At 70.7% G+C, this 115,343-nt stretch carries 101 protein-coding genes (2 of these 101 only partly in view); 61 read left to right on the plus strand and 40 right to left on the minus strand.

Annotation, left to right across the window (positions count from 1 at the left end; translation table 11 throughout):
* The 4 genes in view from rimO to ABD333_RS02395 are tightly spaced (at most 46 nt apart) and all read left to right on the plus strand, a layout consistent with a single transcriptional unit that may run on beyond the window.
* A protein-coding gene (gene rimO, locus ABD333_RS02380; RefSeq protein WP_344537212.1) for a 30S ribosomal protein S12 methylthiotransferase RimO crosses the window boundary here: on the plus strand, positions 1-436 show its end. Its footprint begins 974 nt before the window's first position; the window shows 436 of its 1,410 coding nt (coding positions 975-1,410); the start codon falls outside the window, past its left edge; it ends in the stop codon at positions 434-436.
* Entirely contained in the window at positions 433-1,026 is a 594-nt protein-coding gene (pgsA, locus tag ABD333_RS02385) for a CDP-diacylglycerol--glycerol-3-phosphate 3-phosphatidyltransferase (RefSeq protein WP_344537213.1), read from the plus strand. Before rimO ends, pgsA begins: the two co-directional genes overlap by 4 nt.
* 46 nt (positions 1,027-1,072) lie before the next feature.
* The gene (locus tag ABD333_RS02390; RefSeq protein WP_344537215.1) at positions 1,073-1,900 is read left to right on the plus strand and encodes a YndJ family protein; all 828 of its coding nucleotides are present in this window, start codon (positions 1,073-1,075) and stop codon (positions 1,898-1,900) included.
* Positions 1,897-2,409 carry a DUF1990 domain-containing protein gene (locus ABD333_RS02395; RefSeq protein WP_344537216.1) on the plus strand — a complete coding sequence of 171 codons (513 nt, stop codon included), beginning with the start codon at positions 1,897-1,899 and terminating at the stop codon, positions 2,407-2,409. Before ABD333_RS02390 ends, ABD333_RS02395 begins: the two co-directional genes overlap by 4 nt.
* Here ABD333_RS02395 and ABD333_RS02400 read toward each other — a convergent pair.
* Complete coding sequence (locus ABD333_RS02400; protein ID WP_344537218.1) at positions 2,406-3,047, minus strand: hypothetical protein; 642 nt, start codon at positions 3,045-3,047, stop codon at positions 2,406-2,408. The genes ABD333_RS02395 and ABD333_RS02400 overlap by 4 nt on opposite strands.
* Positions 3,048-3,396: 349 nt before the next feature.
* Between ABD333_RS02400 and ABD333_RS02405 the strand changes: the two genes are divergently transcribed.
* From ABD333_RS02405 to ABD333_RS02420, 4 genes are all read left to right on the plus strand, one after another.
* Positions 3,397-4,716: a CinA family nicotinamide mononucleotide deamidase-related protein gene (locus tag ABD333_RS02405; RefSeq protein WP_344537220.1), complete on the plus strand. Its 1,320-nt coding sequence runs from the start codon at positions 3,397-3,399 to the stop codon at positions 4,714-4,716.
* Between the two features lie 111 nt (positions 4,717-4,827).
* Entirely contained in the window at positions 4,828-5,169 is a 342-nt protein-coding gene (locus ABD333_RS02410; RefSeq protein ID WP_151564666.1) for a helix-turn-helix domain-containing protein, read from the plus strand.
* A 156-nt stretch (positions 5,170-5,325) separates the two neighbouring features.
* Positions 5,326-5,793, plus strand: a complete 468-nt coding sequence (locus ABD333_RS02415) for a Dps family protein (RefSeq protein WP_344537222.1) — start codon at positions 5,326-5,328, stop codon at positions 5,791-5,793.
* Between the two features lie 87 nt (positions 5,794-5,880).
* Positions 5,881-6,387, plus strand: coding sequence for a hypothetical protein (locus ABD333_RS02420; RefSeq protein ID WP_344537223.1), 507 nt, complete (start codon positions 5,881-5,883; stop codon positions 6,385-6,387).
* Positions 6,388-6,456: 69 nt separating this feature from the next.
* Here ABD333_RS02420 and ABD333_RS02425 read toward each other — a convergent pair whose 3' ends face one another.
* Positions 6,457-7,617 (minus strand): methyltransferase domain-containing protein, encoded by a 1,161-nt coding sequence (locus ABD333_RS02425; RefSeq protein ID WP_344537224.1) that lies wholly within the window; start codon positions 7,615-7,617, stop codon positions 6,457-6,459.
* Positions 7,618-7,735: 118 nt separating this feature from the next.
* Here ABD333_RS02425 and ABD333_RS02430 point away from each other — a divergent pair, with 118 nt between their 5' ends.
* The gene (locus ABD333_RS02430) at positions 7,736-8,167 is read left to right on the plus strand and encodes a RidA family protein (protein ID WP_344537226.1); all 432 of its coding nucleotides are present in this window, start codon (positions 7,736-7,738) and stop codon (positions 8,165-8,167) included.
* 13 nt (positions 8,168-8,180) lie between these two features.
* Here the strand turns inward: ABD333_RS02430 and ABD333_RS02435 are convergent, their stop codons facing one another.
* The 3 genes from ABD333_RS02435 to ABD333_RS02445 all read right to left on the minus strand — a co-directional run bounded on the left by ABD333_RS02435 (position 8,181) and on the right by ABD333_RS02445 (position 10,567).
* The gene (locus ABD333_RS02435) at positions 8,181-9,074 is read right to left on the minus strand and encodes a LysR family transcriptional regulator (protein ID WP_344537228.1); all 894 of its coding nucleotides are present in this window, start codon (positions 9,072-9,074) and stop codon (positions 8,181-8,183) included.
* A gap of 214 nt (positions 9,075-9,288) precedes the next feature.
* The gene (locus ABD333_RS02440) at positions 9,289-10,083 is read right to left on the minus strand and encodes a DNA-formamidopyrimidine glycosylase family protein (RefSeq protein ID WP_344537230.1); all 795 of its coding nucleotides are present in this window, start codon (positions 10,081-10,083) and stop codon (positions 9,289-9,291) included.
* 19 nt (positions 10,084-10,102) lie between these two features.
* Positions 10,103-10,567: an RrF2 family transcriptional regulator gene (locus ABD333_RS02445; RefSeq protein ID WP_344537231.1), complete on the minus strand. Its 465-nt coding sequence runs from the start codon at positions 10,565-10,567 to the stop codon at positions 10,103-10,105.
* Positions 10,568-10,816: 249 nt separating this feature from the next.
* Between ABD333_RS02445 and ABD333_RS02450 the strand changes: the two genes are divergently transcribed.
* Positions 10,817-10,975 (plus strand): hypothetical protein, encoded by a 159-nt coding sequence (locus ABD333_RS02450; RefSeq protein WP_344537232.1) that lies wholly within the window; start codon positions 10,817-10,819, stop codon positions 10,973-10,975.
* Positions 10,976-11,070: 95 nt separating this feature from the next.
* Here the strand turns inward: ABD333_RS02450 and ABD333_RS02455 are convergent, their stop codons facing one another.
* Entirely contained in the window at positions 11,071-12,297 is a 1,227-nt protein-coding gene (locus ABD333_RS02455; protein WP_344537233.1) for an ROK family transcriptional regulator, read from the minus strand.
* Between the two features lie 262 nt (positions 12,298-12,559).
* Here ABD333_RS02455 and ABD333_RS02460 point away from each other — a divergent pair, with 262 nt between their 5' ends.
* The 6 genes from ABD333_RS02460 (at position 12,560) to secA2 (ending at position 21,068) form a co-directional block, all read left to right on the plus strand.
* The gene (locus tag ABD333_RS02460; RefSeq protein ID WP_344537235.1) at positions 12,560-13,831 is read left to right on the plus strand and encodes an extracellular solute-binding protein; all 1,272 of its coding nucleotides are present in this window, start codon (positions 12,560-12,562) and stop codon (positions 13,829-13,831) included.
* 474 nt (positions 13,832-14,305) lie between these two features.
* Positions 14,306-15,277 carry a carbohydrate ABC transporter permease gene (locus ABD333_RS02465; RefSeq protein WP_344537237.1) on the plus strand — a complete coding sequence of 324 codons (972 nt, stop codon included), beginning with the start codon at positions 14,306-14,308 and terminating at the stop codon, positions 15,275-15,277.
* Positions 15,274-16,176 carry a carbohydrate ABC transporter permease gene (locus ABD333_RS02470; protein WP_344537239.1) on the plus strand — a complete coding sequence of 301 codons (903 nt, stop codon included), beginning with the start codon at positions 15,274-15,276 and terminating at the stop codon, positions 16,174-16,176. Before ABD333_RS02465 ends, ABD333_RS02470 begins: the two co-directional genes overlap by 4 nt.
* Entirely contained in the window at positions 16,173-17,627 is a 1,455-nt protein-coding gene (locus tag ABD333_RS02475) for a glycoside hydrolase family 3 protein (RefSeq protein WP_344537240.1), read from the plus strand. The genes ABD333_RS02470 and ABD333_RS02475 overlap by 4 nt, the downstream gene beginning before the upstream one ends.
* 283 nt (positions 17,628-17,910) lie before the next feature.
* On the plus strand, positions 17,911-18,579 hold the full coding sequence (locus ABD333_RS02480) for a hypothetical protein (RefSeq protein WP_344537242.1): 669 nt from the start codon (positions 17,911-17,913) through the stop codon (positions 18,577-18,579).
* A 113-nt stretch (positions 18,580-18,692) separates the two neighbouring features.
* A complete protein-coding gene (gene secA2 / locus ABD333_RS02485) occupies positions 18,693-21,068 on the plus strand; it encodes an accessory Sec system translocase SecA2 (RefSeq protein WP_344537243.1) in 2,376 nt (791 codons plus the stop codon).
* Between the two features lie 446 nt (positions 21,069-21,514).
* Here the strand turns inward: secA2 and ABD333_RS02490 are convergent, their stop codons facing one another.
* Positions 21,515-26,470, minus strand: coding sequence for an Lhr family helicase (locus ABD333_RS02490; RefSeq protein ID WP_344537244.1), 4,956 nt, complete (start codon positions 26,468-26,470; stop codon positions 21,515-21,517).
* 194 nt (positions 26,471-26,664) lie between these two features.
* On the opposite strand from ABD333_RS02490, the gene ABD333_RS02495 reads away from it, so the two are divergent.
* Complete coding sequence (locus ABD333_RS02495; RefSeq protein WP_344537245.1) at positions 26,665-27,924, plus strand: alpha/beta hydrolase fold domain-containing protein; 1,260 nt, start codon at positions 26,665-26,667, stop codon at positions 27,922-27,924.
* A gap of 9 nt (positions 27,925-27,933) precedes the next feature.
* Positions 27,934-28,128 (plus strand): DUF3046 domain-containing protein, encoded by a 195-nt coding sequence (locus tag ABD333_RS02500; protein ID WP_344537247.1) that lies wholly within the window; start codon positions 27,934-27,936, stop codon positions 28,126-28,128.
* Between the two features lie 29 nt (positions 28,129-28,157).
* Here the strand turns inward: ABD333_RS02500 and ABD333_RS02505 are convergent, their stop codons facing one another.
* The 4 genes from ABD333_RS02505 to ABD333_RS02520 all read right to left on the minus strand — a co-directional run bounded on the left by ABD333_RS02505 (position 28,158) and on the right by ABD333_RS02520 (position 31,285).
* Positions 28,158-28,616, minus strand: a complete 459-nt coding sequence (locus tag ABD333_RS02505; protein ID WP_344537249.1) for a DUF350 domain-containing protein — start codon at positions 28,614-28,616, stop codon at positions 28,158-28,160.
* A 21-nt stretch (positions 28,617-28,637) separates the two neighbouring features.
* Positions 28,638-29,795 (minus strand): glutathionylspermidine synthase family protein, encoded by a 1,158-nt coding sequence (locus ABD333_RS02510; RefSeq protein ID WP_344537250.1) that lies wholly within the window; start codon positions 29,793-29,795, stop codon positions 28,638-28,640.
* Between the two features lie 6 nt (positions 29,796-29,801).
* On the minus strand, positions 29,802-30,155 hold the full coding sequence (locus tag ABD333_RS02515) for a hypothetical protein (RefSeq protein ID WP_344537251.1): 354 nt from the start codon (positions 30,153-30,155) through the stop codon (positions 29,802-29,804).
* A 272-nt stretch (positions 30,156-30,427) separates the two neighbouring features.
* Entirely contained in the window at positions 30,428-31,285 is an 858-nt protein-coding gene (locus tag ABD333_RS02520; RefSeq protein WP_344537253.1) for an ATP-grasp domain-containing protein, read from the minus strand.
* Positions 31,286-31,552: 267 nt separating this feature from the next.
* Between ABD333_RS02520 and recA the strand changes: the two genes are divergently transcribed.
* From recA to ABD333_RS02550, 6 genes are all read left to right on the plus strand, one after another.
* A complete protein-coding gene (recA, locus tag ABD333_RS02525; protein WP_344537255.1) occupies positions 31,553-32,677 on the plus strand; it encodes a recombinase RecA in 1,125 nt (374 codons plus the stop codon).
* A gap of 160 nt (positions 32,678-32,837) precedes the next feature.
* A complete protein-coding gene (recX, locus tag ABD333_RS02530) occupies positions 32,838-33,416 on the plus strand; it encodes a recombination regulator RecX (protein ID WP_344538811.1) in 579 nt (192 codons plus the stop codon).
* Positions 33,417-34,012: 596 nt separating this feature from the next.
* Positions 34,013-34,867, plus strand: a complete 855-nt coding sequence (locus tag ABD333_RS02535) for an NAD(P)H-binding protein (RefSeq protein WP_344537257.1) — start codon at positions 34,013-34,015, stop codon at positions 34,865-34,867.
* Positions 34,868-35,297: 430 nt separating this feature from the next.
* Positions 35,298-36,866, plus strand: a complete 1,569-nt coding sequence (rny, locus tag ABD333_RS02540) for a ribonuclease Y (RefSeq protein ID WP_344537259.1) — start codon at positions 35,298-35,300, stop codon at positions 36,864-36,866.
* Between the two features lie 59 nt (positions 36,867-36,925).
* Entirely contained in the window at positions 36,926-37,849 is a 924-nt protein-coding gene (locus ABD333_RS02545; protein ID WP_344537261.1) for a trypsin-like serine peptidase, read from the plus strand.
* A 308-nt stretch (positions 37,850-38,157) separates the two neighbouring features.
* Complete coding sequence (locus ABD333_RS02550; RefSeq protein WP_344537263.1) at positions 38,158-39,534, plus strand: alpha/beta hydrolase domain-containing protein; 1,377 nt, start codon at positions 38,158-38,160, stop codon at positions 39,532-39,534.
* A gap of 15 nt (positions 39,535-39,549) precedes the next feature.
* Here ABD333_RS02550 and ABD333_RS02555 read toward each other — a convergent pair whose 3' ends face one another.
* Complete coding sequence (locus ABD333_RS02555; RefSeq protein ID WP_344537265.1) at positions 39,550-41,511, minus strand: S9 family peptidase; 1,962 nt, start codon at positions 41,509-41,511, stop codon at positions 39,550-39,552.
* A gap of 87 nt (positions 41,512-41,598) precedes the next feature.
* The gene (locus ABD333_RS02560) at positions 41,599-42,669 is read right to left on the minus strand and encodes an NAD(P)-binding domain-containing protein (protein WP_344537267.1); all 1,071 of its coding nucleotides are present in this window, start codon (positions 42,667-42,669) and stop codon (positions 41,599-41,601) included.
* Between the two features lie 193 nt (positions 42,670-42,862).
* Between ABD333_RS02560 and ABD333_RS02565 the strand changes: the two genes are divergently transcribed.
* The gene (locus ABD333_RS02565) at positions 42,863-43,372 is read left to right on the plus strand and encodes a hypothetical protein (protein ID WP_344537269.1); all 510 of its coding nucleotides are present in this window, start codon (positions 42,863-42,865) and stop codon (positions 43,370-43,372) included.
* A 67-nt stretch (positions 43,373-43,439) separates the two neighbouring features.
* Here the strand turns inward: ABD333_RS02565 and ABD333_RS02570 are convergent, their stop codons facing one another.
* Positions 43,440-44,045: an NAD(P)-binding domain-containing protein gene (locus ABD333_RS02570; protein WP_344537271.1), complete on the minus strand. Its 606-nt coding sequence runs from the start codon at positions 44,043-44,045 to the stop codon at positions 43,440-43,442.
* A gap of 193 nt (positions 44,046-44,238) precedes the next feature.
* On the opposite strand from ABD333_RS02570, the gene ABD333_RS02575 reads away from it, so the two are divergent.
* A complete protein-coding gene (locus ABD333_RS02575) occupies positions 44,239-44,751 on the plus strand; it encodes a hypothetical protein (RefSeq protein ID WP_344537272.1) in 513 nt (170 codons plus the stop codon).
* Positions 44,752-44,943: 192 nt separating this feature from the next.
* Here the strand turns inward: ABD333_RS02575 and ABD333_RS02580 are convergent, their stop codons facing one another.
* The 4 genes from ABD333_RS02580 to ABD333_RS02595 form a co-directional block, all read right to left on the minus strand.
* Complete coding sequence (locus tag ABD333_RS02580) at positions 44,944-45,918, minus strand: amino acid ABC transporter permease (protein WP_344537274.1); 975 nt, start codon at positions 45,916-45,918, stop codon at positions 44,944-44,946.
* Positions 45,915-46,646, minus strand: a complete 732-nt coding sequence (locus tag ABD333_RS02585; protein WP_344537275.1) for an amino acid ABC transporter permease — start codon at positions 46,644-46,646, stop codon at positions 45,915-45,917. The genes ABD333_RS02580 and ABD333_RS02585 overlap by 4 nt, the downstream gene beginning before the upstream one ends.
* Positions 46,647-46,734: 88 nt before the next feature.
* Positions 46,735-47,568: a glutamate ABC transporter substrate-binding protein gene (locus ABD333_RS02590; protein ID WP_344537277.1), complete on the minus strand. Its 834-nt coding sequence runs from the start codon at positions 47,566-47,568 to the stop codon at positions 46,735-46,737.
* Positions 47,569-47,608: 40 nt separating this feature from the next.
* Positions 47,609-48,331: an amino acid ABC transporter ATP-binding protein gene (locus ABD333_RS02595; protein ID WP_344538813.1), complete on the minus strand. Its 723-nt coding sequence runs from the start codon at positions 48,329-48,331 to the stop codon at positions 47,609-47,611.
* A 401-nt stretch (positions 48,332-48,732) separates the two neighbouring features.
* Between ABD333_RS02595 and miaB the strand changes: the two genes are divergently transcribed.
* Positions 48,733-50,265, plus strand: a complete 1,533-nt coding sequence (gene miaB, locus ABD333_RS02600; protein ID WP_425546888.1) for a tRNA (N6-isopentenyl adenosine(37)-C2)-methylthiotransferase MiaB — start codon at positions 48,733-48,735, stop codon at positions 50,263-50,265.
* 90 nt (positions 50,266-50,355) lie between these two features.
* On the opposite strand, the gene ABD333_RS02605 is transcribed toward miaB, so the two are convergent.
* Positions 50,356-50,556, minus strand: a complete 201-nt coding sequence (locus ABD333_RS02605) for an antitoxin (protein ID WP_344537279.1) — start codon at positions 50,554-50,556, stop codon at positions 50,356-50,358.
* Positions 50,557-50,654: 98 nt separating this feature from the next.
* Here ABD333_RS02605 and miaA point away from each other — a divergent pair, with 98 nt between their 5' ends.
* Together miaA and dapF are read left to right on the plus strand one after the other, a co-directional pair.
* Positions 50,655-51,557 carry a tRNA (adenosine(37)-N6)-dimethylallyltransferase MiaA gene (miaA, locus tag ABD333_RS02610; protein ID WP_344537281.1) on the plus strand — a complete coding sequence of 301 codons (903 nt, stop codon included), beginning with the start codon at positions 50,655-50,657 and terminating at the stop codon, positions 51,555-51,557.
* 37 nt (positions 51,558-51,594) lie between these two features.
* Positions 51,595-52,461 (plus strand): diaminopimelate epimerase, encoded by an 867-nt coding sequence (dapF, locus tag ABD333_RS02615; protein ID WP_344537283.1) that lies wholly within the window; start codon positions 51,595-51,597, stop codon positions 52,459-52,461.
* Here the strand turns inward: dapF and ABD333_RS02620 are convergent.
* From ABD333_RS02620 to aceB, 8 genes are all read right to left on the minus strand, one after another.
* Positions 52,436-53,608 carry a hypothetical protein gene (locus tag ABD333_RS02620; RefSeq protein ID WP_344537284.1) on the minus strand — a complete coding sequence of 391 codons (1,173 nt, stop codon included), beginning with the start codon at positions 53,606-53,608 and terminating at the stop codon, positions 52,436-52,438. The two genes, dapF and ABD333_RS02620, sit on opposite strands and share 26 nt — an antisense overlap.
* A 523-nt stretch (positions 53,609-54,131) precedes the next feature.
* On the minus strand, positions 54,132-56,087 hold the full coding sequence (locus ABD333_RS02625; protein WP_344537285.1) for a sensor histidine kinase: 1,956 nt from the start codon (positions 56,085-56,087) through the stop codon (positions 54,132-54,134).
* A gap of 482 nt (positions 56,088-56,569) precedes the next feature.
* The gene (locus ABD333_RS02630; RefSeq protein WP_344537287.1) at positions 56,570-57,184 is read right to left on the minus strand and encodes a TetR/AcrR family transcriptional regulator; all 615 of its coding nucleotides are present in this window, start codon (positions 57,182-57,184) and stop codon (positions 56,570-56,572) included.
* 133 nt (positions 57,185-57,317) lie between these two features.
* The gene (locus ABD333_RS02635) at positions 57,318-58,028 is read right to left on the minus strand and encodes a hypothetical protein (protein ID WP_344537289.1); all 711 of its coding nucleotides are present in this window, start codon (positions 58,026-58,028) and stop codon (positions 57,318-57,320) included.
* Positions 58,029-58,324: 296 nt separating this feature from the next.
* Positions 58,325-59,674 (minus strand): heterodisulfide reductase-related iron-sulfur binding cluster, encoded by a 1,350-nt coding sequence (locus tag ABD333_RS02640; protein ID WP_344537291.1) that lies wholly within the window; start codon positions 59,672-59,674, stop codon positions 58,325-58,327.
* Positions 59,674-60,924, minus strand: a complete 1,251-nt coding sequence (locus ABD333_RS02645) for an FAD-binding oxidoreductase (protein ID WP_344537293.1) — start codon at positions 60,922-60,924, stop codon at positions 59,674-59,676. The genes ABD333_RS02640 and ABD333_RS02645 overlap by 1 nt, the downstream gene beginning before the upstream one ends.
* Entirely contained in the window at positions 60,924-62,372 is a 1,449-nt protein-coding gene (locus tag ABD333_RS02650; RefSeq protein ID WP_344537294.1) for an FAD-linked oxidase C-terminal domain-containing protein, read from the minus strand. Before ABD333_RS02650 ends, ABD333_RS02645 begins: the two co-directional genes overlap by 1 nt.
* 132 nt (positions 62,373-62,504) lie before the next feature.
* On the minus strand, positions 62,505-64,151 hold the full coding sequence (gene aceB, locus ABD333_RS02655; protein WP_344537296.1) for a malate synthase A: 1,647 nt from the start codon (positions 64,149-64,151) through the stop codon (positions 62,505-62,507).
* Positions 64,152-64,591: 440 nt separating this feature from the next.
* Here aceB and hflX point away from each other — a divergent pair, with 440 nt between their 5' ends.
* The 5 genes from hflX to ABD333_RS02680 all read left to right on the plus strand — a co-directional run bounded on the left by hflX (position 64,592) and on the right by ABD333_RS02680 (position 73,167).
* On the plus strand, positions 64,592-65,971 hold the full coding sequence (gene hflX, locus ABD333_RS02660) for a GTPase HflX (RefSeq protein WP_344538817.1): 1,380 nt from the start codon (positions 64,592-64,594) through the stop codon (positions 65,969-65,971).
* 968 nt (positions 65,972-66,939) lie between these two features.
* A complete protein-coding gene (gene hutI / locus ABD333_RS02665; RefSeq protein ID WP_344537297.1) occupies positions 66,940-68,154 on the plus strand; it encodes an imidazolonepropionase in 1,215 nt (404 codons plus the stop codon).
* Between the two features lie 660 nt (positions 68,155-68,814).
* Positions 68,815-69,666: a DegV family protein gene (locus tag ABD333_RS02670; protein WP_344537298.1), complete on the plus strand. Its 852-nt coding sequence runs from the start codon at positions 68,815-68,817 to the stop codon at positions 69,664-69,666.
* Positions 69,667-69,745: 79 nt separating this feature from the next.
* The gene (locus ABD333_RS02675) at positions 69,746-70,492 is read left to right on the plus strand and encodes a ComEA family DNA-binding protein (RefSeq protein ID WP_344537300.1); all 747 of its coding nucleotides are present in this window, start codon (positions 69,746-69,748) and stop codon (positions 70,490-70,492) included.
* Positions 70,493-71,157: 665 nt separating this feature from the next.
* Entirely contained in the window at positions 71,158-73,167 is a 2,010-nt protein-coding gene (locus ABD333_RS02680) for a ComEC/Rec2 family competence protein (RefSeq protein WP_344537301.1), read from the plus strand.
* A gap of 43 nt (positions 73,168-73,210) precedes the next feature.
* Here the strand turns inward: ABD333_RS02680 and ABD333_RS02685 are convergent, their stop codons facing one another.
* On the minus strand, positions 73,211-74,587 hold the full coding sequence (locus ABD333_RS02685; RefSeq protein WP_344537303.1) for an MFS transporter: 1,377 nt from the start codon (positions 74,585-74,587) through the stop codon (positions 73,211-73,213).
* A gap of 121 nt (positions 74,588-74,708) precedes the next feature.
* Between ABD333_RS02685 and ABD333_RS02690 the strand changes: the two genes are divergently transcribed.
* Positions 74,709-75,632 (plus strand): LysR family transcriptional regulator, encoded by a 924-nt coding sequence (locus ABD333_RS02690; protein ID WP_344537304.1) that lies wholly within the window; start codon positions 74,709-74,711, stop codon positions 75,630-75,632.
* A 73-nt stretch (positions 75,633-75,705) separates the two neighbouring features.
* Positions 75,706-76,665 (plus strand): DNA polymerase III subunit delta, encoded by a 960-nt coding sequence (holA, locus tag ABD333_RS02695; protein WP_344537306.1) that lies wholly within the window; start codon positions 75,706-75,708, stop codon positions 76,663-76,665.
* Between the two features lie 720 nt (positions 76,666-77,385).
* Here holA and ABD333_RS02700 read toward each other — a convergent pair.
* The 3 genes from ABD333_RS02700 to rpsT form a co-directional block, all read right to left on the minus strand.
* Positions 77,386-77,817 carry an SRPBCC family protein gene (locus tag ABD333_RS02700; RefSeq protein ID WP_344537308.1) on the minus strand — a complete coding sequence of 144 codons (432 nt, stop codon included), beginning with the start codon at positions 77,815-77,817 and terminating at the stop codon, positions 77,386-77,388.
* Between the two features lie 13 nt (positions 77,818-77,830).
* Positions 77,831-78,379: an RNA 2'-phosphotransferase gene (locus ABD333_RS02705; RefSeq protein WP_344538819.1), complete on the minus strand. Its 549-nt coding sequence runs from the start codon at positions 78,377-78,379 to the stop codon at positions 77,831-77,833.
* Positions 78,380-78,448: 69 nt separating this feature from the next.
* Positions 78,449-78,718, minus strand: a complete 270-nt coding sequence (gene rpsT / locus ABD333_RS02710; protein WP_344537309.1) for a 30S ribosomal protein S20 — start codon at positions 78,716-78,718, stop codon at positions 78,449-78,451.
* Between the two features lie 295 nt (positions 78,719-79,013).
* Here rpsT and lepA point away from each other — a divergent pair, with 295 nt between their 5' ends.
* Together lepA and ABD333_RS02720 are read left to right on the plus strand one after the other, a co-directional pair.
* Complete coding sequence (gene lepA / locus ABD333_RS02715) at positions 79,014-80,858, plus strand: translation elongation factor 4 (protein WP_344537310.1); 1,845 nt, start codon at positions 79,014-79,016, stop codon at positions 80,856-80,858.
* A 110-nt stretch (positions 80,859-80,968) separates the two neighbouring features.
* Positions 80,969-81,718 (plus strand): Uma2 family endonuclease, encoded by a 750-nt coding sequence (locus tag ABD333_RS02720; RefSeq protein WP_344537312.1) that lies wholly within the window; start codon positions 80,969-80,971, stop codon positions 81,716-81,718.
* Positions 81,719-82,303: 585 nt separating this feature from the next.
* On the opposite strand, the gene ABD333_RS02725 is transcribed toward ABD333_RS02720, so the two are convergent.
* From ABD333_RS02725 to ABD333_RS02735, 3 genes are all read right to left on the minus strand, one after another.
* A complete protein-coding gene (locus ABD333_RS02725; RefSeq protein WP_344537313.1) occupies positions 82,304-82,774 on the minus strand; it encodes a DUF4870 domain-containing protein in 471 nt (156 codons plus the stop codon).
* A gap of 104 nt (positions 82,775-82,878) precedes the next feature.
* Positions 82,879-84,303 (minus strand): hypothetical protein, encoded by a 1,425-nt coding sequence (locus ABD333_RS02730; protein WP_344537315.1) that lies wholly within the window; start codon positions 84,301-84,303, stop codon positions 82,879-82,881.
* A gap of 70 nt (positions 84,304-84,373) precedes the next feature.
* On the minus strand, positions 84,374-85,237 hold the full coding sequence (locus ABD333_RS02735; RefSeq protein ID WP_344537316.1) for a hypothetical protein: 864 nt from the start codon (positions 85,235-85,237) through the stop codon (positions 84,374-84,376).
* 272 nt (positions 85,238-85,509) lie between these two features.
* Here ABD333_RS02735 and ABD333_RS02740 point away from each other — a divergent pair, with 272 nt between their 5' ends.
* Together ABD333_RS02740 and hemW are read left to right on the plus strand one after the other, a co-directional pair.
* Positions 85,510-85,902 carry a hypothetical protein gene (locus ABD333_RS02740; protein ID WP_344537318.1) on the plus strand — a complete coding sequence of 131 codons (393 nt, stop codon included), beginning with the start codon at positions 85,510-85,512 and terminating at the stop codon, positions 85,900-85,902.
* Between the two features lie 171 nt (positions 85,903-86,073).
* On the plus strand, positions 86,074-87,282 hold the full coding sequence (gene hemW / locus ABD333_RS02745) for a radical SAM family heme chaperone HemW (protein ID WP_344537320.1): 1,209 nt from the start codon (positions 86,074-86,076) through the stop codon (positions 87,280-87,282).
* Positions 87,283-87,301: 19 nt separating this feature from the next.
* On the opposite strand, the gene ABD333_RS02750 is transcribed toward hemW, so the two are convergent.
* Positions 87,302-87,859, minus strand: coding sequence for a DUF4870 domain-containing protein (locus tag ABD333_RS02750; RefSeq protein WP_344537322.1), 558 nt, complete (start codon positions 87,857-87,859; stop codon positions 87,302-87,304).
* 49 nt (positions 87,860-87,908) lie between these two features.
* Positions 87,909-88,790, minus strand: a complete 882-nt coding sequence (locus ABD333_RS02755) for a DUF3097 domain-containing protein (protein WP_344537324.1) — start codon at positions 88,788-88,790, stop codon at positions 87,909-87,911.
* A 147-nt stretch (positions 88,791-88,937) separates the two neighbouring features.
* On the opposite strand from ABD333_RS02755, the gene hrcA reads away from it, so the two are divergent.
* The 3 genes from hrcA to ABD333_RS02770 all read left to right on the plus strand — a co-directional run bounded on the left by hrcA (position 88,938) and on the right by ABD333_RS02770 (position 91,933).
* Complete coding sequence (hrcA, locus tag ABD333_RS02760; RefSeq protein ID WP_344537326.1) at positions 88,938-89,951, plus strand: heat-inducible transcriptional repressor HrcA; 1,014 nt, start codon at positions 88,938-88,940, stop codon at positions 89,949-89,951.
* A complete protein-coding gene (dnaJ, locus tag ABD333_RS02765) occupies positions 89,952-91,085 on the plus strand; it encodes a molecular chaperone DnaJ (protein WP_344537328.1) in 1,134 nt (377 codons plus the stop codon).
* A gap of 98 nt (positions 91,086-91,183) precedes the next feature.
* On the plus strand, positions 91,184-91,933 hold the full coding sequence (locus ABD333_RS02770) for a 16S rRNA (uracil(1498)-N(3))-methyltransferase (RefSeq protein ID WP_344537330.1): 750 nt from the start codon (positions 91,184-91,186) through the stop codon (positions 91,931-91,933).
* 74 nt (positions 91,934-92,007) lie between these two features.
* Here the strand turns inward: ABD333_RS02770 and ABD333_RS02775 are convergent, their stop codons facing one another.
* Positions 92,008-92,691 (minus strand): hypothetical protein, encoded by a 684-nt coding sequence (locus ABD333_RS02775; RefSeq protein WP_344537332.1) that lies wholly within the window; start codon positions 92,689-92,691, stop codon positions 92,008-92,010.
* On the minus strand, positions 92,688-93,230 hold the full coding sequence (locus ABD333_RS02780) for a SigE family RNA polymerase sigma factor (protein WP_344537334.1): 543 nt from the start codon (positions 93,228-93,230) through the stop codon (positions 92,688-92,690). The genes ABD333_RS02775 and ABD333_RS02780 overlap by 4 nt, the downstream gene beginning before the upstream one ends.
* 348 nt (positions 93,231-93,578) lie before the next feature.
* Between ABD333_RS02780 and ABD333_RS02785 the strand changes: the two genes are divergently transcribed.
* The 5 genes from ABD333_RS02785 to ABD333_RS02805 all read left to right on the plus strand — a co-directional run bounded on the left by ABD333_RS02785 (position 93,579) and on the right by ABD333_RS02805 (position 98,110).
* Positions 93,579-93,923: a histidine triad nucleotide-binding protein gene (locus ABD333_RS02785; protein ID WP_344537336.1), complete on the plus strand. Its 345-nt coding sequence runs from the start codon at positions 93,579-93,581 to the stop codon at positions 93,921-93,923.
* Positions 93,924-94,094: 171 nt separating this feature from the next.
* Positions 94,095-95,156, plus strand: coding sequence for a PhoH family protein (locus tag ABD333_RS02790; RefSeq protein ID WP_344537338.1), 1,062 nt, complete (start codon positions 94,095-94,097; stop codon positions 95,154-95,156).
* A 259-nt stretch (positions 95,157-95,415) separates the two neighbouring features.
* Positions 95,416-95,892: an rRNA maturation RNase YbeY gene (gene ybeY / locus ABD333_RS02795; protein WP_344537340.1), complete on the plus strand. Its 477-nt coding sequence runs from the start codon at positions 95,416-95,418 to the stop codon at positions 95,890-95,892.
* A gap of 149 nt (positions 95,893-96,041) precedes the next feature.
* On the plus strand, positions 96,042-97,343 hold the full coding sequence (locus ABD333_RS02800) for a hemolysin family protein (RefSeq protein WP_344537342.1): 1,302 nt from the start codon (positions 96,042-96,044) through the stop codon (positions 97,341-97,343).
* Between the two features lie 95 nt (positions 97,344-97,438).
* The gene (locus ABD333_RS02805) at positions 97,439-98,110 is read left to right on the plus strand and encodes a hypothetical protein (protein WP_344537344.1); all 672 of its coding nucleotides are present in this window, start codon (positions 97,439-97,441) and stop codon (positions 98,108-98,110) included.
* 5 nt (positions 98,111-98,115) lie between these two features.
* Here ABD333_RS02805 and ABD333_RS02810 read toward each other — a convergent pair whose 3' ends face one another.
* Entirely contained in the window at positions 98,116-98,442 is a 327-nt protein-coding gene (locus tag ABD333_RS02810) for a cytidine deaminase (protein WP_344537346.1), read from the minus strand.
* Positions 98,443-98,564: 122 nt separating this feature from the next.
* Between ABD333_RS02810 and ABD333_RS02815 the strand changes: the two genes are divergently transcribed.
* The 3 genes from ABD333_RS02815 to era all read left to right on the plus strand — a co-directional run bounded on the left by ABD333_RS02815 (position 98,565) and on the right by era (position 105,165).
* Positions 98,565-100,694 (plus strand): MMPL family transporter, encoded by a 2,130-nt coding sequence (locus ABD333_RS02815; protein WP_344537348.1) that lies wholly within the window; start codon positions 98,565-98,567, stop codon positions 100,692-100,694.
* Positions 100,695-100,772: 78 nt separating this feature from the next.
* The gene (locus ABD333_RS02820; protein ID WP_344537350.1) at positions 100,773-104,165 is read left to right on the plus strand and encodes an ATP-binding protein; all 3,393 of its coding nucleotides are present in this window, start codon (positions 100,773-100,775) and stop codon (positions 104,163-104,165) included.
* Between the two features lie 91 nt (positions 104,166-104,256).
* Entirely contained in the window at positions 104,257-105,165 is a 909-nt protein-coding gene (gene era / locus ABD333_RS02825; protein WP_344537352.1) for a GTPase Era, read from the plus strand.
* 28 nt (positions 105,166-105,193) lie between these two features.
* Here the strand turns inward: era and ABD333_RS02830 are convergent, their stop codons facing one another.
* A complete protein-coding gene (locus ABD333_RS02830; RefSeq protein ID WP_344537356.1) occupies positions 105,194-105,838 on the minus strand; it encodes a hypothetical protein in 645 nt (214 codons plus the stop codon).
* Between the two features lie 122 nt (positions 105,839-105,960).
* Here ABD333_RS02830 and ABD333_RS02835 point away from each other — a divergent pair, with 122 nt between their 5' ends.
* The 10 genes from ABD333_RS02835 to ABD333_RS02880 all read left to right on the plus strand — a co-directional run.
* Positions 105,961-106,572, plus strand: coding sequence for a zinc-ribbon domain-containing protein (locus tag ABD333_RS02835; protein ID WP_344537357.1), 612 nt, complete (start codon positions 105,961-105,963; stop codon positions 106,570-106,572).
* The gene (gene ddaH / locus ABD333_RS02840; RefSeq protein ID WP_344537359.1) at positions 106,569-107,351 is read left to right on the plus strand and encodes a dimethylargininase; all 783 of its coding nucleotides are present in this window, start codon (positions 106,569-106,571) and stop codon (positions 107,349-107,351) included. The genes ABD333_RS02835 and ddaH overlap by 4 nt, the downstream gene beginning before the upstream one ends.
* A gap of 173 nt (positions 107,352-107,524) precedes the next feature.
* Positions 107,525-108,727 (plus strand): urea ABC transporter substrate-binding protein, encoded by a 1,203-nt coding sequence (gene urtA / locus ABD333_RS02845; RefSeq protein ID WP_344537361.1) that lies wholly within the window; start codon positions 107,525-107,527, stop codon positions 108,725-108,727.
* Positions 108,728-108,741: 14 nt separating this feature from the next.
* Entirely contained in the window at positions 108,742-109,620 is an 879-nt protein-coding gene (gene urtB, locus ABD333_RS02850) for an urea ABC transporter permease subunit UrtB (RefSeq protein WP_344537363.1), read from the plus strand.
* Positions 109,617-110,702, plus strand: a complete 1,086-nt coding sequence (gene urtC / locus ABD333_RS02855) for an urea ABC transporter permease subunit UrtC (RefSeq protein ID WP_344537365.1) — start codon at positions 109,617-109,619, stop codon at positions 110,700-110,702. The genes urtB and urtC overlap by 4 nt, the downstream gene beginning before the upstream one ends.
* A 185-nt stretch (positions 110,703-110,887) precedes the next feature.
* Positions 110,888-111,637 (plus strand): urea ABC transporter ATP-binding protein UrtD, encoded by a 750-nt coding sequence (urtD, locus tag ABD333_RS02860; RefSeq protein WP_344537367.1) that lies wholly within the window; start codon positions 110,888-110,890, stop codon positions 111,635-111,637.
* Positions 111,637-112,332 carry an urea ABC transporter ATP-binding subunit UrtE gene (gene urtE / locus ABD333_RS02865; protein ID WP_344537369.1) on the plus strand — a complete coding sequence of 232 codons (696 nt, stop codon included), beginning with the start codon at positions 111,637-111,639 and terminating at the stop codon, positions 112,330-112,332. Before urtD ends, urtE begins: the two co-directional genes overlap by 1 nt.
* A 193-nt stretch (positions 112,333-112,525) precedes the next feature.
* The gene (locus ABD333_RS02870; protein WP_344537371.1) at positions 112,526-113,374 is read left to right on the plus strand and encodes a glycoside hydrolase family 16 protein; all 849 of its coding nucleotides are present in this window, start codon (positions 112,526-112,528) and stop codon (positions 113,372-113,374) included.
* Positions 113,375-113,629: 255 nt separating this feature from the next.
* Positions 113,630-114,841: a mannosyltransferase family protein gene (locus tag ABD333_RS02875; protein WP_344537373.1), complete on the plus strand. Its 1,212-nt coding sequence runs from the start codon at positions 113,630-113,632 to the stop codon at positions 114,839-114,841.
* A gap of 11 nt (positions 114,842-114,852) precedes the next feature.
* On the plus strand, positions 114,853-115,343 hold the 5' end (the start) of the coding sequence (locus ABD333_RS02880; protein ID WP_344537375.1) for a glycosyltransferase. 1,123 nt of this gene lie beyond the right edge of the window; 491 of the gene's 1,614 nt are visible here — the first part of the coding sequence; it begins with the start codon at positions 114,853-114,855; the stop codon falls past the right edge of the window.

Here is a 115,343-nt window from a genome sequence, read left to right on the forward strand (position 1 = left end):
GGCGGGCGTGCGGTCCAACTTCATCGTCGGCTTCCCCGGGGAGTCCGAGGACGACCTGAACGAGCTGACCGAGTTCCTGAGCGCGGCGCGGCTCGACGCGATCGGCGTCTTCGGCTACTCCGACGAGGACGGCACCGAGGCCGCCACCCTCGACGGCAAGCTCGACCACGACGAGGTGGCCCGGCGCGTGGAGGAGGTCTCCGCGCTCGCCGAGGAGCTCACCGCCCAGCGCGCCGAAGACCGCGTCGGCACGCGCGTCCGCGTGCTCCTGGAGGACAAGACCGAGGACGGCGCGTTCGAGGGGCGCGCCGAGCACCAGGCGCCGGAGGTCGACGGCACCGTCGTCGTCCGCGGCGCCGGGCTGTCGCTCGGCACCATCGTCACCGCCACCGTCGTGGACAGCGACGGCGTGGACCTCGTGGCGGACGTGCCATGATCGCCGGCCCGCCGGATCGCGACGATCCGGTCGCGACACCGCCGCAGGCGAGCGTCTACAACATCGCCAACTACCTGACGCTGCTGCGCATCCTCCTCGTGCCGGTCTTCGTCTGGCTGCTGTTCCAGGACGGCACCGGCTGGCGGCTGGCCGCGTTCGCCGTCTTCGCGGTCGCCTCGATCACCGACAAGATCGATGGTGACCTCGCCCGCGCGCGCGGCCTGGTCACCGACTTCGGCAAGATCGCTGACCCGATCGCCGACAAGGCCCTGACCGGTGCCGCGCTGGTCAGCCTGTCGGTGCTCGGCGAGCTCTGGTGGTGGGTGACCATCGCGATCCTGGTCCGCGAGATCGGTATCACGCTGATGCGCTTCCTGCTGATCCGGACGAGCGTGATCCCCGCCAGCAAGGGCGGCAAGCTCAAGACGATGTTGCAGGTCATCGCGATCGGGCTGTACATCCTGCCGGGTCCGCTCGATCCCCTGCGCTGGGGCTTCATGGCCGCCGCGCTGGTCGTCACCGTGGTGACCGGCCTCGACTACGTCGTGCGGGCCTGGCGGCTGAGGCACACCTCACCCTCCGGTTCCTGAGCCGGGCCTTTTGAACGTGTTCAGGACGGTGTAGCGTCGGCCATGCTTGAACACGTTCAAATACTCGGAGGCCGCCGTGGTCGTGCTGGTGAACATCATCGTGATGACCGGCATGCTTCTTGTGGTGCCGCTCGGCCTCGGCCTGATCGACCTCTCCGCCGCGTACCGCCGCCTATGGCTCGTCGGCGCGGTCCCGGGCGCCCTCTCCCTCTGGCTGCCGCGCGGCGCGCTGGCCGTGGCTCTCGCCATCGTCTACGCGCTGGCCACCTTGCCACTGGCCATACGAGGCCTCCAGCGGCTGCTGCGCCTCACGTCCGTCGACATCGCGGTGGGGACGGGCCTGGGGATGCCGTCGGTGGCGGCGACGGCTCTGGTGGCGGAACGGGGCGGGGTCGAGCTCTTCGGCTTCTCACTGAAGATCCTTTCGTTGACGGTGGCGCACTTTCACTTCGCCGGGTTCGCGGCGGCGCTGGTGGCCGGCCTGGTGTGCCGGGCCGTCAGAGAGCCTCTGGGAAGCTTGGCGGCGCTGAGCGTTCCGGCGGGGACGTCGCTCGTGCTGGTGGGTTACTTCACGGGTGAATGGGTCGAGTTCGCCGGGGCAGTGGTGTTGACGGGCGGGATGTGGCTGGTCGGATGGCTGGTCTGGCGTGAGATGCGGGTCGGTGACCGGGCCGTCCGGGCGCTGCTGCTGATCTCGGCGGGGGTGCTGGTCGCCACGATGATCCTCGCGTTGAGCTGGGCGCTGGGACAGGCCTCGGGGCTGCCGCATCCCTCGCTGACCTGGATGGCTGCCACGCACGGGGTGGGCAACGCGTTCGGCTTCGGGCTCTGCGGGATGCTCGCCTGGCGGTCGTTGAGGGAGGAGGCGCTGTGACACAGGAGTTCACGTACGCGGAGGTGGGGGCTACCAAGACCCTCGACCTGCCGGACGGCTACAGCCACCTGCGCGTGCGCACGCTGGTCGGCGAGGGGCCGGTCGCGATGCGGAACGCGGCGGACGCGCTCATGGAGTTCTGGATGCACCGGGCCGTTCCGGTGCGGATCGAGGCTTCCGCGCGGAGGGCGGCACCCGGCGTCAGCGTGCTCGTCGGGCTGGGCGTCGGGCCGTTCCGGATCAAGGCGCCGTGCCGCGTGATCTGGACCGAGGACGAGGAACGGCGCGTGGGATGGGCGTACGGAACGCTGCCCGGCCACCCGGAGGTGGGGGAGGAGGCGTTCGTGGTGCACATGGACGACACGGGAGACGTCTGGCTGACCGTCACCGCGTTCAGCCGCCCCGGTGGACGCCTGGCGCGGCTCGCGGGGCCGCTGGTGCCGTTCATGCAGCGCGCGTACGCACGCAGGTGCGGCGCGGTGCTGCGCAGGCTCGCCCGGCCGCGTTAGACGGCCGCGCCCGAGCGGGGGCCGGGCGCGGCATCGTCGGGCTCCGCGGCCTGAGTCTCCGGGGCCTGAGTCTCTACGGCCGGAGTCTCCGCGGGCAGGGCGATCGTGGCGGCGGCCACCAGCAGGCCGAGAAGCGCGCTGGGGATCAGCGGGTTCGGGCCGTGCCAGCTCACCTGGACGCTGGAGGCGCTCAGCTGCGCCAGGCCGAAGGCGACGGCCCCCAGCGTGTAGGCGAACAGCGGGAGGCCCTGGCGCCGCCGCCACGCCCGCTGCTCACGGAAGGCGCGGAGCCCGGCGGCGCCCGCCCACACCAGCAGCAACCCGGCGATCAGGGCGCCCGCGACGGCGAGCGGCCCGTACAGCGTGGACGGTTCCACCACTCGGGCGCCGTCGGCCAGGGTGGCGTCGACAGGCCGCGGCCTGTCGCCCGACATCACCATCCGGGCGGGTGGGGCCGCCAGCCGCAGGAGGCCCTGGACGGCGACCGTCAGGTAGGGGATCGCCGAACCGGCGACCAGGATGCTCGTCGCGGCGCGGACGGCCATGTGGAACGGGCTGGACCGGTGCCAGAGAATCTCGTTCTCCGCCGGTTCGCGCCACCCCGGCCCGCTGTGGTCCGCGCCGTACGGCAATGTCATATGCCGCCCTTCCAGAGCCTGCGATCGCACCGACGACTAAAGTGATCGTCCGCTTGATAGATCGGCTTATCCAGGAAGCGCGCCGCCAAACTCGTTTCCCGAAGAATGGCCCACCAAAAATCGTTTTCAACCAACTTCTGACCGTCTGAGCTGCGGAGATGGCGTTCCGGTGAACGGCCCTGCCGAGACCGATAAAACGTGACGTCCACGCAAGCCTTTACCATTAGAGAGTCGGGCGATGCCCTTCTTGAGGGCACCGTATTGATTGGCTTTGGTGTCCAAGGGCCTGAAGTGCACCCGCGCAAGGCCGGTGGAGAACGGCCGCGGCGGTAGATTCGGTGGTGACGTCATGATCACCATCGGGAGGGTCGCCATGCGGGTCGAACTGCTCACCATCGGGGACGAGCTGTTGCTGGGCGACACGGTCAACGGCAACGCGGCCTGGATGGGGCGGCGGCTGGCCGACCACGGCATCGAGGTCACCCGCAGCGTGGTCGTGGGCGACGAGCTGGACGTGATCATCTCGGCGGTGGACGAGGCGCTCGGCCGGGCCGATGCCGTCATCACGACCGGCGGCCTGGGACCCACCTACGACGACCTGACCAGGGACGCGCTGGCCAAGGCGGCGGGCGTGGCGCTCATCCGCGACCCGGTGCTGGAGAAGCGGCTGCGCGCCCGCGTCGCGGCGGCCAACCGGCCGCTGGCCCCCATGGCGCTGCGTATGGCGGAGGTGCCGGAGGGCGCGGGACTGCTCGGCAACTCGGCCGGGAGCGCGCCGGGGCTGCGGGTCGAACTGCCCGGGGGAGTGGCGTACGCGCTGCCGGGCGTCCCGTTCGAGATGCGCACGATCATGAACGAGATCGTGATTCCGGAGCTGGTCGAGCGGGCCGGGCGGCCCCAGGTCGCGCGGCGTACGCTCCGTACGGCCGGGGCATGGGAGTCGGTGATCGCCACCAGGCTCGCCGAGGTCGAGGCTCTGGACGGCGTCAGGCTGGCCTACCTGCCCTCGCCGGGCGAAGTCAAGATCCGCATAACGGCGTCCGGGCCGGACGCCGCGCGACGGCTGGACGGCGCGGAGGCGCTGGCCCGGGATCTGCTCGGCACGATGGTGTACGGCACGGAGGACGAGTCGCTGGCCACCGTGGTGCACCGGCTCCTGATCGAACGTTCCCGGACCGTGGCGGCGGCCGAGTCGCTGACCGGCGGCCTGATCGGAACGGACCTCACCGCCGCGCCCGGCGCCTCGGAGACCTACGTCGGCGGCGTGATCGCGTACGCCACCGAGATGAAGAACCGGCTCCTCGGCGTTCCCGAAGAGCTCTTGCGCGCGCACGGCGCCGTGCACCCGGATGTGGCGGCGGCGATGGCGGCGGGCGTCCGGGACCGCCTCGGGGCGTCGTACGGAATCGGGGTGACCGGCGTGGCGGGTCCTGAGCCGCAGGACGGCCATCCGGTCGGAACGGTCTACATTTCCGTGGCCGGACCCGGCAGCGAACCGAGGGTGATCAGCCCGCTGCTCATCGTGCCGGGCGCCGGTGCCGAGGTGCGCGAGGTGGTCCGGAGGCTCACCGTCGTCCATGCGCTTGAGCTGCTACGACGTGACATTTTGGGGCTTGACGCGGAGCACGGAGCCCGTGAGGCTGAAGAAGATCGGGAAGAGCGGGGCTGATTACAGCGTTACGTTCGGAGCGAACACGAAATCCACGGTCTGCCACGGCCGCCTTCAAGGCGGGTACGGTGGAACTGTCAGATGGTCCGAACTGAGGGAGGGAGCGAGACGATGGTCCTGCTTCGCCAGCTGCTCGGTGACGTACTCCGGCAGCTGCGGCTGCGCCAGGGACGCACCCTCCGCGAGGTGTCCGCGGCGGCACGCGTTTCCCTCGGGTACCTCTCCGAGGTCGAACGGGGTCAGAAAGAGGCCTCGTCGGAGTTGCTCGCGTCGATCTGCAAGGCACTGGGGGTTCCGCTCTCGCACGTGTTGCGAGAGGTGGCGGACCAGCTGGCGCTCGCCGAGCTGCAGCACGAGCCCGTCATGGCGGGCGCGCCGCCCGAGCACGAGCGCATCCCGGAGACGCCGGAAGAGATCACCGGCGAGTTCCGCGCCGACATGGTGGCGGCCTGACCCCGGCTCCCCGCTCCCACGTGAACCCGGCTCCCGCCTGAGCCCGGCCCCACCGGGCCTCGGGTGTGGGCGGGCTCACGGAGTGGACCCGGCATATGGGGGAATCCTTTTCCGTTGTAACGGACATACCGTGAGCGACGTGGAAGGAGCCCTAAAATGGCGACGGTCAAGAGCCCGCTGAGCGAGACCGCCCAGAAGACCACTGGTGAGGCACTGCAGGGCGCCCTCGTCGACCTGCTGGACCTTTCACTGGTGGGCAAGCAGGCCCACTGGAACATCACCGGCCGCCACTTCAAGCAGGTGCACGAGCACCTCGACGAGGTCGTCGACCTCGCCCGCCAGTACGCCGACACCGTGGCCGAACGCGCCGTGGCGATCGGCGTGAACCCCGACGGCCGTGTCCGCACCCTCGCCGACCGCACCGCCGTCCCGCAGCTGGAGGCCGGCTGGATCGCCGACGACAAGGTCGTCGCCGCGATCACCGACGCGCTCGCGCAGATCATCACCCGGTTCCGGGAGCGCATCGAGGCCACCGACGAGGCCGACCCGGTGACGCAGGACATCTTCATCACCCTGACCGCCGAGCTTGAGAAGCAGCACTGGATGTTCTCCGTCCAGAACTGACGCCGGACGCGGAGGGCCCTGATCTTCGGATCGGGGCTTTTTCGTGTCCGGACGGAACCGCGGAACGCCCGGCCGCGTCGAGAGGTCATGGCCACCTTTGCGAAGCTTGTGGCGTTCTCGTCCCTCGCCGCCGCCACCGCCTGCGGGACCGGCCTCGCCGCCGGTGACAAGACCTGCACCGCGATGGGCTCGCGGGAGGGCGTGGGCGTGGACATCAAGGCACCGTACGCGGCCAAGGTCGCCGCCGCCTCGATGAAGATCTGCTGGAACGGCACCTGCCGGACCTCCAAGGTGGAGCTCATGCCCTCCAGCACGACCGTCCCGCAGGGCTGTACCGGCGACTCGCCCGACGACAGCTGCGGCGCCGCCGCCTCACCCACCGGTGACAAGCACGGGTTCGCCGACGTCCAGGGCCTCCCGAAGTCCGCCGTCCAGGTGACGGTCGACCTCCGCGACGCGTCCGGTAAACGCCTGCTCAACAAAGAGCGGAACGTGACCCCTCGCGCCAGCTACCCCAACGGCCCGGACTGCGAAGAGGGCCGCCCCCAGGCCTCCCTGATCGTCACCGAGGGCCACGTGACCGAACGCCTCTGACTCCACCCACCCCAGCGCCCTCAGTCCGCCCCAGAAGCCCTCTCAGCGAGCCCAAGCCCGGAGGCGCGGTCAAGGAGTGATGGGCCGGGTGGGGCCGTCTAGCCAGATCTGCTGGGTGGTCTCGCCGACGGTGAGGCCGAAGCGTTCGCGTGGGGGAGAGCCCCAGGTCACCCACTGCAGATAGGCGTCCTCGACTTCGTCCCAGAGGCGGCGAGCCCCGTACTGGCGTACGGCGTGGTCCGTGCGGCCGGGTTCCAGGTCGGCGCACGCCCACGAGTCGCCTTGGTTGTCGATCGCCCAGATGCGGTAGGAGCCGTCCGGCGCGGCCTCCAGATGCGACCGGACGCCGGGCACGAGCGCCGCGATCGCCACCTCGGCGCCGGGGGACTGGGCGATCACCGACCGCGGGTCGAGGCGGGCGGTCGACAGGTCGGCCTTGGCGCGCTGCTCGACGGCGTGGCCCGGGCCGCCGAACGGGCGTCGCTGCGAACGCAGCATCATGAAGCCCGCCGGACCCTTCAGCGCGCCGACGGCCGTGCCGTCACCGGTCACCGCCAGGTGGGCGAGATGACCGATGCCCCAGCCCGGCGACCAGGGCAGCACCATGCCACCGCCCGGCCTGCACTGCTCGACCCACGCGTAAGGCACCCGCGCGACTCCGCAGGTCGCGTGCACGCGGTCGTACGGCGCGCCGTCGGCGTGGCCGGCCGCGCCGTCGCCGACGAGCAGCCGCGGTGACAGGCCCGCCGTGGCCAGGTTGCCGGCCGCCCGCGCCGACAGCGTCCGGTCTATCTCGACCGAGGTCACGCCATCGGGGCCGAGCCGCCAGGTCAGCAGCCCCGCCGTCCATCCGGTGCCGGTGCCGATCTCAAGGACGCGGTGGTGGTCGAACGGGCTGAGCTCCTGCAGGAAGGTGACCACGATGCCCGGCGCCGAGCAGGAACTGGTCCACGTGCCGCTGCCGCTCACGGGATCGCCCGCGCCGTCGTCGAGCTGGATCGCGATCGCGCTGTCGGAGTAGACCGCGTTCCACCACGTCACGGGGTCGGCTCTCCGGTCGATCGCGAACCCCTCGTACCGCGGCCGGTCCGGCACCGCCCAGGCGGTCTCGGGTGTGAACAGATGCCGCGGCACGGCACGCAGGCCCTCACGCCAGATCGGGTCGGTGAGCCGTCCGGTCGCCACGAGGAGCTCGGCCAGGGCTTCGACTCGTTCTTCGGTGGTGGTCATTCATCCACCCTGCAAGCCCCGGGGCCACGGTTCAACTCCGCTGGGCGGTCGAAGCGCCGCGCCTCGTGCCGGAAGTCATCGCCGAAACCTGTTTGCCCTGCTCTGCGAGACTGGGGCCATGATCGATCAGGGTCCTTCCGTCACGTTGATCCGCAACCCGGAGCTCGCGCAGACCGTCGACTACGCCTACGCCGCGGTGGCCGAGGCGCCCGTGCGGGCGATCTGGACCGCGGGCGCCTGCCCGCTCGACGCGGACGGCGCCACCGTCGCCGTGGGCGACTTCGCCGGTCAGGCACGGCAGGTCATGGCCAACCTCGCCGCCGCCCTGGAAAGCGCCGGCGCCTCCCTGGCCGACATCGTGAAGACCACGGTGTACGTGGCGTCCTCCCGCCGGCAGGATCTCGTCGAGGCCTGGAACGTCGTGCGCGAGCACATGGGCGACCACGACGCGCCCAGCACCCTGCTGGGAGTGGCGGCCCTCGGCTACGACGACCAGCTCGTGGAGGTGGAGGCGACGGCCGTGATCATCGAGGAGCACGAAGCCGGCTGACCTCCGGCCCGTCTCACCGTTCGCCGGTCAGTTCGGCGACAACGGTGTCGGCGAACTCCAGCGCCAGCGGGCTCAGGGCGTCCCATTGGCGCGCCGCCCAGCCCGCGCCGAGCGGCGGGAGCGCGGGGATCGGGACCAGCCGGACGATCCCGCCCGGCCCCGGGCCCCAGCCAGGCAGGGCGGGCAGGATGGCGTGGCCCAGCCCCAGCTCGGCCAGCAGCAGCGCGGTGTCCCAGTCGGCCACGCTCGTGGTCGAGGTGAGCCGCACCCCGTGGCGTTCGAGATGGGTTTCCAGGTGGACGCGGGACGTGGAGTGCTCGGGCAGCTCGATATGGCGGATGCCGGCGAGCTCGGCCGGCGTGATCGTCTGCCGGTGGCTCAGCGGGTCGGCGACATGGACCGCCAGCACCCAGGGCAGGTCGCACGAGGAACGCTGCTCCACCCCGTCCAGCGGCGGGCCGATCGTCACCCACGCCAGGTCCGCCTCGTGCGTGCGGACGGCCTCCAGGCAGCGGCGGCTGGAGCTGGCGGTGACGAACTGCAGGTTGACCTCGGGATGCCGGGCCCGGAACGTGGTGACCCCGGCGGCCATGAAGTGCCGGACCGTGGTGGCGCCGGTCGCGATCCGGATCGTGCCCCCGACGCCCCGGCGAAGGTCGTCCAGCCGCCGCAGCGCGTCGTCCAGGCCCGCGATGCCCTCGGCCGCCGCGCGCCGCAGGATCTCGCCCGCCCGGGTGGGCGCGACGCCGCGTGGACGGCGTTCGAGCAGCGTCAGCCCGGTCTCCCGTTCCAGCCGCCGGACGTGCTGGCTGACCGCCGACTGGCTGCACGACATGCTCCTCGCGACGGCGCTGAGATTGCGGGCCTCGCAGACCGCGACGAACACGCGCAGGTCGTCCAGAGTCATGCCGCCAAGCTAGAGCTTGGGGATCATTAAGTAAACCCGAGAATTGACTTGGGTCAGCCCGCCGTCGGAGGATCGACCCAGCGGGCATCGGATCCGGTGACCCCAGCGGCGGCGACCCGTCCGGGAATGACGACCCGGGACGTACAGACCATCCGGACGGGCGCCGACCCTTCCCCTCCCCAAGCCTTCCCTCAAGCCGGAACGTCGTCGTTCGTCAGGCTTCGGGGTCTTGCGGGGCGGGCTGGCAGCGCGGGCACCAGTACGTCACCCGGTTGCCGACGTCGGAGGCCTGGTCGGCACGCTGGATGCGGGTGCGGCAGCGGCGGCAGGGGCGTCCCGCGCGGCCGTAGACCCAGTGCTCGTGGCCGCGGCGCCGGTCGCCCGTGGTGATGTGGCCGTACCGCTCCCTGTTGGCATCCAGGAGCCGGTGGGCGAGGTCGGCCATCGCGGGCAGGTCGGCGACATCGCCGACCGGGGTCCACGGGTGAACGCCGCGCAGGAAAAGGATCTCCGCCTTGTAGACGTTGCCGATGCCCGCCAGCCTTGTCTGGTCGAGCAGGGCCTCGCCGATGGCGCGGCCGGGCTCCTCGCGCAGCCGGCGCACGGCCTCGGAGGGGTTCCAGTCAGGGCCGAGCAGATCGGGGCCGAGATGCCCCACGACGCGTTCCTCGTCGGCCGTGCGGAGCACTTCGAGGATGCCGAGGGAGTATCCGAGCGCCTGCCACTCGGCGTTCGCCAGGATCGCCCGGATGCGATGGTCGGAGGGCGGGGCGCCGGGCGGGCGGATCCGCCACGAGCCCTCCATGAGCAGATGGCTGTGCACGGTGAGACCGCCGCCGACCCGGATGAGCAGGTGCTTGCCGCGGGCGAGGACGTTCAGGACCGGCCGCCCGCGCAGGTCGGTGGTGGCCAGCTTCGGGACACGGAAGTCACTGCGCGTCAGTGGCCGCCCGGCGAGCGCCTCGTCCAAGCGCCGGGCGGTCAGCCAGACGACATCGCCTTCCGGCATGTCAGCTGTCCCATAGGTGTCAGATGAAGGAAGGGCTTTCCCAGGCCGAGGGGTCCTCGGTGAGCTTCTTCACGGGTCCGGGGAGCTCGCCCGCCGCGATGTGGGCGAGCGACACCTGTTCGAGGATGGCGCGTTCGTTGGCGCGCAACGCGATCCACACCTCCTGCAGCGATCGCGCGGGACCCTCGTATCCCACGTGCTCGGGGCGTTCGCCACGGACGCCCAGCAGGGGGCCGTCGATGGCGCGGATGATGTCGGCCATGGAGATCTGCTCGGCCGGCCTGGCCAGCCAGTAGCCGCCCTCAGGGCCGCGCTGGCTCCGGACGAGCCCGGACCGGCGAAGCTGGCCGAGGATGTTCTCCAGGAACTTGGGCGGGATGTGCTGGGCCTCGGCGAGCTGGACGGCGGTCACCGGATGACTCCCGGCCACCGCCAGCTCCGCGGCGGCACGCAGCGCGTAGTCGACCCGGGCGGACAATCGCATGAACGTATTATCCCTTGCCGATCGGACTGGTCTGGCTTACCGGGGCTGATCCCGGGGCCTCGTATGCATACCGAACCGTTTTCGGTCGGAATGCGCAAGCACCCGGACGCCTGGGACGGATGTGTCTCCCCATGAGGTCTGACGAGAAATCATCCCTGTGGCGGATGCAGATACGGCCGTTTCTTCAGGACCATGGAGTCATCAGGGGGCACGGGGATGCGGTGACCGCACCGCGGAACGGGGAAAGAGATGACACCCACGGCACGATGGGCGGCCGCGCAGCGGCGCAGGCGTCAGATCATCAACGAGACCGTCCGGGATCGCGCCCTGCGGGACCCGAGGCGCCAGGAGCGTCACGTCCCCGGTCACGTACCCGCCAAGACCGGTGACCGCCCGGTGGCCGCCTGACCGACCCCGGCGATCCGGCAGGCGGCACTGCCGGTGCCCGAACGTTTGAAATGACGCCTCCGTGCTGTTCGCGCGGAGGCGTTCTCGCTTTCTGGTCAGCCTTCGGAGGAGGACGAGAAGACCTCGTCGCGCGCCTGTTCGAGGGCCGCGTGGAGGGCTCCCCGCAGGACGGCGTTGCCCTCCACGCCGGTCACCGCGACGGTGGGGCTGGTCGGGCTGATGCGGCTGACGGCGTGGGCTATGCGGGTGGCCAGGGGCTGGCCCCCGGCGCGGCCCAGCTGGCCCGCCAGGACGACCAGGCCAGGATCGAGGACGATGTTGACCGAGGTGACGCCGTACGAGATGCGGTTGGCGAGCTCGTCCAGGAAACCTCCACCGCGCCGTTCGTTGAGGGCCGCGGCCCGGACGCAGTCGACGGCGGTGGGCTCGGTGAAGCCGTGCGCGTGGGCCAGGGCGCGCACGGCGTCGGCGCCGACCAGCGAGCCATAACCGCCCGCCAGCGCCGGGATGCCCCAGCTGGTCGACTCGGTCACGCCCTCGTCGGCGGCCGGGTCGCGGCGGACGGCGCCGGACGGCAGGGGCGCGCCGGGCACGGGCAGATAGCCGATCTCGCCCGCGCCGCCGGAGCGGCCGCGGTGCAGGCGGCCGCCGAGCATGACCGACAGGCCCATGCCGCGGTCGAGCCACATGAGGGCGAAGTCCTCGGCGCCACGGGCCACGCCGTACGCGCGTTCGGCGATCGCCGCGAGGTTCACGTCGTTCTCGATGATCACAGGACGGCGAAGATCGGTTTTCAGCCCGGCGAGAACACCCTCGTGCCAGGACGGCAGGTCGAACGAGAACTGCACGTCGCCCGTGCGCGGGTCGACGACGCCGGGAGTGCCGATGACGAAGGCGTTCAGGCGGGACAGGGCCACCTTGGCGGACCGGCACGCCTTCGCGACGGCGTTGTGCACGGTCTTGACGGGATCGTCCGCCCCGTTGGGGTCGACTGTAACCTGGGACACGATACTGCCCGTAATATCCGCGACGCCCGCGGTGACCCCGTCGGGGCCCACCTCCAGGCCCGCCACGTAGGCGCTCGAGGGCACCACCGCGTAGAGCGCGGCGTTCGGCCCCCGGCCTCCGGCCTGTTCCCCGACGACCTCGACCAGACCGCGCTCCTCAAGCCGGGAGAGCAGTTGGGAGGCCGTGACCTTGGACAGCCCGGTGTGCTCGCCGATCTGGGCGCGGGTCAGTGGTCCCTGCCCGACCAGCAGGTCCAGCGCGGCGCGGTCGTTCAGCTCGCGCAGCAGCCGCGGCGTCCCCGGTCGTCTGGGCATGCTCGACCCCTCAAAGTCTCAATCCGCTAACGAGCGGTTTTGTTTAGGAAAGTTTCTTGTTAGTTTACGCGCAAGCGCCTCGGCAGCCCAGACCGGGTGATGAGGCGCACATCGAGCGCCGACTGGCGAGCAGGGCGTCCCGCGGCCGGTGCGACGAAGAGTTCGGGCATGGCTGGACCCTAAAGGGTCCGGGCCCGATCCAGAGCCCCGACCGTCGGGGATGCACTCACGGCGATGCCATGCTGGAAAGGAAAAACCCCCAGTGAAGTACACCAAGGTTGCGGCCATAGCGGCCGCGATCGCCCTGGCCGCCACGGCCTGCGGCGGCGGCGATGACGACAAGGCCGACAGCGGGGCGGCCAAGGACCCGGCGCAGCTCAAGGTCTGGATGATGGGTGACGGCACCCCCGAGCAGACGAAGTTCCTCGACGGCGTCGAGACCGAGTTCAAGACCAAGCACCCGGGCACGGACGTCGTGATCAAGTACGTGCCGTGGCCGCAGGTCGCCACCACGTTCCAGAAGGCCGCCGCCGGCGGTGAGGGCCCCGACGTCACCGAGCTCGGCAACACCGACGTCCAGTCGCACATCGAGCAGGGCAGCCTGGCCGACGTCAGCGACCTGTTCGACAAGTGGGCGGACGGCAAGACCCTCAACAAGACCGCGGTGGAGAACGACCGCTCGGGCGGCAAGACCTACGCCGTGCCGTGGTACGGCGGCGTCCGCGGCGTGTGGTTCCGCAAGGACTGGTTCGACGAGCTGAAGATCGAGCAGCCGAAGACCTGGGCCGAGCTGTCCGCCGCCGCCAAGAAGATCCAGGACGCGAAGAAGGTCCCGGGCATCGGCGTGGCGAGCGACCAGACCAACGCGCTGCTCAGCTTCATCTGGGGCAACGGCGGCGACGTCGCGGTCAAGGAGGGCGACAAGTTCGTCGGCAAGCTCGACCAGCCGCAGGTCAAGGAGGCCGTCGACTTCTACACCGGCCTGCTGACCAAGGACAAGGTCGCCTCCGCCAAGTACGTCGGCAAGAACGAGCTCGAAGGCCCGCAGCGCGACTTCGCCCTCGGCAAGCTCGGCATGTACTTCGACGGCAGCTGGGCGTTCAAGGAGATGAAGAAGGTCTCCGACAAGAACGTCGACAAGTGGGCCGTGTTCCCGATCCCGACCAAGGCCGGCGGCAACGCGCCCGTCATGGCCGGCGGTTCCGACCTGGCCGTCTGGAAGGACAGCAAGGCCAAGGACGCGGCGTTCGACTACATCACCGTGCTCAACAACGCCAAGAACGCGCAGGCGTGGGCGGACTACAGCGGCTTCTCGTCGATGCGCTCGGACGTGAAGTTCACCGACCCGAAGCTGGCGATCTTCACCGAGATCGCGGGCAACACCAAGTTCCCGCCGATCGGTGCCGGCTGGGCCGAGTTCGAGCAGGCCAAGAAGGTCCTGCCGAACACGATCAAGGCCATCATGCAGGGCAAGGCGTCCGACGGTGAGCTGAAGAAGGCGAACGAGCAGGCCAACACCCTGCTCAACCCGTAAGGCCCGGCCTGTAGGGCCCGGCCTGTAAGGCTCGGCCCGTAGGGCGACCCGCTGGGCCCGTACGGCCCGTACACCCTCGTCAAGACTGACGACGGAGGAGGGTGTACGGGACGTGCGGCGCCCAGGGGACGACCGTGCGGGTACGCGGCGCGCGGCACCCCCCGGGGTTTCCCGGGACCCGGCGCGCACACAGGACTCTCGGGGGTCTTCGAGACCGCACACCCGAAGGCCCCCGAGATCCCACCCGCACGTACCCTTCGTCCTCGCCGGCTCGGCGCGCGCGTTCCGGCGTCCGCGCCTGCCTTACACCGCCCGCCCTCCAGCGTCCGCGCCCCAGCGTCCGCGTCCAGCGCCCGCGTCCAGCGTCCGCCCGTCCATCGACTTCGGCGTCCCGGCCATCCCGGCGCCCCGCCAGCTCCGGCGCCCAGACCGGTCTCGGCGCCCTGTCCAACCCCGGCTGATCGGACTGAGTCCATGCTCGACACCGCCCCCGCGGTGCGGAAGAACCCGGGTCGGAGGACCTCCGGCACGGCAGGCTCCCGCCGCCGTCCCCGCTTCGGGCCGTACCTGCTGATCGCCCCGACCCTGGTCGTCATCGCCATCCTGATGTTCTGGCCGATGTTCCAGATCGGGACCATGTCGTTCCAGAAGGTCGGCAACCGCCAGCTGCGCGGCGAGCCCGCCGAGCAGGTGGGCACCGAGAACTACGACACGATCTTCAGCGATCCGTTCTTCTGGCAGACCCTGCGGCACACCGTGCTCTTCGCGGTGGTCGCGGTCTCGCTGACGCTGGTCATCGGCACCCTGATCGGCCTGCTGCTGCACCAGCTCGGCAAGCGCATGTCGAGCTTCGTGGCGGGCGGCGTCATGGTCGCGTGGGCGACCCCGCCGGTGACCGCGGCGATCATCTTCTCCTGGCTGTTCGGCACGACCGGCGGCCTGGTCAACTGGACGCTCGACCTGCTGCCGGACTGGCTCGTCGGGAGCGGCTGGAGCGACTACAACTGGTTCAGCACCCCGCTGTCGACCTACACCGTGCTGACGATCTGCGTGGTGTGGCAGGCCTGCCCGTTCATCGCGGTGTCGGTGCTGGCGGGGCTCAAGAGCGTGCCGAGCGAGCTGTACGAGGCCGCCCGCGTGGACGGCTCGGGGCCGTGGCGCTCGTTCTGGAGCATCACGTTCCCGATCCTCAAGCCCATCTTCATGGTCCTGCTCGTCATGTCGATCATCTGGGACTTCAAGGTCTTCACCCAGCTGTTCGTGATGTCCGGGCTGGCCAACCGTGACTCCTTCAACCTCTCGCTGTACGCCTACTCCGAGGCGTTCGGCTCGCTCAACCCCAAGCTCGGCATGGGTTCGGCGATCGCGATGGTGCTCACGGTGATCCTGCTCATCGTCACGGCCCTGTACGTGCGGGTCATGGTCCGACAGGGAGAGACGAAATGAGCCGTCAGAGCCGTTCCTCCGCGGCCCGCAAGGGCGGCCTGCCCCGCAGGGGCGTCCTGCGCGGGAGGGTCTTCCGCAAGGGCGTCCTCAACACCGCCGGGATCGTGGTCTTCCTGCTGGCGGTGTTCCCCGTCCTGTGGATGGTCTCGACCGCGTTCAAGCCCAACACCGAGATCTTCAGCAACACGCCGAAGCCGCTGCCGTCGAAGCCGACGCTGGAGCACTTCGACCTGGTGCTGAACGGCGGCATCGCCGAGACCTCGTTCTGGGTCTACTTCCGCAACAGCGCGATGCTGGCGCTCGCCACCGTGGTGATCTCCGGCCTGCTGGCGCTGATGGCGGCCGTCGCCGTGGCGCGCTTCCGGTTCCGGTTCCGCACCACGTTCCTGATCATGCTGCTGATCGTGCAGATGGTCCCGCTGGAGGCGCTGGTCATCCCGCTCTTCCTGGACCTCAAGACGCTGGATCTGCTCAACAGCCTGCCCGGGCTCGTGATCGTCTACGCCGGCTTCGCCGTGCCGTTCGCGATCTGGATGCTGCGCGGCTTCGTCGCCGCCGTGCCCAAGGAACTGGAGGAGGCCGCCGCCATCGACGGCGCGAGCCCGATCCGCACGTTCTTCACGGTCCTGCTGCCGCTGGTGGCGCCGGGCCTGGTGGCCACCAGCATCTTCTCCTTCATCACGGCCTGGAACGAGTTCATCTTCGCGTTCACGTTCCTGGACGACCAAGACAAGTACACCTTGCCGATCATGCTGCAGTTCTTCTTCGGCCGCAGCGGCAACGCCTGGGGGCCCATCATGGCAGCGTCCACGCTGCTCACCATTCCTGTGATCATCTTCTTCCTCATCGTCCAGCGCCGCATGGTGTCGGGCCTGACCGCCGGGGCGGTGAAGGGATGAGCGGCGACTCGATCGAACGGCTGGCCCGCGGCACCCTCCTCCCGTCGTTCCCGGGCGCGAGCGCGCCACGCTGGTTGCAGGACGAGCTGGAGCGCGGCCTCGGCGGCGTCACGCTCTTCGCCCTGATCGGCAACGTGCCGAGCCCCGAGGCGCTCACCGCGCTCACCGCCGAGATGCGCAAGGCCGCCGACCCGATCATCACGATCGACGAGGAGGGCGGCGACGTGACCCGCCTCGGCGGGCACCTCACCGGCTCCCCGTACCCCGGCAACGCGGCGCTCGGCGCGGTGGACGACCCCGACCTCACCCGGCGGGTCTACCGCTCGCTCGGCGCCGAACTGGCCGAGGTCGGCGTGAACCTCAACTTCGCGCCGTCCGTGGACGTCAACACCGCCGCCGACAACCCGGTGATCGGCACCCGCTCGTTCGGCTCCGATCCCGAGCTGGTGGCCCGGCACGCCGTCGCGTCGGTGATCGGCACCCAGGAGGCGGGCGTCGCCGCCTGCGCCAAGCACTTCCCGGGCCACGGCGCGACCGTCGAGGACTCCCACCTCGGCGTGCCCATCGTGGACGCCGACCTGGCACTGCTCGACCGCCGCGACCTGCTCCCGTTCCGCGGCGCGATCCAGGCCGGGGCGCAGGCCGTCATGACCGGCCACCTCAATCTGCCCTCGATCACCAAGGGCGTGCCGTCCACGCTGTCGCACGCCGCGATCACCGGGCTGCTCCGCGAGCACCTCGGCTACCAGGGCGTCATCGTCACCGACGCGCTCGACATGCAGGGCGCGAGCGGCGCCATCGGCATCCCGGAGGCCTCCGTACGCGCACTGCTGGCCGGTGCGGACCTGCTGTGCCTGGGGCCGAAGGAGCACCAGGAGAGCCTGCGGGCGGTGCTCGCCGCCATCGAGGAGGCCGTGAACACGGGGCGTCTGCCCCTGGAGCGGCTCCACGACGCCGCCGAACGGACCCGCCGCCTGAAGGCGTGGCTGGCCGACCCCAGTCCCGCGATCGTCGACCGCGCCGTGGGCATGGAGGCCGCGCGCCGGGCCGTGCACGTCACCGGTGACTTCCCCGGCCTCTCGGCGGACCCGCTCGTGGTCGAACTGGCGTCCACCGGCAACATCGCGGTCGGCCCCACACCCTGGGGCCTGAGCCCCTGGGTGCCCGACGTCGTGCGAGCCGAGGGGTTCGCGGAGGAGGCAGGCTCCCTGCTGGAACGTGCCACAGGCCGTGGTCTCGTGGTCGTTCTGCGTGACGCGCACCGCCACGCGGGCCAGCGGGCCCTCACCGCCGCCCTGCTCCAGGCACGGCCCGACACGGTCGTGGTCGAGATGGGCCTTCCCGTCTGGATTCCCGAAGGAGCCGTTCACGTGGCGACGTACGGCGCCGCCGCGGCCAACGCCCAAGCCGCCGCCGAGTTCCTGGGCCTGACCCCCACCACCACCGCCTAACCCGCCGCTCCTGCTCCGCCGTCCGTGCCCCTCCGCCCCTGCCCCGCCAGCTGACGGCCGGGCGTCGGGGATCGGATCGCTGGTATCGGTTCGTCTTCGCGATGAATCGCATCGAGTGGGCCAATCGCCTTGACGGTCGTTACCGAAGGGGCGGAAGGTACAGCTGACACGGAGATGGGGCCGGACGGCGCGAGGAGCTCGACGTGGCTGGTGGAGTGGGTCTCGGCGGGCGTTCGCATCCGGGTCGTCCCAGGGGTCTGCTGGCCGAGCCGGTGAGCTGACCGTGGGAACGCGTCGTGAGCGGCTGCGGACCCCGCCGTTCCTGGAACGCAGGTTCATCGTGGCGTTCGGCGTCGCCGCGCTCCTCGCGGGCATCGTTCTGCGCGGCCTCCCCGACCTGGTCGGGGAGGCCGGAAACACTCCGCCGCCGCAGGCTCGCGCGCTCCTTCCCACCGAACGGTCGGGCTCGCCGTCGCCTACGCCGACGCTGGTGCCGCCCGAGGCGCCGGTGATCCCCGATCGGCCGCGCCGGCCGAGTCCGTCGCCCACGAAGCCGCCCGAGTCGCCCGTTCCCCAGGTGAACGTGGAGTTCCCGGAGCCCGGGCAGGGGCTGCACGAGGACCGTGACTTCGTGGTCGGCGGCACCGTCCGCGACCTCGGCGACGACGATCTGCGCATCTTCATCTACGCCGAGGAGCGCGACAGGTTCTACCTGGCCGACTATCGGGCCGAGCGCGTCGGCGGCGCGCGGTGGGAGATCCGGTCCACCGGCATCGGCATCGAGTGGGGCGGCCGGGGCGATCCCTACCTGGTGCAGGTCGTCCGGGCCGATGAGCGGTGCCAGGAGGTCCTGGCAGGGCTGGAGCTGGGGAACGACCACTACCCGGCCTTCGACGCCCTTCCGCCGGGCTGCCGGGTCGCCGCACAGGTACGCGTGGTCGAGGCGGGCTGACCCGTACCGCCGGAGACGTGCCTGCGACGCCGGACCTGCGATCATTGTGGGGAACGAGAAGATGTGGCCGCCCGTTTGGCTCATCGTGACGCAAGAGATCGGAGAAGCCTGTCATGGCGCTGCGTGACCGGTTCCGGCGCCTGGTGCAGAAGCCCGGGACCGTCGACCTGGCGCCCTACCGTGCCGTGGTCGCCGAGGCCGGCACCCGAGAGGCGCGGCTCCGCGAGCTCACCGACGCGGACCTGACCGCCGCCGCCGACATGCTCCGCCAGAGCCGCGCCGCCAGCACCCTCCGCCAGAGCCGCGCCGCCGACACGGTCCGCCAGAGCCGCGCCGCCGACACCGACGTCGATCTCGCGGAGCTGTGTGCGCTGGGCAGAGAAGCGGCACACCGGGCGTTGGGCGAGCGGCCGTTCGACGTGCAGCTCCTCGGAACGCTCGGCATGCTTTCGGGCCACATCGTCGAGATGGCCACGGGCGAGGGCAAAACGCTCGCGGGCGCGTTGGCCGCGGCCGGGCACGCGTTGCGCGGCCGGCGCGTGCACGTGCTCTCGGTGAACGACTATCTGGCGCGGCGGGACGCCGAATGGATGGGCCCGCTCTACGAGCTCCTCGGCGTCTCGGTCGGATGGGTCGGCCAGTCGTCCACGCCCGAAGAGCGACAGAAGGCCTACGCCGCAGACGTCACGTACGCGCCGGTGAGCGAGGTCGGCTTCGACCTGCTGCGCGACCGGCTCGTCACGACCCCGGACGACCTCGTCCTGCCCGAGCCCGAGGTTGTGCTGATCGACGAGGCCGACTCGGTGCTGGTCGACGAGGCGATGGTGCCGCTCGTCCTGGCGGGCGCGTCCGAGCTGGACCCCGCCGACCCCGTGTACGCCGACCTGGTGCGGCGCCTGCGGCCGGGCCAGCACTACGCGACCGACGACGAAGGACGCAACGTCCGGCTGACCTCTTCCGGGACCCGCACGGTGGAACGGGAGCTGGGCGGGATCGACCTCTATTCGCCGGACAACACCGACACTCTCGTCGCGGTCAACGTCGCGCTGCACGCGCAGGTGCTGCTCCAGCGCGACGTCGACTACATCGTCCGCGACGGCGCCGTGAAGCTGATCAACTCGTCGCGGGGCCGGGTGGCGCTGCTCCAGCGCTGGCCGGACGGGCTCCAGGCCGCCGTGGAGGCCAAGGAGGCCCTGGAGACGTCCGCGAGCGGTGAGATCCTTGACTCGATCACCGTTCAGGAGCTCATCGGACGGTATCCGACCCGCTGCGGGATGACCGGCACGGCGCTCGCCGTCGCGGGACAGCTGCGCGAGTTCTACGGCCTGGAGATCGCGGTCATCCCCCCGAACCGCCCCTGCGTCCGCGTCGACGAACCCGACCGGCTCTACGCCACCGCCACCGACAAGGAGGTGGCGATCGCCGAGGAGATCGCCGAGGCGCACGCCACCGGCCGCCCCGTCCTCGTCGGGACGCTGGACGTCGCCGAATCCGAACGCCTCGCACGCCGCCTCGAACGCGCGGGCCTCTCCTGCGTCGTCCTCAACGCCAAGAACGACGCCGAGGAGGCCGCCATCATCGCGGAGGCGGGCGCTGCGGGCGCGATCACCGTCTCGACCCAGATGGCCGGGCGCGGCACCGACATCCGCCTCGGCGGAACGTCCTCCACCGACACCGCCCGCGTGGTGGAGCTCGGCGGGCTCCTGGTGATCGGCACCGGCCGCTACCACAGCAGCCGGCTGGACGACCAGCTGCGCGGCCGCGCGGGCCGGCAGGGCGACCCCGGCGGCTCGGTGTTCTTCACCAGCCTGGAGGACGACCTCGTGGCGCAGTACGCGCCGGACGCGGAGACCAACGCGACGCCCGCCTCCGACGGCCGTCTCGACGACCGGAACGCCCATTGGGTCGTCGGCCACGCCCAGCGCGTCGCGGAGGGCGTCGAGGTGGAGATCCACCGCAACACCTGGCGCTACAACCAGCTGATCGGCCTCCAGCGCCGCGAGGTCCTCGCCGAACGCGACCAGCTGCTGCGCGGCGACCACGCCGACCGGCTCATGGCCGAACGCCACGCCTCCCACCACGCCGAGCTCGTCGAGACCGCAGGCAGCGAAGCGGTCGCCGAGGCCGCCCGCCAGGTCGCCCTCTTCCACCTCGACCGCTGCTGGACCGAGCACCTGGCCTACCTGGCCGACCTGCGCGAGGGCATCCACCTGCGCTCGCTCGGCCGCGGCCTCGATCCGCTCGCCGAGTTCAACCGCGAGGCCGTCCCCGCGGGCAAGAAGCTCCTGAGCCGCGCCGTCGAACGAGCCGTCGGCACGTTCGCCACCCTCACCGCCACCCCGGACGGCATCGACCTGACCGCCGCGGGCCTGCAACGCCCCTCCGCGACCTGGACCTACCTGGTCCACGACAACCCGTTCGGCTCCCTCGACGAACGAGCCCTCCGCGGCCTCATAGCCATGTTCCGCCGCAAACCCCGCCGCCCCTAACCACCCCACCCCCACCTCGCCACGCCTGCGTCGGGCGTGCTTGCCTCTGCCGTGCCTACGCCTGCCGTGCCTACGCCTGCCGTGCTTGCGTGGGCCGTGCTCGCGTCTGCCCGTGCTTGCGTCTGCCGTGCTTGCGTCTGCCGTGCTTGCGTCTGCCGTACTTGCGTCGGCCATGCCTGGATCCGCCACGCGTCTGTCGTGCCAGCGTCGGCCATGCCTGCGTCCGCTGCTCCAGGGACTGGCGGCCCTGGGTGCTGGCCCTGGGCCGCGCTACTCCCGCATTCGCTGTGCCTGGGGCGGCGGTTTCCGGTGCGCCGTCCCTGGGACGCGTCGCTCCTGGATACGCCGCTTTGGGCCTGCGGGCCTCAACGTGCTGGAATCGGGCCGGTGCTCCAGCCTGGCGCATGGTGTCGCGATGCGGTGGTTTTAAGGGACCGCTGGTCTGGTCAGGCGCGGAGGCGGAGACCTCGCGGGGTGGGGTGGAAGCCGGCGGATTCCAGGGCGGCGGCCAAGGGGGAGTCGTTGATGGACTCGCCGTCGGCTCGTTCGACGGTGAGTTTGCCGAGGGCGCCTTCGCGGACGGCCAGGGCCAGGGCATCGACGGCGGGTTGGAGGACTTCGGGGTCGTCGTCCCAGGTGAGGAGGGTCTTGCCGCCGCGTTCGACGTAGAGGGTCAAGCGGCCTTCGGCCAGGACGACCAGGGCGCCGGCCTTGCGACCGGGCTTGTGGCCGCTCGCCACCTCGTCCTGGCGTTCGGGCCAGGGCAGGGCGGCGCCGTAGGGATTGGCGGGATCGGCGGCGGCCAGCACGAGCGCGCGGGTGTCGGGGGCGGGTTTGGCGCCGGGAAGGGGCAGCGCCCACGGGTCGGCCGGAGGCGGCGGCGCGGGGCGGAGGGCACGGAGGCGGTCGACGGCGCCGGGCAGCGCGAACTGCGCGGCTCCCAGGCCCTCGACGAAGTAGCCGCGGCGGCAGCGACCGCCGTCCTCGAAGGCGCGGAGCACGGGATAGACGGCCGCGAAGCCGCCCGGCGTCCGCTCGGCGGCCACGGCGCCGCGGATCACGATGCCGTAGCGGTCGAGGAGGGCCTCGGCGAGGGCGTGCGAACGGCGGGTGCCCGCCGTCTCGCGTTGGGGCAGGAGCCACCAGCGTCCGGCCACCGTCGGCGGGCCGGTCCGGGAGGGCAGTACGGGGCGGCCACGGCGGGTCGCGCGGGCACGGTGGGCCGGACGGCCGGAGCCGAGCGCGGCACGGAGGGGTGCGAGGGTGTCGTTGGTGAGGTGGCCGGCCCAGACGAGATCCCAGAGGGCGGCGACCAGATCCGGATCATTGATCGGCTCGGTGGAGCTGAGCCGGTCGGACAGCGTGCGGAAGAACAGCGCGCCGCCGTCCGCGAGCGCGTCGAGGACGGCCTGGTGGACGGGTGTGAGGCTGATCTCAGCGGGCTCGGGCATGAGGAGCGGCGCGGTGTCGGCGAGGTAGAGCGAGACCCAGCCGTCGCCGCCGGGCAGGCCGCCCTGGCCAGCCCAGACCACTTCGCCCGCGGAGGTCAGCTCGTCCAGCTGAGCAGGGGAGTAGCCCGGTACGCGGGACGGGAGGATCAGTGATTCGAGCGCAGATGCGGGTACGGCGGCGCCCTGGAGCTGTTCGATCGCCTGGACCAGGGCGTCGATGCCGCGCAGGCGGGAGCCGCCGGTGATGCCGTGCCAGGCGGGCAGGAACCGGCCGAGCGCTTCGGGCGGCGAGGGCTCGACCTCGGCGCGCAGCCGGGCGAGGGACCGGCGCCGCAGCATGCGCAGCACGTTGTTGTCGCACCACTCGCTGGTGAGCGGGCCGGAGACCGCCTCGACCGGAAGGAACTCGCCCTCCACGACACGGCCGTTCGCGCTGAGCCGGCGCAGCGTCTCCAGCACCACGGCGTTGCCGAGCCCGAAGCGGGACGCCGCGGAGGACGCGCGGAACGGCCCGTGCGTACGGGCGTACCGGGAGATGAGGTCGCCGAGCGGGTCGTCCACCGGCTCCAGGAACGTCTCGGGGATGCCGACGGGCAGCGGCGCACCGAGCGCGTCGCGGAGCCGTCCCGCGTCCTCGATCGCCGCCCACCGTTCCTCACCGGCGATCCGGACGCGGATGGCGCGTCGCTCAAGCTCCAGCTCAGCCAGCCAAGCGGCCACCCTCGGATCAGTGAAACCCGCCTCACCGGCCCCCTGCACAGCGGCAGGGCCAAGGTCGGGGGTGGCGTCGCCGGGCCCTGCGGCGGCGTGGTCGGTCTCTGCGGCGCCACTGGTCTCTGCAGCGGCACGGTCGGCCTCTGCGTCTGCGTGTCTGAGGTCGGCGAGAGCGCCATCGGCCTGGGGAGCAGCCGAGCCAAGGTCTGGGGTGGCTTGGTTGGTGTCCGGTGTCGTGGGGCCGGAGGGTGGGACGGTGCGGAGGGTTGCTTCGGCGGTCGTCAGGGGGCCTAGCTCGCGCAGGAGGTCGGCTATGCCTTCCAGGTCGCGGGCCTGGCGGTCGGGGGCCAGGCGTTGGAGCTCGCGTTCAGTATCGGCGACGACTTCGGGGTCGAGGAGCTCACGTAGGTCGGCTTGGCCAAGCAGCTCGGCGAGGAGGGCTGAGTCGAGTGCGAGGGCTTGGGCGCGGCGTTCGGCCAGGGGCGAGTCGCCCTCGTACATGAACGCGCCCACGTAGTGGAACAGGAGCGAGCGGGCGTAGGGGGAGGGCTCGGGCGTCTCCACCTCGACCAGGCGCGTCTTGCGGCCGGAGATGTCGCGCATGAGCTGGACCAGGCCCGGAACGTCGAACACGTCCTGCAGGCACTCGCGCATCGTCTCAAGGACGATCGGGAACGAGGGATATTTGCTCGCGACGGCCAGGAGCTGGGCGGCGCGCTGGCGTTGCTGCCAGAGGGGCATGCGCTTGTCAGGGCGGCGGCGCGGCAGGAGGAGCGAACGGGCCGCGCACTCGCGGAACCGTGCGGCGAACAGGGCCGAGCCGCTCAGCTCGTCGACGACGATGCGTTCGATGTCGTCGGCGTCGAAGACGGCGAGGTCGAGGTTCGGCGGCTCGTCCATGTCGGGGATGCGGATCACGATGCCGTCGTCGGCGTGCATGGACTGCGCGTCCACGCCGTACCGTTCGCGCAGGCGACCGGCGATCGCCAGGGCCCAGGGAGCGTGCACGCGGGCGCCGAGGGGCGAGTGCACCACCAGGCGCCAGTCACCGAGCTCGTCGCGGAACCGTTCGACCACGAGGGTGCGGTCGTCGGGCACATGGCCGGTGGCCTCGCGCTGCTCGCTCAGGTAGGAGACCAGGTTGGCGGCGGCCCACGTGTCGAGTCCGGAGGTGGTGACGCGGTCGCGGGCGGTATCGGCGGGGAGCCCGGCCAGTTCGCGGGTGAACGCGCCGAGCGCCTTGCCGAGCTCGACGGGGCGGCCGAGGGCGTCGCCGTGCCAGAACGGGAGTTTGCCCGGCTGGCCCGGGGCGGGCGAGACGAGGACGCGGTCGGGCGTGATGTCCTCGATCCGCCAGGAGCTCGCGCCGAGGACGAAGACGTCGCCGACCCGCGACTCGTACACCATCTCCTCGTCGAGCTCACCGACCCGGGAGGACTTCTCGCCGACGAGGAAGACGCCGAACAGGCCACGGTCGGGGATCGTTCCGCCGCTGGTGACCGCGAGGCGCTGGGCGCCCGGCCGGTCACGCAGAACGCCGGTGACGCGGTCCCAGACCAGGCGCGGACGCAGCTCGCCGAACTCGTCGCTGGGATAGCGGCCCGCGAGCATGTCGAGGGTGGCTTCGAGCGCGGACCGGGGGAGGGTGGCGTACGGGGCGGCGCGCTTGACCATGGCGTCGAGGTCGTCGACCGTCCACTCGTCCATCGCGACCATCGCGACGATCTGCTGGGCGAGCACGTCGAGCGGGTTGCGCGGGTAGTGCAGCTCCTCGATCTCGCCGTCGCGCATGCGTTCGGCGACGACGGCGGTCTGCACCAGGTCGCCGCGGTATTTGGGGAAGATGACGCCCTTGGAGACCGCGCCGACCTGGTGGCCCGCCCGTCCGACGCGCTGCAGGCCGCTGGCCACCGAGGGCGGCGACTCGACCTGGACGACCAGGTCGACGGCGCCCATGTCGATGCCCAGCTCCAGGCTGGAGGTCGCGACCACGGCGGGCAGGCGGCCCTGCTTGAGGGCGTCCTCGATGCCCGCCCGTTCCTCCTTGGAGACCGAGCCGTGGTGCGCGCGGGCGATCTCCGCCGGAACGCCGCGGGCCGCGCCTGCCTGAGCCATCATCTCCGCCGGGCTACGCCGAGCCGGCGCTACGGCAGCCTTGGCGTCTGCGCCTGGCGGTGTGTCGGTGGTATATCCGACGGCGCGGGCCTGGAGGGCGCGCTCGATGTCCTCCTGGCTGATACGCCTCGGACCGTCCTCCTCCGCTACGGCGGAGCCCTGCGCATCGTTGGCGGCGGCCGCTGCTGCGGTGGCGGCGACGGCGCGTTCGTAGGCGAGCTCGTTGAGCCGTCCGCAGAGGCGTTCGGCCAGGCGCCGCGAATTGGCGAAGACCAGAGTGGAACGATGCGCCTGGATCAGGTCGAGCAGCCTGTCTTCCACGTGTGGCCAGATCGACCGCTGGCGCGGGTCGGCCTCGCCGCTCTGGTCCACGAAGTGCGAGATCTCGCCTAGATCCTCGACGGGTACGACGATGTCGAGATCGAACACCTTGTCTGAGGGCGGCTGGACCACCCTCGCGGGCCTGGGGCCGCCGAGGAACGCGGCGACCTCGTCCACCGGCCGTACGGTCGCCGACAGGCCGATGCGCTGGGCGGGCCGTTCGAGAAGCGCGTCGAGGCGTTCGAGCGAGATCGCCAGATGCGCGCCGCGCTTGGTGCCCGCGACCGCGTGCACCTCGTCGACGATCACCGTCTCGACCCCGCGGAGCGACTCGCGCGCCTGCGAGGTGAGGATCAGGAACAGCGACTCGGGCGTGGTGATCAGGATGTCCGGCGGTTTGGTGGCCAGGCGGCGGCGCTCGTCGGCGGGGGTGTCGCCGGAACGGATGCCGACCCGCACATCGGGCTCTGGCAGGCCGAGCCGGCGCGACGCCTGGCGGATGCCGGTGAGCGGGGCGCGGAGGTTGCGCTCGACGTCGACGGCCAGGGCCTTGAGGGGCGAGACGTACAGGACCCGGCAGCGCTGCTTGGGGTCGGGCGCGGGGGCGGCGGCCAGGCGGTCCAGGGACCACAGGAACGCGGCCAGGGTCTTGCCGGAGCCGGTCGGGGCCACGACCAGGGTGTTGTCGCCCCCCGAGATCGACTCCCAGGCTCCCGCCTGCGCCGTCGTGGGCGCGGCGAAGGCCCCGGCGAACCACGCACGGGTGGCCGGGGAGAAGCGTTCGAGCACGTCAACGCTCATTCCCCCATCCTGCCCCGTGGGTCTGACAAAACCTCAGCCTGCCTCGGACAAAGCCCGCGGCGTGGTCATCGTCACACCGCCGCGGAGAGATCGGCGTGGTCCGACGGGTTGTAAGCAAGTACTTGTTTGGTTAATCCTGGAGGGGCGCATCCGCGAGGAGCGAGGCCCGCCTGAGCCTTGCGCGAGGAGCCCTCATGACGTACGCCCTGCTGGCCTTCGGACTGGTCTCCCTCCTGCTGGCGGTGAACGCCCACCGGCCGCGCCGGCGTCACCTCACGACGCTGGTGCCGAGCTTCTTCGCCGGATGGATGACCATCGAGCTGGCCCCGCACCTGCTGGTCGCGGAGGCCGCCGGGCTGGGCCTCCTGGTGGCGTACGGAGGGCTTGAGGGGTGGCCCGGCTGGACAGGTCTGATCAGCGGCCTCGCCGGAGTGGCGGGCACCGCGGCCACCATCGTCGCGGCGCGGCGGACGATCGTGACCCTGCGGGACTCCGGGGTGCCGCTCGACCTGGACCCGGACGACGCGCCGCGCTACCCGCGCTCGCACCTCGTCCTGCCGCCGCTGTGCCTCATACCGAGGCGAGGGGTGAAGGTCGAACGCAACGTCGTCTACCGGGAGGAAGGGCGGCTGCGGCTCAAGCTCGACGTCTACCGGCCCGCTGAGGACGGGCGCCTGCGGCCGGGCCTGATGCAGATCCACGGCGGGGGCTGGGTCATCGGGGACAAGCGCGAACAAGGGCTTCCCCTGCTCAACCACATGGCCGTACAGGGATGGGTGGGCTTTAACGTCAACTACCGCCTCAGCCCACGGGCCACATGGCCAGAGCACCTCATCGACCTCAAGCACTTCATCGCCTGGTATCGCGAGAACGCCGAATCCTATGGGGCTGATCCGGACTTCCTATGCGTGACGGGCGGTTCGGCGGGCGGGCACCTGACGGCGATGGTGGCGCTGAGCGCGAACGTGCCGGAGTTCCAGCCTGGCCTTGAGAACGTGGACACCGGCGTACGCGGGGCGGTCCCGTTCTATGGGGTGTACGACTTCGTGGAGCCGGGGCCATGGCCGGTCCCCATGGGCGCCACGCGGCTGGTCGAACGCTATTTGGTGAAGCGTTCCTTCGCCGAGGAGCGTGAGGCCTTCGCCAAGGCGTCCCCAGTGAGCTATCTGCGCCCTGACGCGCCACCGTTCTTTGTCATCCACGGAAGCCACGACTCGCTGATCCCGGTAGAGGAGGCGAGGCGTTTCGTGAAGAAGCTCCGCGACATCTCGGAATCGCCAGTCGTCTATGCCGAGATGAAGGGCGGCCAGCACGCCTTCGACGTGTTCCCCTCGTACCGTACGGCGCGCGTGGTGGAGGGCGTGGAGCGCTATCTGACCGGCCTGCACCGGCAATACCTGGAAGGCGTCCGTCGGCCATCCGTCCCGGACGAGGTATCGAAGTCCGTCGGATAGCGTGGTCAGGTGCGGCTTACAGTGTTCTGGGATCGGATGAACCAGCAGTTCGGCGAGGTATACGCGTCGAGCGTGGCCAAGGACTACGTCATAGCCGCCCTCGGAGGCCGCACCGTCGAACAGGCGCTCGCGGACGGGGAGCCTGCCAAGAAGGTCTGGGCGGCCGTGGTCGCCACTTTCGACGTCCCGGCGCGACTGCACTGACCGCTAGGTGAACCGTGGCTTGGCCGTGCCTAGTAGGTGGCGACGGCGGTGACGACGCCGATCATCAGGTTGGCGACGGCGAGGAGGATGGCGGCGGGCTCCAGTTCGTCGTCGGCGTCGTCGGCGAGCTGCTTGATGCTGATGCCCACCACGCGGTCGAAGACCTGGGTGGCGACGGTCATGGCGACGATGCCGACACCGCCGAAGACCAGGGTCCGGCTGAGGCCCTCCAGGAGGTCGCCATGGGACGCGTAGATCGACACCGAGACGATGAGGCCCACGCCGACGGTCGAGGCGACGGCTAGCAGGGTGGCGTTCGGGTTACGGTGCTCGCGGATGACGGTGATGAGTCGGCCGGGCGTCGCCAGGTCGGTCATGTAGAAGCCGATGATGAACAGCACCAGGCCGGCCGCCGCGTACGCCAGGAGCGCCCCGCTGCCCTCCAGCAGAACCTGGGCGAGGCCGTCTTCGTTCGCGAGCGTGGTCATGGATCTCCTTTGGGGCATCCGTCACAGGGGGATGCGGTGCGGGACGAACGACGAGGTGTCGTCGGTGATGAGGCCCGAGGTCTCACGGATGCCGAGCCCGGCGGACTCGTCGTGGACCACCCAGGCGCCGAGCACCGGGTGCTCCCCGTCGAAATCGGGCAGCGGGCAGAACTCCTGGAAGACGAAGCCCTCCGCGCCGTACCCGCCCTCGGTACGGGTCTCCGCTCCGTCAGGCGTCACGATCCGCATGCTCGCGCCTTCGCGCCCCAGAAGCGGCTTCTGCACGTACGAGGTGAGGGTCGAGGGCGTGTTGAGGTAGGAGGGCAGGAGGTTCGGGTGGCCGGGGAAGAGTTCCCATAGGAGGACCAGCAGCGCCTTGTTGGAGAGCACCATCTTCCATATGGGCTCGATCCAGGCGGTCGGCGCGTTCGGAATGTGGCGGCCGAACGGCTCAGCGACGATCCACTCCCAGGGATAAAGCTTGCAGAGCGTGCGGATCTCCTTCTCGTCCAGGTCCACGAACCGTTCACGCGCGGGGTTCCAGCCGACGTCCTCCATGGCGATCGCCACCCCCGGCAGGCCGGCCTCTTCGGCGGTCTCCTGCATGTAGGCGATCGTCATGACCTCCTCGCCGGTCTCGTCGCCGTTGGTCCAGGCGAAGTGCGCCGGGCCGTCCGGAAGGCCAGAAAGGATCTCCTTCCAGCGCGCCACCAGGCGCTCGTGGATGGAGTTCCACTGGTCGTCGTCCGGGTGGACGTCCTGCAGCCAGTACCACTGGACGATCGAACTCTCGACCAGCGCCGTCGGGGTGTCGGCGTTGTACTCCAGCAGCTTGGCCGGGCCGGTGCCGTCGTACCGGAGGTCGAACCGCCCGTACAGATGCGGATCGCCTCGCCGCCACGACTCCTCGATCAGAGGGGCCACCCAGTCCGGGATGCCGAGCACGTTGTAGCGGCCGGTGGTGATGACATGCTCCACGGCCTGGAGGCACATCCGGTGGAGCTCCTCGACGACCTCCTCCAGGGCCAGCACCTCGTCCATCTCGAAGACGTAGTGCACCGACTCGTCCCAGTAGGGACGCGGAAGGTGGTCCGGGTGCGCGGTCCGGTGGAACGCCAGCCCCTGCGCTTCCACCTTCCGGCCCCAGTCGGCCCGTGGTGTCGAACGTTCGCGTCGCATGGTCGTTCAGCCGCCGGAACTGCCGCGGCCGGAGCCGCCGAAGCCGCTGCGGATCGTCTTGCCTCCGGCGGAGGTGATGTTCGTACGGCTGGGCATGACGGTGCTGCCGCCGCTGACCCGCCCGCTCTGATTACGGACACCGCCGTAGTACCAGAAGTAGCTGGAGTGAGAGCTCCGCGCGGAATCAGGATCGTCGCAGTTGTCGTCATCGACCACCTTGAAGCCGTCGGCACCCTCAGTCGGAAAAGGGGCGGGAGTTCCAAAGGAGGATCCGTCGTCCTGTACGACGCAGTACGCGGTGACCGAGTCGCCGTCGTCGTCGGACGAGCACGACACCACCGAAAGGGACAGCGCGCTCACCACCCCGATCTTCACCGCGCGGGAGCTGAGCCGACGCCGGGACTCCTGTGGAGGCAAGGGGAAACACGCCCTTCGAAAGAGACTGCAGGCACCCCGGAGGTTCCGGACGACTGGAAGGGAGCCTGCGTCTGCAAGCGATCCGGCATCACAGTTGGCCAAAGCCTAGGGCGATGCGTAGTGAGACGGAAATTTCATGCATTCCGGTTCCGTCACAACTCACAGGGCCCAGCACCGTCAACAAACGGCCCTGCCGCGCGTGCGCGCGCGGCAGGTCAGTCGGGGACCGGGAGGTGGGCGTAGAGGTCCATGGGGTCGGCCGTGGAGGGGAGGTCGCTCACCTGACCGTCGCCCACCTCCACGACGCGCCATACGCCATCGTCGCGGCGGGCCAGGTCGGTGGTGATGAAGCGGCAGCCCAGGGATCGTACGGCCGGGGCCACGGCGTCGACGTCCGGCTCGGGCTCCACGTCCGGGCTGTCCGGGTGGGGGCCGACCATGGCGGGCTCGCCGTCGACCCACCACACGCGGGCTTCGCCGCCGTCGTACTCCTCGTACTCCCGGATGACGAGACCACCCGCCAGGAACTGGTCCTGTAGCGCGACCATCTTCGTCACGATGGTCCGGAGCTGCGGGAGATTGTGAACGTCCGGGACGAAGCAGGCCTCGTCCCACTCGTGCTTGCGTGACTTCACGTAGTCCTTGACCACGGCCGGCCCGGCCGGAAGAGCCCGCGCGAGCTCACTGAGGTCGCCGGGGTCGTCGAGCGGTGACAGGGAACGCCACACGCTGGCCGGGGTCAGCCCGGCGAACGTGTCGTGCCACCCCGGCAGCTCGTGCGCGCGTTGGTAGTCATCCGGATGCGTGAGCAGGATGGTGCCGCGCTTCTTGAGAGCCGCCGCCAGCGCCGCGTACTCCCCGCTGGTCATCATCCAGCCGCGATACCAGACCGGGCCCAGGTCATCGGGAACGGCCTGGACCGCCGCCTCGACCTGGCCCTGCTGCAACGCGTCGTGGTTGATCAAGGCGATTTCGCCATAGTGGTCCCGTACGGCGGCGGCCTCGCGGGAGAAATGGGGATCAACGCGCCGGGGGTGGAGCGGATCGACGCAGAAGAGAACGGTCAGCGTCATGGTGCAACCCTCCGTGGACGGCGCCAGCGTACGGGTTTCGAGCGCCCGTGTGTACGGAGATTCCGGGCCAATTCGGATCGCGACCTCATGATCGAACGAGTGTTCGGTAAGCTGTCCCGCGCATGCGACGTTATCCACAGCTCCGCCGGAGTCTCGAAACTGTCGGTGGCTCCCCGTAACGTCGCCTTCGACATCTCAAGCAGCGGCCCGCGAGGGCCGGGCGAGAGCCGGCAGGCCGGCGACGACACACAGGACAGAGGGACGACCATGGCAGGGAACGACCGGGAGAAGGCTCTCGAGACCGCACTGGCCCAGATCGAGCGGCAGTTCGGCAAGGGCTCGGTCATGCGGATGGGTGAGGAGGCGCGGGCACCGGTCGAGGTGATCCCCACCGGCTCCATCTCCCTCGACATCGCGCTCGGCATCGGCGGTCTGCCGCGTGGCCGCGTGGTCGAGGTGTACGGGCCGGAAGGCTCCGGCAAGACGTCCATCGCGCTGCACGCCGTCGCCAGCATCCAGCGTGCCGGTGGCATCGCGGCGTTCGTGGACGCCGAGCACGCGCTCGACCCCGAGTACGCCAAGAACCTCGGCGTCGACATCGACGCGCTCCTGGTCTCCCAGCCCGACACCGGCGAGCAGGCCCTTGAGATCACCGACATGCTGATCCGCTCCGGCGCGATCGACATCGTCGTCATCGACTCGGTCGCCGCGCTCGTTCCCCGGGCGGAGATCGAGGGCGAGATGGGCGACAGCCACGTGGGCCTCCAGGCCCGCCTGATGTCCCAGGCGCTGCGCAAGCTGACCGGTGCGATCAACCAGACCAAGACCACCGCGCTCTTCATCAACCAGCTCCGCGAGAAGGTCGGCGTCATGTTCGGCTCTCCCGAGACCACCACCGGTGGCCGGGCGCTGAAGTTCTACGCCTCCGTACGCCTCGACGTCCGCCGCATCGAGACCCTCAAGGACGGCACCGAGGCGGTCGGCAACCGCGTGCGCGTCAAGGTCGTCAAAAACAAGATGGCCCCGCCCTTCCGCCTCGCCGACTTCGACCTCCTCTACGGCCAGGGCATCAGCAAGGAGGGCGGCCTGATCGACCTGGGCGTCGAGCACGGCTTCGTCCGCAAGTCCGGTGCCTGGTACACCTACGAGGGCGACCAGCTCGGCCAGGGCAAGGAGAACGCCCGCAACTTCCTCAAGGCCAACCCCGACATGGCCGACGAGATCGAGAAGAAGATCAAGGAGAAGCTGGGCGTCGGCCCCAAGGTCGACAAGGAGGCCCCGGAGACCGCCGAGGCCGCCGTGGCCGCAACCGCGAGCCCAGCGGCCAAGCCCGCCACGGCGTCCACCACGACCCGCAAGAGCACCAAGGCCCCCAAGCCCGGCGACGCCTGAGCCGGGCCGTCAAGTGGCGAGTTCTGACGGAGAATCCGCCATTCAGGGTGACTCTTGACGAAGGTTGAGGAATGATCTCGTATGTAGGGCGGCGGCGCCTTTTCCGGCATCGGCAGGTCGATGCTCGGTCCTTCCCCGATGGCGCCGCCGCTCCCGTGGGATCCCTGCCGCCGCGAGGGCCTGCATGAGCGGACGACGCAGACGGCGGGCCGCCCCGAGCGAGGACGGCCCCGCCGACCCCGAGGCGGCCGCCCGCGAGATCTGCCTCCGCATGCTCGGCATGGCCCCCCGCACCCGGGCTCAGCTCGCCGACGCGCTACGCCGAAAGAACATCCCTGACGACGTCGCCGCCGACGTCCTCAGCCGCTTCACCGACGTCGGCCTGATCGACGACGAGGCGTTCGCCCAGGCCTGGGTGCAGTCCAGGCACACCGGCCGCGGCCTGGCCAAACGCGCCCTCGCCGCCGAGCTGCGCCGGCGCGGCGTCGACAACGAGACCGTGCACGAGGCGGTGGAGACGCTCGACCCCGAACAGGAAGAACGCACCGCCCGCGAGCTCATCGCCCGCAAGGTCGCCGCCACCCGAGGCCTCGACCCCGCCAAACGCACCCGCCGCCTGGTGGGCATGCTCGCCCGCAAGGGCTACTCACCCGGCCTCGCCTACCGGGTCGTCAAAGAGGCCCTGGCCGAAGAGGGCGCCGACCTAGAAGACCTCCCCGACCCCACCCCCTGGGACTGACACCCACCAAGCGCCCCGGCGCCCAACGCCCACCAAGCCCAGCAAGCCTGACATCCACCAAGCGCCGTGGGGCTGACGCCCGCCAAGCCCCGTGAGGCTGATGTCCGGCCATGTGCTGTGGGGCTGCCGTTCGTCGAGCGCCCTGGGTCTGACGTCTGGCCAAGCGCCTTGGCGCTGATGTCCGCCGAGCGCTGAGAGGCTGATGTCCGGCAAGCGTCGTGAGGCTGACGTCGGCCAAGCCCGGGGGCTGACGTTGACCAGGCGTCGTGGGGCTGATGTCCGCCGGGCGCCTTGGGGCTGATGTCGGCCAAGTGCCGTCGGGTCGATGTCCGGCCAAGGGTTTTGGGGCTGATGTCCAGCAAGCCTCCGTGACTGACGTCTAGCAAGCGCCGTGGGGCTGACGTTCGCCGGGCGCCTTGGGGCTGGCGTCGGCCAAAGCGTCGTGGGGCTGGTATCCGCAAGTGCCGGGGGTTGATGTCGAGCAGGGACCTTGGGGTTGGCGTCTGCCACGTGGCGCTTTCGGGGTGGACGGTGGCGTATGCGGGCGAGTGTTTCGGCCATGTTGGGGCAGGTCGGGCACCGGTTGACTTATGGGCATGACGGACAACACGAAGATTCAGAACGGTAACGGCGGCCTGACCCTGGTGCTGGGAGGTACGGGTAAGACCGGGCGGCGGGTCGCGGAGCGGCTTGTGGCCCGGGGTGTGCAGGTGCGGATCGGCTCGCGGTCGGCCAGTCCGGCGTTCTCCTGGCAGGACCGGGAGGGATGGGCAGCGGTGCTCGACGGGGTCACCTCGGTGTACGTCAGCTACGCGCCGGACCTGGCGGTGCCGGGGGCGCCCGACGACATCAAGGCCTTCACCGAGGCGGCGGCGGCCGCCGGGGTGCGGCGGCTGGTGCTGCTGTCGGGGCGCGGGGAGGAGGAGGCGCAGGTCTGCGAGGGGCTGGTGCGGGAGTCTGGGCTGGAGTGGACGATCGTGCGGGCGTCGTGGTTCTTCCAGAACTTCTCCGAGAGCTTCATGATCGAGCCGCTGCTGGCCGGGGAGGTCGTGCTGCCGGCCGGTGACGTGCGGGAGCCGTTCGTGGACGTGGACGACATCGCCGACGTGGCGGTCGCCGCGCTCACCGAGGACGGGCACGTGGGCGAGCTGTACGAGGTGACCGGCCCACGGCTGCTCACGTTCGCCCAGGCGGTGCAGGAGATCGCCGAGGCGACCGGACGGGAGATCCCCTACATTCAGATCAGCGCGGAGGACTACGCCGCCGGTGCCAAAGAGCAGGGCGTGCCTCAGGACGTGGTCGACTTCCTGATGTATCTCTTCACGACCGTGCTGGACGGACGCAACGCTTACCAGACCGACGGGATCAAGCGGGCGCTGGGCCGCGAGCCCCGCGATTTCTCCGACTTCGTTCGCGAGGCGGCCGGGACGGGTGTCTGGAACGCCGCCTGAACGAACGGCAGGCCCGCTTTCCCAGCGGGCCTGCCGTATTCGGTGACGCGGCTCCTGACCAGGATCTGACTCTGTCGTGGAGGACGATCTGGCAGGTGAACGGCAGGTTGGTCAGGGTCGCAGGACGGTAAGCAACTCGTCACGGGCGCGTTCGGTTAGTCCGGAATGCCCATGGTTTGCTTGCTCATTACCTCTGTGCCGCTTACCGTTACGGCAGTGAGGAGTTACTCCGCGCGCAGCGGATTGCCATACGACTGAGCACGTTCGAGCAGTTGAGAGGTATAAAGGATCACGACGTCCGACCTTCTCGGGCCCCGTTGACCGGGCGCCCGTGCGGTGTCGTGTTCCCATATCGGCTGTGACGCGGGTGAATCCTCGCACAACAGGGCTCCAATCCCCGATGGGGTCCGCGGGCGAGGAAGGGACCCCCATGGAGAGCGTCCTGCTGGGTGCCGCACTGCTGGTGACCCTGGTCGCTCTCGTCATCCTGGTCCTGCGCCGCCCGTCCGGGAAAGCGATGGAGGACGAGCTGTCCCAGGTGCGGCAGGAGGCGGACCAGATCCGCGCCACCGCCAAGACCGACGCCGAGGAGATTCTCGGCAAGGCCGAGACGCAGGCCCACCAGCTCGTCCAGACGCATCGGGCCGAGCTCGACGAGGAGGCCCGCGCCCTCCGCGAGGACATCCGCTCCCTGCGCGAGGACCTCGAACGCCGTGAGGCCCGGCTCGCCGAACGCGAGCAGCGGCTGGACGGCGAGGTGCGCCGGCTGGAGGAGTGGTCGGCCAAGCTGGCCGAGGGCAAGCGCGCGCTGAAGGCCCGTGAGGACGAGCTCGGCAGGGCGGAGGAGGAACGCCGCCACGCGCTCGAACAGGTGGCCGGGCTGACGGCCGAGCAAGCCAGGTCCGAACTCGTCGGAGCCATCGAGAACCAGGCCAAGCGCGAGGCCATCCCGATCACCCGGGAGATCGAGAACGCCGCGCGGGCCGAGGGCGAGAAGCGGGCGCGCAAGATCGTGACGCTGGCCATCCAGCGGGTGGCCAGCGAGCAGACGGCCGAGTCGGTCGTCTCGGTGCTGCATCTGCCCGGCGACGAGATGAAGGGCCGGATCATCGGCCGCGAGGGCCGCAACATCCGCGCGTTCGAGACCACGACCGGCGTCAACCTGATCATCGACGACACGCCCGAGGCGGTGCTGCTCAGCTGTTTCGACCCGGTCCGGCGCGAGGTCGGGCGCCTGACGCTGGAGAAGCTCGTCCTTGACGGCCGCATCCATCCGCAGCGGATCGAGGAGATCTACGAGCGGAGCAAGAGCGACGTCGAGCAGCTGTGCGTGCGGGCCGGCGAGGACGCCCTGGTCGAGCTGGGGATCGCCGACATGCATCCCGAGCTCATCGCCCTGCTCGGCCAGCTGCGCTACCGGACCTCGTACGGGCAGAACGTGCTCAAGCACCTCATCGAGTCGGCGCACATCGCCGGGATCATGGCCAGCGAGCTGCGCCTGCCGGTCGAGCAGGCCAAGCGCTGCACCCTGCTGCACGACATCGGCAAGGCCCTCACGCACGAGGTCGAGGGCAGCCACGCGCTCATCGGCGCGGAGATCGCCCGGCGGTACGGGGAGCACGAGGACGTCGTGCACGCCATCGAGGCGCACCACAACGAGGTCGAGGTCCGTACCGTCGAAGCCGTCCTCACCCAGGCCGCCGACGCGATCAGCGGCAGCCGTCCCGGTGCCCGCCGAGAGTCGCTGGAGGCGTACGTCAAGCGCCTGGAACGGCTCGAAGAGATCGCCCGCGACAAGCACGAGGGCGTGGAGAAGGTCTTCGCCATGCAGGCCGGCCGGGAGATCCGCGTCATGGTCAAGCCCGACGCCGTCGACGACATCCAGGCCCAGGTGATCGCCCGCGACATCGCCAAGCAGGTCGAGGACGAGCTCACCTACCCCGGACAGATCCGTGTCACCGTCGTCCGCGAGTCCCGCGCCATCGAGTTCGCCCGCTGACGGCGTCAGTATGATCATTCGCGTTGTGGCGGGGCGGAAGAATCGGTAGTTTCTGGCAAATGCTAAAGGGTCGGAAGCGGGTGACGGCTGCGGTCGCGGCGTCCACGGGTGTCATCGCCGCAGGTGCCGGAGCGTACGCGTGGCACGACCCGGGCACCCGGACCGCCCACGCCCAGAACGTGTCGAGCGTTGAGATCAGCTCCACGGACGCGACGGCGACCGAGCGGTACTGGACCGCGCAGCGGCTGGCCAAGGCCACACCCGTGGCGCCGAAGGCCGGGGCGGCAGGTCAGGCGACGACGCTGGCCGCCAAGTCGAAGGTGTTCGGCGGCGTTCCGTCGATCGGCGCGCTGTTCTTCAACAACGGGCGCGGCGATCACTACTGCACCGCCAGCGTGGTCAACAGCCACTCCAGGAAGCTGCTGCTCACGGCCGCGCACTGTCTCCACGGCGGCAAGGGCGGCAGGTACGCGACCAAGATCGCGTTCGTGCCGAAGTACGACCGCGGCAAGCGGCCGTACGGCACCTGGACGGCCAGGAGGCTCGTCGTCCCGCAGCGCTGGAGCCGCCACGGCGACGGCGACCTCGACTTCGGCTTCGTCTCCCTCAACCCGCGCGCCGGACGGAAGATCCAGAACGTCGTCGGCGCCAACACGCTCTCGATCAACAAGGGCTTCGGCCGCCGGGTGAACGTGGCCGGCTACCCCCGCATCGTCTGGGACCGCCGCGACCGGCCCATCTACTGCGTCACGACGACGCGCAAGCAGTCCCGCTACCAGCTGCGGATGGACTGCTCCGGCTTCCACGGCGGTACGAGCGGCAGCCCCTGGTTGCTGAACTACAACACCCGTACCCGCACCGGCTCCATCAACGGTGTCATCGGCGGATACCAGGGCGGCGGCAACGTCCACTGGACCTCCTACTCCCCGTACTTCGACAAGGACATCTACAACCTCCGCTCCTGGGCCGACAAGCACGCCTGACAAGCCCGAGCGAGCCACCCCTGCAAACCGCGTGAGCCCGCCAGGCCTGCAAGCCGCGTGAGCCCGCAGGCCTGTATGGCGCGTGAGCGCGCAGGCCTGCAAGCCGCGTGAGTGTGGCGCGCTGCAAGGCGCGTGAGCGCGCAAGCCTGCATGGCGCGTGGGAGCGCCAGGTCTGCAAAGGCGCGTGAGCGTGCCACGCCTGCTACGCCACGTGCGGTGGGGTGGAGGCTGGTGATTTCGCCGATGCCTGGGAGCGGTCTGCTGGAGACGATCGGCGGGCAGTGTCGTCGAGGCAGAGGGAGCAGACGATGGCCCCGCAGATACGAGGACCGGCCCGCGTTGTGCTGGTGGCACTGATGGCCACTGCCATGGTGAACGGTCCGTCGGCCGCCGAGGCCGAGGAGGCGGTTGTACGTCCTGTCCCGGTGCCCACCGTGGAGGGGCCCATCCCGGGCTCGCCTCCGGGAGACCCGTCGTCGCCTGACGTGGAGGACACCTATCCGTGGCTGGCCACCAACAGTGATCTGGCGGCCAAGGGCTACGTGGAGCAGGAGTTCTACGTGTCGGGCAAAGCCGACGCCTACGGAACGGGCGGTGAGCTCCTCGCTGAGGACGTTCCGTATCGCACGCGCGTACTCGTGCGCAGGCCCGTCCGGCAGGCCGCGTTCATCGGGACGGTCCTGGCGGAGTGGCAGAACGTCACCGCCGGATACGACCTGGACGCGCTGTGGACGCCCAGCCAGATCCTCCAGGCGGGATACGCCTGGGTGGGCATCTCCGCTCAGCGCGTGGGCGTCAACCAGCTCCGAGGCTGGAGTCCGGCCCGTTACGGCGCACTCGACGTCACGGGCGGCGGCCGGTTCACTGCCGACGAGCTTTCCTACTCCGTGTTCTCACAGGTGGCCAAGGCATTGCGCCATCCAGCCGTCCGGCCGTTGGGCGGCCTCCACGCACGTACGGTGCTGGCGGTGGGAGCGTCCCAGTCGGCGGCCAGGATGACCGTCTACTACGACGCGGTCCTCCCCAAGACCGAGAGTGTCTTCGACGGATACGCCAACATCGTTGGTCCGGCCCCGACGAGGGCGGGGTCGGAACCGGTCTTCCATGTGCTCTCCGAGACCGACGTCCGGTCACCGGTCCGGCCTCCGGACAGAGCGGGCCTGCGGAGATGGGAGGTGGCCGGCGCCGCGCATTCCGGCTGGCACGGCCAGCAGTACCGGCAGCCGCTGCTCACCCGTGACCTCGGCGCCGCACCCACGTACGACTGCGACCGGCCGCCGTTCAGCCGGGTCCCGCTGCAGCATGTGATCGCCGCCGCGTACGCGCACCTCGCGCGGTGGACGCGCGACGGCGTGCGACCTCCCGGCGCGCCGCCGCTGGAGTTCGACCCCGACGGCACCAAGGCGCGCGACGAACTCGGGCTGGCCCGCGGCGGCATCCGGCTCTCCCAGGTCGTGGCGCCCACGGCACTCAACACGGGCGACAACTCGGGCGAATCGTTCTGCTTCCTGTTCGGTACGCACGTCCCGTTCGACCAGGCGCAGCTGGACCGGCTCTACCCTTCCCGCGGCCACTACGTGGCGGCCGTGGCCCGAGCCGACGCCCGCAACCTCCAGGCCGGCTACCTGCTACCGGCTGACGCCCGCCAGAACCTCATCGACGCCGGCTCCGGCAAAGTGGAGTGAGCCGGCGCTCACGCCTTAGTTGTTGAGGTTGATGGGGTTCACGCCCTTGGGCTGGAAACCGAGCGTCTGGCCGTAGAAGGCGAGCTCTGACTCCAGGCACGTGATGGTGGTCTCGGCACGACGGAAGCCGTGGGACTCGCCTTCGAACGCGAGGTAGGCGTAAGGCGTCTTCTTCGTGGCCAGGGCGGCGGCGAAACGTTCCGACTGGTCCGGCGGTACGACCGGGTCGTCCAGCCCCTGGAGGAGCAGGACGGGGCACGCTGTGCGCTCGGCGTGGTTGAGCGGCGAGCGCTCTTCGTAGGCCCGCTCGTACCCGGGCAGAGGACCGATAAGGCCGAAGAGATACTGCGACTCGAAATCGTGCGTGGACGAGACGAAGCTCTGCAGCTCGCTAATGCCGTAATAGGACGTGGCGGCTTTGAATACGTCGGTCTGGGTGACGGCGGCCAGGGTCGTCCAGCCTCCCGCGCTGCCACCTCGGATGGCCAGGCGCGCCGGATCGGCTATGCCGCCGTCGACGAGGGCTTGGGCGGCGGCAATGGCGTCCTCTACGTCCACGACACCCCATTGCCGCCGCAGGCGTTCGCGGTAGGCACGGCCATAGCCCGTCGAGCCGCCGTAGTTGACGTCGATGACGCCGATGCCGCGGCTGGTGAAGAAGGCGCGTTCCAGGCTCAGCACTCTGGACGAACGTGACGTCGGCCCGCCGTGCACGAACACCACGTACGGCGGGAGCTCGTTTTCCGGCGCCGCGGTATCGGGGTTGGACGGCGGGTAGATGTACGCGTGCACCGGCCGCCCGAACGGCCCCTCCAGCTGTTCACTGCGCGGCTTCGGCAGATACGCGACGTCGGGCACCTCGGCCAGCTCCCGCCGCAGCCCTTCGACGCGGCCCGTGGTGGTGTCGACGCGGACGATCGACGACGGCACGGTCGCGCCGCCCGCGATGCCGACGATCGTGGTGCCGTGCGCCGAGAGGGCCGGCTGCCAGTCGTCGTACGGCACCTCCAGGTCGGTGAGCTCCAGCGTCTCCGGGTCGTAGACGCCGAGGCGCTGGTCGCCCTCGCCGTGCAGGACCGCGAGCCGCCCGTCCTCCAGCAGCGCGTACGGCATGCCGCCGAGCTGCCACAGCGGCCCGGCGAACTCCTCCTCGGCGGGGTACAGCGCCTGCGGCGACTCCCCGTACAGCCCGACCTGGTAGATGTTCCACCAGCCGGGCCAGTCGGAGATCACGTACAGGCTGCTGTCGTCCCGCCACAGCGGCGCGATCGCCGACTCGTTCAGCCCGCCCTTGACCGTACGGGGCGCGACGGCCTTGCCGTCCTCGACGGCGGCGACGCGGAGCTCGGTGCCGTCCCACGGCATGCGCGGGTGGTTCCACTGCACCCAGGCGAGATGGCCGCCCGAGGGCGACGGCGCCGGGCTCGCGTAGAAGTGCGCGCCGCTGACCAGCTCACGGATGACGCTCGCGTCCTCCGCGCCGCTCCCGTCGAGCGGCACGGCGACGATCGCTCGGCGGATGCCGTCGGGGGTGTGCCCTTCGCAGACGCACCAGACCTCGGTGCCGTCCGGCGACAGCACGTAGTCGGCGTAGCGGAGCCCGGCCGGCAACGCCGGCTCGGGCGTCAGGGGCCGCGGTTTGGGGTCGCCCGGATCGAGCCGGTGCAGCCGCTGGTCGTCGTAGTTGGAGAACACGATCGCGAAGCCGTCTCCCGTGCGGACCGGCAGGTATGACCGCCCGCCGTACTCGTGAACGCGGGTCCGCGCGTCCCACGGGGCCTGGAGGAGCTCGGTGCGGTGACCGCCCCGCAGATGGATGACCGTCGTCCGCCCGCCCTCCTCGGGACGCGCCTCCTGCCACCACACGTCGCTGTTGTGAACGGTGGGAAAGCTGAGCCGGAGCCGGGCACGGGCGACATCGGCGGCGGAGATGGGGGAGGGCCAGGAGCCGTAGGGAAGGGTCACACGAGCGGTCATATGCGAATCGTCCCGCATACGGGGATCGGTTGGGCGATGAACGGGGAGTTGAATTCGGAAAGATACACGCCGCTGATCGGGGCGGACTCAGGCACCGAGGGCCTCCGGCACGGCCGGCCGGTCCATGGCTTCCAGCAGGGACTTGATCTCGCGTACGGCCGTCCGGCCCGCCCGGTTCGCCCCGATGGTGCTCGCCGACGGCCCGTACCCCAGAAGGTGGATCCGGGGATCGCCGACCACCCGCGTGCCGTCCATCCGGATGCCTCCGCCGGGGCCCCGCAGCCGCAGCGGCGCCAGGTGATCCAGAGCCGCCCGGAACCCGGTCGCCCACAAGATCACGTCCACGTCGAGCGTGGTCCCGTCCGCCCACTCGACACCCTCGGGGACCACCCGCTCGAACATCGGCCTGCGCTCCAGCACACCGCTCGCCCGCGCCGCCCGCACCTCCTCGGTGAGCAGCAGCCCGGTCGCGCTCACGACGCTGCCCGGCGGCAGGCCCCGCCGCACGCGTTCCTCGACCCTGGCCACCGCTGCGTGCCCGTCGAACGGCCCGTCCACCCACACGGGCTCCCGGCGCGTCACCCACGTGACCTCCGCCGCCAGCGGCGCGAGCTCCATCAACGCCTGCGTGCCCGAAGCGCCCCCGCCCACGACCAGCACGCGCTTGCCCGCGAACTCCTCAGGCCCCCGGTAGTCGGCCGTGTGCATATGCCGCCCGCGGAAGCTCGCCATGCCCGGTATGAACGGCCAGAAGGGCCGGTCCCAGGTCCCGGTAGCGTTGATCAACGTTCGCGCCGCGTAGACGCCCTCAGAGCTCTCCACGAGCAACCGCCCGCCGGACCCCTCCCGCACGGCCGTCACATCGACGGGCCGATGCACCCGAAGCCCGAACTCCCGCTCATACCGCCCGAAGTACTCGGACACGACCTCCGACGCGGGCCGTTCCGGATCACGATCCTCCAGCGGCATCCCCGGCAGGTCATGGATGTTGTGTGCCGTCCCCAGCGTCAGCGTCGGCCATCGGAACTGCCAGGCCCCACCGGCCCGCGGCGCGTGATCGAACATCACGAAGTCCAGCCCCGCGCGCCGCAGGAAGTATCCGGCCGACAGCCCCGCCTGCCCGGCCCCGACCACCACCACGTCCACGTCCCGGCTCACACGCGTTCCAACCCGTGATCACGACTCCCGATTCCCGTCCGGTCATGGCCACAAGTCAGGAGGCCCTGACCTGCCAAGGAGAAGAACTCGAGACGTCCAGGAGACGCCGCGGAGACGCGGCGACGACGTTCCGGAGTCGCTCAGCGGTTTAGCTGCGGCTGTCACAACGCCTCATGGTTCAAAGGAGCACATCGTGACGATGGGGAACTCTCAGCGTCTTCTCGCCTCGCTCACTGCAGGCATCGCCGTCGCCGGAGCGATCGGCGCGGGCGCCGGTCCGGCGAACGCACAGACCAGCACCCAGGTCAAGGCGGCCGCCGTGGCGGCTCAGCCTGCCGCGCCGGTCCATGACTCGGCGACCGCGGCGAGGGAGCGTTCTTGGCAGAAGTGGGGGCCGTGGAGGAAGCTCAACGCCAAGAACTGGTGCCGCACCTACACCGATGCGACCACCAAGGGATCGCGGATCTTGTTCAGTGGGGCGGTCTTCTGCAAGCGGCCGTCGGCCGCAATTGCCGTGTTTCTGAGGGGCAACTGGGGGGGAACGAAGAGATTCTGTAACCTGCAGGTGTTCAAGACCGAGGGCTTCTGCTACGTGCAGAAGTGGGCGAAGAATCCGCGCGGCACGCAGAGCTTCACCTCTGCGACGGTTGCCAACAATTTGGGCCTACAGATTCCCTACGCCAACATCAGGTTCAAGGCCTGAGGCCAGAAACGAGAAGGGCGCCACCGGACCTCCGGTGGCGCCCCTCTGGCATTGCCCGATGGTGGCGTCAAGGGCCGCCGGTGTTGGTGTCGGCAGGAGGCGGCGGGGCAGTGTTGCCCATGCCCACTGCGGGCGAGGCGCTGGCTCCGGGACCGAGCGTCTTGGCCGAGCTCCTGCGGCTGCGCCGGGACCGGAGTTCGAGCCACTTGGTCAGGCCGGGTGGCAGGCTCCTCCGGGAGTTCGCCATGCCCGGTATGAACGGCCAGAAGGGCCGGTCCCAGGTCCCGGTAGCGTTGATCAACGTTCGCGCCGCGTAGACGCCCTCAGAGCTCTCCACGAGCAACCGCCCGCCGGACCCCTCCCGCACGGCCGTCACATCGACGGGCCGATGCACCCGAAGCCCGAACTCCCGCTCATACCGCCCGAAGTACTCGGACACGACCTCCGACGCGGGCCGTTCCGGATCACGATCCTCCAGCGGCATCCCCGGCAGGTCATGGATGTTGTGTGCCGTCCCCAGCGTCAGCGTCGGCCATCGGAACTGCCAGGCCCCACCGGCCCGCGGCGCGTGATCGAACATCACGAAGTCCAGCCCCGCGCGCCGCAGGAAGTATCCGGCCGACAGCCCCGCCTGCCCGGCCCCGACCACCACCACGTCCACGTCCCGGCTCACACGCGTTCCAACCCGTGATCACGACTCCCGATTCCCGTCCGGTCATGGCCACAAGTCAGGAGGCCCTGACCTGCCAAGGAGAAGAACTCGAGACGTCCAGGAGACGCCGCGGAGACGCGGCGACGACGTTCCGGAGTCGCTCAGCGGTTTAGCTGCGGCTGTCACAACGCCTCATGGTTCAAAGGAGCACATCGTGACGATGGGGAACTCTCAGCGTCTTCTCGCCTCGCTCACTGCAGGCATCGCCGTCGCCGGAGCGATCGGCGCGGGCGCCGGTCCGGCGAACGCACAGACCAGCACCCAGGTCAAGGCGGCCGCCGTGGCGGCTCAGCCCCCCGCGCCGGTCCAGAACTCGGCGACCGCAGCCAAGGAGCGCTCCTGGCAGAAGTGGGGGCCGTGGAGGAAGACCACCCGCACCAACTGGTGCCGCACCTACGTCGATGCGACGACCAAGGGGTCGCGGATCTTGTTCAGCGGCGCGGTCTTCTGCAAGAAGCCGTCGGCTGCAATTTCCATGGGTCTGGGGACGGTCCCAGGAGGAGTAAAGTCCAGATTCTGTAACCGGAATGTGTTTAAGGCTGAGGGTTTTTGCTACGTGCAGAAGTGGAGGAATAACCCGCGCGGGAAGCAGACCTTCCGCGCTGCGGTGACCGCCAACAATTTGGGTCTTCAGCTACCCTACGCCAACATCGTCTTCAAGATCTGACAGCGGAAACAAGAATGGGCGCCGCCGGCGGTCCAGCGGCGCCCATTCTCGGCATTGTCGCCGCGGCCGCGGTCACAGGTAGTCGGTGTCACTGCTGACTACCTTGGACCGACCTTCCATCCGCCACATACGCCCGAGAGGGGCGCCGCCGGATCTTCGGTGGCGTCCCTCTCGTGTTGCCCGATGGTGGCGTCAAAGGCCGCCGGTGTCGGTGCCGGCCGGCGGGGCTGGGGCGTTGCCCATGCCCACTGCGGCCGAGACGCTGCCCGGGGCGAGTGTCTCGGCGGAGCTCTTGCGGCTGCGGCGCGAGCGGCGCTCCAGCCGGGTGGCGAGGTGGCCCAGCGCCATGTTGATCGCGATGTAGATGATGCTCACGACCACCAGCGAGGCGACCACATTGCCGTACTGCGACTTGATCTGGTTGAAGCCCTTATTCAGCAGCTCCTCGTAGGCGATGATCGAGCCGAGCGCGGAGTCCTTCAGCAGTACGACGAGCTGCGCGACGATCGCCGGCATCATTGCGGTGGTGGCCTGGGGCACCAGGATCAGCCGCATGACGCCGTTCTTGCGCAGGCCCATGGCATAGGCGGCCTCGGACTGGCCCTTCGGGATCGACAGGATGCCCGCCCGGAAGATCTCTGCCAGCACCGAGCCGTTGTAGAGCGTCAGGCCGAAGACCACGGCGAGGAACGGGGTGATCTCCGGGATCTCCCGGTCGAGGGCGTTGGCGATGGTGGGCGGACCCTGGAAGATAAAGAACATCAGGATGAGCAGCGGGATGGCGCGGAAGAACTCCACCACCGCGCCTGCCGGGAGCCTGATCCACCAGTGATCCGACAACCGCCCCAGGCCGAGGGCCACACCGAGTAGCAGCGCCAGCAGCGTGGCCATGAGGGCGGCCTTCAGGGTGCCCCAGAGCCCCGGGATGATGAACTCGGTCCAGGTGTCCGCCTGGACGAAAGGCTTCCAGAGCTTGCCCGCGAACTGTCCTTCCGCGTTCAGTTTCGCGTAGACCGTGTAGGCGATCGCCGCGAAGATCACCAACGCGAACACGCTGACGATGTTGTTGCGCACCCTGGCGCGCGGGCCGGGCGCGTCGAAGAGGACGGCCGCCCCACTGGTCTTGGCCGGGCGAACCTTCTTCGCCGGCTTCGTCGCGACCGTCATCGAGCCACCGCCATCCGCTTGGCCAGCCAGCCGAAGAAGAAGCCCATCGGCAGGACAATGATCATGAACCCGATCGCGAAGGCCAGGAAGATCGGCAACGTGGCGCCCTCCTCCTCGAAGAGCTGCCGCATGAGGGAGGCCGCCTCGACGTAGCCGGCCACCAGCACCACCGTGGTGTTCTTGGTCATGGCGATGAAGATGCTGCCCAGCGGGGCGATCACACTGCGGAACGCCTGGGGCAGGATGATCATCCGGAGCGACTGGGTGAAGGTCAGCCCGATCGCGCGGGCCGCCTCGGCTTGTCCCAGCGGGACGGTGTTGATGCCAGAGCGCAGCGCTTCGCATACGAACGCGGCGGTGTAGAACGAGAGCCCCAGGACCGCCAGCCAGTAAAAGTTCGTGGTCGAGTCCGACAACGTGATCGGGAACCCGAAGACGTCGAAGCGGTGCTCTCCGTTCACGAAACGAATGTGTAGCGTGGCGTTCGCCAGGCTACAGAAGGTCAGCACGAGCGTGAGCGGAGTGTTGCGGAAGAAGTTGACCCACAGCGTGCCGGCTCCGCGCAGCACCGGAGTGGGAGAGACCCGCATTCCGGCCAGGATCGTGCCGATGATGAGGGACAGCACACCGCACATCAACGAAAGCCGGATCGTCGACCAGAAGGCATTCAGATAGCGCTCTGAATTGTCGAAGACCGGAGTGAAGTTAAAGAGAACGTCCCAATCCATGGTGCTCCACCGTCGCGGACCTGGGCGGCAGGTGAGCCCATGCGGAAACCCGCACGGGACTCACCGGCGCCTTAGTCGAACCGTCGGGTCAGGCCTTGCAGCCCTCGGCGGGCGGCTGGTTGGCCTCGAACGGGAGGCCCGCCTTGCCGAACCACTTGTCCCAGAGGGTCTTGGCCGTGCCGTCCTTGTACATGTCGGTGATGGCCTTGTTGACGGCCTCGCAGCCCTTCTCGTCGCCCTTCTTGATGCCGACGCCGTACTTCTCGTCGGTGAAGGGGGAGTTGGCGACCTTGAGAGCGGAGCCCTCACGGTTGACGAAGCCTGCGAGGATGGTGGCGTCGGTCGACACCGCGTCGATGGTGCCGCCCTTGAGCTGGGTGATGCACTCGTCGTAGCCCTGGGCCGGAATGGTCTTCGCGGCCACCTTGACCTTGTCCTTGTTGGTGCCCTCGGTGATGTTCTTCCAAGAGTTGGAGCCCTGCACCGCGCACAGCTTCTTGCCCTTGAGCGCGGCCAGGTCCTTGATGGAGTTGTCGTTGCCCCGGACCATGATGTCCTGGTGCGTGATGATGTACGGGCCGGCGAAGGTCACCTTGGGCTTGCGAGCCGGCGTGATCGAGTAGGTCGCGATGATCATGTCGACCGTGCCGTTGGCGAGGAAGCTCTCGCGGTTGCCCGACTTGGCTTCCTTGAACTCGACCGACTTGCCCATCTTCTTGGCAATGTAGTTGGCGACGTCGACGTCGAAGCCCTCCACGCCGCTGCCGGTCTTCTGACCGAGTGCCGGCTGGTCGTACTTGACGCCGATGACCAGCTTGTCCTTGTCGGCGATCGAAGAATCCTTCTTCTCGCTACAACCGGACACCGCCATCGAGCCCGCGGCCAGTGCCGCCAGGGCAACCCCGTACTTGCTAACGCGCATGTCTGTTTCTACCTCTTCTTCCTGACGGAGCCCCGGCGGCTCAGTGCGTGAGGATCTTGGAAAGGAAGTCCTTCGCGCGCTCGGTGCGCGCGTTGGTGAAGAACTCGTCGGGAGTGCTCTCCTCGACGATCTGGCCGTCCGCCATGAAGACGACCTTCTGCGCGGCCCGGCGGGCGAAACCCATCTCGTGCGTGACGACGATCATGGTCATCCCATCCTGCGCCAGGCCGGTCATGACGTCGAGCACCTCCTTGACCATTTCGGGGTCAAGCGCCGAGGTGGGCTCGTCGAACAACATCACCTTGGGCTTCATGGCCAGCGCGCGGGCGATCGCGGCGCGCTGCTGCTGGCCGCCGGAGAGCTGGGCGGGATACTTCTGGGCCTGGTTGGCGATGCCGACCCGCTCCAGGAGCTCCATCGCGTACTTCTCGGCCTCCTGCTTGCCCATCTTGCGGACCTTGATCGGTCCGAGCGTGACGTTCTGCAGGATCGTCTTGTGGGCGAACAGGTTGAACGACTGGAACACCATGCCGACGTCCGCACGGAGCCGGGCGAGGTCCTTGCCCTCCTCGGGCAGTTTCTTCCCGTCCACCATGATCGTGCCGCCGTCGATGGGCTCCAGGCGGTTGATCGACCGGCAGAGGGTCGACTTGCCGCCGCCGGACGGGCCGATCACGACGACGACCTCGCCACGGTGGATGGTGAGATTGATGTCCTTGAGAACGTGCAGTTCACCGAAGTGTTTGTTGACGTTCTCAAGCACGACGAGGGGGCCGCCGCCCGGGATCTCATCCTGGGGCCCGCTGTCGCCTTTGCTCAGCCCGGGCCCGACTCCGCTGTCCGTCATGGGCCCGGACTTTACGTCATCATTAGCAATGAACAACCCTCGACGCGGTACCGATCCGATCACGAATCCCCACGTCGGCGGCAGTTTTGGCGGCACCGGCCCGGTCCGTCGCGGCCGGGGCTGGTCACGGCCCTGTCTCAGATGGTGATCACGTTGTTATCGCTCAGTGATCAACGGACACGCTCGGTGACGCCGGATCAACTCATGATCGTCATCGCCCGCCGCCCTCATGATCGTAAGTGGTGGTCGCTCCTGATTCGGCCGGGTCCGACCGGCGCGCGGGGACCCCGCACCGCCGCGTACGCTTGGTCACTGTCATGAGTGCGCCTATGGAGATCGGCCCCCGCACGTACGAGATCCGTACCTACGGGTGCCAGATGAACGTCCACGACTCGGAGCGGCTGTCCGGCCTCCTGGAGGACGCCGGCTATGTCCGCGCCGGCGACGCCGAGCCCGACGTCGTCGTGTTCAACACCTGTGCCGTACGGGAGAACGCCGACAACCGGCTCTACGGCAACCTCGGCCACCTGCGGCCCGTCAAGGACGGTCACCCGGGCATGCAGATCGCGGTCGGCGGCTGCCTGGCGCAGAAGGACCGCGACACGATCGTCAAACGGGCGCCCTGGGTCGACGTGGTTTTCGGGACGCACAACATCGGCTCGCTGCCGGTGCTCCTGGAACGTGCGCGCGTTCAGGAGGAGGCGCAGGTCGAGATCGAAGAGTCCCTGGTGACCTTCCCCTCGACGCTCCCGACCCGCCGCGAGTCGCCGTACGCCGCGTGGGTGTCGATCTCCGTCGGCTGCAACAACACCTGCACGTTCTGCATCGTGCCGTCGCTGCGCGGCAAGGAGAGGGACCGGCGGCCGGGCGAGATCCTGGCCGAGGTCGAGGCCCTCGTCGCGGACGGCGTTCACGAGATCACGCTGCTCGGCCAGAACGTCAACGCCTACGGCTCGGGCTTCGGCTCGCTCGCCACGGCGCCGGAGGAGGTCCGGGAGATGACCGCGGGCGGCCAGTCGGCGTTCGCCGGGCTCCTGCGCGCCTGCGGTGACATCGAGGGCCTAGAACGGGTGCGCTTCACCTCGCCTCACCCCAAGGACTTCACCGACGACGTGATCGCCGCCATGGCCGAGACGCCGAACGTGATGCCGTCGCTGCACATGCCCCTGCAGTCGGGCGCGGACGCGGTGCTGAAGGCCATGCGCCGCTCGTACCGCCAGGAGCGGTACCTCGGGATCATCGAGAAGGTCCGGGCCGCCATCCCGGACGCGGCGATCACCACCGACATCATCGTGGGCTTCCCCGGCGAGACCGAGGACGACTTCCAGCAGACCCTCCACGTCGTCCGGGAGGCGCGGTTCTCGTCGGCGTTCACCTTCCAGTACTCCAAGCGCCCCGGCACGCCGGCCGCCACCATGGACGGCCAGATCCCCAAGGAGATCGTGCAGGAACGGTACGAGCGGCTGGTCGCCCTCCAGGAGGAGATCTCCTGGGCCGAGAACAAGAAGCAGCTCGGCCGCACGCTTGAGGTGCTCGTCGCCGAGGGCGAGGGCCGCAAGGACGGCGCGACCCGGCGGCTCTCCGGCCGCGCGCCCGACAACCGCCTCGTGCACTTCCAGGCCCCGGACGAGCCCGTGCGGCCGGGCGACATGGTCACGGTCGAGGTGACGTACGCGGCGCCGCACCACCTGGTCGCCGACAAGCCCGCCCGGTCCGTCCGCCGTACGCGCGCCGGTGACGCGTGGGAGGCGCGTCAGGGGCGGCCCAAGGGCGTCACCCTGGGCATGCCGTCCATCGGACGCCCTGCCCCGGCTCCGCAGCCCACCTCCGCCTGCTCCGCTCACTCCTAGGCCGCGGTCGCGGTGCCCGCAGCGCCGCCCATGCGCACGCCATGGCCGCCGGGACCACGTGACCCCGGCGGCCGGTCAATCCGATCGTGTTCAGGAGGTGGGCGGAGTGCCGCCGTCCTTGCGCTTGGTGCTGTCGAGGTACTCCGTGGCCTTCTCCTGGGCCCGGTCGACCTTGTCGGCGTACTTGCCGCCGGTCTTCTTGTCGATCATGTCTCCGGCCCGGTCGACCGCGTTCTTGGCCTTGTCGCTGTGGCCGCCGAGCATTTCCCTGACCTTGTCGACGAGTGACATGTGGTTCCCCCCGATCGCTCGTCCCGCGGCGTCGCCCCGATCCCGTACGACGCCCCTGCACCCCCGTCCATACCCGTTTCGTTGCCAGAATTAAGCCTGTGACCTCACCGAACGTCATCGCTGTCGTAGGGCCGACCGCCGCCGGCAAGTCCGATCTCGCCGTGGACCTCGCGCTGCGCCTGGGCGGCGAGGCGGTCAACGCCGACTCCATGCAGTTCTACCGGGGCATGGACATCGGCACCGCGAAGCTCACCGCGGCCGAGATGCGCGGCGTTCCGCACCATCTGCTCGACCTCTGGGACGTGACGGTGACCGCCAGCGTCGCCGAGTTCCAGCGGCTCAGCGCCGAGGTGATCGACGAGGTCCGCGGACGCGGCCGGATTCCCGTGCTGGTCGGGGGCTCCGGGTTGTACGTGCGCGCCGCGCTCGATCATCTGGAGTTCCCGGGAACCGATCCGGCCGTCCGGGCGCGGCTGGAGCGGGAACTCGCCGCGGTGGGCTCCGGCGTCCTGCACGAACGGCTGCGTGAGCGCGACCCCGGGGCCGCGGAGGCGATCCTGCCGAGCAACGGGCGCCGCATCGTCCGGGCGCTGGAGGTCATCGAGATCACCGGCCGCCCGTTCACCGCCACCATGCCCGACCGCCGCTACCGCTACGACGCCGTGCAGATCGGCCTCACCGTTCCCCGCCCGGAGCTGGACGAGCGCATCGCGCTGCGGGTGGAGCGGATGTGGGAGGCCGGGCTGGTCGACGAGGTGCGCAAGCTTGAGAGCCAGGGCCTGCGGGAAGGGCTGACGGCTGGGCGGGCGCTCGGCTATGCGCAGGTGCTGCGGTTCTTGGCGGGGGAATGGACCGAGGACCAGGCCAAGCAGGAGACGATCCGGGCTACGAGGCGCTTCGCGCGGCGCCAGGAGTCGTGGTTCAGGCGTGATCCGCGAGTCCGCTGGCTGCCGTACGACGCGCCCGACCTTCTTGACCGCGCTCTGGCCCTGACCCGCTAGATCGCGACGGCCCGCTGGACCGCAATACGATCGAGGCATGCGCTTCATCAAGGGCCACGGGACCGAGAACGACTTTGTGATCTTGCCGGATCCCGACGGGCGGCTCGACCTGACCGCCGGGATGGCCGCCCGTCTCTGCGACCGGCGCGCCGGCGTCGGCGCGGACGGGGTGCTGCGCGTCGTACGGACGAAGGCCGCCGGCGAGCCCGAGGTGGAGGCCCTCGCCGGAGACGCCGAGTGGTTCATGGACTACCGCAACGCCGACGGCAGCGTCGCGGAGATGTGCGGCAACGGCGTGCGCGTGTTCGCCCGGTACCTGGTCGACGCGGGTCTCGCGGCGCCGGGCGAGTGGGACCTGGCCACCCGCTCCGGCCTGCGCCGCATCGTGCTGGGCGAAAGCGGCGACGTGAGCGTGGACATGGGAGCGCCCGCCTACCAGGGCGGCGGTGAGGCCTTCGTCGGTGGACGCGCGTATGAGGGGAAGCGCGTCTCGATGGGCAACCCGCACCTGGCCTGCCGCATCGACGACCCGGTCGCCGCCCTCGACCTGTGCCGCGCGCCGGATTTCGACCAGGCGGCCTTCCCCGAGGGGGTCAACGTCGAGTTCTTCCGTCCGGTGGGCGACAACCATCTGGAGATGCGGGTATACGAACGTGGCTCCGGCGAGACCCGTTCGTGCGGTACCGGTACCGTCGCGGCGGCGGTCGCGGCGGCGATCGGCTCCGCTCCCGACACCCCCGCCGGCGGAGGGATCCCGCAGGGTGAGTGGACCGTCGACGTTCTGGGCGGCCGTCTGACCGTCACCCTCGACGGCCAGACCAGCTACCTCAAAGGCCCTGCCGTCCTGGTCGCCGAAGGCGAGATCCGGCGCGACTGGCTCACCGAGGGTCGAAGCGTTCGATGAACGGCTTCACGCCGGTGCCCTGGACGCCGACCGCCCACATCGAACGGGTGCCCGGGATGGCGACCATGTCCCGGGCCTCGACGAAACCGACACTCCTGTCCCGCGCGGGGCCGAGCGCCCTGCTCCACGCCGTTCCGTCCCAGTGCAGGTAACCGGTCTGGCCGACTCCCACGCCCTCGCCGAGGGCGGGCAGCCATAGGCCGCCGTTACGGTCGGAGACGAGCGAGCCTCCGTACGGCATCGGGAACATCCCAAGCCGCGGGACGTCCGTCACCTTCGTCCACGTGTCACCGTTCAGCCGGAAGAGTTGTTGCACACTCGACCCACCGCCGACGTACGCCCAGACCTCCCTGCGCGAGACGGGCAGGATGTCCATCGCTCCCCAGAAGGGGACGGTCGAGCCGGGCATGTTCTGCCTGGTCCAGCTCCTTCCGTCCCAGTGGAAGGTGAACGATTCGCCGTCCGAGTAGGGGTCCGCTGCCCCCACCCACACGTCGCGCGGTGAACGGACGGCGATGGTGACCAACTCGGCGCCTTCCGGTAGCTCCGGAGTCGCCTTGCGTACCCAGGCGCCGCGTTCGAAGCGCAGGACGGAGCACTCCCCGGCCGCCCGGCCCTCTGAGAGAACGGCCCATGCGGTGCCGCCTGGTTCGGCGGCGACCGCCGGGAGTGAGGCGATGCCGCCGGTCCCGGTCCTGGGAATCGGAACCTCCCGCCAGCGCGTCCCGTTCCAGTAGAGCCCGGCCGGAAGCTGCTGGCGGAGCGTCAGCCCAGTGACCCAGGCTGCGCGCGGTCCGGCCGCGGCCATGTCGATGAACCAGTTCCACTGGATTGGCGGAACGTCCTTGTGGAGCCACTCCCGGCCGTTCCAGTGCAGTGCGGTCGTGACCTCCTTCTCCTCCCACGAGTGCTGCCCTATGGCGAACGCGTGGCGGGGCGTGGGCGCCGCGACACCGAACAGCTGCGGGGGAGTGCCGGTAGGGATCGGCACGTCGTTCCACTGGCCCGTGGGAGGGGCCAGACGAGGCTTCGCGGAGGCGGACGTGCTCGCGCCCAGCGTGAGCGAGGTGCCGGCTCCGGCGGCCAAGGCGATCGTGATGGCACGGCGTCGAGAGACAGGCGAGGACGCGGTGTGCTGTTCGGACACGATGACTCCTCGGTGCACGGGAACGATCAAGTCCTCGCCAACTATGCCACCATTTGCTGGCATAGTCCCGAGACGGCGTTCCTTTTGTCATTGCATGAGGAAACTGATCGGTATTTAGCGAGAACAGAGGGTTGTAGGTGTTCGTCCCGGAAGGACCGGGACAGATGTCCCTGACTGGCGGGACCCGCAGGGGCTTAACTTCGGTCGTGCACACCTCCTGGTGGAAAGGCCCGCACGGGTCCGGGATGGGAGCCCCGGCACCGCAGCGGAGCCCGAGGGCCGGTGGCGACCTTCTTGGCGGGGGGCGGTCACCGGCCCTCATGCATTGGGAGGACGCGCACCCTTCCGCCGTGGTCCCGCTTCCGCTGTTACCCCTGCGGGATCACGGCGGCAAAGGGTCGGCTCCGAAAGGCCTCCAGCGCTTCTGAAGCCTCGACGCCACATGAGGTCTCGACCAGAGCCCGAACGCATCGCACAGCCAATGTGAGCCGCGTCCACGCGCCTTTTCCGGCCCGTGAAGGGGCTACGGGGGGATGGGGAGGCGGGCGCTGACCATGGTGCCGCCGTCGGGGGACGGGCCTACCGAGCACGAGCCGCCCAGCTCCGCGGCGCGTTCGCGCATCGAGGACATGCCGATGCCTGAACGGACGTCCGGGGGCAGGCCCACGCCGTCGTCCCCGACGGTGACGTGGAGGTCGCCGTTCATGTTGAGGTGGACGATCGCGGCGCGGGCCTTGGCGTGCCTGTGCACGTTGGTGAGGGCCTCCTGCACGATGCGGTAGGCGGCGACCTCGGCGGCGGCGGGGAGGCTGGACAGGTCGCCCTCGACATGGACGTCGACCCGCGGGCCGTCCTCGGTGGAGACCACGCCGCCCAGCGCCCGGATGGCGCCCGCCAGGCCGAGGTCGTCCAGCGCCGGTGGCCGGAGCCCGTAGACGAGGTCGCGGATGTCGCCGATCGTGCGTCCCATGGTGGTACGGAGCTCTTCCAGGAGGGCGTCCACGGCCTCCGGGTCCCGTTTGAGGGTGATGCGCGCGGCGTCCACGGTCATCGCGAGGCTGGCCAGAGTCGGGCCCAGCCCGTCGTGCAGGTCGCGGCGCAGGCGGCGGCGTTCCTCCTCGCGGGTGCGCAGGATGCGTTCCCGGGAGCGCTGCACGTCGGCGGCCAGCCGCGCCGCGTTCGCCAGCTCGGCGAGGTTGCAGGCCAGGATCGAGGCGAGGCGGAGGTCGGGCGTGCGGCGCCGGGAGAACAGCAGGCGCCCGACGGGCTCGCCGTGCCAGACGAGCGGGATCACCTCGGGGCGCTCGTCCAGCTTGCCGCTGTCGGCGGTGACCGCGCGGCCGTCCCGGTCGAGCACCTCGATGATGACGCCGTTGGCGTGCAGCGCCTCCCGTACGGCCTCGGCGGCCACGGCCAGGGCGGCGGCGGGGTCGGCGGCGGCCTGGAGGCGCCGGTTGATCCCGTCGGCGAGCCGGTACGGGTCGCGTTCGCCGTGCAGCAGGCGGTCGACCGCGCGCTGGAGCCGGCGGCGCGCGGGCTCGAAGACCGCCCCCGCGGCGATCGCGCCGGCCAGCCCGGCCAGCGAGCCCCGGTCGGCGACCAGCAGGCTGGTGGCCCCGACGAGCGCGAAGTAGACACCGGTGATCACGATGACGAGCCCGGCGTAGACGAGGGTGCGGTTGATGACCACGTCGATGTCGTACAGCCGGTAGCGGGTGATGGCGACCGCGATGCAGATCGGGACCGCCGCGATCGTGGTGTTGCGGATCGGGTCGCCGATCGAGGTGACCTCGCCGACCCAGATGATCGCCTGCCCGAGGACGCCCGGGTAGATCACCCAGCCGATCTGCCGCCGGACGTCGGGCGGTGACTGGACGAACCGGACGACCATCGACACCATGCTCAGCGCCAGCGTGCCGACGATCATCGTGCTGATGGGCCAGGGGACGTCCTGGAGCGGGTAGACCGAGACGCCGTTGTGGAACCGCCGCACGTCCGGGTCGATCGTCAGGTGCACGCCGACGATCAGGGGGATCGCGCAGGCCAGGGCCAGCACCGGCCGGAAGGCGCGGGAGACGAGCCGCCCGTCCGGGAAGATCAGCGGCAGGACGAGGGTGAGGGTGAACGTGTCGACCGCCCACAGCCACTGCCCCAGCCAGAGGAAGAGCCCGGCTCCGAACAGGCCGCGCTCGTCGAGCCAGGGCCCGAGGTTGAGGGAGAGCACGTACACCGACGCGCTGAACCCCGCCACGAGCATCACCCAGCCCACCCGGAGCCCCGGGCGGTGCCGCAGCAGGAACGCGGCGACCGGCGTCCAGAAGAGCGCGATCACGATCTCCGGATGCCACCAGACCATCCGCCGGCGCTCGGGCACGTCCAGGCCGAGCAGCAGTGAGGCGCCCACGACGAGCACCGCCGTCAGGGCGAGCACGAGCGCGCCCCGGGCGGCGGCCGTCTGGTCGTGCCTCACCGTGACCATCCACGCTCCCCGAGTCAAAAAGTAATGAAATGGTAAAGCTTCACGGTGATGTCCTCACGCCCGAAGGACGGCCGCCTCAGGACAGCGGGACCGCGGGGTGCGGAGACTCGCCTTGTCACCCGCGTGTTACCGGGGCCGCGCGGGCGGTGCGAAAAGGGGGAATCGATCATGCGCGGGGTGCTCGTACGTAGACGGGGCCAAGTCCCCGCCGAACGGCCTGCGAGGCGGCGCCGGGGCGGGGGCGGGGATGGTCGTGACTTTAGCCGCACAGTGCGTTCGGCGGCACTATCCGAGTCGGCGCAGGACCCAGTCCGGCCGACGGCGGCACGCTGGTGGGAACTGGCGGTCCGCTCGCGTTCCGTTCCGCACTTGAAGATCGCCGGACGCTGGTGACCGCCGCCGGGACGTCCGCGGGGCACGGGGATGTAGCCGGATGGAACGCGCCAGAAGGCTTCGCGCACCGCCCGGCCGAGGTAGAACGGTCAGGTGGGCTCGGGGGTCAGCGTCGTGGACGAGGCGAGCGCGCGCAGTCCGCGGCGGAAGTCCTCAGGCGTGAGGTCGCCCACGAGGAGGTACTGGATGACGAACCCCGGCAGCAGGCTGAAGAGGGCCTTGCCCGCGGCGGTGCAGTCGGTGTCGGCCGGAACCCTCCCGGCGTCGCGCAGGCGTTCCACGTACATGATCCAAAGTGTGCGGACCTCGGTCATCCGGCCGCGGACGTAGGTGCCGAATTGTTCGTCGTACATCGCGAGCGCCCAGGCCTGGGGCGCGAGCCGGAGGTTCTCTCCGGGGCCGGCCATGGTGACGATCTGCTCGGTCAGGCGGCCGACCGCGTCGTCCAGCGCGGGAACGGGGTCCTCCTTGAGCACCGAGGCGACATAGCCGGCCAGACCGCCGATCGTCCCGGCGGCCAGCGCCTCGATGATCTCGGTCTTGCTCTTGAAGTACCGGTAGACCGCCCCGGCCGACAGCCCGGACTCGGCGAAGATGTCCTGCATGGACGTCTCGTGGAAGCCCTTGCGGATGAAACAGGACCGCGCGGCGTCCAGGATCTGCGCGCGCCGGCGTTCCAGGTGCTCTTCGCTGACTCGGGGCATGCCAGAAATATAAAACGAGTATTCGTTCTCCACAAACCCGCCACGCCGTGACGGCCATCAGGGGGTGAAGTCGGCTCGGACCTGAATCCCCGTGCAGGTCCGAGCCGGCGCCTGGCCGTTTCCTATGAGCTTGTCAGGCGGCGTTGCCTGGGAGGGCCAGTTCGACGCCCTTGCGGTCGCTGGTGTAGCGCGCGTTCCATACGTACAGCTTGATGTCGGTGGTGTCGAGATCCTCGTCCACGACCAGGTCGGTGGCGACCCGGACGAGGTACGAGGCGCCCGGCGGGATCAGCGTGTCGCCTCCGTCCTGCACGGGTGCCTGTGAGTCGTCCAGGCGTGCCGTGACCTTGCTGTGGTTGGGGAGCGTGCACATGTCGTCAGGAACGCCTACCTGCGGCATGCAGCGCTCCCGCGCCGCCTTGGGCACGTGGGCGCGCGGTAGGAAGAGGTCGGCGGGGAAGTCCAGCAGTACGGGCCGCTTCTGGGTGTTCGTAATCACGTACTCGGCGTACGCGTAGGTCGAACCGGACGGCGCTGGGGTGCTGTCGCTCAGCGGCTTGGAGTCCACGCCCGCCTTGGCGGCGGCCAGGCTGTAGGCGTATCCCTCCGGCGTGGTGATGCTGAGGGCGGGGCCGACCTTGGGCGCGGGCGTCGCCTCCGGTGCGCCGCTCTGCCCCGACAGGGCCGGCGGCGCGTCGGCCTCGCCGTCGGAGCCGGGACGCAGAACGAGCATTCCGACCGCCACAGCCGCGATTCCCACGGCGCCTGTGAGGGCACCGGCCAGGCCGACCTTGCCCGCGCTGCTCTTCTTCCGGCGGCGGTGTGAACGGTGGGTGTTGGACATGGTTCGTGCTCCTCGGGCTCTCCAGCACAGTCCTCGGGCCTTGCCGGCGTGCGTGCGGCGTGCGTGCGGCGTGCGTGCGTGCGGCATTCGGCTCAGGCGCGTCGTCGGGCCTGCTTGCTCGCACAGGCGGGCGCGTCGTCGGACCCTGCCTGCGGGCTCAGACGCCTCGTCGGACCCGCCCCACCAGGCCCGGTAAGCGTCCCCTGTCCTCGGGGCCAGTCACCATAGCAGGGCGTTCGTGATGATCGTGACGCGGCGTTACCAAAGGCGATTGGGCGGAAATGCCGGAAATTTCGCTACGAAGACCGCGTCAGAAGGGGACCGGCGCCGAGGCCGCGCAGCGACGCATCCAGTACCTCGGCCGTGTGCGCGACGGCGATTCGTTCGCCCTGCCGGGCCAGCGCGGTGGATATCTGCATGGAGCAGCCGGGATTGGCGGCGACGAGCAACTCGGCTTCGGCAGCCCTTACGGACGCGGCCTTGCGGTCACCGAGCTCGGCGGCGGCCTCGGGTTGCAGGAGGTTGTACGTACCGGCCGAACCGCAGCACACCTCGGGATCGGCGATCTCGCGCACGGTCAGCTCCGGGATACCGGCGAGCAGGGCGCGTGGCTGGCTGCGCACTCCCTGCGCGTGCGAGAGGTGGCAGGCGTCGTGGTAGGCGACGGTGGCCGGAACCGGCCGCCGTTCCGCCCGCGGGCCGATCTCGACGAGGAATTCAGCCAGATCCTTCGTCTTGGCCGACAGTGCCCCGGCCCGTCCCGCCCAGGCCGGGTCGTCCGCGAGCAGCCTCTCGTACTCCTTCATCGCCGAACCGCAGCCCGCCGCGTTCACCACGATCACGTCGACGGCCTCGAACGCGACGATCGTCCGCCGCGCGAAGTCGCGTGCCTCGCCGTCGCGGCCCGAGTGCAGGGACAGCGCGCCGCAGCACCCCTGGCCCTTGGGGATGACGACGTCGCAGCCCTCCAGGGCCAGAACCCGGGCGGTCGCCGCGTTCACGCCGGGGAAGAACTCCCGTTGCACGCATCCGGTCAGCATCCCTACCGTCGCCCGGCGCTCGCCCCGCGCCGCGACGCGTTCGGGAAGGCGCGGCGCACGCCCGAGGGGCGGCGCCAGCCGTTCCATGGCGGCGAGGGTAGGAGACAGGCGCTCCAGGACGCCGCTGCGGCGGACGAGCCGGTCGAGGCCTGTCCTCTGGTACACGCGGAGCGGGCCGCGTAGGGCCCGGAGGCGGCCGGGGTACGGGAAGAGCCTGAAGATGACCTCACGTACGAGACGTTCCTTGGGCGAACGAGGATGCTCGCGTTCCACGTCGGCCCGGGTCAGCTCGATCAGCCGGTCGTACTGGACGCCGGACGGGCACGCCGTCACGCACGCCATGCAGCCCAGGCACCGGTCGAAGTGCTCCACCATCGGGCCGGTCAGCGGCGTTCCCTCCGCGTGCTGCTGCATCAGGTGGATGCGCCCGCGCGGCGAGTCCATCTCCTCGCCCCACAGGACGTACGTAGGGCACGTTGGCAGGCAGAACCCGCAGTGCACGCAGTCGCCGAGCAGTTTGGGCAGCTCTCCGCCGCCGAGAAGGTCAGGAGGCGTGGCACCGGGTGATCCCACGACCGGTTCGGGAAGGTCCTGCGGCGCGGTCATCAGATCCCTCCCACGAAGCGGCCGGGGGACAGCCGGTGCCCCGGATCGAACTGGTCCTTCACCCGGCGCATCAACGTGAGCGCGGGCACCGGCCCCCAGACGTCGTCGGCCGTGCGAACACCTTCGGGCGCATACCTCACCACGGCACCGCCCCTATGGGGGAGGAGCGTCGCGCGCAGGCGTGCGAGCACTTCCGCCACCTCGTTCGCATCCGCGGTCAATCCCACGTACCCCTTCCCAGACGCCGACCATCGCACCTGAGCCGACCTGGCCGGCGCTGTATCGGCGGGCTCTTTGGCGGCTGCGGGAGTGTCTGGGGACAGGTCGGCTAGGAAGGGCCGGAGCGCGGAAGGCGGGGCGGTGAGCTCGATGAGGGTCGTTCCATCGGGATAGGCACCCCACCAGGAGGGCGGCTCCTGGTCGATGCGGGCGCCGGAGCCCAGGAGGTCCGCGACATAGGTGGCGCGGGACGCTACGCCTTCGGGAACGCCCTCCAGGAGGACCCCGAGCGTCATGCCTTCTGGGGTGACGTCACATTCGAGGGCGCTGGGGGCGACGGGGGAGTGGAGTACGGCCTGGACGGCTTCGTGTGCCATGGCGAGGTCTGGCACAGGGATGGTGATGTAGGCCCGGGCAGATGGCACCGGGTGTAGGCGGAAGGCGGCTTCGACGATGAGGCCCAGCGTTCCGTAGGAACTGGCGAACAGCCGTCCCAGGTCGTAGCCCGCCACGTTCTTGACGACCTTGCCGCCTGAACGTGCCAGCAGACCGTCCGCCCGCACGATCGTCACGCCGATGACCAGGTCGCGGGGCGATCCGTACAGCAGCCGCAGCGGCCCGGCGGCGCCGGTGGCGATCGTGCCGCCGACCGTCGAACCGGGGAGGGGCGTGTCGAGCGACAGCCGCTGGCCGCGCTCGGCCAGAAGCTCGGCGAGCCGTTCCATCGTGAGCCCGGCTTCGGCCTTGACGACCAGGTCACCGGCGGCGTGCTCGATGACGCGGTCCAGCCGCGACGTATCGAGAAGCAGATCGCAGCGTTCCGGCGGCAGGCCCCAGTCCAGGCGCGTCTCCCCGCCCCGGGGGACGACGGCGAGGTCGCGCTCGGCCGCGACCCGCATGACCTCGGCCGCCTCGGGCACCGTCGCGGGCGCGGCCACGAAGCGCGGGGCCACGCCCAGAATGCCTTCCTCCGGCTCGCCGGGGCGTACGTCACCACAGACTTTCGCCAGCGCGTCCAGGGGACCGCCCATCAGAAGATGTCCGCCTTTCCCTCGTACGGATGCGGGCCTTTGCGTACGCCGGGTACCTCGCCGCAGAGGCGAGGCGTCGGAAAGACCTTGCCCGGGTTGCACAGACCTGCCGGGTCGAATCCGCACCGCACCATCTGCATGGTGTCGAGGTCGGTGTCGCTGAACATCCGGGGCATATAGCGGGCCTTGTCGACGCCTACGCCGTGCTCACCCGTGATGGAGCCGCCGTGCTCGATGCACAGGTCGAGAATCTTGCCGGAGACCTCTTCGGCGCGTTCGGCCGCGCCTGGCTCGGCGTCGTCGAAGAGAACGAGTGGGTGCAGGTTGCCGTCGCCCGCATGGAAGACGTTGGCGACCCGTACACCCGACTCTGCCGAGAGCGCGTCGATGCTGGCGAGGACCTGAGGGAGGGCGGTACGCGGAATCACGCCGTCCTGGACGATGTAGGCCGGGCTGATCCGGCCTACGGCGGCGAACGCGGACTTACGGCCCTTCCAGATGAGCCCTCTCGCGTCGTCGTCGGCGGCGATGCGGATCTCGAAGGCGCCCGCCTCCCGGCAGAGCCTTTCGACCTCGGTGAACTGGGCCGCGACCTCGGTCTCGGGGCCGTCCAGCTCGACGATGAGAACGGCGCCGGCGCCGGGCGGGTAGCCGCACGCGACCGACGCCTCGGCGGCCTCGATGGACAGCGCGTCCATCATCTCGATCGCGGCCGGCACGACGCCCGCGGCGATGATGGCCGAGACGGCCCTCCCGCCCGCCTCGATCGAGTCGTAGGCGGCGAGGAGCGTCTGCACGGTCTCGGGCACGCGCGTCAGCCGCACCGTGATCTTGGTGGTGATGCCGAGCGTGCCCTCGGAGCCGACGAACGCGCCCAGGAGGTCATAGCCGGGATCGCCGGCGGCGAGGGTGACCAGGTCGCCGTCCGGCGTGACGATCTCGCAGGCGAGGACGTGGTGGGCGGTGAAGCCGTACTTGAGGCAGTGGGCGCCGCCGGAGTTCTCCGCGACGTTGCCCCCGACCGAGCAGATCTGCTGGCTGGAGGGGTCGGGCGCGAAGTAGTAGCCGTACGGGCGGACGGCGCGGGTCACGTCGAGATTGATCACACCCGGCTCGACCACCGCGCGCTGGTTCGGAATGTCGATCTCCAGCACGCGGCGCATCCGGGACGTGACGATCAGCACGCCGTCCGTCCGGGGCAGCGCGCCGCCCGACAGGCCCGTGCCCGAACCGCGCGCGACGTACGGGACGCCCGCGGCGGCGCACGCCCGCACGACCGCCGCGACCTGCTCGGCGCTCTCGGGCAGCACGACGATCGCGGGCACGGCGCGATGGTTGGTCAGCCCGTCGCACTCGTAGGTCCGCAGCCGCACCGGATCGGTGATGACCGCCTCGTCGCCGAGCGCGCCGGCCAGCCGTTCCGCGAGCGCGGGGAGCATCTGGTCCATCCCCGCCACCTCCCCTCACCCCTCAGCTTCCTCCCCCGGCACGAACGACTGCAAGATCACCCCGCGATTCGCGAGCGGGCCGATCTTGCAGTCGCCGATGACGGGGCCGGTGGGCCTACGGGAACCGGTGGCCTACGGGAAGCGGACGTACGCCGGGGTGGTCAGGAACTCCTTGTACTCGTCCGCGAGCGTGACGTCCTTGAAGAGCGCCACGGCCTCGTTGAAGCGCGGCTCGTTGTAGGCGTCGCCGAGCTCCTCACGGATCTTGGCGAGCTCCTCGTCCAGGATCTGCTCGACCCATTCCTTCGTGATCTTCTGGCCCTCCTTGGTGGAGATGCCGTTGTAGATCCACTGCCACACCTGGGACCGGGAGATCTCCGCCGTGGCGGCGTCCTCCATCAGGTTGTGGATCGCCACCGCGCCCGACCCGTTCAGCCAGGTGGCCAGGTAACGCAGCGCCACGTCGACGTTGCCGCGCAGGCCCGCCTCGGTGATGTCGCCCGGCGTCGCGGCCACGTTGAGCAGGTCGGCGGCCGAGACGTGGACGTCCTCGCGGAGCCTGTCGCGCTGGTTGGGCCTGGCGCCCAGCACGCCGTCGAACACCTCACGGCAGACCGGCACCAGGTCCGGGTGGGCGACCCAGGAGCCGTCGAAGCCGTCGCCCGACTCGCGGGTCTTGTCGGCCCGGACCTTCTCCAGCGCGACCTTGTTGACCGCCTCGTCCTTGCGGGACGGGATGAACGCGGCCATGCCGCCGATCGCGTGGGCGCCGCGCTTGTGGCAGGTGCGCACGAGCAGCTCGGTGTAGGCGCGCATGAACGGGGCGGTCATGGTGATCGCGTTCCGCTCGGGCAGGACGAACTCGGCGCCGCGGTCCCGGAACTTCTTGATGACCGAGAAGAGGTAGTCCCAGCGGCCCGCGTTCAGGCCCGCCGAGTGGTCGCGCAGCTCGTAGAGGATCTCCTCCATCTCGAACGCGGCCGGGATGGTCTCGATCAGCACGGTGGCGCGGATGGTGCCGCGCGGGATCTCCAGGGTGTCCTGGGCGATGTTGAACGCGTCGTTCCAGAGCCGCGCCTCAAGGTGGCTCTCCATCTTGGGCAGGTAGTAGTAGGGGCCCTTGCCCTTGTCCAGCTGGCGGCGCGCGCTGTGGAAGAAGTAGAGGGCGAAGTCGAACAGCGACCCCGACACGGGCTCGCCGTCCACCAGGAGGTGCTTCTCCTCCATGTGCCAGCCGCGGGGCCGGACCACGATGGTGGCCAGCTCCTCGTCGGGCTTGAGCGCGTAGGACTTGCCGGACTTGGGGTCGGTGAAGTCGATCGTGCGGTCGAGGGCGTCGCGCAGGTTGAGCTGACCCTCGATCATGTTGTTCCAGAGCGGCGTGTTGGCGTCCTCGAAGTCGGCCAGCCACACCTTGGCGCCGGAGTTGAGCGCGTTGATCGTCATCTTCCGGTCGGTCGGACCGGTGATCTCGACCCGGCGGTCCTCCAGGCCCGGCGCCGGGGAGGCGACCCGCCAGGAGTCGTCGGCGCGGATCCCGGCGGTCTCCGGCAGGAAGTCCAGGGTGCCGCCGGCCGACAGGCGCTCCTGCCGGTCGGCGCGGGCCCGCAGCAGCTCCTTGCGCCGGGCGCCGAGCTCGCGCTGCAGCGCGGCGACCAGGCCGAGCGCCTCAGGCGTCAGGATCTCGTCGTACCGCTCGTGGAGGGGGCCGGTGACCTCGATTCCCGCCCGACCAACCGACCCCGACCGACCTCCCGGGCCTTCCACTGCTGCAGCCATCCGCCTGCCCTTTCGTATCGTGAAATTGTCCTTCTGGTATGTGGAGAACGCTACTCGCGGGTACGGGACGCGGTCAAAGCGGGTGGCCACGCCCCGCCGGACGCCTCGACGCCCCCCGACCTGCCGACTTGCCCACCTCCGCGCCGCCCTGGCCAGAGCAGCGGAGACGAGGTACGGCGGTCCCGCTCGGTATCCCCGGGTGACAGGGGGATAATCGAATGACCGCGTGGTCGCGGGCGTGAGACGATCGCCGGGATGTGAGGGAAGACTCGCCCGCGCGGCGGTGTTGAACCAGGCATATGACTCACGTTTTCTTCGCAGACCAGGAGACCGAGATCCGCAACGAGATCGAGCGGCACGAGACCGAGAGCTTCGAGCGGGACAGGGCCGGCCAGGACCGTGAAGGGGCCCACGGCCTCACCGACCTCGACGGCGACCCGATGACCGGCGAGCTCGACCTCGAAGACCGGCGGGCGCTCCGCCGCGTCGCCGGGCTCTCCACCGAACTGACCGACGTCACCGAGGTCGAGTACCGGGCACTGCGGCTCGAACGGGTCGTCCTGGTGGGCGTCTGGACCGAAGGCACCGCCGAAGAGGCGGAGAACTCCCTGCGCGAGCTCGCGCTGCTCGCCGAGACGGCGGGCTCGGAGGTGCTCGAAGGCCTGAGCCAGCGCCGTACCCGCCCCGACGCCGCCACGTACATCGGCTCCGGCAAGGCGGCCGAGCTGCGCGACATCGTGATCTCCACCGGCGCCGACACCGTCATCTGCGACGGCGAGCTGGCCCCCAGCCAGCTGCGGCATCTCGAAGAGATCGTCCAGGTCAAGGTCATCGACCGGACCGCGCTGATCCTCGACATCTTCGCCCAGCACGCCAAGAGCCGCGAGGGCAAGGCGCAGGTCGAGCTCGCGCAGCTCGACTACCTGCTGCCCCGCCTGCGCGGCTGGGGCGGCAACCTGTCCCGGCAGGTCGGCGGCCGGGCCGCCGGCGGCGTCGGCATCGGTGGCCGCGGCCCCGGTGAGACCAAGATCGAGCTGGACCGGCGCCGGATCCGCACGCGCATGGCCAAGCTGCGCCGCCAGATCGCCGAGATGGCCAAGTCGCGCGACACCAAGCGCGGCGAGCGGCGCCGCAACGCGGTTCCGGCCGTGGCGATCGCCGGTTACACCAACGCGGGCAAGTCGTCGCTGCTCAACCGGCTGACCGGCGCCGGGGTGCTGGTGGAGAACGCGCTGTTCGCCACCCTCGACCCGACCGTCCGCCGGGCGGAGACCCCGAGCGGCCGCGCCTACACCCTCGCCGACACCGTCGGGTTCGTGCGGCACCTTCCGCACCAGCTCGTCGAGGCCTTCCGTTCCACGCTGGAAGAGGTCAGCGACGCGGGGCTGATCCTGCACGTGGTCGACGGCTCCGACGCCGATCCCGAGGCCCAGCTCGAAGCGGTGCGCGTGGTACTCCGCGAGATCGGCGCCGACTCGGTCCCCGAGATCGTGGTCATCAACAAGGCCGACGCCGCCGACGACCTGACGCTCGCGCGGCTGCGCCGCCGCGAGCCGCACAGCGTCGTCGTCTCCGCCCGTACGGGCCAGGGCATGGAGGAGCTTCGCGAGCTCATCGAACGTGACCTGCCGGGTCTGGAGCGCGAGATCCACGCCCTCGTGCCGTACGACCGCGGTGACCTGGTCGCCCAGGTGCACGACCGCGGCGAGGTCGTCAAGCAGGACCACGTGGCCGAGGGCACGGTGCTGCACGCCCGCGTACCCGCTGACCTGGCCGGGGAGCTCGAACGGTACGTCGAGCAAACGGTCACAACGTCCTAACCTTCGCACCGTTCTAACGTCACTCTCCGGAGTGGTGCGGTGAGCTGGAACGAGCCCGTAGGGTCCTACGGGTCGGATGGGGCCGCCGGTCTCGTCCGACCCGGCTCTCGGCTGTCCGGCCGGGCCAGTTCCGCTGATCCGGAGGCGGGGCCGACTCCATCGGCCGCGTCCCAATTCCCGTCCGCGCTTGAGTCCGGGGCCGTCCGAATTGCATCGGCCCGTATTGTCTTCCGTTCCCTTTTGGACACGGTGCCGGGCAAAAGCGTCAGCCGCCGCGGAGGGCGGCTGACCAGGCGTCACTCCGCCGGCCGTCACGAACGAGGCGGGCCTGCCGACGCAGTCGCCGGCTGGCGCGTCGTGTCTCAGGAGGTTCGCCGGGGCGGCGGCGGGCGTTAGCATACGAGCCGGTGGCCATTGGCCGGACGGGTCGCTCGCGGCCTTTGGCCGGGGCGGAATGTCGGCTGAGGCCTTAATGAGTGGTCGCCTTCCGGTGACAGCTTCTCAATTCCGCTTGACGCCTCTGCGAGAGTCCGTACGGTCGTAGGACTAAGGACGAGGTGTTGGCAGGGGATGGGGAGCGACCGCATATTCGATGGATTACTGAGGGATCTGCGTACTTTGTCCGGTTGTCTACGTCTGGTGACCTGCGCGAACGAGGGGTCCTCGCGACCCGGTGAGCGACGGGTTCCCGGGCCCCTTTCCGAGATGGGTGCGTTTGTTGGCCAGAGGTTGTCGGTCGGGCCTTCAGTGCACTACCGTGACGAAACCGATATCTCCGGTCTCGTCGCTCAAGGTGATCCTTTGATCACCTGTCCTTCCAGTGGTGAGTTCGTCGGCACCCAGTCGGCGTCCGGATCGAGAGCAGGTGGCCCTCTGCATGGCATGTCTGCGTTCATGGTCACGAGCAGGTGGCCCGCCCCGTCTCGCCACGTCCGGTGCTGCGCCGACCGACCCAGGTCGGTGACCCGATGACGGTACGGCTGTTGACGAACATCGGCAGGCTCTGGACGGGCACCGACGTCTGCAGCAACGCCGCCGTCCTCATCCACGACGACCGGATCGTCTGGGCCGGGCCCGCCTCGGACCTCCCGCAGAGCGTCCCCGGCATCATCGACGACATCGTCGACGTCGACCACGTGGAAAACCTCGGCGGCGGCCTGGTCACGCCCGGGCTGATCGACGCCCACTCGCACCCGGTCTACGCGGGCAACCGCTGGGCCGAGCTCGCCATGCGCACGAGCGGCTCCTCGCACTCGGCGATCGCCGCGGCCGGCGGCGGCGTCAACTCCACCGTCACCGTGACGCGCGGCACCGACCCGTGGACGCTGTGCAACGCCGTCCGCGAACGCCTCCGCCAGTGGATCCTCGCGGGGACCACCACCGTCGAGGCCAAGACCGGCTACCACCTCACCCGCGACGGCGAGCTGGCCGACATCCGGATGCTGCGTTCACTCGAGGGCGAGCCCTCCATGCCGCGCATCCACGCCACGTTCCTGGCCGCGCACATCCTGCCGCCGGAGTTCTTCGGCCGCCGCCGCGACTACATCGAGGCCGTCCGCCTCTGGGCGGGCGACGCCGCCGCGGCCGGTGCCGACTCGATCGACGTCTACTGCGACGAGGGCCACTTCACCGCCGAAGAGGCCCGCGCGCTGCTCCTGACCGGCAAGCGCTCCGGCCTCAAGGCCCGCATGCACGCCTGCGCCAACGAACGCGTCGGCGCAGCCCAGGTCGCCGCCGAAGTCGGCTGCGCCTCGGCCGACCTGCTCACGCAGGCCAACGACGACGACATCAAGGCCCTCGCGCACGCCGGAGTCACCGCCACCGTATGCCCGGGCAGCGCCCTCAACAGCGCCCGCCCGCCGGCCCCGGTCCGCGCCATGCTCGACCGCGGCGTGACCGTCGCCCTCGGCACCGACCACAACCCGGGCCAGTGCGGCATCACCTCGATGCCGCTCGTCATCGGCCTGTCCGTGGCGATGTTCGGCCTGAGCGTCACCGAGGCCCTCCGCGCCGCCACCCTCGGCGGCGCCGCGTCCCTCCGCGTCGGCGACCGCGGCTCCCTGGCCCCGGGCATGCTCGCCGACATCGTCCTGTGGGACGCCGACCACGAAGGCGCCTTCGCCTGGGCCTTCGGACTCCGCGCCCTCCGAGTCTGGCGAGGCGGAGTCCCCGTCCAACCCTGACCCGCTTACCAAGCGTCCAGCATCTACCTACGCCCACGCGAAACACTCGGCACCTGGGGCGTGTTTCATAAGCCCCTGTCCTACTGCGCGACGCCCAGGCACGCGCCTCGCCGCGTTGTCGCCCCACCCCACCCAAACGCTCCGCAGAGCTCCGCGTTTCGGCGGGGACCTTGGACAAGCGGTCGACAGACAAACCCGGGCTGACTGCCTCCTCCGCCGTGCGATGCACGCACCTGGACGCCTCCCGCTACGGACGCGACCTATGAAACACGCCCCGGCCGAACCGTCCGGCTCCTCCTCCCCGCATGTCAGCCGCCGGTGTTCCAGCGCGTCCGAGGCAAGCGTTTGGCGTTAAGGGTGGACGCGCGAAGCGTTCGGCGTCTCGGCCTCGCTCGTGCGGAGCGTCCGTAGCTCAGTTCGTTTGCGCTCGCGCTTGGCTGAGGCTGCTCGCGGTAGCCATGGCCGCGTCAGCGCAACGGTGCTTCGCTTACGCGGAGGCGGATGGACTTATGCTCATGGAGCTCGTTGGCTCGGTGGGTGGCACTTGGGCGCCGCGCGGCATGGCGGACGAGTCGGGGCCGCTCTCGGTGAGTGGTGCGGAGAAACGATCGTTACTTGGTGATAATTCGCGTTCACCCGCAAAGGGATAACCTCGCAGGCATGGGAAGCGCCGTCGCGGTTGTCACGGACTCCACCTCCTACCTGCCTCAGGGCCTTGCCGAACGGCACGAGCTCACCGTCGTTCCACTGCAGATCGCCATCGGCGGGGTCGAACGGGACGAAGGCGACATCACGGCCGCCGAGGCGGCCCAGGCGCTCAAGAAGTGGCACCCGGTCACCACGTCCCGGCCGGCTCCCGAACGTTTCGCGCACGCTTTCAAGGCCTGCGCCGGAGCCGGGGCGAGTTCCATCGTCTCGATCCACCTGTCCGCGGCGATGTCCGGCACCGTTGAAGCGGCCCGGCTCGCCGCCGAGGACGCACCCGTGCCCGTACGGGTCGTCGACTCCGGCACCATCGGCCTGGGGCTCGGCCTGACCGCGCTCTCCGCCGCCGCGGCGGCGCTCCGTGGTGCTGACACTGACGAGGTCGTGGGGGTCGCGGTCCGCCGTGCTGGTCTCTCCCGTTCGCTCTTCTACGTCGACACGCTTGAGCACCTTCGCCGCGGCGGCCGCATCGGCGCCGCCGCGACGCTGCTCGGCTCGGCGCTCATGGTCAAGCCGCTGCTCAACATCGTCGACGGCAGGATCGCGCCGTTGGAGAAGGTGCGGACGTCCTCCCGGGCGCTGGCTCGCCTTGAGGAACTGGCGGTCGAGACCGCCGCCGGGCATCCCGTCGTCGACCTCGGTGTCCAGCACCTGTCCGCCGCTCCCCGCGCCGAAACGCTGGCCGCTCGCCTGCGGGAACGTATTCCGAACGTCGAGGACGTCTACGTCGGCGAGGTCGGACCGGTCATCGGAGCGCATGCGGGCCCTGGCATGCTCGGTGTCGTGGTGGCGCCCCAGCTCGACTGAACCGCACCGGTCGGCGAAGTTATCCACAGTTTGCTCGGGGGCTGTCGCGGCGGGTCGGGAGTACCTAGCTTCGTGACGCATGAGGCTCCGTAGTCCCACTGAACGGCTGTACGACCTGATCGAACGGTTGCGCTCGCCGAGAACGGAAGGAAGCGGGCCGCCGAGCTCGTTCGGCGGTGGTCCGCCTGCCGCGTCCTTACGTTCAGGTCCTGAGGCCCCCGACCCGCTGCCGCTCCGCGACCGGCTCGACCCGGGCCTCCCGGGCGCACGCGCACTCGCCCTGCTCGGCGTCGTCGCCGCCCTCGTCGCGGGGATCTATCTCTGGATGGCACGTCCCCGGCCCGAGCCGCCGACTGCCGCCGTCTCCAGCCCGACCCTTTCCGTCGCGTCCGTGGCGTCGCCCGTGAGCCGCGTCGTCGTCCACGTGTCCGGCAAGGTGCGGCGTCCGGGCGTGGTGACCCTGCCGTCCGGTTCGCGGGTGGCGGACGCGATCAAGGCGGCCGGAGGCGCACGAGCGGGCGCCAGAACGGACACCCTCAATCTGGCCCGCAAACTCGTTGACGGAGAGCAGATTCCCGTCGGCGTCCCCGCGCCGGCAGCCGCTCCCGCCGTGTCCGGAGCACCGACGTCCGGCGCACCACTCGATCTCAACACCGCGACCGTCGAGCAACTGGACGATCTGCCCGGCGTGGGGCCGGTGCTGGCTCAGCGGATCGTGGACTACCGCGGCCAGCACGGCTCCTTCCGTTCCGTCGACCAGCTCCAGGAAGTCTCCGGCATCGGCACACGCCGCTTCACTGAGCTCAAGGCAATGGTCCGCGTATGACTTCGGAGGACGAACAGAGGCACGACCTGCGCCTCCTGCCACCCGCACTGGCCGTGTGGTTCTCGTCAGCACTCGCGATCGGGATTCCACCCGCCGTCGCCTACGGCGCCGCCGCCGCTGCTGGAGTGGCCGCGCTCCTGCTCCTGACCACCTGGTGGCGCCGAGCGATGGACCTGACCCTCCGCGTCGTCCGACCACATGGCCGCACCGCTGGCGAGAGGAGACGAGCACCTTCATCAAGCGCCGAGCCGCCGGGCAGAGACGCCTCTTCGGCCAGGGCTTGGGGCAGCGAGCAGCGACGTCTACACCCATCGAATGCGGCCGGTTCAGCGGACGGAGAGACCTCTCCGGCTGGGGAATGGGACGGGGAGACGCGGCGGGCGCGCTCTTCCAGCGTCGGTCTACCGCACGGGGCGGCCTCGTTGGTGAGGGGACGGGGTGGGGAGCGACTGCGTCCGCATCCGTCGGACGTCGGGTTAGTGGGTAGGCGGGGCTTTTCGGGTGGCGCGGTGGGGCGGTGTCCGGGGCTCTTGGGTGGTGGGGCTGGGCGTGGCGGCGTGCCGGCTCGGAGGGCGGTGGTGGGGGTGGTGCTGGCTTGCGTCGCGGCCTCGGCGGTGGGGGCTGGGATGCGGGTCTCGGCGGTGGGGACGGGGCCGGTATGGGAGATGGCGCGAGCGGAGCGGGTCGTGGCGTTCGAGGCGGTCGTGACGGGGGAGCCGCAGGTCGCCGGGCCCGCGGGGCGTCAGGTCCTGCTGGTGCGCGCACGGATGGAGGTGGTGCGGCGGACACGGGTCCGGGTGCCGGTGTTGCTGATCGCGACGGACCGGCGGTGGTCGGGGCTCGTGCCGAGCCAGCGGGTGCGGTCGACCGCGCGGTTGACCGTTCCGCGGCATGGTGAGCTGCTGGCGGCGGCCGCGGTCGTACGAGGGCCGCCGCAGGTGATGGGGCCGCCGTCGCGGGTCCAGCGGGCGGCGGAGCAGGTGCGGGCGAGGTTGCGCCTGGCGGTCGCGGAGCTGCCGGACGATCAGCGGGGCGTGCTGCCGGGCATGGTGGTCGGCGACACGTCGCGGCTGGACGCCCGGCTGGCGGAGGACTTCCGGGCGGCGGGACTCTCGCATCTGCTCGTGGTCTCCGGCGCGAACCTGGCGATCGTCATCGGTGCCGTACTGGGGATGTGCCGGTTCCTGGGAGTGGGACGGCGGTGGGCTCCGTTCGTCGCGGCCCTGGCGGTGGTGGCGTTCGTGCTGGTCGCGCGGCCCGAACCCAGCGTGCTGCGGGCCGCGGTGATGGGGATGATCGGGCTGCTCGCACTGTGGAGCGGCAGGGAGAAGCAGGGGTTGCCCGCCTTGTGCGCGGCGGTGCTTCTGCTGGTCTTGATCGACCCCTCGTTGGCGCGGTCGTACGGGTTCGCGCTGTCCGTGGTCGCGACGGCCGGGCTCCTCGTGCTGGCGCCGTCCTGGCGGAGGCGGTTGCGCCGCCGGATGCCGGGGCCGCCGGCCGACGCTCTGGCTGTGGCCGCCGCCGCGCAGTGCGCCGTCGCGCCGCTGCTGGTGATGCTCTCGGGCGAGCTGGGCGTCGTGTCGATCGTGGCCAACCTGCTCGCCGCTCCGGCGGTCGCACCCGCGACCTTGCTGGGTGCGCTGGCGGCGGTGGTCGCGTTCGCCGAGCCGTCGCTGGCGCGGCTCATCGCGTGGCCCGCCGGCCTCGCGGTGGGCTGGATCATCTGGATCGCGCGTACGGCGGCCGACCTGCCCTACGCGACCATCGGCTGGAGCGCAGGCGTGCTCGGTGCGTTCACGCTGGTCGCGGCGGGCGGCGCGGTGTTCGTGGTCCTGCGGTGGAGGGTCGCGCGCCTCGTCGGAGCGGCGGTGACGATCGGCGTTCTCGTCGCAGTGATCGGGATGCGGGTGACGGCCCCGGGATGGCCGCCGCCGGGGTGGGCGCTGGTCGTTTGTGATGTCGGGCAGGGCGACGGGCTGGTGCTCCGGGCAGGGGATGAACGGGCGGTCGTGGTGGACGCGGGGCCCGAACCGCGGCCGATGGACCGGTGCCTGCGACGGCTGGGAGTACGAGCCGTTCCGATGCTGGTCGTCACCCATCCCCACGCCGACCACATGGGCGGGGTCGGCGGCGTTCGGCGTGGCCGGAAGGTCGACATGGTGCTCACCACGTCGCGCAGTTCGGGGAAGGAGGTTAGGTTGGTCGGCGGTCTGCAGGTCAGGGGCGCCGTGCCCGGGCAGCAGTGGTCCGTCGGCGACCTGCGGCTGTCCGTACTGGCGCCGCCGGCGGGGCCGCGCCTGGCACTGAACGACGACGGGACCGCGATCAACAACGCCAGCATCGTGCTCGTGGCCCGGCGCCCGGGCTTCAGCGCCCTGCTCGCGGGCGACGTCGAGACCGAGGCGCAGCGGGCCTTGGCGACCGACGTTCCACCGGTGAACGTCCTCAAGGTCGCGCACCATGGTTCACGCCGTCAGGACGCGGGCTTCGTGACCGCCGCCCGCGCACCCATCTCGGTCATCTCGGTCGGCCGGGACAACGACTACGGACACCCGGCGCCCGCCACCCTCGCGCTGCTCCGGCGCGTGGGAGCCCGTGTCTATCGCACTGACCAGAGGGGCGATGTGGCGTTGGTGCGGGCGACGCGAGGCGTGTCGGTGGTCACCCGCCGGTGAACGTCTCGATCAGGTGCCTGGGTGGTCCTCGGTGCTGCTGGAGCTAAGCGGACCTGCTTTCGAGGGCTGGATGATGGGAGGTGGTGCCGGAAACCTCGGGGGCGCGGCGTGGCAGCAGGAGAGGGCTTGCCAGGAGGAGCAGGCCGGCTGCCGCGATCGCGGTGCGGGGTGTGGTGATGCCGGCCAGCAGGCCCCACAGGGCGGTCATGGCCGCGATACTGGCGTTGCTCGTGACGGACCAGGCGGCCAGGGTACGGGCGACACGGTCCGTCGCGGTCTGGTCGAGCCGGTACGTGGCCAACACCGGGTTGAACACGCCCATGCACGTGATCAGGCCGAGTTCGACGATGATGACGAGCGCGAGACCGGTCGTGCCGGGGTGAACGAAGGCCAGCCCGAGCAGCCAGCCCGCGCGTAGTGATCCGGCCGTGAGCATCACCCTGTGCCGCCCGAACCGTTCGACGAGCCGGTGAGCCAGGCGTGAGCCGACGAGGCCGCCGACGCAGGGCGCCGCGAACGCCAGTCCGTACTGCCAGGGAGCGAACCCGAGGGGACCCAGCATGAGCGACGCCAGCAACGGCGACGTCGCCATGATCAGGCCGTTGACCAGGACGGCGTTGACGAACAGCGGGCGCAGGAGCGGGTGCGTGAGGATGTAGCGCCACCCCTCGAACAGCTGGGCGGCAGGTTCCAGGCGCCGAGGGGCTGAGGTCGGTTCCACAGCGCCGCCGTCCGCACGGCCTGCGTTCGATCGAGTTCGGCGCCGTCCTCGGCCTCTCCGCCCGCCACGCGGCCGCCCGGCTGACCCGTGCCCGGGCTCGCCTCGCCCGGAACGTACGGGGCGCGGCTCGTTCCCGCCGATCGCGCGGATGCCCGCAGCCGAGAGCAGGTGGCTGACCGCGTTGGCCACCACGGTCGTCACCGGACCGAAGAGCCCGATCGCGGCCCCGCCGAGCGGTGGCCCGAGCACGGCGGCGGTCCACAACGTCGACTCGTACCGTCCGTTGGCGACGAGCAGGTCCTCGGGCCGCACGATCGCCTTCAGGCAGGCGCCGCTCGCCGCCCTGAACGCCAGGTCGGCGGCGGCGGTGATCATCGACACGGCCAGGAGCTGGGCGAACGTGAGCCGGCCGAGCGCGAACGCGACCGGGACGCTCATCAGCGCCACGAACCGGATCAGATCCATCGCGATCATCACGGGGCGCTTGCGCCGGAACTCCACCCACGGGCCCAGCGGCACCGCGACCAGCGTTCCGGCCGCGAGCCCGGCTGCCGCCAGCATCGACACCTCGGTCGACCCGGCGTGCAGGACGGCGATCGCGATCAGAGGGAACGCGTCGAACGCCAGCCGCGTGCCGAACGTGCTGAACGCATAGGCCGTCCAGAGCCACCGGAAATCTCGCCCCAGTGACCGCCCCATGCACAGTACCCCTCTACAACCCCGCGTTGACCACGGCGACCGTAGCGAGAGGAAAACACAGGATCAAACAACCGCTACGACATGAACCTACAACCACTGGTTGTACAGCTAGGATGCCTGTGTGGACCTCGATGCTGTGCGTACCTTCGTGGCCGTCGCCGACGCGGGCCAGTTCCAGCAAGCCGCAGCCGACCTGTCGATCACGCAGCAGGCGGTCTCCAAGCGCGTCGCCGCGCTGGAGAAAGACCTCGGCGTCCGATTGTTCACCCGTTCCGCGCGTGGAGCCCAGCCGACCATCGACGGGCAGGCGTTCCTTCCCCACGCCCGTGAACTCCTGCGGGCCGAAGAACGTGCGGTCGCCTCGGTCCGGGCGGGCCGCCGTGCGCTGCGCGTCGACGTGATCGGCAGGCGGCTGGCACCGGCGTCCCTGCTGCGGGGGTTCCATCGGGCGCATCCCGATATCGAGCTCGACGTCGTGACCCTCTTCGACGTCGACGCGGCCATCGCGGCGCTCCGTTCCGGCACCATCGACGCGTCCTTCCGTGCCGTCACGCGGCGGCCTCCGGAAGGCATCGAGGCCGTCCGGGTCTTCGACGAGCCTCTCCAGCTCGTCACCGGACCCGCCCACGAACTCGCCTCCACCCGCGCGGTCACACCCGTCCAGCTCGCCGGGCACAGGATCTGGATGCCCGGCATCGTCGCCGGAACCGAGTGGGCCGCGTACTACGACGATCTCGCCGCCGCGTTCGGGCTCACCATCGAGACGACCGGCCCCGACTTCGGGACCGAACCCCTCCTCGACACGATCGCCGACTCCTCCGCGCTGGCGACCTTCGTCGGCGAGCAGACCCGGCTCGCCTGGCCCGCCGACTACGGACTGCGCCGCATCACCGTTCACCGCCCGATGCCCGTCTATCCGCACTCGCTGGTGTGGCAGGAGGACAACCCGCATCCCGCGCTCGCCACGCTCCGCGATCACCTCGGTTCCACCCAACCCCACCCGGAAACCTGGACGCCGGATTGGGCAGAACCACCACGGCGATGACCAGCGTTCAGCAGGGATTCCCCTGGCGGTGTTCAGGGACCGATCAGGGGGCGGGGCGTGGCATGCTGCTGGGGTGCCAGCTGATCCCATCACGCTCATCGTCGGCGACGAAGAACTGCTCGTGGACCGCGCGGTCGGCGACGTGGTCGCCGCCGCCCGTTCGGCCGATCCCGAGGTCGAGGTGATCGACCTCGCGCCAGGCGGGCTGGAGACGGGACGGCTGGCGGAGCTGACCTCGCCCTCGCTGTTCGGGGGCAGCAAGGTACTCGTGCTGCGTTCGGCCCAGGACCTGCTGAAGGACCAGGCGGCCGAGGTCCTCGCGTACGTCAAGGATCCGGCCGAGGACGTCGCGCTGGTCGCGGTCCATGCCGGTGGCGCCAAGGGCAAGGCGCTCGCGGACGGGCTCACCAAGGCCGGCGCCCGCAAGATCGTCTGCCCGAAGATCACCAAGATGGGCGAGCGGATCGACTTCGTGCGGGGCGAGATCCGCCGCCACGGCGGGAAGATCTCCGCGGACGCCGCCCGCAACCTGCTCGACGCCGTGGGGAACGACCTGCGCGAGCTGGCCGGGGCCTGCAGCCAGCTCGTCGCCGACACCGGCGGCAAGATCGACGACGCCGCGGTCGCGCGCTACTACCGTGGCCGGGCCGAGGTCAGCGGCTTCAACGTGGCCGACAAGGCGATCGAGGGGCAGCTCGCCGACGCCCTCGAACAACTCCGCTGGGCCCTCGCGACCGGCGTCGCGCCCGTGCTGATCGTCAGTGCGCTCGCCCAGGGAGTCCGGGGCCTCGCCAAGGTCGGGGGAGCCCCGCGCGGTGCCCGCGGCGCCGGGCTCGCCAAGGACCTCGGCATGCCGCCGTGGAAGATCGAACGTGTCCAGCGCCAGCTCCGCGGCTGGTCCGGCGAAGGGGTCGCCCAGGCACTGGGCGCCGTCGCCGAGGCCGACCTCCAGGTCAAGGGCGGCGCCGCCGACCCCGCCTACGCCTTGGAAAAGGCCGTCAGCGACATCGTCGCCGCCCGATCCACCCGCTGACCCGCCCGGCACCGCCTACCGCCCGCCTAGCCGACGCCCCTCAGAAACACCGCGCCCTGAAGCTTCCCCGCACGCGGGTGATGAGACTCACCCTGAGCCCATGCGAGCACTGGCAAGCCTCTCGCTAAGAGCCACCCACGCCTAAAGGCACCTCCGCCTACAGGCACCTCCGCCTGCGGGCACCTCCGCCTGCGGGCACCTCCGCCTGCGGGCACCTCCGCCTGCGGGCACCTCCGCCTGCGGGCACCTACGCCTACAGGGCTCCTACGCCTACAGGGCTCCTACGCCTACAGGGCTCCTACGCCTACAGGGCTCCTACGCCTACAGGCTCCTACGCCTACAGGCTCCTACGCCTACAGGCTCCTACGCCTACAGGCTCCTACGCCTGCGGGCACCTCCGCCTACAGGCTCCCACGCCTGCGGGGCACCTACGCCTGCGGGCACCTATGCCTGCGGGGCATCTGCGCGTGCGTGCATCTGCGCGTGCGGGCGTCTGCGCGTGCGGGCGTCTGCGCGTGCGGGGTGTCTGCGTGTGCGGGAGCTGCGCTCGGGTGTCCTGGGCGCGTCTGTGTGTGGACGGGTAGGTGCGGCGCGGGCCTGGTGAGAGGCACACATGGCGTGGTCGGCTGTGTCTGGCGGAGGGGCACAACTTGGACGTGCGGGTGTGGCAGTGGGTCTGGTGAGGGATCGTCTAATGCGTCAGGGCAGGTGTAGTGCGGGTTACTTGGTTTGTTGGAGTTCGGCTTTTTGTTTCAGGCCTGCGGCTTCCATGGCCACGTAGCGGCGGGCGCGGCGGCCGGCCAGTAGGGCTACCAGGAAGGCGAGGGGGCCGGACTGGTCGAGGCCCAGGCGGACGCTCACCGTGCCGTCGGGGTGGGACGTGATGTCGTGCGAGGCGACTGTGGTCACGCCGGGGGTGCGGGCCGTCCAGGTGAACGCGCGGCCTGGGGCGAAGTCGGTGACGGTCCAGACGGCGGCGGGAAGTCCGGGCTGGTGGACGCGGGCGCGGCTGCCTTCGCCGAACGGGCCCTCGGTGAGCCGTTCGACGCGCTTGATCGAAGCGGTCATCTCGGGCCAGCGTTCGACGTCCTCCAGGAGGGCCCAGACGGTCTCGCGCGGCGCGTTGATCTCGACGGTGACCTCGTGGTGCATGGGGGGCTCCGAATCAGCCGGGGATCAGGAGATAGGCGGGTGGGACGGAGGCGGCCAGCCAGACGCCGTTGGCGCTGACGCGGAACTCGTGGCCGTCAACGGCCATGCGCGCGGAGTCGACCACCAGGACGACCGGGCGGCCGCGGCGGGCGCCCACACGGGTGGCCGTCTCGCGGTCGGGGGACAGGTGCACGGCGTGCCGGGACATGGGGCGCAGGCCCTCCCGGCGGATCGCGGCGAGGGCGGCGCCCACGGTGCCGTGGTAGAGGACGGCGGGCGGCGGCGTCACCGGCAGGTCGAGTTCGACCTCGATGGAGTGGCCCTGGCTCGCGCGGACGCGTTCACCGGTCTCGTCGAACGCGTAGCGGCGTTTGTCGTTGGTCGCGACGACGTGGTCGAGCTCGGCCCGGGTGATCGGGAAGTCGTGGCGGGCGGCGGCCGCGAGCAGTTCGTCGACGTTCGCCCACCCGGCGGGATCCAGGGTCAGGCCGATCCGCTCCGGCCGGTGGCGCAGGTGCCTGGCGAGGTACTTGGAGACCTTCACGGTGCGCCGGCGGTCCATGGTCATCGTTTCTCGTAGCACGAAAACGCCGCGGCCCCTGAGGGCCACGGCGTTCTGCGGACGCCAGGTCTACTTGGCCTGCAGGGCGGCGGCCTGCTTGGCGATCGCCGACTTGCGGTTGGCAGCCTGGTTCTTGTGGATGACGCCCTTGCTGACCGCGATGTCGAGCTTGCGGGCCGCAGTGCGCTGCGCGGTGATCGCGTCGTCGACGTTGCCCGCCTCGGCGGCCTCGCGGAACTTGCGGATCGCCGTCTTCAGCTCGGACTTGACGGCCTTGTTGCGCAGGCGAGCCTTCTCGTTCTGCTTGTTCCGCTTGATCTGGGACTTGATGTTCGCCACGTCGAAGAGCCTCAACTTGAAAGTCGTTGTTACATGGGTTGCGTTCACCGGCCCGGAGGGGCCGGCACCGACGGCGGCCGCGGTGCCCCACGGCACGACGCAACGCCACACGCAGTCGCACAGCCTACCAATCCCAGCGCTCCACCCAAAACCAGCGGGCCGCGAGACTCCAATGTACGGCCTCGCGGACGGCAGGGCCGGGTGAACGGAGCATGCCCGGGGACATGGGACTATGGGATACGGCAAGATCTGCCCTGCCATCCCTGTCCACCAGTAGTTTGCGAAACGGACCCCGGTGCCTGCGCCTGAGCCCAACAAGACCGATCCCGCGATCATCCGGAACTTCTGCATCATCGCGCACATCGACCACGGCAAGTCGACGCTAGCGGACCGCATGCTGCAGCTCACCGGGGTGGTCGAGGAGCGCCAGATGCGCGCGCAGTACCTCGACCGCATGGACATCGAGCGCGAGCGCGGCATCACGATCAAGAGCCAGGCGGTCCGGCTGCCCTGGACGGGCACCGACGGCGTCGACTACGTCCTCAACCTGATCGACACTCCGGGACACGTGGACTTCTCGTACGAGGTGTCCCGGTCGCTCGCGGCGTGCGAGGGCGCGGTCCTGCTGGTGGACGCGGCGCAGGGCATCGAGGCGCAGACGCTCGCCAACCTCTATCTGGCGATCGAGGCGGACCTGCACATCATCCCGGTGCTCAACAAGATCGACCTTCCGGCGGCGCAGCCGGACAAGTACGCCCAGGAGCTGTCGAGCATCATCGGCTGCGAGCCGGACGACGTGCTCCGGGTCTCGGGCAAGACCGGCGAGGGCGTTCCCGAGCTGCTCAACAAGATCGTTGAGACGGTGCCCCGCCCGGTCGGCGACCCGGACGCCCCGGCGCGGGCGCTGATCTTCGACTCGGTGTACGACACGTACCGCGGTGTGGTCACCTATATCCGGATCATCGACGGTCACCTCTCCCGGCGGGAGAAGAGCCTGATGATGTCGACCGGCTCGGCCCACGAGACGCTGGAGGTCGGTGTCATCTCGCCGGAGCCCAAGCCCGTCGCGGGGCTCGGCGTCGGTGAGGTCGGCTACCTGATCACGGGTGTGAAGGACGTACGGCAGGCGCGCGTCGGTGACACCGTCACCGTCGCCTCGCGGCCGGCGCCGGAGTCGCTCGGCGGTTACCAGGACCCCAAGCCGATGGTGTACTCGGGCCTCTACCCGCTGGACGGCGACCAGTATCCGGAACTGCGCGACGCCCTGGACAAACTGCGCCTCAACGACGCCGCGCTGGTCTACGAGCCGGAGACGTCGGCGGCGCTGGGCTTCGGGTTCCGGTGCGGCTTCCTGGGCCTGCTGCACATGGAGATCGTCCGGGAACGGCTGGAGCGCGAGTTCAACCTGTCGCTCATCTCGACCGCGCCCAACGTCATCTACCGCGTGGTGATGGAGGACGGCGCCGAGCACGTCGTCACCAACCCCAGCGAGTTCCCCGAAGGCAAGATCGGCAACGTCTACGAGCCGATGGTGAAGGCCACGCTGCTGGCGCCGTCGGAGTTCATCGGCGCGATCATGGAGCTGTGCCAGGGGCGCCGCGGGGTGCTGCAGGGCATGGACTACCTGTCGGAGGACCGTGTCGAGATCCGCTACACCCTGCCGCTGGCAGAGATCATCTTCGACTTCTTCGACCAGCTGAAGTCGCGGACGCGCGGCTACGCCTCGCTCGACTACGAGCCCAGCGGCGAGCAGGAGTCCGAGCTGGTCAAGGTCGACATCCTGTTGCAGGGGGAGTCGGTCGACGCGTTCAGCCAGATCGTCCACAAGGACAAGGCCCGCGAGTACGGGCTGATGATGACCTCCAAGCTCAAGGAGCTCATCCCGCGGCAGCAGTACGAGGTGCCCATCCAGGCGGCCATCGGCGCCCGCATCATCGCGCGCGAGAACATCCGCGCCATCCGCAAGGACGTCCTCGCCAAGTGCTACGGCGGTGACATCTCCCGTAAGCGCAAGCTGCTGGAGAAGCAGAAGGAAGGCAAGAAGCGGATGAAGACGATCGGCCGCGTCGACGTTCCGCAGGAAGCCTTCGTCGCCGCGCTCTCCACCGGCGAGACCTCCACCGACAAGCCCAAGAAGTAGGCCGCAGAGGGAACGCGGGCGTACGTGTCGGTGCGGGAGCGCGTTCCAGCAAACGTCTAGATATCGCAAAGCGGTGGTGACGCGCTGTCCCCGCGAGGACACTGGGCGTTGTGACCCACACGTTGCTGCATCAGGTTCTCGTTTCCGACCTGGTGGTCCCGATCGGGCTGGCGGAGACGGCCGAGCAGGCGTCCCGTACCGGGTCGGGGCCACGTCTGGCCGACAACACATGGCTGCGCTCGGATCTGCTGGTCTTCCGCAAGGAGCAGGACACGGGGGACCGCACCTACATCGAGGGCGCGCCCCTGCTGGCCGTCGAGGTGACCTCCGACGCTTCGCGCGAGGTGGACCTCGGCGCCAAGAAGGATCTGTACGAGCGGTTCGCGGTCCCGTCCTACTGGGTGGTCGACCTCAAGGGCGACGAACCCGAGGTCCAGGTGTTCGAGCTGAGCGATGACGGGCGGTACGCCGAGGAGGCGCGCGTCACCTGGGGGCGGACCTGCACGCTGACCCGGCCCTTCCCCATCGAGCTCGCCCCTGACCAGATCTTCGACCGGCTGCCGCGGCCGCCCGCCCCGAGGAGAGGGATCCACGTGCCCGACCAAGACCACCGGACCGGCCCGGACCTGCCGCACTGCGAGGAGCCCATCCTGATCGACGCGTTCGGCCGCTGGCCGACGGGCGCCGAGAAGGTCGAGCTGTGGGACGGCTGTCCCGTCTTCTACGGAGCCTGGGACGAACGCGATGTCGAGATCGCGCAACGCGCCTACCCGGGCCGTGTCGTACGCCTGGACCAGCCGCCCGGTGAGCCCGGCACCCTGACCGTCCTCCCGGGCCCCGGCGTCCCCGCGGACTCCTGAGCCGGGCCGGACGGCCCCGGCATCGCTCCGCGAGCCACCGCCGAACTGCCGGACGGCGTGCGCCCGGTCACCGCTGGACGGAAGCGTGGGCGCGAATCACCGCCCGGAAGGCCGGTCGATCACCGCCTGCGACGCTCAAACGGCCGGAAGGCTCCGCAGCCGCCGCGACCGGCTCCGCGCCGATAGGTGACGGGCCCGGTGTGACATCACGAGGCGACAACCCGCGCTGACGCCCTGGTGTGAGGGCCGAGCGGACGACGGCCCGAGGCGACGGGCCGTTGTGACGGGCCGGGATGGCGGGGGCGAGGTGACGGGCCGTTGTGACGGGCCGGGATGGCAGGCCGAAGTGACGGGCCGAGATGACGGCCCGAGATGACGGCCCGGGGTGACGGCCCGGGGTGACGGCCCGGGGTGACGGCCCGGGGTGACGGCCCGGGGTGACGGCCCGGGGTGACGGCCCGGGGTGACGGGCCGGGATGGCGGGCCGGGATGGCGGGCCGAGGTGACGGCCCGGGGTGACGGCCCGAGGCGACGGGTCGTTGTGACAGGTCGGGATGGCGGGCCGGGGTGATGGGACGGGCGTTGTTATTTGAAGATCGGCCACGCCACCGGGGCCGGGACGCGGCGGAACTCGCCGCGGTTGGCCGCGCGCGCCCCGTACACCAGGTAGAACATGACCACGGCCGTGAAGCCGAGCGGAACCCAGATCATCACCTCGACCGCGAGCGACAGCAGGCCGCCGATCAGCCACACGGCGATCGCGGCGAGGCCCATGTTGAGGCCCTGGGCGGCGTGCCGGCGGACGAACGGCGACCGGCCCTTGCCGAGGAACGCGACGGCGGGCGCGATCGCACCGACCAGGAACTGGCCCACGTACGCCATGAGGGCCCAGCTCTTCTCGTCGTGGCTCACCGGCCCGAAGTGTCCCGGTATCTGGGCGGTGTGGCGGCCCTGCGGCTGGGACGGTGGAGGCTGCTGCTGCCATGCGGACGGCTGCTGCTGCCATCCGGGCTGTCCCGGCTGCTGGCCGGGGGACGGGGGAGGCCCGTAGGCCATGAGGCGTGTCCTCTCAGAGTCTGCGAGAGCTCTTGGCGAAGTGTACGACTACTTCGACGCACGCGAGGTTCGCAGGTTCCCCGAGTTGATTTCTGGGAGAGGCATCAGGCCATGGGACGCCAAAGGGTCGCGGTAGGGGACTGCGGGGTGAGAGTCAGCGAGCCCGTCCAGGAGATGGCGGAGCGCTGGGGGAGGTAGCCGCTGCGTAGGAAGAAGCCACGGTTGATAGAGGTGACCGTGGCGGGGGCGCCGTTGTCGCCGATGCCTACAGGGCGGCGGATGGCCTCGATGGACGCGATGTCGGCGACGGTCGTGCCCTGGGGCAGCTCGACCGTTGTGGCGGCGGGGCCGTCGCGTTCGATGGACCAGGTGGGTTCGTCGTGGTCGGAGCGGTAGAGCTTGGACGGGTCACGCTTCAGCCGTACACCGAGGGACACGCCTGGCGCCGAGCCACTGCCCGTGGGGGCGCCGGTGCGCTTGGCCAGCTCGACGAAGAGGTACGTGCGCTGGTCGCCGACCGCTTTGGTCGCCGGGTCCGAGAGCTTCTCGATCTTGCCCTCGCGGAGCATCTCCTGGGCCATGATCCGGTACGTCCACGGCTCGCGGTCCATGACCACCTCGCGGGCGCGGGCGGCGGGCTTGGTGCGGGACGCGTCGAGGAGGAAGCGGAGCGGGGCCTTCGGCGTGATGACGTCGCACATGTTGTTGTTCGACGTGCACGTCTGCAGAACGGGGTGGTCGCCCTCGTAGCGGCCGGTGAACTTCAGCGTGAGGTGCTGCGGCGCCTGGTAGACCCCGGTGCCGGCGACCCGGCGCCCCGAGGCGTCGACCTCGACCCGGTACACCCACTCGATGTCGGTCGTACGGCCCCAGCGGGCCATCAGCGCCGGGCTGTCGGTACCGCCGTCCTCGTTGCTCCACACCACCGAGTACTCGATGATCCGGTGCCCGGGCGTCGTGGCGGGCCGTGTCTCGTGCCAGGCGATCAGCGGTGCGTCGGTGGTGGCGTTCTGGTAGGGGTTGCCGAACGGCCAGCCCGTGCGGCCGACCACGACGGGCGCGTGGCGCAGGGCGAGCTGGTCGGCCTGGGGCAGCCGCACGGTCGGCCGGGCGAGGACGACCCGGCGGGCGGACGGGGCGCTGCCCTTCGCGAATCTCAGCGTGACCTTGTGCTTGCCGGGCCCTACGCGACCCAGGCCGAGGCTACGGGGGGTCGGATCGGCCGAGAGGACGACGAGGTCGGTGACGTGGCGGCCGTCCACGAAGATCGCCACGACCGCGGATTCGGCGCCCTTGCGCGCCCAGGAGACGCCGGGCGCGGTCGCGGTGAACGCGATCACGGCCTCACCGGCGCGCCGGGTGGTGAACGTCAGCGTCCGCGCCGGGCCACCGCGTTTGACGGTGATGGTGCCAGCGGCGGCGGAGGCGGGTGCCGCGGCGGTGGCGGGGGCGGCGGGTACGAGGACTAGGGGTGCGCCGACGAGGGCGCCGGCCAGACCGAAGGCGGCGGAACGAGCGCGGCTTCTCATGATCAAGGAATCTAGAGAGCCCGGATTGCGGTCCGGTGAAGAACGGGTCCCTCGTGGGTGTCGGGATCGTTCAGCGCCGGTGGCGCCAGGCCGCCTGGAGCGAGACACCGGTGAAGAGACCCTGCGCGCTCTCGCCCTCCGGCCGGTAGAGCCTGAGCCCGAGGCCCGGCAGATGCGCCATGCGGCCTCGTTCGTTCACCTCGTGCGCGAGATCCCGCAGCAGCGCGATCACGTCGTCGGCGGGATCGTCGAGCAGGTCGATGCCGTCGAGCCGGAAACGCAGTTCGGGGTTGCCGCCCCAGCCCGTGGCGCGTTCGCCGTAGATCTCGCCGACGAGCTCGTCACCGCGGCCGTCCTGGCGTTCGGTGGAGACGGCGAGCCGTCCGCGCCCGACCCGGATGTCGCGGTGGCCCGCCCAGCCGCACAGGAACCGTGCCCTGGGCGGCTGTGTGCCGCACTGTTCGGCGACGGTGGCGAGCGTCGTCCACGCGTCGGCCGCGCGCGTGGAGAAGCGCAGATGAGCGTCCGGCAGGACGGCGCCGTTGCCGGGTTCGAGCGCGACGACGTACGGAGGCACCTTGCCCGGGAACCGCGCCGGGTCGGGGTCCCGCAGGGTGACCAGGCCCTCCCAGTCGAACGGTGCCTCGACCGCGAACCACGAGATGTCGGACTCCAGGCCGAGTTCGAGGAACGTCCGGTCGCTCAAGGCCCGGCCGACGTGCCCGCGGAGGTCGTCGGCCGTCTCGTCCAGCCTGCGCCGCCACCAGGCGGGTTCGGGGTCGCCGCCCTCCCAGCCCGCGCCCGCGCCGCGCAGGGCCACGCGTTCCTCGGTCCCGTCCTTGTCGGCGATCACGTAGTGCCAGCCGTCAGGCCCCCCTCGGAGCAGCACGCGGATGGGCACCCGCCCGTACCTGATTGCCTCCTCGTTCCGCACCCGGTGACCCTATCCGGGCTCGCGCGTTCCGGCCGTACGGAACCGCCACCGCAGGGTCGTCCGGCTCGCCGGTCTGGGCGGCGTACCGAACGGTCGTGATCGTCCCAGCTTGTCCCGAGGCTCTGACCTGGGGTTTCACGCGACACGGCGGGGGTTGCTTGGCCGCGGCGGATATGTCGGTACGGTCGGACGGCAAGGGTCGCCGAGGTCCGGGAGGTTCGAGCGTGCCGCACTCCGAGCAGGTTCTGCGTTCTCCGAGGGAGCGGGCAGCGGTGAACGGCGCGGTGCGAGCCCTGCGGTCGGCCGCGCCGTTCGGCTGGGAGCGGCTCGGGTTCGAGTTCCGCGCCACCGTGGGCATCGACAGCGCCTCGTTCGAGATCGTCGACGCGCAGGGGGCGACGCGTCCCGCCATGCCGCCCGGCCAGGCCATCGGCAAGATGGACGAGCTGCGCCGGGCGATGTACCAGCGGGGCAAGGGCGCCTGGTTCACCGCGCGCCTGAGCGTCGAACGGTCGGGGCGGGTGAGCGCCGAGTTCGACTACGACGGCGAGCCGGACTTCACCCCGCCGCTGACCCCGTTCGCCTATGTGCTGGATCTCGAACGTTTCCCGCGCACCGACGAGCACATCCCACCCTGGCTCCGCGCCAAGCTCCGCCAGGCCTGAGACGCCGTAAGACGGCCTAAGCCGACGCGTGGGTGGCTTGGTCCGGCCTAAGCGGGCTGAGGGTGGCCTGAGGCGATGTGGGCCCGTCTGAGGCGGATTGTAGGCGGCGCTGGTGGTTTGAGGTGGGCGCTAGGGGGCGGAGCACCGGGGTGTGGAGGGCAGACTTGGGGGATGCCCGCGACTCTGCCCGACGGCGATCCTGTACCGGCCGACGGAACGTTGCCCCGCAGCGCCCTGAGCGGCCTCGGTGATCGGCCGTTCGCCTTCTATGTGCATGTGCCGTTCTGCGTGACGCGGTGCGGCTACTGCGACTTCAACACCTACACCGCCACCGAGCTGGGGCCGGGCGCGAGCAGGGAGTCCTACGCCGAGACCGCCGTCCGCGAGGTCCGGATGGCGCGGCGGGTGCTGGGCGAGGCCGAGCTGCCGGTCGAGACCGTCTTCGTGGGCGGCGGGACGCCGACGCTGCTCTCGCCCGACGACCTGGGGCGGGTGCTCGCGGCGATCGACGACGAGTTCGGGCTGGCGCCGGGCGCCGAGGTCACCACGGAGGCCAACCCCGAGTCCGTGGACGAGGCCTATCTGGGCAAGCTGCGCGAGGCCGGGTTCACCCGCGTCTCGTACGGCATGCAGAGCGCCCGCGAGCACGTGCTGGCGACCCTGGACCGCACCCACACGCCCGGCCGCGTGCCGCAGGTGGTCGAGTGGACGCGGCGGGCGGGCTTCGAGCACGTCAACCTGGATCTGATCTACGGAACGCCGGGGGAGAGCGACGACGACTGGCGGGCCTCGCTGGAGGCGGCGCTGGCGACCGGGCCCGATCATGTCTCCGCGTACGCGCTGATCGTCGAGGAGGGCACCCGGCTGGCCGCGCGGGTGCGGCGGGGCGAGCTGGCGACCCCCGACGACGACGCGATGGCCGACCGGTACCTGATGGCGGACGAGCTGCTCGGCGCGTACGGGCTGCGATGGTACGAGATCTCCAACTGGGCCACCGGCGACGCCGCGGCCTGCCGCCACAACCTGCTCTACTGGACCGGCGCCGACTGGTGGGGCGTGGGGCCCGGCGCGCACAGCCACGTCGGCGGCACACGCTGGTGGAACGTCAAGCACCCCGCCGCGTACGCGTCGCGGCTGGCCGAGGACGTCACTCCGGCGCACGCCCGAGAGGTCCTCGACCCCGCCGACCGCCGGATCGAACGGATCATGCTGGAGGTGCGGCTGGCCGAGGGCTGCCCGCTGGAGCTCCTCGACGACGCGGCGGTACGGCGCGCGATCGGGGACGGCCTGATCGAGGCCGGGCCGTACGAGCGCGGCCGCGCCGTCCTCACCCTGCGCGGCCGCCTGCTCGCCGACGCCGTCGTCCGCGACCTGACCTGACCTTCGTCCGTGATCCGGCCTATTTGATCATCGGCCAGGCCAGGAACGTCGGGAACCGGTAGTACTCGCCCCGGTTGGCCGCGATCGCCGCCATGATCAGGAAGACGATCTGCGCGATCGCCTGCGCGATGAGCAGCAGGAAGCCGATCAGGATGAGGCACAGCACGAGGTTGATGATCAGGTAGACGAACTGGGTGATCGCGAAGTTGAGGCCCTGGGCGCCGTGGTGGCGCAGGAACGGCGACTCGTCCTTCTTGATCAGGAAGACCAGCAGCGGCGCGATGAAGCCGAGCAGGAACTGGCCCAGGTGGCACAGCAGCCCCCAGGTCTTGTCGTCCGAGGTCAGCGTGCCGTACGGCTGGACCTGGCCGCCGTAGCCATATGGCTGGCCGTAGCCGGGTGCCTGCCCGTACCCAGGTACCTGGTCGTAGCTCGGTGCCTGGCCGTAGCCGGGCTGGCCGTAGTCAGGCTGACCCTGGCCAGGCTGAGGCTGGCCCTGGCCGTATCCGGCTTGTTGTTGTCCGTAGCCTGGTTGCTGCTGTCCGTAATCCGGTTGTTCCGGGGACCCGTACGACATCGCCTGCTCCTCGGTGGGGGTTCGGCCTGCGGCGGGGGGCGTCAGGGGTTCAGGGGACGGTCACAAAGTCGATCAGTTCTTCGACGCGGCCCAGGAGTTCTGGTTCCAGGTCGGTGTAGGTGGACACGGATCGCCGGATGCGCCGCCATGCGTCGCCCACGTCGTCCCCCCAGCCCAGTGCGGCGAGAACCCCCTCCTTCCAGGGTACGCCGCGCGGCACCCGTGGCCACCCCGCGATGCCGACGGCGGCGGGCTTGACGGCCTCCCAGATGTCGATGAACGGGTGCCCGGTGATCAGAACGTGCGGGGACGAGACCCGGGCGGCGATCCGGCTCTCCTTGGAGCCCGGCACGAGATGGTCGACGAGGACGCCCAGCTTGCGCTCCGGACCGGGGCCGAACTCCTCGACGATGGACGGAAGATCGTCGATGCCCTCCAGATACTCGACCACGATGCCCTCGACCCGCAGGTCGTGGCCCCAGATCTGCTCCACGAGCTCGGCGTCGTGGACGCCCTCCACGTAGATGCGGCTCTCCTTGGCGACCCTGGCCCGCAGCCCCGGGACGGCGATCGACCCCGAGGCCGACCGCATCGGCCCGCGCCCGCCGCCAGCGCCCCCGCCCCCAGCGCCCCGGCCCCCAGCGCCCCCGGATCCCGCCGGCCCCGCCGACCCCGGTGCCGGGCGGACGAGCGTCACCGGCTTGCCGTCGATCAGGAAGCCCGCCTTGGTCAGCGGGAAGACGCGCCGCTTGCCGAAACGGTCTTCGAGGGTCACGCCGAACTTGTCACAGCCGACCACGGCGCCGCAGAAGCCGCTGCCGGGATCCTCCACGACCAGGTCGGGCTCGGCCGCGATCTCGGGAATCTGGCCTTTGCGGGGCCGCCGCCAGTCACCCGCGAGAATGTCGTCACCGTAGTCCTTGCTCCGCACGGATGGGCACTCTAGTGATTGGAGACCGTCCCGGCACCCTCCTGACCGTTGCTTCCGGGCCGTACAATTGGCACTCGGAAGTACGGAGTGCCAGTACGAACGGCGCTCGCAGGCAGGTGCCAGTACGGGGGCGAAGGAGGTGACCACGTGCTCGACGACCGCAAACTCGACGTTCTGCGCGCCATTGTCGAGGACTATGTCTCCACCAATGAGCCGGTCGGCTCGAAGGCCTTGGTGGACCGGCACAACCTCGGCGTGTCCTCGGCCACGATCCGCAACGACATGGCCGTGCTGGAGGAACAGGGTTACATCGCCCAGCCGCACACCAGCGCGGGCCGCATCCCGACCGACAAGGGCTACCGGCTGTTCGTCGACCGGCTGTCCACGGTCAAGCCGCTGTCGTCGGCCGAGCGCCGGGCCATCGAGACGTTCCTCAACGGCGCGTACGACCTGGACGACGTCGTCGGCCGCACCGTCCGGCTGCTCGCCCAGCTGACCCGTCAGGTCGCGGTCGTGCAGTACCCCTCGCTCACCCGCTCGTCGGTGCGGCACGTGGAGCTGGTGCCGGTGGCCTCGCGCCGCCTGCTCCTCGTCCTGATCACCAACACCGGCCGGGTGGAGCAGCGGGTCATCGAGACCTACGGCGAGGTGTCCGAGGAGTCGATCGGGCACCTGCGCGCGCTGCTCAACACCTGCCTGGACGGCTGCGGGCTGGGCGAGGTGCCAGGCGCCGTGGCGGACCTGCCGGACAAGGTCGCGGCCGACGACCGGCCGATCGCGGCCGCGGTCCTGTCGGTCCTGCTGGAGACCCTCGTCGAGAAGCACGACGAGAAGATCGTGTTCGCGGGGGCCGCCAACCTGGCCGCCGTCGACTTCTCCCGCAGCCTGCGCGACGTGCTGGAGGCGCTGGAGGAGCAGGTGGTCCTCATGCGGTTGCTCGGGGAAACCGGTGATTCCTCTAGTCTTACGGTGCGCATCGGGACCGAGAACCCCGACGAGGGGCTCCGGTCGACCTCCGTCGTCGCAGCCGGCTACGGAGTCGGCGATCAGACACTGGCCCGGCTGGGAGTGCTCGGGCCGACACGTATGGACTACCCCAGCACGATGGGAGCGGTACGGGCAGTGGCACGCTACGTCGGACAGATCCTGGCGGGTTCGTAAGTGGCCAACGACTACTACGCGACCCTTGGGGTCCGCCGCGACGCGAGCGCGGACGAGATCAAGAAGGCGTACCGCCGGCTCGCGCGCGAACTGCACCCTGACGTCAATCCGGATCCGGAGACGCAGGAGAGGTTCAAGGAGATCACCCAGGCCTACGAGGTGCTCTCCGACCCGAAGAAGCGCGAGATGTACGACCTGGGCGCCGATCCGTTCGCCCCGGGCGGCGGCGCGGGCGCGGGGGGATTCGGCGGCGCCGGGTTCCCGTTCAGCGACATCATGGACGCCTTCTTCGGCACGGCCACCTCGCGCGGGCCGCGCAGCCGCGCCCGGCGCGGCCGCAACGCGACCCTGCGCGTCGAGCTGGACCTGAACGAGACCGCGTTCGGCACGACGCGCGAGCTGTCGATCGACACCGCGGTCGTCTGCACGAGCTGCACGGGCTCGGGCTGTGCCCCCGGCACGCATCCGGATACCTGCGACACCTGCCACGGCCGTGGCGAGGTCCAGCAGGTCCAGCGCTCGTTCCTGGGCCAGGTCATGACCTCCCGCCCCTGTCCGCAGTGCGGCGGCTACGGCAGCGTGATCCGCACGCCGTGCCCGGAGTGCTCGGGCGATGGCCGGGTCCGGACGCGCCGTACGGTCAAGGTCAAGATCCCGGCGGGCGTCGAGAACGGCATCCACATCCAGCTGGCCGGTGAGGGTGAGGTCGGCCCGGGCGGCGGCCCGCCCGGCGACCTGTTCCTGGAGATCGTGGAGAAGCCGCACCAGATCTTCGAACGGGAGGGCGACGACCTGCACTGCACCGTCGAGATCCCGATGACGGCGGCGGCCCTCGGCACCAAGGTCACGATCGAGACGCTCGACGGCGCCGAGGAGATCGACATCAAGCCCGGCACCCAGTCCGGCCAGGTGATCAACCTCTACGAGCGCGGCGTCCGGCACCTCAACGAGAGCGGGCGCGGCGACCTGATGATCCACGTGAACGTGGAGACGCCGGGCAGGCTCGACGAGGAGCAGGAGGAGCTGCTGCGCCGGCTGGCCAAGCTGCGCGGCGAGGAGCGCCCTCCGGGCAAGTTCGCCCCGGGACAGCGCGGTGTCTTCTCGCGCCTGCGGGACGTGTTCAACCAGCACTGAAGAGAGACCGTCCGGTCCTACCAGGAGGGCCTGCGCGGCGACCCCCCGCCGTGACCGCACCCGGTCACGGCGGGGGTTTTCTCACGGGAGGATGAGCCATGAGCCCGCCGGTGTTCCTCATGGAGCCCGATCCCCTGAACGGCGAGAGCCGCCTGAGCGGCGAGAGCGTCGTGCTGGACGGGCCCGAGGGCCGGCACGCGGCGTCCGTGCGCCGCCTGCGCGCCGGGGAACGCGTCGACCTCACCGACGGTGCCGGGCTGCTGGCCGAGTGCGTGGTGACGGCCGCCGGCAAGACGACCCTGACGCTGGACGTCCTCGCCCGTCATCGCCACCCCCGCCCAGAGCCCCGCCTGGTCGTCGTTCAAGCCCTCCCAAAGGGCGACAGAGGCGAGCTGGCGGTCGAGACCATGACCGAGGTCGGCGTCGACGAGATCGTGCCGTGGGCGGCCTCTCGCTGCGTCACGCAGTGGAAGCCCGAACGCCGGGACAAAGCGCTCGGCCGCTGGCGCTCGACGGCCCGTGAGGCCGCCAAACAGGCCCGCCGTCCCTGGTTCCCTGAGGTCACCGACCTGGCCACGACCGCTCAGGTGGCCGAACGGATCAAGACCGCCGCCGGCGCTCTCATCCTGCACGAGGACGCCACGTCGCCCCTCAGCGCCGTCCGGCCGCCCACGACCGGGGAGATCATCCTGATCGTGGGCCCCGAGGGCGGCATCACCGACGACGAACGAGACCTTTTCACGACCGCCGGTGGCCGTCCCACCCTCCTGGGCCCGACAGTCCTTCGCACCTCGACCGCAGGCGTAGCCGCCGCCGCGATCCTCCTGGCCGCCACCGGCCGCTGGTAACGGATGCGTGCGGGCTGGGAAGAGGCGGCGCCGTCCAAGGGCCTGTGACGGCGCCGCCTATGGCCCGTACGAGCCTAGGAACTTGAGGTGGCGGGATCGTTCTCGTTGGCCGACTGCTCGGAAGCCGTCGGCGTCGGGGTCACCGACGGCGTCACCGACGGGGTCGGCTTGTCGGACGGTTTGTCCGAGGGCCCGGACGAAGGCGGCGGGCTGGTGGGCGGTTGCGTGGTCGGGCACGGGGGAGCGGTGGGCCGGCTCGGCACGGTGCTGCCCGGCGACGGAGTGGCCACGTTCTGCGGAGGCGCGTTACCGCTGTCGCCCGCGGGCCGGCAGGCGGACGTGGACGACGCGCTCGGCGGGGTCGGGCTCTGGGACGCGGCGGGCGTGCCGTTCTGGGAGGGAGGCGGGGATCCCTGGGACGGAGAGCCGTTCGGCTGCCCCTGCGCGCTGGTGACGCTGTCGTCAGCGGCCTTGTCGCCATCGGCGGACGGACCGTTGTGGCCCGCCGGCGAGGTGAACATGTTGACCGTCTGGGGTGCGGACACGCCGATGCCCGCGATGGCGACGGCCGCCCCGACGGCCAGTACGGGGCGGGCCCAGCTCTCGGTGAACCAAGCCCATCCGAAGCGCCGCTGCCGACGCTCCTCGATCTTGGTCCGGATGCGCTCCAGACCATCGGCGGATGGGGTGACCGTGTCCGCCTCCGCGTGCAGGGCGCGGCGCAGGATCTCGCCGTGCTCTTCGTGGGGATCGGTCATGAGAATTGCTCCAGGACGTTACGTAGCGCGGCCATACCGCGCGCCGTATGACTCTTCACAGCGCCGCGGCTGATGCCCATGGCGTGGGCGATCTCGGCTTCGGACAGATCGGCGTAGTAGCGCAGGACCAGTGCCTCACGCTGCCGGTTGGGCAGCGTGTGCAGCGCCTTGATGACCGCGGAGCGCTCGAGCTCCCCGATGGCCCCGGCCTCCGCGCTGGGCGCGTCGGGCAGGCCCTTGGGGGCGTACTTCTCGACCACGGCGCGATGCCGCAACACCGATCGCGACCGGTTGACCACCGATTGACGCAGGTACGAGAGCGCCTTGTCCGGGTCGCGCAGGCGGCGCCACCCGCCGTGCATGGCCACGAACGCGTCCTGGACGACCTCCTCGGCCGTCCCGGCGTCCCGTACGAGCATCGCGGCCAGGCGTACCAGCGAGCGGTAGTTGGCGCTGTAGAGCGCGGTCACGGCCTGATCGGCGTCCCAGGCCACGGCCACGGCCCCGGCAGTGCCCCTGGCCACGAGGGTCTCGGTCACGTCTGTGGGACGCGCACCCTCCTCGTCCGGTTTACGAAAGGGCATCTTCTGTCTTGCCTCGGTCACCTATCCGCCGCCTTTGCCGTCCCCCGGCCACCCATTCGGATGGACACCTTCGGTACGGCGTGGATGGGCGATCCCCAACCGGTCTGAGGTCGTGTGGCGCACGTGCTCGGGAGCCCGGGGGGAAACGCCTGGTTTGCAACTTTAACCAGTGAACGGCGGCCTGTGGTGCCGAACTACCGTTCGGTTGATCAGCGAGAGATTACCCGGAGGTGAGGACCGCAGGCTACGGCCTGCCCTGCCCCCGATAGGATTCGCTGCGTTCGTGGCGACGGGAGGACACAGATGACGGACTGCCTGTTCTGCAAGATCGTTTCTGGTGACGTGCCCGCGAAGATCGTTCGCGAGTCCGGCCGGACGATCGCGTTCCGGGACATCAACCCCCAGGCGCCCACCCACGTGCTGGTCATTCCCAAGAAGCACCACCCGACCGTCGCCGATCTCGCCGCCGCCGACGCCGGCCTGCTGGCGGAGCTCCTCCAGGAGGCGGGCCGGGTCGCGGCCGACGAGGGCGTGGCCGAGAGCGGCTACCGCGTCGTGTTCAACACCGGCGCCCAGGCCGGTCAGACCGTCTTCCACGTCCACGCCCACGTTCTGGGAGGCCGTGGCCTCAACTGGCCTCCCGGCTGACGCTCCGCGTTCCCCCGGCGTTGCCCCTTCCGTTCCGCTGGCGGGGCACGGTCTCCGGCGACCATAAATACAACGGCGTGACGCCGTGGGTGCCCAGTACCATGGAAGAGACAACCGCTGGACACCCGGAGCAGACAGAAGGCAGGTCGGAGAGGCCGCAAGGCCCGGCTGATGACCCAATCAACTCACGCGGGACGCGACGACCGCACCGGCTCGCGGTCCCAGATCAAGATCCTGGTACCGGACGACCATTCCATGGTGAGCCTGCTGGGTTCACGGGATGAGTTGCTCCACGTCATCGAGCGCGCGTTCCACGCCGACATCCACGTCCGCGGCAACGAGATCACCGTGACGGGTGCCGAGGCCGAGACCGAGCTGGTCTCCAGGCTGTTCGCCGAGCTCATCGACCTGCTCAAGGGCGGCGCCCAGCTCACGCCCGACGCGGTGGAGCGGAGCCTCGCCATGCTCCGCAACGAGTCCGGTGAGCGCCCGGCCGAGGTCCTGACCCTCGACGTGCTCTCCAGCCGCGGCCGCACCATCAGGCCCAAGACGCTCAACCAGAAGCGGTACGTCGACGCGATCGACAAGCACACGATCGTGTTCGGCATCGGCCCGGCCGGCACCGGCAAGACCTACCTGGCGATGGCCAAGGCGGTCAGGGCCCTGCAGGACAAGCAGGTCAACCGCATCATCCTGACGCGTCCGGCCGTCGAGGCGGGTGAGCGGCTCGGCTTCCTGCCCGGCACGCTCTACGAGAAGATCGACCCCTATCTGCGGCCGTTGTACGACGCGCTGCACGACATGGTCGACCCCGACTCGATCCCGCGCCTGATGGCGGCCGGCACCATCGAGGTGGCGCCGCTGGCCTACATGCGCGGCCGCACGCTCAACGACTCGTTCATCATCCTCGACGAGGCGCAGAACACCTCGCCCGAGCAGATGAAGATGTTCCTCACCCGGCTGGGCTTCGGCTCCAAGGTGGTGGTGACCGGCGACGTCACCCAGGTCGACCTCCCCAACGGTCACCAGAGCGGCCTGCGGGTCGTCCAGGACATCCTGGACGGCGTCGACGACATCCACTTCTGCCGGCTCAACAGCCACGACGTCGTCCGCCACAAGCTGGTGACCGACATCGTCGAGGCCTACAGCCGCTTCGACGACCGCCAGGCCGACCGGGTGTCGGAGATCAAGGGTGCCGCCGGCCGCGGCGCCTCCCGCAAACGCAACCGCTGACGATCCCCGCCCGGCCCGCGACCTCCCGGGCGGGTGCCGGGTCGCCGGATCGTCGTATCGGGCCGCCCGGCTCACCAGCCGGGCGGCCCGACCCGTCGGCAGGGCCTGCCACGCCGGGGCTGGGCCTTTCGCGGGGAACGCGGGTCGGTAGGCTGGGGCGGAGTTCGGGGGTGGTCTCGGACATGATCGGGGCCGCCGGGGGCGGGCCCACGCCGGACCGGCTCGGCCGTCCTGCGGAGATCCACGGGACAGGATTGCGATGAGCATCGAGGTGTTGAACGAGTCGGGCGTCAAGGTCGAGGAGAAGAGCCTCGTCGACCTGGCCCGGCACGTGCTGGACGGCATGCGGGTGCATCCCCTCGCCGAGCTGTCGCTGCTGCTGGTCGACGAGGCGGCGATGAGCGAACTGCACGAGAAGTGGATGGGAGAGCCCGGGCCGACCGACGTCCTGGCGTTCCCCATGGACGAGCTGCGCCCGGGCTCGATGTCGGGCGGCACCGACGACGACGAGGCCGACCCGGGGCTGCTCGGGGACGTGGTGCTCTGCCCGGCGGTGGCCGAACGGCAGGGAGCCCAGGCCGGACACGGCACCCAGGCCGAGCTCGAACTCCTGTGCACGCATGGGATCCTGCATCTGCTCGGCTACGACCACGCCGAGCCCGACGAGCACAAGGAGATGTTCGGCCTCCAGGCCGAACTGCTGAGCGGCTGGCAGGAGAAGCGCGACCAAAGATGAGTCGAGCGCAGCTCGTCCGTTGAAAGGTGGTGGGCGGGGGCTGGAGGACGGTGAGTCGAGCGCAGCTCGTCCGTTGAAAGGTGGTGGGCGGGGGCTGGCGGACGGTGGCTCGAACGGCGAGAAGGTGGCTGGGTGAGGGCTGGAGGACGGTGAGCACACAGATGGGATGGCTGCTCGCTCTGGCCGCCGGGCTGGTGATCCTGGCCGGGCTGCTCGCGGGCACCGAGGCCGCGCTGGCCCGGGTGTCCCGGGTTCGGGTCGAGGAGCTGGTCCGGGAGGGCCGGCGCGGTGCGCAGCGGCTCGCCGAGGTGGTGGCCGATCCGGCGCGCTACCTCAACATGGTCCTGCTGCTGCGGATCAGCTGCGAGCTGGTCGCGACGGTGATCGTGGCCGACCTGTGCATCTCCTGGCTGGACGAGACCTGGCGCGCGTACGTGACGGCCGCGGTGATCATGATCGTGGTCAGCTACGTGGTGGTCGGCGTGGGCCCGCGGACCCTCGGTCTCCAGCATGCCGACCGGATCGCGCTGGCCGGGGCCGCGGTCATGCATCCGGTGACCCGCGTGTTCGGGCCGCTGCCCAAGCTGCTGATCCTGCTGGGCAACGCGCTGACGCCGGGCCGGGGTTTCCGCGAGGGGCCGTTCGCGACCGAGGCGGAGCTGCGGGACCTGGTCGACCTGGCCGAGCAGCGCAGCCTGATCGAGCCGGACGAGCGCGAGATGATCCACTCGGTGTTCGAGCTGGGCGACACGCTCGTGCGCGAGGTCATGGTGCCGCGTACCGACATCGTGTTCATCGAACGCGGCAAGACGTTGCGGCAGGCGATGTCGCTGGCGCTGCGCAGCGGGTTCTCGCGCATCCCGGTCGTCGGGGAGAACGAGGACGACGTGGTGGGCATCGCCTACCTCAAGGACATCGTCCGGCGCAGCCACGAGCACCGCGAGGGCGAGTCGGTCGAGAAGGTCGAGTCGGTGATGCGGCCCGCCACCTATGTTCCCGACAGCAAGCCGATCGACGAGCTGCTGCGGGAGATGCAGGCCCGGCAGACGCACGTGGCGATCGTGATCGACGAGTACGGCGGCACCGCCGGGCTGGTCACGATCGAGGACATCCTTGAGGAGATCGTGGGCGAGATCGCCGACGAGTACGACGTCGAGGCGCCGCCGGTCGACTGGCTGGACGAGGACAAGGACACGGCCCGGGTGACCGCCCGGCTGCCGGTGGAGGATCTGGCCGAGCTCTTCGACGTGGAGATCGACGTGGCCGAGGTCGAGACGGTCGGCGGCCTGCTGGCGCACGCGCTCGGCCGGGTGCCGATCGAGGGCTCCACCGCCGAGGTCGCCGGGCTGGCGCTGACCGCCGAGAGCATCGCCGGGCGGCGCAACCGTATCGGCACGGTCCTCGTCCGCCGCCTCCCGGAGGCGGCGCGGCCCCGCGCCGCCATCGACTAAACGTCCCCGAGCAGGACTCCCGCGAGACCGCTGGCCAGGATTAGCTGGCCGACTTAGGGGGAATGATCACGCGCTGAGAGGTTCGGGGGGATCTCATGTGGCGCATCGTGGGCGGTGTCCTGCTCACCACCGGGCTGGCGGGGGCCGCCGGATGCGGGGCGAAGGCCTCGTCGTCCACGCCCAGCGCGGCGGGCCTGTCGGCGGCCGTGCTGTCCGGCTCCGAGGTGCCCGCCGGGTTCCTGCCGGCGGAGAACCAGCGCGTGTTCGAGGGCATGAGACCCGTCGACCGCGACTGCGCGCGGCTGCTCGCGCTCGCCGACGTGGAGACCCCGCGCGACATCCCGGGGGTCGAGGACGAGAACGTGCCGCAGGCGTCCGCGGCGTTCTATCGGCCAGGACCGGCCGCCAGCCTCGTCGAGCATGTCTTCCGGCTGCCACCCGGCCGCGCCGCGCGGCATGTGGCCGAGACGCGGCGGGCGGCCCTCAGATGCCCACGGATCGAGATCCGGCTGACCCAGGGCGACCTTCGCCTGCCCCGGGTCAACAGCCGTAAGGTCAGGGCCCTGCGCGACGCGCTCGCCCTGCGCTATGCCCGCGAGCGCGCCGGCCTGGACGTGGTGATGGCCGCCGTCGGCAACGATCTGCTCGTGGTGGCCGGGGCCGGCACGTACGGCGGCCGGGTCGGGCCCCGCGTGACCGAGCAGGTCGCGATCAAGGCCCTCCGCAAGCTCCGCGCCGTCCACGCCGGCAAGATCCACGTCCCCTGAGCGGATCAGTTCACGGTGGTCTTGAGCGAGCCGTCCGGCCCGGCCACGAAGACGGGCGCCGTCGCGCCCAGATCACGTACGGCGGCCACGTCGGAGTCGCGGGCGCCGTCGTCGGCGGTGACCAGGGCGGCGGCCTCTAGCCCCTCGGCGCCGCTGGAGACGGCCATGGCGACCGCCACGTGGAGCGCGGACAGCGTGAGGGCGGGCAGGGCGACGCTGGTCGCCGAGTAGGTGCGGCCGGTCTCGTCGCGGACCGCCGCGCCCTCGGCCGCGCCCGTGCGGGCCCGGGCGGCCCGGGCCAGCGTGATGATCTTCTTGTCCTCGTCGTTCACGGGACCAGCCTAGGGCGTGCGCGAACGCCGCTTGGCGGCGGTCGCAAGTCGCTGCCAAGTGGGCGGCAAGAGCGGAGCGCGAGGCTCGTGGCCTCAATGGAAGACGCTCTTGCGAGGGAACGATGTCTCGACTGCTTTACCGCCTGGGGAGGGCCGCGGCGCTGCGGCCCTGGCGGTTCGTCCTGGTGTGGGTGCTGCTCGTGGGGGCGGTGGCCGGGGTCGCCGGGGTCGCCGGCGGCGCGCTGCACGACAACTACACGCTGAAGGGCTCGGGGTCGCAGGAGGCCACCGACCTGCTGAGAGAACGGTTCCCGGCGGTGGCCGGAGCGGACGCCCGGGTCGTGGTGCACGCCGAGTCGGGCAAGCTCGGCGAGTCCGAGATCGTGGCGGCGGCCGACCGGTTGCGGCGGCTCCCGCACGTGACCGCCGTGGAGGCCGCCCCGCCGAGCAAGGACGGCGCGACGGCGCTGCTGACCGTGCGCTACGACGTGCCGGTCACCGACCTGACGCCGAAGGAGACCCTCGGGCACCTGGAGGACGCCACCGACGTGCTCACGTCGGCCGGGCACCAGGTGGAGTTCGGCGGGCAGGTGCCGGAGAACGTGACGGCTCCCGGCGGTCTCGCCGAGGCGGTCGGCATCGTGGCGGCGCTGGTGATCCTGCTGCTGGCGTTCGGCTCCATCGTGGCGGCGGGGCTGCCGCTGGTGGTGGCGCTGGCCGGGCTCGGAGCGGGGGTCTCCGGGATCACGATCCTGGCGGCGTTCACGGACGTGGCCAACACCGCGCCGACGCTGGCGATCATGGTGGGGCTGGGCGTCGGGATCGACTACGCGCTGTTCATCCTCACCCGGCACCGCGAGGGGCTGGCGCAGGGGCTCGACGTACCGGAGTCGATCGGCCGGGCCACCGCGACGGCGGGCCAGTCGGTGATCTTCGCGGGCTTCACCGTGCTGCTGGCGCTGTGCGGGCTGGTGCTGTCGCGGATTCCGGTGTTCATCACGATGGGCTTCGCCACCGGGATCGTGGTGTTCGCGACCGTGGCGAGCGCTGTGACGCTGCTGCCCGCCGTCCTCGGCCTGGCCGGCCGCCGGGTGCTGCGCAAGCGGGACCGTGCGGAGGGGGCGCAGCTCACGATCGAGTCGCCGCGCGTCCGGCGGTGGGCCGATCACGTGGCGCGCCGGCCGTGGGCGTGGCTGCTGGCCGCGCTGGTGCTGATGCTGACGCTGGCGGCCCCGGCCCTCGGCATGCGCACCTGGCCCAGCGACGCCAGCAGCGAGCCGACCTCCAACACCGTGCGCCGGGCGTACGACCTGATCGCCGAGTCGTACGGCCCCGGGGTGAACGCGCCGCTGCTGGTCACCGCCGACCTCAAGAAGGTCGACCAGGGCACGCTGCCCGCACTCGGTGACAAGCTCGCCAGGACCGAGGGCGTCGTGGCCGTCACGCCGCCGCAGTTCTCGCCGGACAAGAGCGCGGCCGTGGTCGCGGTGACGCCGGAGTTCGGGCCGCAGGACGAGCGCGTCACGGGGCTGGTCGACCGCATCAGGGCCGACGTGTTGCCGGACGGCGCGGAGGTCACCGGGTACACGGCCGTCTATGTCGACCTCACCCGCGTGCTGTCGGAACGGCTGTGGCCGGTCATCGGCGTGGTCGTGGCCACCTCGTTCATCATGCTGATGATCGTCTTCAGATCGGTGCTGGCACCGCTCAAGGCCGCCGCGATGAACCTGCTGTCGATCGGCGCCGCCTACGGCGTGCTGGTGGCGGTCTTCCAGTGGGGCTGGGGCGCCGAGCTGCTCGGCCTGCCGCACAGCGTGCCGGTCTCCAGCTTCATCCTGCTGCTGATGTTCGCGGTGCTGTTCGGCGTCTCGATGGACTACGAGGTGTTCCTGCTGTCGCGCGTACGGGAGGAGTGGTTGCGCACCGGCGACGCGCGCGGCTCGGTCGCCACGGGCCTGGCCGCGACCGGACGAGTGATCTCCAGCGCGGCGCTGATCATGGTCGCGGTGTTCCTCGGCTTCGCGCTCGACCCCGGCCTCGTCATCAAGCAGATGGGGGTGGGGCTCGCGGTGGCGGTCGCCCTGGACGCGACGGTCGTGCGGCTCGTCCTCGTGCCCGCCACGATGGCGCTGCTGGGCCGCGCCAACTGGTGGCTGCCGAAGTCGCTCGACCGGATCATCCCGAAGATCGACATGCATGGCGGCGAGGCGCCCCCCACGGCCGCGCCGGAGCGGGAGTCCGTGCAGGTCTGACCGTCGTACGGGCATCGGGCGCCCGTAGTGCCCGGACCGCCCCCGGCCCTCGGCCGGGGGCGGTTTAGGCTGCCCTACATGGCGACAGGCGTGGCGGGGGCGGCGATACGGGTGCTGGGCCCGTTCGAGGCGTCCGTCGACGGAGTGGCCGCCGACCTCGGCGGCCCGCGCCAGCGTGCGGTCCTGGCGCGGCTGGCAGCGGCGCACGGGCAGATGGTCCCGGCCGAACGCCTGATCGAGGAGCTGTGGCCGGGCGAGGCCCCACCCCGGGCGACGGCGGGCCTCCAGTCGTTCGTCTCCCATCTGCGCCGCGCCCTCGAACCGGACCGCCCGCCGCGTACCCCCGCCGCCGTCCTGGTCACCTCGCCGCCCGGGTACGCGCTGCGGCTGCCCACCGCGAACGTGGACGCCTGGCGCTTCGACACGCTGGTGGACGAGGCGGGCGAGCTGCTGACCGCGGCCGACCCGGCGGCGGCGCGGCTGCGGGCCGAGGCGGCGCTCGCCGAGTGGCGCGGGCCCGCGTACGCCGAGTTCGCCGAGCTGTCGTGGGCCGTCACCGAGGCCGGGCGGCTGGAGGAACGGCATCGCCTGGCCGTCGAACGCCGCGCCGAGGCGATGCTGCGGCTGGCGGCGGCCACCGAGGCCGTGCCCGACCTGGAGGCGCACGCCGCCGCGAACCCCCTGCGCGAGGAGGCCTGGCGGCTGCTGGCCCTGGCCCTCTACAGGGCGGGCCGTCAAGGCGACGCCCTCGCGGCGCTCCGCCGCGCCCGCACGACCCTGGCCGACGAACTGGGGGTCGATCCCGGTCCGGCGCTGAGGCGACTGGAAGCCGACATCCTCGCCCAGGCCCCGGAGCTCGACCCGCTGCCCGTGCCCGCGCCCGTGCCCACGGCCCCTGCCCCGACGACGTCACCGCCCGTCCTGCGCCTGGTGCCCGTACCGGCGGAGGAGGCGCCGGCGGGCCCGCTCTTCGTCGGGCGGACCGACGAGCTGGCGCGGCTGACCGAGGCCGCGCGGGCCGCCGCCGCGGGGCGGTGCACGGTCGCGCTCGTCAGCGGTGAGGCGGGAATGGGCAAGACCTCCCTCCTCGAACGGCTCGGCGACACCCTGGGGGATGAGGGCTGGACCCGCGCCTGGGGCAGCGCACCGGAGACCGGCGGCGCACCCGCCGCCTGGCCCTGGGCCGAGCTGCTGCGCGAGCTCGCCGCGATCGAACCCCCGGAGGGCGACCTCGCCCGGACGCTCGGGCCGCTGCTCGGGGACGCGGTGACGGGCCCGGGAGCGGACGCCACCACGGGCCGCTTCCGGCTGCACCTGGCCGTGGGCGACTATCTGGGCGCACTGTCGCGCAAGGCGCCGCTGCTGCTCGTCCTGGACGATCTGCACTGGGCCGACGAGGAGACCCTGGCCCTGCTGACCGGGCTTCCGGCCAGGCTGCGCGGCAGGCCCGTGCTCGTGATCGGAACGTTCCGGCAGGCGGAGGTCCCCGACCGGCTGGCCGCCGCGCTGGCCACGCTGGCGCGGCAGGAGCCGCTGCGCGTCGAACTGGCAGGGCTCGCCTCCGCCGAGGTGGCGACGCTCGTCCGGGCCGTGTGCGCCACCGAGGTGGACGAGGCGGACGTCGCCGGGATCGTCGAACGTACCGGCGGCAACCCGTTCTTCACCCGTGAGATCGCCAGGCTGCTCGACGCCGAGGGGCCGCCCGCGGCCGTCCGGGGCGTTCCCGCCGGGGTGGGCGACGTGCTGCGGCGGCGCGTCGGCCGCCTGCCCGAGGCCGCGCAGTCGATCCTGCGGAACGCGGCGGTCGTCGGCCGGGACGTCGACCTGGGGGTCCTCACCGAGGTCTCGGGCGGCGACGAGGACGCGGTGATCGAGGCGGTCGAGGCGGGACTGGCCAGCGGGCTGATCGTCGAACCGGCGGCCGGGCGGATCCGGTTCGGGCACGCGCTCGTCCGCGACAGCCTCTACGACGGGCTGTCACGCATCCGGCGCACCCGCCTGCACAGCCGGGTGGCGGCGGCGCTCGAACGGCGGCGCCCGGACGAGATCGCCGCGCTCGCCCACCACTTCCTGGCCGCCGGAGACCAGCCCGCGAAGGCCGTCCACTACGCCCGGCTGGCGGCCGACGCCGCAGCCGCCAGGTTCGCCCACGGGACCGCCGCCGACCTCCTGGTGCGGGCGGCCGACCAGCTTCGCGCGCAGTGCCCGGAGTCCGTCCGGGAGATCCTGGATCTGGAGGCGGCCGCCATCCACGCGTCCGCGCTGGCCGGGCTGGTCGTCGCGGCGCGCGAACGGCGCGTGCGCGCGATGGCCGAGGCCCGTGCCTTCGGGGATGTCCGGTTGCTGGGCCGCATCATCGTCAGCCACGACGTGCCCACCTTCTGGACCAGCCACATGTACGGCACGGTCGACCAGGACGCCATCGACGCCACCGAGGAGGCCCTGGCCGGCCTCGGCGACGACGACGAGGAGCTGCGCGTACGCCTGCTCACCTCGCTGGCGATCGAGCTGGAGGGCGACCTGGACGGGCGCGGCACCGAGGCCTCCGTCGAGGCGCTCCGCCGTGCCCGCCGCCTCGGCCGCCCCGAGCTGCTGGCGATCGCCCTCAACGGCCGCTATCTCAACGCCTACCGGACCGCGGACCAGCTGGCCGAACGCCGCCGTATCGCGGCCGAGATCCTGGAGGTCGCGACCGCCCACGATCTCGGCATCTACCAGGTGCTCGGGCATCTGCAACTGCAGGCGGCCTCGATCGCCGCCCTCGACCTGGCCTCGGCCCGCGAGCACCTGGAGGCCGGCCGGCGGCTGGCCGACCAGTACGGCCTGCCGCTGCTCGGCCTGATCGCGAGCTGGTACACGGCCATCGAGCATGTCTTCGCCGCGCGGACGGAAGCGGCCGAACGCGCGTACACCGAGGTGGGCGAGGCCATCGCGCGCACCGGCATCTGGAGCAGCGAGCGCGGCATGGAGCTGCTCGGGATCTTCTGTGTCCGGCTGGGGCAGGGCAGGGCCGGCGAGCTGGTCGACGAGGCCCGATGGGTCTGGCGGCACTGGTCGCACGTCGGGGCCGCGGCCGACCTCTACGCGATGGCCCTGGCCGAGGCGGGGCGTACGGCCGAGGCGCGGAGGGTCGCGGCGGACGCCGGGCCGGTGCGGCCGGACTACTTCTTCGACCTGGTGATGGCGATCCGCGGGCTGAGAGGCATCGCCCTGGACGACGAGGGGCCGGCCACCGAGGCCTACCAGGCGCTGCTCCCGTACGAGGGTCAGGTGACCGGCGGCGCCTGCGCCGTCGCCAGCGTCGGGCCGGTGGCCCACATCCTGGGCGACCTGGCGGTCTTCCTCGGCCGTCCCGGACCCGCGGTGGACCACTACCGGCGCGCCGCCGAGATCGCCGAACATATCGGCGCGCAGCACTGGGTCTCCGCCGCCCGTGCCGCCCTGGCGGCGCTCGGCCATCCCGCCGCCTGACGTCCGGCCCGTCGCCCGCGCCACCTGAGCACCCGAGTACCCGAGTACCCGAGCACCCGAGCAGCCGCTTTCGCCTGCGACAATTGGCGGTGTGACGACGAACGAAGGTTTCCGGTCCGGGTTCGCCTGCTTCATCGGGCGGCCCAACGTCGGCAAGTCGACCCTCATGAACGCCCTCGTCGGCACCAAGGTGGCGATCACCAGCAACCGGCCGCAGACCACCCGCCGGGCGATCCGGGGCATCGTGCACCGCCCCGAGGCCCAGCTGATCGTCGTCGACACGCCGGGCCTCCACAAGCCGCGCACCCTGCTCGGCGAACGCCTGGACAGCCTGGTGCGCTCGACCCTGACCGAGGTCGACGCGATCGGGTTCTGCGTCCCGGCGGACGAGAAAGTCGGCCCGGGCGACAAGTACATCGCCCGCGAACTGGCCGGCATCAAGAAGACCCCGATCGTGGCGATCGTCACCAAGACCGACCTCGCCCCGCCCGAGCAGGTGGCCGAGCAGCTCGTGGCGGTCGGGCGGCTCGGTGACTTCGCCGACATCGTGCCGTGCTCGGCCGAGAGCGGCTTCCAGGTGGACCTGGTCGGTGACCTGCTGATCCAGCACCTCCCCGAGGGCATGCCGCTCTACCCGGAGGGCGACCTCACCGACGAGCCCGAGCAGGTGCTGGTCGCCGAGCTGATCCGCGAGGCCGCGCTGGAGGGCGTCCGCGACGAGCTGCCGCACTCGATCGCCGTGGTCGTGGACGAGATGGCGCCGCGCGAGGGCCGCGACGACTTCATGGACGTGTACGCGCACCTGTACGTCGAGCGGTCCAGCCAGAAGGGCATCATCATCGGCCACAAGGGCAGCCGCCTGCGGGAGGTCGGCTCGGGGGCGCGCAAGCAGATCGAGGCGCTGCTCGGCACCAAGGTCTACCTCGACCTGCGGGTCAGCGTGCTCAAGGAGTGGCAGCGTGACCCCAAGCACCTGCGGAGGCTGGGTTTCTACGACTGACCAGGGGTTCTACGGCTGACCGGGGTTTCTACGGCTGGTCAGGTGTGCGGCGTCCGCGTCCGATCAGTGGCCGCAGCAGGCTGAAGCCCAGCACGAGCAGCGAGGCCGCGACCGCCACGTACCATCCGTAGGCCAGGTTCACGTCGTAGGGCAGCAGGGTCGACTGGTCCGCCAGATCGTGGGTGGCTTCGTCCAGGCGCAGCATGAACAGCGTGCACACCATCAGGGCCAGCGCCCCGGGGACGGCGGTGAGGGACGAGATCCGCACGTCCCGGGCGGCGATGCCCCAGATCGCCATGCCGACGGCCGTCATGGCGAGCACCGGGACGGCCACCACCATGCCGTCGGCGTCGATGCCCGCCGCCTCGCCGAGGTCGTGGGTGAGGGTCTGGCCGAAGGCGTCCACGACGACCCGCGCCCGTGCCCACGGCAGGAACGCCGAGATCAGCAGGACCGCGGCGGCGCAGACGACCAGGATGTTCCACCAGGTGCCGGCGGAGCCGGAACCACGGCTCGGACCGGCGTCCGGGACGTCGGCGGACGCGGCTGCGGGCGGGTCTTCGGGGGGCGTGGCCACGGCGGGTTGCACGGGCGGCGGATGCCCGTCGACCGGTGGCAGGAACTCCGGCCGTGAGCGCGAGGCGTGGGCGTCCGGGCCCTGGTCACCACTCATGGACCCAGAGTAAGGGGCACGGCGGCGCCGGTCTCGGGCTGTGCGGTGAACTCGGCGGGTCGGCCACGGCACGGCCCGCGGATCGGTACGTTGGACGTAGTCCGTAATGGGAGGAGAGCCCGTTGTTGCTAATTTTCGGACTGTCGGTGTTCTTCCGTACGGTTAGTGAGGGTTCGTTCCACTGCCCGCAGTGCGGCGGCGACCGGGCCTACCGGCGCCGGACCGGGCGGCGGTGGTTCACGCTGTTCTTCCTGCCGGTGATCCCGCTCAACCGGGTCGGCGAGGCCGTCGAGTGCCGTACCTGCCGCACCCGCTTCGGCGTGTCGGTGCTGCGCGCCCCCACCGCCGTGCAGCTTGCCGCCGCGCTGCCCGCCGGCATGCGCGCCGCCGCCACGCTGGTGCTGCGGGCCGGCGACCCCTCCGACGAGGCGGCGCTCGGGCGCGCGGTCGAGGTCGTCCAGGGGTACGGCGAGACCCGCTACGGCGCCGACGACGTGGCCGCCGACCTCCAGCTCCAGGCGGGCTTCCTGGAGGAGGAGGTCGCCCGGGCGGGTGGACAGCTCGCGGTCGAGGCCAAGGAGTGGTTCCTGTCCCAGGCCGTCCGGGTCGGCCTGGCCGACGGCCCGCTCACCGAGAACGAGCGCCAGACCCTGCACCGCGTCGCGCAGCTGCTCGGCATGTCCCCCGCGCACGCGCTCGGTGTCATCGTGACGACCGAGGGCGCGGCGCGGTGACCCTGCGACCGGGGGCGACCGGCCCTCCGGCGGGCACCGCCCTGGTGCGGCGCCCCGGCCCCCGGCTGGCCGAAGGGATCGTCACCCACCTGGACCGGCGTCCCGTGGACGTCGCGCGCGCCGCGCGGCAGCACGCCGCGTACGTCTCGGCGCTGCGGGCGGCGGGCTGGCGGGTCCGCGCGATCGCCCCGGCCGACGACCATCCCGACGCGGTGTTCGTCGAGGACGCCGTCGTGGTGTGCGGCGACCTCGCGGTCATGGGCCGCTCGGGCGCCCCCGAACGGCGCGGCGAGGCGGCGGCGGCCGAACAGGCCGTCCGCGAGCTCGGCCTCCGGATCGAGCGCGTCAAGGAGCCCGGCACCCTCGACGGCGGCGATGTGCTGCAGGCCGGCGACACCGTCTACGTGGGCCGCGGTGCCCGCACGAACGAGGAGGGCGTCTGCCAGCTCGCCCACCTCCTCGGCGGGCGGCGCGTCGTGCCGGTCGGCATCGACGGGTGCCTGCACCTGAAGTCGGCGCTGACGGCGCTGCCCGACGGCACCCTGATCGGGGTGCCCGAGCTGGTGGACACCTCGGTCCTGCCGGGCGTGCGGGTCGCGCCGGAGCCCGCCGGGGCGCACGTGGTCGTGCTCGGCCCGGACCACGTGCTGCTGTCGGCCGCCGCGCCGCGTACCGCCGAACGGCTCGCCGCGGACGGCCTGCGCGTGACCGTCGTCGACATCGGCGAGTTCGAGGCCCTGGAGGGCTGCGTCACCTGCCTTTCCGTGCTCGTCCGCTGACCGCGGGCGACCTCTCCGGCGGCAGGCCCGTCCGGTGAGATCTTCGTAAGTCACCTGTAACACGACGGATCTTGCGCGGAAATATCACTCCGGAGACTTGTCACAGACAACGACGCCACGGGGCCCGTTCTGTGAGGAGTCGGCAGTTGCGCAATCCATTCTCGCGACCATTGATGGCGGCGGTCCTTCTGCCGGCGGCCCTGCTGACCGCGTGCGGCGGGGAATCGAAGAGTCCGGCCGCGCCCGGGGGCGGCGGCGACACCATCAAGGTCGGCGTCCTGCACTCGCTGAGCGGCACGATGGCGATCAGCGAGGTCACCGTCAAGAACTCCGAAACGATGGCCATCGAGGAGATCAACGCCAGGGGCGGCGTGCTCGGCAAAAAGCTTGAGGCGGTCGTCGAGGACGGCGCCTCCGACTGGCCGACGTTCGCCCAGAAGGCCCAGAAGCTCATCCGGAAGGACAAGGTCGCGGCCGTGTTCGGCGGCTGGACGTCCGCGAGCCGCAAGGCGATGCTGCCGGTGTTCGAACGCAACAAGGCGCTGCTGTGGTATCCGGTGCAGTACGAGGGGCTGGAGAGTTCGCCCTACATCTTCTACACCGGCGCCACGACCAACCAGCAGATCGTTCCGGGTCTCGAATATCTCACCAAGGAAAAGGGCAAGAAGAAGCTCTTCCTGGTGGGCAGTGATTATGTCTTCCCGCGTACCGCCAACAAAATCATCAAGGCGTACGCGAAGGCCAACGGAATGCAGATCCTCGGCGAGGAGTACACGCCGCTCGGGCACACCGAATACAGCACGCTGGTCAACAAGATCTCCGCGGCGAAGCCCGACGCGGTCTTCAACACCCTCAACGGCGACAGCAATGTCGCGTTCTTCAAGCAGCTCAAGAGCGCGGGCCTGGCGGACCCCGGCGCGATGCCGGTGATGTCGGTGAGCATCGCCGAGGAGGAGGTCAAGGGCATCGGCGTCGGCAACATCGCGGGCCAGCCCGTGGCCTGGAACTACTACCAGACCACCAAGGGCGCGGTGAACGACACGTTCGTCAGGGCGTTCCAGGCCAGGCACAAGGGCGCGGTGACGTCCGACCCGATGGAGGCGGGCTACAACGCCGTCCACCTGTGGGCCAAGGCCGTCGAGAAGGCCGGCTCCACCGACGTCGCCAAGGTGAAGGCCGCCGCGGCCGGGCTCTCCCTGGACCTGCCCGAGGGCAAGGTCACCATCGACGGTTCCAACCAGCACGTCTACAAGACCGCGCGCATCGGCGTGATCCAGCCCGACGGCCTCATCAAGGAGGTCTGGGCGTCCGACGAACCGATCAAGCCCGATCCCCATCTCAGGTCCTATCCCTGGGCCGCCGGCCTGTCCTCCTGACCGGGCGGGCGCTCATGGACTCCTTGCTCAGCCAGCTGCCGATCGGCCTCAGCATCGGCGCGGTGCTGCTGCTGATCGCGCTCGGCCTCACGTTCACGTTCGGCCAGATGGGCGTGATCAACATGGCCCACGGCGAGTTCATCATGGCCGGTGCCTACACGGCGTACATGCTCCAGGACTGGGCGGGCTCGCAGGCGGTGGTCGTCGCCCTGCCGGTGGCGTTCGCGATCGCGGGCGCGCTGGGCTGGGTGCTGGAACGCCTGGCGATCCGCCACTTCTACGGCCGTCCGCTCGACACCCTGCTGCTGACGTGGGGCGTCAGCCTCGTGCTCCAGCAGGCGGCGCGTGACATCTTCGGCGCGCCCAACGTCCAGGTCGTGGCGCCCTCCTGGCTGAGCGGCCGGATCGAGGTGCTCGGCGGCAACCTGCCGTACGCGCGGCTGTTCATCATGGTGCTCGCGATCGCCTGCGTGGCCGGCATCTGGGCGTACCTGAACCGCTCGGCCCAGGGCCGCCGGATGCGCGCGGTCATGCAGAACCGCGAGCTCGCCGCGTGCAGCGGCGTGGCGACGGCCCGCACCGACCAGCTCACCTTCTTCATCGGCTCCGGCCTGGCCGGGGTGGCGGGGGTCGCGCTGACCCTGATCGGCCCGGTCGGGCCGTCGCTCGGCACCTACTACATCGTCGACGCGTTCCTGGTGGTCGTGGCGGGCGGGCTCGGCCAGCTGCGCGGCGCGGTGATCGCCGCGGGCGCGCTCGGGATGCTCAACTCCTACGCCGAGTTCTGGACCGACGCCAGCCTCGCCAAGGTGATCGTCTTCGCCGTGATCATCGTGTTCCTCCAGCTGCGGCCGCAGGGCCTGTTCGTGCTCCGGACGAGGGCCCTGACATGAGGGAGAACCTGCGCGGTCACGCGCTCTTCGCGGTCGTCGCCCTGCTCCTGCTCGTCGTCGCGCCGGCGACGCTCCCGGCGTTCCGGCTGGACGAGCTGGCCAAGTACCTCTGCTTCGCCATCGCGGCGCTCGGCATCGGCCTCGCCTGGGGCCAGGGCGGCATGCTCACCCTCGGCCAGGGGGTGTTCTTCGGCCTCGGCGGTTACGCGATGGCCATGTACCTCAAGCTGCACGACGCGGGCGGCGACCTGCCCGACTTCATGGTCTGGAGCGGCGTGGAGACGCTCCCCGCCCTCTGGAGGCCGTTCTCCAACGTGGGCGTGGCGATGGCCGCGGTGATCGTCGTGCCGGTCGCCGTCGCGGTCGTGCTCGGCGCGCTGGTGTTCCGCCAGCGGGTGCGCGGCGCGTACTTCGCGATCCTGACCCAGGCGCTCGCCGCCGCGTTCGTGATCCTGCTGGTCGGGCAGCAGGGCCTCACCGGCGGTACGAACGGCATGACCAACTTCTACGACTTCTTCGGCCAGGACCCGGAGGCCGAGAGCACCCAGCGGACGATGTACTTCGTCACCGCGGGCGTGCTCGGCGTGCTCTACCTGGGCACCCGGCAGCTGGTCAGGAGCCGTTTCGGGCGCTTGCTGGTCGCGGTGCGCGACGGCGAGGACCGGGTGCGGTTCCTGGGCTACAACCCCGCCACGGTCAAGACGATCACGTTCGCGATCTCGGCGGGCATGGCCGGGCTGGCCGGGGCGCTGTTCGTCCCGGTCGTCGGCATCATCTCGCCGTCCCTGCTCGGGGTGGTCCCGTCCCTCGAACTCGTGGTCGCCGTCGCCGTCGGCGGCCGGTACGCGCTCGCCGGGGCGATCCTCGGCGCGGTCGTCATGAACTACGCCAAGACCTCGTTCAGCGAGCAGTGGGCGGGCGGCTGGCTCTACCTGCAGGGGGCGCTGTTCATCCTCGTGATGACGCTGGCGCCCAGGGGCGCGGCCGGGCTGTACGAGCAGCTCCGCGACGCCGTCGCCCGCCGCCGCGCGGGGAGCCGGCCGCCGGTCCAGGCGCCGGCCAAGGAGGAGGTACCCGCATGAGCGAGCGGAGCGAGCGTTCCGGGGGGCGTGGGGGGTCGTCCCCCCACAAGGGAGCAGGCATGAGCGAGCGGAGCGAGCGTTCCGGGGGGCGTGGGGGGTCGTCCCCCCACATGGGAGCAGGCATGAGCGAGCGGAGCGAGCGTTCCGGGGGGCGTGGGGGGTCGTCCCCCCACAAGGGAGCAGGCATGACCGGCTCCTTGCTGGAGATCCGCGGTCTTGAGGTGGTCTTCGACGGCTTCCGGGCGATCAACGGGGTCGACCTGACCGTGGGGGAGGGGGAGCTGCGCTTCCTCATCGGCCCCAACGGCGCGGGCAAGACCACGCTGATCGACGTGGTCACCGGGCTCACCAGGCCCGCGGCCGGGACGGTCACGTTCGCGGGCACCGAGCTCACCGGCCGCAAGGAGCACAGGATCGTGCGGCTCGGCATCGGCCGCACCTTCCAGACCTCGGTCGTGTTCGAGGAGCTGACCGTCGTCGAGAACCTTGACCTCGCGGCGGGCTTCCGCCGCCCGCTCGCGGCGCTCCTGCGCCGCCGCCGCGGGATCTCCGAGACGGTGGCGACGGCCCTCGACACCATCGGGCTGACCGGTCTCGCGGACCGGCCCGCCGGCGTCCTGTCGCACGGTCAGCGCCAGTGGCTGGAGATCGGCATGCTGATCGCCCAGCGGCCCCGGCTCCTCCTGCTGGACGAGCCGGTCGCCGGGATGAGCAAGGACGAACGCGAACGCACCGGCGAGCTCCTCACCGAGATCGCCAAGGACCACACGGTGATCGTGGTGGAGCACGACATGGAGTTCCTGCGCCGCTACGCCTCGCGGGTCACCGTCCTGCACGAGGGCGCCGTCCTGGTCGAGGGCGACGTAGCCACGGTGCAGTCCGATCCCCGGGTCCAGGAGGTCTACCTGGGCCGCAAGCGCGAGGAGGCGGTGTGATGCTCGAAGTCGCCGGCCTGGAGGCCTCCTACGGCCGTGCCCGGGTGCTCTTCGGCGTCGACCTCACGGTCGAGGCCGGGCAGCTCCTGTGCGTCATGGGCCGCAACGGCGTCGGCAAGACGACGCTCCTCAACTCGATCATGGGCGTCCTCGCCCCGGCGGCGGGCACGGTCGTCTTCGACGGCGAGGACGTCACCAGGGTCCCCACGTACGAACGCGTCCGGCGCGGCATGGGCTACGTCCCGCAGGGCCACGAGACGTTCCCCCAGCTCACCGTCGCCGAGAATCTCCAGGTCACGCTGGAGGCGTCCCGCCACCGGGACCGGTCCGCGATCGACGAGGCCCTCGACGTCTTCCCCGGCCTCAAGGAGCTGCTGACCCGCCGCGCCGGCTTCCTGTCCGGCGGCCAGCAACAGCAGCTCGCCATCGCGCGGGCCCTGGTCACCCGCCCGCGCCTGCTGATCCTCGACGAGCCCACCGAGGGCATCCAGCCCTCGATCGTCGTCGAGATCGAGCAGGCCGTTGAACGCCTCCACCGGGAGGCCGGCCTGGCCGTCCTCCTGGTCGAGCAGTACCTGGACCTGGCCCTCCGCCTGGCCGACGCCTTCGTCATCATCGAAGGCGGCGCCGTCCAGCACTCCGGCACCGCCGACGACCTGCGAGACGACCAGGTCAAACGCCTCCTCGCCATCTGACCCCGTCACTCGTCCTCGATCCAGGGCCCTGGCCTTCGATCTCGATCCCGTACGCCCGGTGTGCATCCTTCGCCCCATATGCCGGTACTGTGCTCAGCTGTCGCGATGGTGCCCTCCGAGGGCGTGGCGGGGAGCGGAGAGTGATCGGGCGATGAGGCTGCGTCTGCGGGTGAAGGGTTCTCGGCGGAGGACGGTGGCACTGGTAACGGCCGTCGGGCTGACGGTCGGCGCGGCGGGGACGGCCGCCGGACTCGCCGGAGAGGACGCGCCGGGAGCGGGCGCACCCAATGCCGACGCGGTGGCGGCGCGCGCGGCCGCCGGGAAGCCCAAGATCACGCTGCCGAAGGTCAAGTGGAAGCGCACCTGGTCCGACGAGTTCAACGGCCGCGGGCGCCCCACCGCCAAGTGGCGCGCGGCCATCGGCAACGGCAAGAAGGGCTGGACCCACCGGGCCCTGCAGTACTACCGCTGGGAGAACGCGTCGCTGACCGGCAAGGGCCAGCTCGTGATCTCCGCGAACAAGGAGCCGCGCTCGACCAAGCTCAAGTGCTGGTACGGGCCGTGCAAGTACACGTCGGCCCGGTTGCAGACGAACGGCAAGTTCGCGCAGCGGTACGGCCGTTTCGCCATCCGTGCCAAGCTGCCGACCGGGCAGGGGATGTGGCCCGCCTTCTGGATGCAGCGGTCCGCCCCGTACGGCGAGATCGACGTCATCGAGACCATCGGCAAGTACCCCAAGCTGGCCCAGGGATGGGCGCACGACGGGCGCAAGCGCCGGGGCGGCGGCAAGCTGCAGATGCGGCAGCCGTTGAGCGCGGGCTTCCACACCTACGGCGTCGACTGGACGCCGTGGCGGATCGTGTGGTGGGTGGACGGCAAGCCCTACGCCCAGATGAAGCGTTACAAGGGCTGGCCGTTCGATAAGGCGCATTACCTGATTCTGAGCCTGCAGGTCGGCGGCAATTGGCCAGGCTCACCCAGTGCCAAGACCCGTTTCCCGCAGCGGATGCAGGTCGACTGGGTGCGGGCGTACCGCGCCTGACGTGGGCGGTCGGCGCGACGCCGGCCACCGAGAGCAGGACGCGCGACGGGCCGGATTGGTTGACCTTCGACGGCCGTGTCATCGGGTGATAATCGTCGCGACCCGAAATGCGTGGATATCACATATCATGTCCCGGCGGGGGCGGCTCATGGGGCGTTCGGGTCCCTGCGGCCCGGCCGGGAACCCGCTGTGCTGAACCTCGGTGATCTCGCTGGCCGTCCGTTCGTCCGTAGTTCAGCCAGGGGGAGTCTCCGAGTGGTCCTGCACGGTTCGCGGGAGACGCGTCTCGACGTCTTCCGCCACGAGCCGGATCTCGATCTGGACGGCTACCGCCCGCTTCCCGAACACGTCGAGACCGAGGCGGACCGCAGGTCCCGGATCGGCTTCGGCGACGCGCTGCCGGCGCTGGCCCTCTACGCGGTCGTCCGCGCCGTCGGCGTGTACGTGCTCTGGGCCTGGGGGGCGTCGCGCGACAAGGCGCTGGTCGACCTGCTCGGCCGGTCCTGGGACTCCAACTGGTTCCTCGCGATCGCCCAGAGCGGTTACGACTACGGCGACACCGAGCGCAGCAATCTGGCGTTCTTCCCGCTCTACCCCCTGCTTCTCAAGGGGACCGACACCGTCCTGCCGCTCGACGGCGCCGAGGCGGGCATCCTCGTCGCCTGGCTGGCCGCCCTGGCGGCGGCCTGGGGACTCTTCGCGGTCGGCACCCACGTGCACGACCGGCGCACCGGAATCATGCTGGCCGTGCTGTGGGGCGTGATCCCGCACGGGATCACCCAGTCGATGGCCTACACCGAGGGCCTGTTCACCGCCCTCGCCGCATGGGCGCTCTACGCCGTGCTCGCCAGGCAGTGGCTGGTCGCGGGCGTGCTGTGCCTGGTGGCCGGGCTGAGCAGGCCCACGGCCTCGGCACTCATCGGCGCGGTCTGCCTGGCCGCCCTCGTAGCCCTGATCCGGCGCCGCGACGGCTGGCGCCCCGCGTTCGCGCTGCTCGTCGGGCCGCTCGGCTGGCTCGCGTACCTGGCCTGGGTCGGGCAGCGGGTCGGACGGCCGGACGCCTGGTTCCAGATCCAGGGCGAGCAATGGGGCACGACGTTCGACGGCGGGTTCTACACGTTCAACAAGGCCAGAGAGGTGCTGAGCCGGGCCTCCGAGCTTGAGAACTACGTGGTGACCTTCGTTCTCCTGGTCGCCGTGGCGCTCTTCGTCATGAGCCTCATCGACCGGCAGCCCTGGCCGCTGCTCGTCTACTCGGCGCTGATGCTGATCACGTCCCTGGGCGGCGAGAACTACTACCACTCCAAGGCCCGCTACATCGTGCCCGCGTTCGCCCTCCTCCTGCCCGCCGCGGTGGGACTGAGCCGCGCCCACCTCGGCAAGGCCGTCGTCACGCTCACGACCGTCTGCCTCGTGTCGGCCTTCATGGGCGGCTACCTGCTCCTGGTCTGGAAGCACTCACCATGAGAGGCCACGACATGGAACCGCGTGACGGTTCGGTCACGACGATGGCGCCGGGCAAGGCCTCGCGCCTGGGCAGCCTGGTCGCTTTTCTCGTCTTCGGCACGATCGCCTACTTCTACGGCACGCCCCAAGAACTCGGCGTTCTCGGCTACTTCCTGCTGGGCCTGCTGGGGGTCAAGCTCGTGCTGGCGCTCTGCTACACGCCGGTGCGCGCACGCCGCGGAAGGGCCGGTCCGCCCCTCGACGCGGCCGTGGTGGTGCCGATCTACAACGAGGACCCCGAGATCCTGCGGCGCTGCCTGCTGACGATCCTGGACCAGACCGAGCCGCCGCGAACCGTGATGGTGATCGACGACGGGAGCTCCTCCGACGACGCGGCGCGGATCGCCGAGACTCTGGTGGGAACGTTCCTGCACCGGGGCGTCCGCCTGCTGGTCCTGCGCCAGGAGCGGAACATGGGCAAGCGGGAGGCACTGGCCCGCGGCTTCCTCACCGCCCCGCACGC

Origin of the sequence: Actinomadura fulvescens (assembly GCF_039533225.1) — a bacterium.
Classification (GTDB): Bacteria; Actinomycetota; Actinomycetes; order Streptosporangiales; family Streptosporangiaceae; genus Spirillospora; species Spirillospora fulvescens.

Bases quoted from the DNA above. Each gene is read 5' to 3' on its own strand.
- ABD333_RS02705 (WP_344538819.1), bottom strand. From the start codon at position 78,379: ATGGACCGCCGGCGCACCGTGAAGGTCTCCAAGTACCTCGCCAGGCAC.
- ABD333_RS02545 (WP_344537261.1), top strand. From the start codon at position 36,926: ATGCTAAAGGGTCGGAAGCGGGTGACGGCTGCGGTCGCGGCGTCCACG.
- ABD333_RS02550 (WP_344537263.1), top strand. From the start codon at position 38,158: ATGGCCCCGCAGATACGAGGACCGGCCCGCGTTGTGCTGGTGGCACTG.
- ABD333_RS02415 (WP_344537222.1), top strand. From the start codon at position 5,326: ATGGCGACGGTCAAGAGCCCGCTGAGCGAGACCGCCCAGAAGACCACT.
- hemW (WP_344537320.1), top strand. From the start codon at position 86,074: ATGCCCGCGACTCTGCCCGACGGCGATCCTGTACCGGCCGACGGAACG.
- ABD333_RS02420 (WP_344537223.1), top strand. From the start codon at position 5,881: ATGGCCACCTTTGCGAAGCTTGTGGCGTTCTCGTCCCTCGCCGCCGCC.
- ABD333_RS02585 (WP_344537275.1), bottom strand. From the start codon at position 46,646: ATGGATTGGGACGTTCTCTTTAACTTCACTCCGGTCTTCGACAATTCA.
- ABD333_RS02440 (WP_344537230.1), bottom strand. From the start codon at position 10,083: ATGCCGGAAGGCGATGTCGTCTGGCTGACCGCCCGGCGCTTGGACGAG.
- ABD333_RS02645 (WP_344537293.1), bottom strand. From the start codon at position 60,924: ATGGGCGGTCCCCTGGACGCGCTGGCGAAAGTCTGTGGTGACGTACGC.
- ABD333_RS02580 (WP_344537274.1), bottom strand. From the start codon at position 45,918: ATGACGGTCGCGACGAAGCCGGCGAAGAAGGTTCGCCCGGCCAAGACC.
- ABD333_RS02495 (WP_344537245.1), top strand. From the start codon at position 26,665: ATGACGTACGCCCTGCTGGCCTTCGGACTGGTCTCCCTCCTGCTGGCG.
- ABD333_RS02490 (WP_344537244.1), bottom strand. From the start codon at position 26,470: ATGAGCGTTGACGTGCTCGAACGCTTCTCCCCGGCCACCCGTGCGTGG.
- ABD333_RS02785 (WP_344537336.1), top strand. From the start codon at position 93,579: ATGACGGACTGCCTGTTCTGCAAGATCGTTTCTGGTGACGTGCCCGCG.
- ABD333_RS02520 (WP_344537253.1), bottom strand. From the start codon at position 31,285: ATGACGCTGACCGTTCTCTTCTGCGTCGATCCGCTCCACCCCCGGCGC.
- rny (WP_344537259.1), top strand. From the start codon at position 35,298: ATGGAGAGCGTCCTGCTGGGTGCCGCACTGCTGGTGACCCTGGTCGCT.
- ABD333_RS02790 (WP_344537338.1), top strand. From the start codon at position 94,095: ATGACCCAATCAACTCACGCGGGACGCGACGACCGCACCGGCTCGCGG.
- ABD333_RS02465 (WP_344537237.1), top strand. From the start codon at position 14,306: ATGCTCGACACCGCCCCCGCGGTGCGGAAGAACCCGGGTCGGAGGACC.
- ABD333_RS02505 (WP_344537249.1), bottom strand. From the start codon at position 28,616: ATGACCACGCTCGCGAACGAAGACGGCCTCGCCCAGGTTCTGCTGGAG.
- ABD333_RS02640 (WP_344537291.1), bottom strand. From the start codon at position 59,674: ATGACCGCGCCGCAGGACCTTCCCGAACCGGTCGTGGGATCACCCGGT.
- pgsA (WP_344537213.1), top strand. From the start codon at position 433: ATGATCGCCGGCCCGCCGGATCGCGACGATCCGGTCGCGACACCGCCG.
- ABD333_RS02725 (WP_344537313.1), bottom strand. From the start codon at position 82,774: ATGGCCTACGGGCCTCCCCCGTCCCCCGGCCAGCAGCCGGGACAGCCC.
- ABD333_RS02510 (WP_344537250.1), bottom strand. From the start codon at position 29,795: ATGCGACGCGAACGTTCGACACCACGGGCCGACTGGGGCCGGAAGGTG.
- ABD333_RS02815 (WP_344537348.1), top strand. From the start codon at position 98,565: ATGTCTCGACTGCTTTACCGCCTGGGGAGGGCCGCGGCGCTGCGGCCC.
- ABD333_RS02470 (WP_344537239.1), top strand. From the start codon at position 15,274: ATGAGCCGTCAGAGCCGTTCCTCCGCGGCCCGCAAGGGCGGCCTGCCC.
- recA (WP_344537255.1), top strand. From the start codon at position 31,553: ATGGCAGGGAACGACCGGGAGAAGGCTCTCGAGACCGCACTGGCCCAG.
- dapF (WP_344537283.1), top strand. From the start codon at position 51,595: ATGCGCTTCATCAAGGGCCACGGGACCGAGAACGACTTTGTGATCTTG.
- ABD333_RS02445 (WP_344537231.1), bottom strand. From the start codon at position 10,567: ATGCGATTGTCCGCCCGGGTCGACTACGCGCTGCGTGCCGCCGCGGAG.
- ABD333_RS02555 (WP_344537265.1), bottom strand. From the start codon at position 41,511: ATGACCGCTCGTGTGACCCTTCCCTACGGCTCCTGGCCCTCCCCCATC.
- ABD333_RS02675 (WP_344537300.1), top strand. From the start codon at position 69,746: ATGAGGCTCCGTAGTCCCACTGAACGGCTGTACGACCTGATCGAACGG.
- ABD333_RS02670 (WP_344537298.1), top strand. From the start codon at position 68,815: ATGGGAAGCGCCGTCGCGGTTGTCACGGACTCCACCTCCTACCTGCCT.
- ABD333_RS02430 (WP_344537226.1), top strand. From the start codon at position 7,736: ATGATCGATCAGGGTCCTTCCGTCACGTTGATCCGCAACCCGGAGCTC.
- ABD333_RS02750 (WP_344537322.1), bottom strand. From the start codon at position 87,859: ATGTCGTACGGGTCCCCGGAACAACCGGATTACGGACAGCAGCAACCA.
- urtA (WP_344537361.1), top strand. From the start codon at position 107,525: ATGGCGGCGGTCCTTCTGCCGGCGGCCCTGCTGACCGCGTGCGGCGGG.
- hflX (WP_344538817.1), top strand. From the start codon at position 64,592: ATGACCGGCGAGCTCGACCTCGAAGACCGGCGGGCGCTCCGCCGCGTC.
- ABD333_RS02805 (WP_344537344.1), top strand. From the start codon at position 97,439: ATGTGGCGCATCGTGGGCGGTGTCCTGCTCACCACCGGGCTGGCGGGG.
- ABD333_RS02535 (WP_344537257.1), top strand. From the start codon at position 34,013: ATGACGGACAACACGAAGATTCAGAACGGTAACGGCGGCCTGACCCTG.
- ABD333_RS02590 (WP_344537277.1), bottom strand. From the start codon at position 47,568: ATGCGCGTTAGCAAGTACGGGGTTGCCCTGGCGGCACTGGCCGCGGGC.
- urtE (WP_344537369.1), top strand. From the start codon at position 111,637: ATGCTCGAAGTCGCCGGCCTGGAGGCCTCCTACGGCCGTGCCCGGGTG.
- ABD333_RS02630 (WP_344537287.1), bottom strand. From the start codon at position 57,184: ATGCCCCGAGTCAGCGAAGAGCACCTGGAACGCCGGCGCGCGCAGATC.
- ABD333_RS02680 (WP_344537301.1), top strand. From the start codon at position 71,158: ATGGCGCGAGCGGAGCGGGTCGTGGCGTTCGAGGCGGTCGTGACGGGG.
- ABD333_RS02625 (WP_344537285.1), bottom strand. From the start codon at position 56,087: ATGGTCACGGTGAGGCACGACCAGACGGCCGCCGCCCGGGGCGCGCTC.
- ABD333_RS02635 (WP_344537289.1), bottom strand. From the start codon at position 58,028: ATGTCCAACACCCACCGTTCACACCGCCGCCGGAAGAAGAGCAGCGCG.
- ABD333_RS02455 (WP_344537233.1), bottom strand. From the start codon at position 12,297: ATGCCCAGACGACCGGGGACGCCGCGGCTGCTGCGCGAGCTGAACGAC.
- ABD333_RS02770 (WP_344537330.1), top strand. From the start codon at position 91,184: ATGAGCCCGCCGGTGTTCCTCATGGAGCCCGATCCCCTGAACGGCGAG.
- aceB (WP_344537296.1), bottom strand. From the start codon at position 64,151: ATGGCTGCAGCAGTGGAAGGCCCGGGAGGTCGGTCGGGGTCGGTTGGT.
- ABD333_RS02450 (WP_344537232.1), top strand. From the start codon at position 10,817: ATGACACCCACGGCACGATGGGCGGCCGCGCAGCGGCGCAGGCGTCAG.
- ABD333_RS02400 (WP_344537218.1), bottom strand. From the start codon at position 3,047: ATGACATTGCCGTACGGCGCGGACCACAGCGGGCCGGGGTGGCGCGAA.
- ABD333_RS02775 (WP_344537332.1), bottom strand. From the start codon at position 92,691: ATGACCGATCCCCACGAAGAGCACGGCGAGATCCTGCGCCGCGCCCTG.
- urtD (WP_344537367.1), top strand. From the start codon at position 110,888: ATGACCGGCTCCTTGCTGGAGATCCGCGGTCTTGAGGTGGTCTTCGAC.
- urtC (WP_344537365.1), top strand. From the start codon at position 109,617: ATGAGGGAGAACCTGCGCGGTCACGCGCTCTTCGCGGTCGTCGCCCTG.
- ABD333_RS02435 (WP_344537228.1), bottom strand. From the start codon at position 9,074: ATGACTCTGGACGACCTGCGCGTGTTCGTCGCGGTCTGCGAGGCCCGC.
- secA2 (WP_344537243.1), top strand. From the start codon at position 18,693: ATGGCGCTGCGTGACCGGTTCCGGCGCCTGGTGCAGAAGCCCGGGACC.
- ABD333_RS02410 (WP_151564666.1), top strand. From the start codon at position 4,828: ATGGTCCTGCTTCGCCAGCTGCTCGGTGACGTACTCCGGCAGCTGCGG.
- ABD333_RS02820 (WP_344537350.1), top strand. From the start codon at position 100,773: ATGGCGACAGGCGTGGCGGGGGCGGCGATACGGGTGCTGGGCCCGTTC.
- ABD333_RS02475 (WP_344537240.1), top strand. From the start codon at position 16,173: ATGAGCGGCGACTCGATCGAACGGCTGGCCCGCGGCACCCTCCTCCCG.
- ABD333_RS02405 (WP_344537220.1), top strand. From the start codon at position 3,397: ATGATCACCATCGGGAGGGTCGCCATGCGGGTCGAACTGCTCACCATC.
- urtB (WP_344537363.1), top strand. From the start codon at position 108,742: ATGGACTCCTTGCTCAGCCAGCTGCCGATCGGCCTCAGCATCGGCGCG.
- ABD333_RS02650 (WP_344537294.1), bottom strand. From the start codon at position 62,372: ATGGACCAGATGCTCCCCGCGCTCGCGGAACGGCTGGCCGGCGCGCTC.
- miaB (WP_425546888.1), top strand. From the start codon at position 48,733: ATGAGTGCGCCTATGGAGATCGGCCCCCGCACGTACGAGATCCGTACC.
- ABD333_RS02605 (WP_344537279.1), bottom strand. From the start codon at position 50,556: ATGTCACTCGTCGACAAGGTCAGGGAAATGCTCGGCGGCCACAGCGAC.
- hutI (WP_344537297.1), top strand. From the start codon at position 66,940: ATGACGGTACGGCTGTTGACGAACATCGGCAGGCTCTGGACGGGCACC.
- ABD333_RS02730 (WP_344537315.1), bottom strand. From the start codon at position 84,303: ATGAGAAGCCGCGCTCGTTCCGCCGCCTTCGGTCTGGCCGGCGCCCTC.
- ABD333_RS02425 (WP_344537224.1), bottom strand. From the start codon at position 7,617: ATGACCACCACCGAAGAACGAGTCGAAGCCCTGGCCGAGCTCCTCGTG.
- ybeY (WP_344537340.1), top strand. From the start codon at position 95,416: ATGAGCATCGAGGTGTTGAACGAGTCGGGCGTCAAGGTCGAGGAGAAG.
- ABD333_RS02685 (WP_344537303.1), bottom strand. From the start codon at position 74,587: ATGGGGCGGTCACTGGGGCGAGATTTCCGGTGGCTCTGGACGGCCTAT.
- ABD333_RS02830 (WP_344537356.1), bottom strand. From the start codon at position 105,838: ATGAGTGGTGACCAGGGCCCGGACGCCCACGCCTCGCGCTCACGGCCG.
- ABD333_RS02700 (WP_344537308.1), bottom strand. From the start codon at position 77,817: ATGCACCACGAGGTCACCGTCGAGATCAACGCGCCGCGCGAGACCGTC.